At 60.9% G+C, this 112679-nt stretch carries 110 protein-coding genes, 1 pseudogene and 1 riboswitch (1 of these 112 running past the window's edge); of the genes and pseudogenes, 62 read left to right on the top strand and 49 right to left on the bottom strand.

Annotation, left to right across the window (positions count from 1 at the left end; all coding sequences use genetic code 11):
* A partial coding sequence (locus tag AC1ECN_RS13565) for an ABC transporter substrate-binding protein (protein WP_477953194.1) occupies positions 1-1591 on the bottom strand: 1591 nt, incomplete at its 3' end.
* Between the two features lie 327 nt (positions 1592-1918).
* Here AC1ECN_RS13565 and AC1ECN_RS13570 point away from each other — a divergent pair.
* The 6 genes and pseudogenes from AC1ECN_RS13570 to AC1ECN_RS13595 all read left to right on the top strand — a co-directional run bounded on the left by AC1ECN_RS13570 (position 1919) and on the right by AC1ECN_RS13595 (position 7356).
* The gene (locus AC1ECN_RS13570) at positions 1919-2824 is read left to right on the top strand and encodes a dihydrodipicolinate synthase family protein (protein WP_018070812.1); all 906 of its coding nucleotides are present in this window, start codon (positions 1919-1921) and stop codon (positions 2822-2824) included.
* An 11-nt stretch (positions 2825-2835) separates the two neighbouring features.
* Entirely contained in the window at positions 2836-4023 is a 1188-nt protein-coding gene (locus AC1ECN_RS13575; RefSeq protein ID WP_130689105.1) for a sialidase family protein, read from the top strand.
* A gap of 358 nt (positions 4024-4381) precedes the next feature.
* Positions 4382-5515 carry an iron-containing alcohol dehydrogenase gene (locus tag AC1ECN_RS13580; RefSeq protein WP_130690461.1) on the top strand — a complete coding sequence of 378 codons (1134 nt, stop codon included), beginning with the start codon at positions 4382-4384 and terminating at the stop codon, positions 5513-5515.
* 31 nt (positions 5516-5546) lie between these two features.
* A complete protein-coding gene (pdxA, locus tag AC1ECN_RS13585) occupies positions 5547-6533 on the top strand; it encodes a 4-hydroxythreonine-4-phosphate dehydrogenase PdxA (RefSeq protein WP_027688738.1) in 987 nt (328 codons plus the stop codon).
* A 162-nt stretch (positions 6534-6695) separates the two neighbouring features.
* Positions 6696-6950 (top strand): type II toxin-antitoxin system Phd/YefM family antitoxin, encoded by a 255-nt coding sequence (locus AC1ECN_RS13590; protein WP_024320200.1) that lies wholly within the window; start codon positions 6696-6698, stop codon positions 6948-6950.
* Positions 6950-7356: pseudogene (locus AC1ECN_RS13595) on the top strand (PIN domain-containing protein). Before AC1ECN_RS13590 ends, AC1ECN_RS13595 begins: the two are co-directional and overlap by 1 nt.
* Positions 7357-7542: 186 nt before the next feature.
* Here the strand turns inward: AC1ECN_RS13595 and AC1ECN_RS13600 are convergent.
* Both AC1ECN_RS13600 and AC1ECN_RS13605 read right to left on the bottom strand, forming a co-directional pair.
* On the bottom strand, positions 7543-8025 hold the full coding sequence (locus AC1ECN_RS13600) for an RES family NAD+ phosphorylase (RefSeq protein WP_477953198.1): 483 nt from the start codon (positions 8023-8025) through the stop codon (positions 7543-7545).
* Positions 8022-8453 (bottom strand): antitoxin Xre-like helix-turn-helix domain-containing protein, encoded by a 432-nt coding sequence (locus AC1ECN_RS13605; RefSeq protein WP_018070805.1) that lies wholly within the window; start codon positions 8451-8453, stop codon positions 8022-8024. Before AC1ECN_RS13605 ends, AC1ECN_RS13600 begins: the two co-directional genes overlap by 4 nt.
* Positions 8454-8543: 90 nt before the next feature.
* On the opposite strand from AC1ECN_RS13605, the gene AC1ECN_RS13610 reads away from it, so the two are divergent.
* Positions 8544-9470 carry an alanine--tRNA ligase-related protein gene (locus tag AC1ECN_RS13610; RefSeq protein WP_130666018.1) on the top strand — a complete coding sequence of 309 codons (927 nt, stop codon included), beginning with the start codon at positions 8544-8546 and terminating at the stop codon, positions 9468-9470.
* Positions 9471-9557: 87 nt separating this feature from the next.
* Here AC1ECN_RS13610 and AC1ECN_RS13615 read toward each other — a convergent pair whose 3' ends face one another.
* From AC1ECN_RS13615 to AC1ECN_RS13635, 5 genes are all read right to left on the bottom strand, one after another.
* Complete coding sequence (locus tag AC1ECN_RS13615; protein ID WP_024320203.1) at positions 9558-10328, bottom strand: ABC transporter permease; 771 nt, start codon at positions 10326-10328, stop codon at positions 9558-9560.
* Entirely contained in the window at positions 10325-11113 is a 789-nt protein-coding gene (locus tag AC1ECN_RS13620) for an ABC transporter ATP-binding protein (protein WP_027688735.1), read from the bottom strand. Before AC1ECN_RS13620 ends, AC1ECN_RS13615 begins: the two co-directional genes overlap by 4 nt.
* 8 nt (positions 11114-11121) lie before the next feature.
* Positions 11122-12168: an ABC transporter substrate-binding protein gene (locus tag AC1ECN_RS13625; RefSeq protein WP_477953201.1), complete on the bottom strand. Its 1047-nt coding sequence runs from the start codon at positions 12166-12168 to the stop codon at positions 11122-11124.
* A 51-nt stretch (positions 12169-12219) separates the two neighbouring features.
* Positions 12220-12657, bottom strand: coding sequence for a VOC family protein (locus AC1ECN_RS13630; RefSeq protein WP_018070800.1), 438 nt, complete (start codon positions 12655-12657; stop codon positions 12220-12222).
* Between the two features lie 107 nt (positions 12658-12764).
* Positions 12765-13628 (bottom strand): AraC family transcriptional regulator, encoded by an 864-nt coding sequence (locus tag AC1ECN_RS13635; protein ID WP_130689102.1) that lies wholly within the window; start codon positions 13626-13628, stop codon positions 12765-12767.
* Between the two features lie 418 nt (positions 13629-14046).
* Here AC1ECN_RS13635 and AC1ECN_RS13640 point away from each other — a divergent pair, with 418 nt between their 5' ends.
* The 4 genes from AC1ECN_RS13640 (at position 14047) to AC1ECN_RS13655 (ending at position 18686) form a co-directional block, all read left to right on the top strand.
* A complete protein-coding gene (locus AC1ECN_RS13640; RefSeq protein ID WP_018070797.1) occupies positions 14047-15060 on the top strand; it encodes a sugar ABC transporter substrate-binding protein in 1014 nt (337 codons plus the stop codon).
* A 65-nt stretch (positions 15061-15125) separates the two neighbouring features.
* Positions 15126-16676 (top strand): sugar ABC transporter ATP-binding protein, encoded by a 1551-nt coding sequence (locus AC1ECN_RS13645; protein WP_477953204.1) that lies wholly within the window; start codon positions 15126-15128, stop codon positions 16674-16676.
* Positions 16666-17685, top strand: coding sequence for an ABC transporter permease (locus AC1ECN_RS13650; RefSeq protein WP_130689100.1), 1020 nt, complete (start codon positions 16666-16668; stop codon positions 17683-17685). Before AC1ECN_RS13645 ends, AC1ECN_RS13650 begins: the two co-directional genes overlap by 11 nt.
* Positions 17686-17687: 2 nt before the next feature.
* Complete coding sequence (locus tag AC1ECN_RS13655; protein WP_130698747.1) at positions 17688-18686, top strand: ABC transporter permease; 999 nt, start codon at positions 17688-17690, stop codon at positions 18684-18686.
* Between the two features lie 17 nt (positions 18687-18703).
* On the opposite strand, the gene glpK is transcribed toward AC1ECN_RS13655, so the two are convergent.
* The 10 genes from glpK to AC1ECN_RS13705 form a co-directional block, all read right to left on the bottom strand.
* Entirely contained in the window at positions 18704-20206 is a 1503-nt protein-coding gene (gene glpK, locus AC1ECN_RS13660) for a glycerol kinase GlpK (RefSeq protein WP_130680631.1), read from the bottom strand.
* A 147-nt stretch (positions 20207-20353) separates the two neighbouring features.
* Positions 20354-22078, bottom strand: a complete 1725-nt coding sequence (locus tag AC1ECN_RS13665; RefSeq protein ID WP_012759892.1) for an ABC transporter substrate-binding protein — start codon at positions 22076-22078, stop codon at positions 20354-20356.
* A gap of 81 nt (positions 22079-22159) precedes the next feature.
* Complete coding sequence (locus AC1ECN_RS13670; protein ID WP_003552210.1) at positions 22160-22456, bottom strand: DUF2160 domain-containing protein; 297 nt, start codon at positions 22454-22456, stop codon at positions 22160-22162.
* Positions 22456-23367 (bottom strand): carbohydrate ABC transporter permease, encoded by a 912-nt coding sequence (locus tag AC1ECN_RS13675; RefSeq protein ID WP_477953208.1) that lies wholly within the window; start codon positions 23365-23367, stop codon positions 22456-22458. The genes AC1ECN_RS13670 and AC1ECN_RS13675 overlap by 1 nt, the downstream gene beginning before the upstream one ends.
* 1 nt (position 23368) lies before the next feature.
* Positions 23369-24235 carry a carbohydrate ABC transporter permease gene (locus AC1ECN_RS13680; RefSeq protein ID WP_012759894.1) on the bottom strand — a complete coding sequence of 289 codons (867 nt, stop codon included), beginning with the start codon at positions 24233-24235 and terminating at the stop codon, positions 23369-23371.
* Between the two features lie 2 nt (positions 24236-24237).
* Positions 24238-25308, bottom strand: coding sequence for an ABC transporter ATP-binding protein (locus tag AC1ECN_RS13685; RefSeq protein WP_018070791.1), 1071 nt, complete (start codon positions 25306-25308; stop codon positions 24238-24240).
* Positions 25309-25317: 9 nt separating this feature from the next.
* Positions 25318-26397 carry an ABC transporter ATP-binding protein gene (locus AC1ECN_RS13690; RefSeq protein ID WP_024320211.1) on the bottom strand — a complete coding sequence of 360 codons (1080 nt, stop codon included), beginning with the start codon at positions 26395-26397 and terminating at the stop codon, positions 25318-25320.
* 41 nt (positions 26398-26438) lie between these two features.
* Complete coding sequence (glpD, locus tag AC1ECN_RS13695) at positions 26439-27950, bottom strand: glycerol-3-phosphate dehydrogenase (RefSeq protein ID WP_130657738.1); 1512 nt, start codon at positions 27948-27950, stop codon at positions 26439-26441.
* A 120-nt stretch (positions 27951-28070) separates the two neighbouring features.
* A complete protein-coding gene (locus AC1ECN_RS13700; RefSeq protein ID WP_477953210.1) occupies positions 28071-28547 on the bottom strand; it encodes a DeoR/GlpR family DNA-binding transcription regulator in 477 nt (158 codons plus the stop codon).
* Positions 28548-28644: 97 nt separating this feature from the next.
* Positions 28645-29562: a DMT family transporter gene (locus AC1ECN_RS13705; RefSeq protein WP_130705746.1), complete on the bottom strand. Its 918-nt coding sequence runs from the start codon at positions 29560-29562 to the stop codon at positions 28645-28647.
* 73 nt (positions 29563-29635) lie between these two features.
* Here AC1ECN_RS13705 and AC1ECN_RS13710 point away from each other — a divergent pair, with 73 nt between their 5' ends.
* The gene (locus AC1ECN_RS13710; protein WP_130764488.1) at positions 29636-30565 is read left to right on the top strand and encodes a LysR family transcriptional regulator; all 930 of its coding nucleotides are present in this window, start codon (positions 29636-29638) and stop codon (positions 30563-30565) included.
* Between the two features lie 174 nt (positions 30566-30739).
* Positions 30740-31827, top strand: a protein-coding gene (locus tag AC1ECN_RS13715; RefSeq protein ID WP_104891200.1) for an IS3 family transposase whose coding sequence is annotated in 2 segments (ribosomal slippage) — positions 30740-31001 and positions 31001-31827 — 1089 coding nt in all. Because the reading frame shifts where the segments join, the coding sequence is not laid out codon by codon here.
* On the opposite strand, the gene AC1ECN_RS13720 is transcribed toward AC1ECN_RS13715, so the two are convergent.
* Together AC1ECN_RS13720 and AC1ECN_RS13725 are read right to left on the bottom strand one after the other, a co-directional pair.
* Entirely contained in the window at positions 31755-32273 is a 519-nt protein-coding gene (locus tag AC1ECN_RS13720) for a GNAT family N-acetyltransferase (RefSeq protein WP_477953380.1), read from the bottom strand. The genes AC1ECN_RS13715 and AC1ECN_RS13720 overlap by 73 nt on opposite strands.
* 101 nt (positions 32274-32374) lie before the next feature.
* The gene (locus AC1ECN_RS13725) at positions 32375-32896 is read right to left on the bottom strand and encodes a DUF992 domain-containing protein (RefSeq protein ID WP_027688723.1); all 522 of its coding nucleotides are present in this window, start codon (positions 32894-32896) and stop codon (positions 32375-32377) included.
* 592 nt (positions 32897-33488) lie between these two features.
* Here AC1ECN_RS13725 and AC1ECN_RS13730 point away from each other — a divergent pair.
* On the top strand, positions 33489-33737 hold the full coding sequence (locus AC1ECN_RS13730) for a hypothetical protein (protein ID WP_477953213.1): 249 nt from the start codon (positions 33489-33491) through the stop codon (positions 33735-33737).
* 20 nt (positions 33738-33757) lie between these two features.
* Positions 33758-34123 (top strand): EF-hand domain-containing protein, encoded by a 366-nt coding sequence (locus AC1ECN_RS13735; protein WP_027688721.1) that lies wholly within the window; start codon positions 33758-33760, stop codon positions 34121-34123.
* A 73-nt stretch (positions 34124-34196) separates the two neighbouring features.
* Here AC1ECN_RS13735 and AC1ECN_RS13740 read toward each other — a convergent pair whose 3' ends face one another.
* From AC1ECN_RS13740 to AC1ECN_RS13755, 4 genes are all read right to left on the bottom strand, one after another.
* Complete coding sequence (locus AC1ECN_RS13740; RefSeq protein ID WP_003549551.1) at positions 34197-34361, bottom strand: DUF1328 domain-containing protein; 165 nt, start codon at positions 34359-34361, stop codon at positions 34197-34199.
* Positions 34362-34459: 98 nt separating this feature from the next.
* Complete coding sequence (locus AC1ECN_RS13745) at positions 34460-35050, bottom strand: hypothetical protein (protein WP_020397458.1); 591 nt, start codon at positions 35048-35050, stop codon at positions 34460-34462.
* Positions 35051-35110: 60 nt separating this feature from the next.
* On the bottom strand, positions 35111-35503 hold the full coding sequence (locus tag AC1ECN_RS13750; protein ID WP_018484069.1) for a VOC family protein: 393 nt from the start codon (positions 35501-35503) through the stop codon (positions 35111-35113).
* Positions 35504-35606: 103 nt separating this feature from the next.
* The gene (locus AC1ECN_RS13755) at positions 35607-37229 is read right to left on the bottom strand and encodes an ABC-F family ATP-binding cassette domain-containing protein (protein WP_130689095.1); all 1623 of its coding nucleotides are present in this window, start codon (positions 37227-37229) and stop codon (positions 35607-35609) included.
* Positions 37230-37435: 206 nt separating this feature from the next.
* On the opposite strand from AC1ECN_RS13755, the gene AC1ECN_RS13760 reads away from it, so the two are divergent.
* Positions 37436-37765, top strand: coding sequence for a DUF6665 family protein (locus tag AC1ECN_RS13760; RefSeq protein WP_029767499.1), 330 nt, complete (start codon positions 37436-37438; stop codon positions 37763-37765).
* Positions 37766-37870: 105 nt separating this feature from the next.
* Positions 37871-38740, top strand: coding sequence for an aldose 1-epimerase family protein (locus AC1ECN_RS13765; RefSeq protein WP_477953216.1), 870 nt, complete (start codon positions 37871-37873; stop codon positions 38738-38740).
* Positions 38741-38785: 45 nt separating this feature from the next.
* Here the strand turns inward: AC1ECN_RS13765 and AC1ECN_RS13770 are convergent, their stop codons facing one another.
* The gene (locus AC1ECN_RS13770; protein ID WP_130775632.1) at positions 38786-40375 is read right to left on the bottom strand and encodes a DHA2 family efflux MFS transporter permease subunit; all 1590 of its coding nucleotides are present in this window, start codon (positions 40373-40375) and stop codon (positions 38786-38788) included.
* 24 nt (positions 40376-40399) lie between these two features.
* Positions 40400-41584, bottom strand: a complete 1185-nt coding sequence (locus AC1ECN_RS13775; protein WP_477953219.1) for an HlyD family secretion protein — start codon at positions 41582-41584, stop codon at positions 40400-40402.
* Positions 41585-41720: 136 nt separating this feature from the next.
* On the opposite strand from AC1ECN_RS13775, the gene AC1ECN_RS13780 reads away from it, so the two are divergent.
* Complete coding sequence (locus tag AC1ECN_RS13780) at positions 41721-42368, top strand: TetR/AcrR family transcriptional regulator (protein WP_477953220.1); 648 nt, start codon at positions 41721-41723, stop codon at positions 42366-42368.
* A 118-nt stretch (positions 42369-42486) separates the two neighbouring features.
* On the opposite strand, the gene uxuA is transcribed toward AC1ECN_RS13780, so the two are convergent.
* Together uxuA and AC1ECN_RS13790 are read right to left on the bottom strand one after the other, a co-directional pair.
* Positions 42487-43674: a mannonate dehydratase gene (gene uxuA / locus AC1ECN_RS13785; RefSeq protein WP_130690469.1), complete on the bottom strand. Its 1188-nt coding sequence runs from the start codon at positions 43672-43674 to the stop codon at positions 42487-42489.
* 42 nt (positions 43675-43716) lie between these two features.
* The gene (locus AC1ECN_RS13790; RefSeq protein WP_477953222.1) at positions 43717-44439 is read right to left on the bottom strand and encodes a GntR family transcriptional regulator; all 723 of its coding nucleotides are present in this window, start codon (positions 44437-44439) and stop codon (positions 43717-43719) included.
* A gap of 274 nt (positions 44440-44713) precedes the next feature.
* Between AC1ECN_RS13790 and AC1ECN_RS13795 the strand changes: the two genes are divergently transcribed.
* The 3 genes from AC1ECN_RS13795 (at position 44714) to AC1ECN_RS13805 (ending at position 47065) form a co-directional block, all read left to right on the top strand.
* Entirely contained in the window at positions 44714-45118 is a 405-nt protein-coding gene (locus AC1ECN_RS13795; RefSeq protein ID WP_477953224.1) for a DUF2934 domain-containing protein, read from the top strand.
* 56 nt (positions 45119-45174) lie between these two features.
* Positions 45175-45426 carry a hypothetical protein gene (locus AC1ECN_RS13800; RefSeq protein WP_018070770.1) on the top strand — a complete coding sequence of 84 codons (252 nt, stop codon included), beginning with the start codon at positions 45175-45177 and terminating at the stop codon, positions 45424-45426.
* Between the two features lie 340 nt (positions 45427-45766).
* A complete protein-coding gene (locus AC1ECN_RS13805) occupies positions 45767-47065 on the top strand; it encodes an O-antigen ligase family protein (protein WP_018070769.1) in 1299 nt (432 codons plus the stop codon).
* 28 nt (positions 47066-47093) lie between these two features.
* Here the strand turns inward: AC1ECN_RS13805 and AC1ECN_RS13810 are convergent, their stop codons facing one another.
* The 6 genes from AC1ECN_RS13810 to AC1ECN_RS13835 all read right to left on the bottom strand — a co-directional run bounded on the left by AC1ECN_RS13810 (position 47094) and on the right by AC1ECN_RS13835 (position 54940).
* A complete protein-coding gene (locus tag AC1ECN_RS13810; protein ID WP_477953227.1) occupies positions 47094-49109 on the bottom strand; it encodes a polysaccharide biosynthesis protein in 2016 nt (671 codons plus the stop codon).
* 123 nt (positions 49110-49232) lie between these two features.
* Positions 49233-49799 carry a sugar transferase gene (locus tag AC1ECN_RS13815; RefSeq protein ID WP_130815087.1) on the bottom strand — a complete coding sequence of 189 codons (567 nt, stop codon included), beginning with the start codon at positions 49797-49799 and terminating at the stop codon, positions 49233-49235.
* A 542-nt stretch (positions 49800-50341) separates the two neighbouring features.
* Positions 50342-51331 (bottom strand): substrate-binding domain-containing protein, encoded by a 990-nt coding sequence (locus tag AC1ECN_RS13820; protein ID WP_130674380.1) that lies wholly within the window; start codon positions 51329-51331, stop codon positions 50342-50344.
* Between the two features lie 53 nt (positions 51332-51384).
* Positions 51385-52428, bottom strand: a complete 1044-nt coding sequence (locus AC1ECN_RS13825; protein ID WP_018070765.1) for an ABC transporter permease — start codon at positions 52426-52428, stop codon at positions 51385-51387.
* A complete protein-coding gene (locus AC1ECN_RS13830; RefSeq protein WP_130662949.1) occupies positions 52428-53945 on the bottom strand; it encodes a sugar ABC transporter ATP-binding protein in 1518 nt (505 codons plus the stop codon). Before AC1ECN_RS13830 ends, AC1ECN_RS13825 begins: the two co-directional genes overlap by 1 nt.
* Complete coding sequence (locus tag AC1ECN_RS13835; protein ID WP_130657751.1) at positions 53942-54940, bottom strand: LacI family DNA-binding transcriptional regulator; 999 nt, start codon at positions 54938-54940, stop codon at positions 53942-53944. Before AC1ECN_RS13835 ends, AC1ECN_RS13830 begins: the two co-directional genes overlap by 4 nt.
* A 198-nt stretch (positions 54941-55138) precedes the next feature.
* Here AC1ECN_RS13835 and AC1ECN_RS13840 point away from each other — a divergent pair, with 198 nt between their 5' ends.
* Positions 55139-55579, top strand: coding sequence for an RbsD/FucU family protein (locus AC1ECN_RS13840; protein WP_477953229.1), 441 nt, complete (start codon positions 55139-55141; stop codon positions 55577-55579).
* Between the two features lie 72 nt (positions 55580-55651).
* Here the strand turns inward: AC1ECN_RS13840 and AC1ECN_RS13845 are convergent, their stop codons facing one another.
* From AC1ECN_RS13845 to AC1ECN_RS13860, 4 genes are all read right to left on the bottom strand, one after another.
* Positions 55652-55945 (bottom strand): type II toxin-antitoxin system RelE/ParE family toxin, encoded by a 294-nt coding sequence (locus tag AC1ECN_RS13845; RefSeq protein WP_018070761.1) that lies wholly within the window; start codon positions 55943-55945, stop codon positions 55652-55654.
* Complete coding sequence (locus AC1ECN_RS13850; protein WP_024320231.1) at positions 55942-56184, bottom strand: type II toxin-antitoxin system ParD family antitoxin; 243 nt, start codon at positions 56182-56184, stop codon at positions 55942-55944. Before AC1ECN_RS13850 ends, AC1ECN_RS13845 begins: the two co-directional genes overlap by 4 nt.
* Before the next feature lie 165 nt (positions 56185-56349).
* Complete coding sequence (locus tag AC1ECN_RS13855; protein WP_477953232.1) at positions 56350-57252, bottom strand: MBL fold metallo-hydrolase; 903 nt, start codon at positions 57250-57252, stop codon at positions 56350-56352.
* A 101-nt stretch (positions 57253-57353) separates the two neighbouring features.
* Complete coding sequence (locus AC1ECN_RS13860; RefSeq protein ID WP_477953233.1) at positions 57354-57986, bottom strand: DsbA family protein; 633 nt, start codon at positions 57984-57986, stop codon at positions 57354-57356.
* Positions 57987-58100: 114 nt separating this feature from the next.
* On the opposite strand from AC1ECN_RS13860, the gene AC1ECN_RS13865 reads away from it, so the two are divergent.
* The 10 genes from AC1ECN_RS13865 to AC1ECN_RS13910 all read left to right on the top strand — a co-directional run bounded on the left by AC1ECN_RS13865 (position 58101) and on the right by AC1ECN_RS13910 (position 67754).
* The gene (locus AC1ECN_RS13865; protein WP_477953235.1) at positions 58101-58985 is read left to right on the top strand and encodes a LysR substrate-binding domain-containing protein; all 885 of its coding nucleotides are present in this window, start codon (positions 58101-58103) and stop codon (positions 58983-58985) included.
* Between the two features lie 159 nt (positions 58986-59144).
* The gene (locus tag AC1ECN_RS13870; protein ID WP_018070756.1) at positions 59145-59423 is read left to right on the top strand and encodes an acylphosphatase; all 279 of its coding nucleotides are present in this window, start codon (positions 59145-59147) and stop codon (positions 59421-59423) included.
* A 142-nt stretch (positions 59424-59565) separates the two neighbouring features.
* The gene (locus AC1ECN_RS13875; RefSeq protein ID WP_477953237.1) at positions 59566-60219 is read left to right on the top strand and encodes a Rieske 2Fe-2S domain-containing protein; all 654 of its coding nucleotides are present in this window, start codon (positions 59566-59568) and stop codon (positions 60217-60219) included.
* Positions 60216-61061, top strand: a complete 846-nt coding sequence (locus AC1ECN_RS13880; RefSeq protein ID WP_018070754.1) for an aromatic ring-hydroxylating oxygenase subunit alpha — start codon at positions 60216-60218, stop codon at positions 61059-61061. Before AC1ECN_RS13875 ends, AC1ECN_RS13880 begins: the two co-directional genes overlap by 4 nt.
* A complete protein-coding gene (locus AC1ECN_RS13885; RefSeq protein WP_477953238.1) occupies positions 61058-61717 on the top strand; it encodes a glutathione S-transferase family protein in 660 nt (219 codons plus the stop codon). Before AC1ECN_RS13880 ends, AC1ECN_RS13885 begins: the two co-directional genes overlap by 4 nt.
* 1 nt (position 61718) lies before the next feature.
* Positions 61719-63098, top strand: coding sequence for an amidohydrolase (locus AC1ECN_RS13890; protein WP_477953240.1), 1380 nt, complete (start codon positions 61719-61721; stop codon positions 63096-63098).
* A gap of 26 nt (positions 63099-63124) precedes the next feature.
* Complete coding sequence (locus tag AC1ECN_RS13895) at positions 63125-64222, top strand: BMP family ABC transporter substrate-binding protein (protein ID WP_018070751.1); 1098 nt, start codon at positions 63125-63127, stop codon at positions 64220-64222.
* A 3-nt stretch (positions 64223-64225) separates the two neighbouring features.
* On the top strand, positions 64226-65746 hold the full coding sequence (locus tag AC1ECN_RS13900; RefSeq protein WP_477953242.1) for an ABC transporter ATP-binding protein: 1521 nt from the start codon (positions 64226-64228) through the stop codon (positions 65744-65746).
* Entirely contained in the window at positions 65746-66846 is a 1101-nt protein-coding gene (locus tag AC1ECN_RS13905; RefSeq protein WP_018070749.1) for an ABC transporter permease, read from the top strand. Before AC1ECN_RS13900 ends, AC1ECN_RS13905 begins: the two co-directional genes overlap by 1 nt.
* A complete protein-coding gene (locus tag AC1ECN_RS13910) occupies positions 66843-67754 on the top strand; it encodes an ABC transporter permease (RefSeq protein WP_477953244.1) in 912 nt (303 codons plus the stop codon). The genes AC1ECN_RS13905 and AC1ECN_RS13910 overlap by 4 nt, the downstream gene beginning before the upstream one ends.
* Positions 67755-67852: 98 nt before the next feature.
* On the opposite strand, the gene AC1ECN_RS13915 is transcribed toward AC1ECN_RS13910, so the two are convergent.
* A complete protein-coding gene (locus AC1ECN_RS13915; RefSeq protein WP_024320240.1) occupies positions 67853-68386 on the bottom strand; it encodes an NUDIX hydrolase in 534 nt (177 codons plus the stop codon).
* A 96-nt stretch (positions 68387-68482) separates the two neighbouring features.
* Between AC1ECN_RS13915 and AC1ECN_RS13920 the strand changes: the two genes are divergently transcribed.
* From AC1ECN_RS13920 to AC1ECN_RS13940, 5 genes are all read left to right on the top strand, one after another.
* Positions 68483-69127, top strand: a complete 645-nt coding sequence (locus AC1ECN_RS13920; RefSeq protein ID WP_477953245.1) for a DUF47 family protein — start codon at positions 68483-68485, stop codon at positions 69125-69127.
* A complete protein-coding gene (locus tag AC1ECN_RS13925) occupies positions 69127-70131 on the top strand; it encodes an inorganic phosphate transporter (RefSeq protein WP_075223737.1) in 1005 nt (334 codons plus the stop codon). The genes AC1ECN_RS13920 and AC1ECN_RS13925 overlap by 1 nt, the downstream gene beginning before the upstream one ends.
* Positions 70132-70598: 467 nt before the next feature.
* Positions 70599-71912 (top strand): CmpA/NrtA family ABC transporter substrate-binding protein, encoded by a 1314-nt coding sequence (locus AC1ECN_RS13930; protein WP_024320243.1) that lies wholly within the window; start codon positions 70599-70601, stop codon positions 71910-71912.
* A gap of 56 nt (positions 71913-71968) precedes the next feature.
* The gene (gene ntrB, locus AC1ECN_RS13935; protein WP_018070743.1) at positions 71969-72862 is read left to right on the top strand and encodes a nitrate ABC transporter permease; all 894 of its coding nucleotides are present in this window, start codon (positions 71969-71971) and stop codon (positions 72860-72862) included.
* 11 nt (positions 72863-72873) lie between these two features.
* Positions 72874-73671, top strand: coding sequence for an ABC transporter ATP-binding protein (locus AC1ECN_RS13940; RefSeq protein ID WP_477953249.1), 798 nt, complete (start codon positions 72874-72876; stop codon positions 73669-73671).
* Positions 73672-73868: 197 nt separating this feature from the next.
* Here the strand turns inward: AC1ECN_RS13940 and AC1ECN_RS13945 are convergent, their stop codons facing one another.
* Positions 73869-74543: a GntR family transcriptional regulator gene (locus tag AC1ECN_RS13945; RefSeq protein WP_018486135.1), complete on the bottom strand. Its 675-nt coding sequence runs from the start codon at positions 74541-74543 to the stop codon at positions 73869-73871.
* A gap of 340 nt (positions 74544-74883) precedes the next feature.
* Between AC1ECN_RS13945 and AC1ECN_RS13950 the strand changes: the two genes are divergently transcribed.
* Genes AC1ECN_RS13950 through AC1ECN_RS13990 form a run of 9 tightly spaced genes read left to right on the top strand, consistent with a single transcriptional unit; the run spans position 74884 to position 83448 of the window.
* A complete protein-coding gene (locus AC1ECN_RS13950; RefSeq protein ID WP_018070740.1) occupies positions 74884-76011 on the top strand; it encodes a BMP family ABC transporter substrate-binding protein in 1128 nt (375 codons plus the stop codon).
* Between the two features lie 20 nt (positions 76012-76031).
* The gene (locus tag AC1ECN_RS13955) at positions 76032-77159 is read left to right on the top strand and encodes an ABC transporter permease (RefSeq protein WP_130705759.1); all 1128 of its coding nucleotides are present in this window, start codon (positions 76032-76034) and stop codon (positions 77157-77159) included.
* Positions 77159-78085, top strand: a complete 927-nt coding sequence (locus AC1ECN_RS13960) for an ABC transporter permease (protein ID WP_130662936.1) — start codon at positions 77159-77161, stop codon at positions 78083-78085. Before AC1ECN_RS13955 ends, AC1ECN_RS13960 begins: the two co-directional genes overlap by 1 nt.
* A 12-nt stretch (positions 78086-78097) precedes the next feature.
* Positions 78098-79114 carry a formamidase gene (locus AC1ECN_RS13965; RefSeq protein WP_130687228.1) on the top strand — a complete coding sequence of 339 codons (1017 nt, stop codon included), beginning with the start codon at positions 78098-78100 and terminating at the stop codon, positions 79112-79114.
* Positions 79115-79125: 11 nt separating this feature from the next.
* A complete protein-coding gene (biuH, locus tag AC1ECN_RS13970) occupies positions 79126-79827 on the top strand; it encodes a biuret amidohydrolase (RefSeq protein WP_024320250.1) in 702 nt (233 codons plus the stop codon).
* Positions 79827-80882: a cyanuric acid amidohydrolase gene (gene atzD / locus AC1ECN_RS13975; protein WP_130662934.1), complete on the top strand. Its 1056-nt coding sequence runs from the start codon at positions 79827-79829 to the stop codon at positions 80880-80882. The genes biuH and atzD overlap by 1 nt, the downstream gene beginning before the upstream one ends.
* Position 80883: 1 nt before the next feature.
* Positions 80884-82434 carry an ABC transporter ATP-binding protein gene (locus AC1ECN_RS13980; RefSeq protein ID WP_130693421.1) on the top strand — a complete coding sequence of 517 codons (1551 nt, stop codon included), beginning with the start codon at positions 80884-80886 and terminating at the stop codon, positions 82432-82434.
* Positions 82434-83102, top strand: a complete 669-nt coding sequence (locus AC1ECN_RS13985) for a cysteine hydrolase family protein (RefSeq protein WP_018070733.1) — start codon at positions 82434-82436, stop codon at positions 83100-83102. The genes AC1ECN_RS13980 and AC1ECN_RS13985 overlap by 1 nt, the downstream gene beginning before the upstream one ends.
* Positions 83095-83448 (top strand): cupin domain-containing protein, encoded by a 354-nt coding sequence (locus AC1ECN_RS13990; RefSeq protein WP_018070732.1) that lies wholly within the window; start codon positions 83095-83097, stop codon positions 83446-83448. The genes AC1ECN_RS13985 and AC1ECN_RS13990 overlap by 8 nt, the downstream gene beginning before the upstream one ends.
* Positions 83449-83500: 52 nt before the next feature.
* Here AC1ECN_RS13990 and AC1ECN_RS13995 read toward each other — a convergent pair whose 3' ends face one another.
* The 4 genes from AC1ECN_RS13995 to AC1ECN_RS14010 all read right to left on the bottom strand — a co-directional run bounded on the left by AC1ECN_RS13995 (position 83501) and on the right by AC1ECN_RS14010 (position 86521).
* Complete coding sequence (locus AC1ECN_RS13995) at positions 83501-84292, bottom strand: amino acid ABC transporter ATP-binding protein (protein WP_018486125.1); 792 nt, start codon at positions 84290-84292, stop codon at positions 83501-83503.
* Positions 84289-84957, bottom strand: a complete 669-nt coding sequence (locus AC1ECN_RS14000; protein WP_018070730.1) for an amino acid ABC transporter permease — start codon at positions 84955-84957, stop codon at positions 84289-84291. Before AC1ECN_RS14000 ends, AC1ECN_RS13995 begins: the two co-directional genes overlap by 4 nt.
* Complete coding sequence (locus AC1ECN_RS14005; RefSeq protein ID WP_020397455.1) at positions 84954-85595, bottom strand: amino acid ABC transporter permease; 642 nt, start codon at positions 85593-85595, stop codon at positions 84954-84956. Before AC1ECN_RS14005 ends, AC1ECN_RS14000 begins: the two co-directional genes overlap by 4 nt.
* 98 nt (positions 85596-85693) lie before the next feature.
* A complete protein-coding gene (locus tag AC1ECN_RS14010) occupies positions 85694-86521 on the bottom strand; it encodes a transporter substrate-binding domain-containing protein (protein WP_024320254.1) in 828 nt (275 codons plus the stop codon).
* Positions 86522-86749: 228 nt separating this feature from the next.
* On the opposite strand from AC1ECN_RS14010, the gene hutC reads away from it, so the two are divergent.
* The 4 genes from hutC (at position 86750) to AC1ECN_RS14030 (ending at position 90426) form a co-directional block, all read left to right on the top strand.
* Complete coding sequence (gene hutC, locus AC1ECN_RS14015) at positions 86750-87457, top strand: histidine utilization repressor (RefSeq protein ID WP_130693419.1); 708 nt, start codon at positions 86750-86752, stop codon at positions 87455-87457.
* Between the two features lie 28 nt (positions 87458-87485).
* Complete coding sequence (locus AC1ECN_RS14020) at positions 87486-88424, top strand: LysR family transcriptional regulator (protein WP_130690480.1); 939 nt, start codon at positions 87486-87488, stop codon at positions 88422-88424.
* 110 nt (positions 88425-88534) lie between these two features.
* Entirely contained in the window at positions 88535-89890 is a 1356-nt protein-coding gene (locus tag AC1ECN_RS14025) for an LLM class flavin-dependent oxidoreductase (protein WP_477953254.1), read from the top strand.
* Positions 89887-90426, top strand: a complete 540-nt coding sequence (locus AC1ECN_RS14030; RefSeq protein WP_130769966.1) for a flavin reductase family protein — start codon at positions 89887-89889, stop codon at positions 90424-90426. The genes AC1ECN_RS14025 and AC1ECN_RS14030 overlap by 4 nt, the downstream gene beginning before the upstream one ends.
* Here the strand turns inward: AC1ECN_RS14030 and AC1ECN_RS14035 are convergent.
* Positions 90403-91566 (bottom strand): aminotransferase, encoded by a 1164-nt coding sequence (locus AC1ECN_RS14035; protein WP_024320259.1) that lies wholly within the window; start codon positions 91564-91566, stop codon positions 90403-90405. The two genes, AC1ECN_RS14030 and AC1ECN_RS14035, sit on opposite strands and share 24 nt — an antisense overlap.
* A gap of 162 nt (positions 91567-91728) precedes the next feature.
* Positions 91729-94119: a putative bifunctional diguanylate cyclase/phosphodiesterase gene (locus AC1ECN_RS14040; RefSeq protein WP_130657776.1), complete on the bottom strand. Its 2391-nt coding sequence runs from the start codon at positions 94117-94119 to the stop codon at positions 91729-91731.
* Between the two features lie 105 nt (positions 94120-94224).
* On the opposite strand from AC1ECN_RS14040, the gene AC1ECN_RS14045 reads away from it, so the two are divergent.
* Positions 94225-95031 carry a transporter substrate-binding domain-containing protein gene (locus tag AC1ECN_RS14045; RefSeq protein ID WP_477953256.1) on the top strand — a complete coding sequence of 269 codons (807 nt, stop codon included), beginning with the start codon at positions 94225-94227 and terminating at the stop codon, positions 95029-95031.
* Between the two features lie 73 nt (positions 95032-95104).
* On the opposite strand, the gene fdhA is transcribed toward AC1ECN_RS14045, so the two are convergent.
* Together fdhA and AC1ECN_RS14055 are read right to left on the bottom strand one after the other, a co-directional pair.
* Entirely contained in the window at positions 95105-96295 is a 1191-nt protein-coding gene (fdhA, locus tag AC1ECN_RS14050; protein ID WP_018070720.1) for a formaldehyde dehydrogenase, glutathione-independent, read from the bottom strand.
* A 219-nt stretch (positions 96296-96514) separates the two neighbouring features.
* Positions 96515-96715, bottom strand: a riboswitch (cobalamin riboswitch).
* A gap of 140 nt (positions 96716-96855) precedes the next feature.
* Entirely contained in the window at positions 96856-97779 is a 924-nt protein-coding gene (locus AC1ECN_RS14055; RefSeq protein WP_018070719.1) for a DMT family transporter, read from the bottom strand.
* Between the two features lie 112 nt (positions 97780-97891).
* On the opposite strand from AC1ECN_RS14055, the gene AC1ECN_RS14060 reads away from it, so the two are divergent.
* Positions 97892-98767, top strand: coding sequence for a LysR substrate-binding domain-containing protein (locus AC1ECN_RS14060; RefSeq protein WP_026170795.1), 876 nt, complete (start codon positions 97892-97894; stop codon positions 98765-98767).
* On the opposite strand, the gene AC1ECN_RS14065 is transcribed toward AC1ECN_RS14060, so the two are convergent.
* Positions 98742-99842, bottom strand: a complete 1101-nt coding sequence (locus AC1ECN_RS14065) for a GlxA family transcriptional regulator (RefSeq protein ID WP_245483721.1) — start codon at positions 99840-99842, stop codon at positions 98742-98744. The genes AC1ECN_RS14060 and AC1ECN_RS14065 overlap by 26 nt on opposite strands.
* Here AC1ECN_RS14065 and bcoG point away from each other — a divergent pair.
* The 10 genes from bcoG to AC1ECN_RS14115 all read left to right on the top strand — a co-directional run.
* A complete protein-coding gene (gene bcoG / locus AC1ECN_RS14070) occupies positions 99841-100743 on the top strand; it encodes a 3-dehydrocarnitine:acetyl-CoA trimethylamine transferase BcoG (protein WP_477953259.1) in 903 nt (300 codons plus the stop codon). The two genes, AC1ECN_RS14065 and bcoG, sit on opposite strands and share 2 nt — an antisense overlap.
* 7 nt (positions 100744-100750) lie before the next feature.
* On the top strand, positions 100751-102241 hold the full coding sequence (locus tag AC1ECN_RS14075; protein ID WP_477953261.1) for a carnitine 3-dehydrogenase: 1491 nt from the start codon (positions 100751-100753) through the stop codon (positions 102239-102241).
* Between the two features lie 10 nt (positions 102242-102251).
* The gene (locus AC1ECN_RS14080; protein WP_130657781.1) at positions 102252-103412 is read left to right on the top strand and encodes an acyl-CoA dehydrogenase family protein; all 1161 of its coding nucleotides are present in this window, start codon (positions 102252-102254) and stop codon (positions 103410-103412) included.
* A 4-nt stretch (positions 103413-103416) separates the two neighbouring features.
* Positions 103417-105471, top strand: coding sequence for an acetate--CoA ligase family protein (locus tag AC1ECN_RS14085; RefSeq protein ID WP_130707048.1), 2055 nt, complete (start codon positions 103417-103419; stop codon positions 105469-105471).
* A 6-nt stretch (positions 105472-105477) separates the two neighbouring features.
* The gene (locus AC1ECN_RS14090; protein WP_018070712.1) at positions 105478-106260 is read left to right on the top strand and encodes a carnitinyl-CoA dehydratase; all 783 of its coding nucleotides are present in this window, start codon (positions 105478-105480) and stop codon (positions 106258-106260) included.
* A gap of 118 nt (positions 106261-106378) precedes the next feature.
* Entirely contained in the window at positions 106379-107968 is a 1590-nt protein-coding gene (locus AC1ECN_RS14095) for an ABC transporter substrate-binding protein (protein WP_018070711.1), read from the top strand.
* A 96-nt stretch (positions 107969-108064) separates the two neighbouring features.
* Positions 108065-109087, top strand: a complete 1023-nt coding sequence (locus tag AC1ECN_RS14100; protein ID WP_477953264.1) for an ABC transporter permease — start codon at positions 108065-108067, stop codon at positions 109085-109087.
* A 68-nt stretch (positions 109088-109155) separates the two neighbouring features.
* On the top strand, positions 109156-109719 hold the full coding sequence (locus tag AC1ECN_RS14105; protein WP_477953383.1) for an ABC transporter permease: 564 nt from the start codon (positions 109156-109158) through the stop codon (positions 109717-109719).
* Positions 109712-111343 (top strand): ABC transporter ATP-binding protein, encoded by a 1632-nt coding sequence (locus AC1ECN_RS14110; protein ID WP_130657783.1) that lies wholly within the window; start codon positions 109712-109714, stop codon positions 111341-111343. The genes AC1ECN_RS14105 and AC1ECN_RS14110 overlap by 8 nt, the downstream gene beginning before the upstream one ends.
* A 51-nt stretch (positions 111344-111394) precedes the next feature.
* Positions 111395-112679, top strand: partial view of a CocE/NonD family hydrolase gene (locus AC1ECN_RS14115; protein WP_477953267.1) — the 5' portion only. Its footprint extends 719 nt past the window's final position; only the first 1285 of its 2004 coding nucleotides appear in the window; its start codon is at positions 111395-111397; its stop codon lies off the right edge, out of view.

The following is a 112679-nucleotide window of genomic DNA, read 5'->3' on the forward strand; positions in this document are numbered from 1 at the left end:
CCCTTGACCTCCTTCCCTTGACCTCCTTGGTGGCCCAGCGCGACATCGCCTGAGAATACCATGGAATGAAGGCCCAATCCTCGCGGAACGCCTTTTGGGCTTCCTGGGCGAGAGCAATGCGCTGCGGATCATCCGCAGCCTTGGTCGTTGCCTCGGCAAGGGCACTGTCGACCTTGTCGTTCTTGTATCCGCCGAGCTTGTTCTGCGCGTTCGACGAGGTCGAGGCGATGCTGCCCGCCAGATAGGAGACGGCATCCGGCACGCGGGTGCCGACGTCGTCGCGGAAGATCTGGACCGAGTTCTGATCCGGACCCGCATAGGAATCTTGCTGCGGCTTCATGTCGACGGCAGTGATGCCGAGATTCTGGCGCCACTGCTCGGCAATGAACTGGGCGGCAGCCTGAATGGCTGGCCCCGAGATGCCGACGAACAGGATCTTCGGCAGGCGCTCCGGGCCGCCATAGGTCGATTCCGCAAGCAGCTTCTTGGCAGCCGCCGGATCGTAGGGATAGGGCTCGAAGCCGGAATTCTCCGCACCCGGGACCGAGTTGAGGATCTGGTCCGCCTTCTTGTGCGGCCCGTCGGGATAGGAAGCCTTGAACAGGCCATCGCGATCGACGGCCATGATCAGCGCCTGACGAACCTTCGGATCGTCCATCGGCGCACGGGAGATGTTGAACCAGAAGTGCTGGCTGGTCGGAATCAGCGGGCCGGCGGAAAATTCCGGGCCGAGATCCTGGATAATGGTCGAGGTGATCAGTTCGGTATGGGCGTTGAACTCGCCCGACTTGATCAGCGACGTCGCGGTGACATTGTCCTCGATCGAGGTGATATCGATACGGGCAAGCTTTGGCTTCGGTCCGAAGAAGTTCTCATTCGGCTCGAAGGAGAGTTTGCCGGCATCGATGTCGATGCTGGTCAGCTTGAACGGACCCGAGAAGACTGGCTTACTGTCAGGCTTGTACCAATCGATGATCTCCTCGCCGTCGCTGCCGCGCGACTGCGACGCCTTGGTGATCGGCGCGATATGGTTTGCCAGGCGCATGAAGAAGATCGGGTCTGCAGCAGCCAGCGTCACGACGACCGTTCCCTCGTCGGGTGTCGCGACACCTGTCAGCTCGTTGCCGGAGCCGGCGGCGATTTCGGCGTAACCCTTGACCCTGCTCAGCACCTGGTCGGCCCGCTGGTTCTTGGTGTTCGGCATCGAGGAGACTTCCCACGATCCCTTGACATCGGCCGAGGTGATCTTGCTGCCGTCGGAGAAGACAGCCTTCGGATCGATCTTGAAGGTCCATACGGTGTTGTCGGCCGATTCCCAGCTGGTGAAGACGTAGGGCTTGATATTGCCTTCGCTGTCGAAATACATCGGCGATGCCCACCAGATGGAATTCCAGCGGAAGGTTCTGCCGCCACCGCGCAGCGGCGACCAGTCCTGGTCGAAGGCCGGATTTGCGACCTTCAGGACCTGGCCTTCATCGGCCATGACGATGCGGGCATTCATCCCGAATACGGTGAGGCCGACGCCGGCTGCAAGGCCGAGCTTCAGCGCGTTACGGCGTGATATATTGGTTTTATCCGATTGATCAGACATGGCATTCCTCCCAGAGTGAATTCGGCAGCGCTCTCCCTGCACCTGCCAGGCGCAGCACAATCCGTTCCGTATCGTTCTCTCGTTATTGTAAATATGTCAACAAAAAATCGCATTTTCAGTTCGAACAAAATTTTCTCCTGAAAATATATAAGTTATAACAGATAGATAACTTTTTGCAGCGGGGTCACGGCATTTTGTCTTCTTGACAAAAGCGCGGCAATATAAAAGTTCTTTGCACTCCATCGCGACAGACGGATGACAATTGGAACGCGCAGCCCCCGGTTCGAACACGGATCGGCAAGACAGGACGCGCCGAGGAGGGCGGAAATGAGCCAGCACAGGATTACCGGCGTTTTCAGCGCCTCCGCAACGCCGCTGACGGCAGACAATAGGCCGGATTTCGCCCTTTTCACCGACCATTGCCGGCAGTTGCTGGCCGAGGGATGCCATGGCGTGGCGCTGCTCGGCACGACGGGCGAGGCCAATTCCTTCTCCGGAGCCGAGCGCCGCGCCATTCTGGAAGCAGCACTGAAGGCCGGCATTCCTGCCGACAGGCTTTTGCCGGGCACCGGCGTCGTCGCCATTCCCGAGACTGTGGAACTCACCCGGCACGCGCTGTCGCTTGGTGTCACCAAGGTGGTGATGCTGCCACCCTTCTACTACAAGGGTGTCTCCGACGACGGCCTCTTCGCCGCCTATTCGCAGGTGCTGGAAAAGGTCGCCGACACCCGCTTGCAGGTCATCCTCTATCATATTCCGCAGGTCTCAGGCGTTCCGCTTTCCATTCCGCTGATCGGGCGCCTGATTGCGGCCTTCCCGGAAACGGTCGTCGGCATAAAGGAATCTGCCGGTGATTTCAACAACATGCAGGCGATCATCGCCGCCTATCCAGGTTTTTCGGTGCTGGCGGGTGCCGATCCGCTACTGCTGCCGTTGCTGAAAGCGGGCGGTGCCGGCTGCATCACCGCGACCTCCAATCTCGTGGCGAATTCGCTGCGCACCGTCTACGACCATGTCCACGACGAGGCGCGCGCCGCCGATGTCGAAGCGGCGCAAGCGCGCATCAACGCCTATCGAACGCTTTCCAATTCCTACGTCCAGATCCCGACCATCAAGGCAATGGTGGGGCTGAAGACCGGCAATCCCGCCTGGAAGCGCACACGCGCGCCGCTGATGCCGCTCGGCGATGCCGACTATGCTGCACTCGCCGAAAGCTATGCCAAGCTGCCTTGAGGAGATCCGTCATGAGTTTTACCGGCCTGCCTCCGGAAGCCGTTCCGGCCCTGATGACCGGGGCCATCGCTCCTCACCCGACTGTCGGGGGCCGCGCAGATGCCTATCTGCCCTCCCCCTGCATCCAGAACCATGCCGCAAATCTCGCCTTTCTGCCCGACGGCACGCTGACCTGCGTCTGGTTCGGCGGCACGATGGAGGGCATGGGTGATATCTCGATTTACATGTCGCGGCTGGCGCCGGGCTCCGAGCGCTGGTCCGTGCCGGAAAAGATGAGCGACGACCCAGAGAAATCCGAACAGAACCCGTTGATTTTCAACGCTCCAGACGGAAGAATATGGCTGCTCTATACCTCGCAGACTTCCGGAAATCAGGACGGTTCAGTTGTCAAATACCGGATTTCAGGCGATGGCGGCCAGACCTTCGGCCCGGTTCGTATCCTCTGCGACAGCCCCGGCACCTTTGTTCGCCAGCAGATCGTCGTCAATGGCAGGGGCGACTGGCTGCTTCCGGTCTTTCGCTGCGTTGGCCTGAACGGCCAGCGCTGGAGCGGCGATGCCGATACGGCTGCGGTGCTGATGTCGCGTGATGGCGGCGCGAGCTGGCAGATGCGCGATATTCCAGACAGTATCGGCGCGGTGCATATGAACATCCTGCCGCTTGGCGGCGACGAGATGATCGCCTTCTACCGCAACCGTTTCGCCGAAAACATCCTGTCCAGCCGATCCTCCAATGGCGGCGAGACCTGGAGTGCGCCCGAGCCCGCCGAATTGCCGAACAACAACTCCTCGATCCAGGCCACAATCCTGAATGACGGAGCAATCGCAATGGTTTACAACCATTCGAATGCCGCCATGTCGGATGCACGGCGCCAGTCTCTTTATGACGAAATCGAGGGTGGCGAGGCTGGAGAGACCGCCGTCGTTGCCGATAACAGCGCACGCAAGGCCGTCTGGGGTGTGCCGCGTGCGCCGCTGAGCCTGGCAATATCAAGGGATGGCGGCAGGAGCTTTGCGCATCGCATCGATCTCGACACCGGCGACGGCTTCTGTCTCAGCAACAATTCGAAGGATTCGCTGAACCGCGAATTCTCTTATCCGTCGATCGTCCAGGGCGGTGACGGCACGCTCCATATTGCCTACACCTACTACCGGCGAGCCATCAAACATATCAGCCTCGCCCCGCAATTCCTGCCGTAAATAAAGCGGCGGCCGGAAAATTGTAAACCTGCATCCGCTCACGTGCGAAAGGATGCAGGATCACAGCGGCTGTGGAATTGCTGACAGGAAAATTGACAACAGGGTCGGATTAATCACCGCCGCCGCACAGATGATGACCAGCTGTGTCTGACATGCCTTTTTCATCGTCACATATTTCATAACACGCTGATATCTTTATCGATACGAGCGTGCAACGCCGCCTTAAAGCGCACGACCGAGCGCACATCGGATGATAAAAAATTCCGCTCGCTGGAATGCTGGCTTGACAATCAGCTTACAACTTTACATTAAAGAGGGCGACGATAGTGCCGCAAGATCTTGCAGGGAGGACTGGTTCATGGCCAGCTTGGATTCGCCGATCACGATAGTTCGGCCGCATCTGATCGAATTCGGCGTCGGCACGGCGGGAAAGCTCGGCAAATGGGCTGATGAAAAGGGCTATCGGCGCACACTCGTCATCTCGGATGCCTTCAACGCTTCGCGCATCGACGTGCTGGAGCTGAAGGGCGAGGTTGCGGTCTTTGCCGAAGTGACGCCTGAACCGGATACGGCCAATCTCGAAAAAGTTCTGGCGGCGGCAAACGCCGCCGATGCCGAGCTGATCGTCGGCTTCGGCGGCGGCAGCGCCATGGACCTGGCAAAACTTGCCGCCGTGCTTGCCGGCTCCGCCCAGACGCTGCACGAGGTCGTTGGGCCGAACAAGGTGCATGGGCCGCGCAAGGTGGCGCTCGCCCAGGTGCCAACGACATCGGGCACCGGCAGCGAGGCCGGCATCCGGGCGCTGGTCACCGATCCCGCGACGATGGCAAAGCTTGCCGTGGAAAGCCTGCATATGCTGGCCGACATCGCCGTCATCGATCCGGCCCTGACCTTCAGCGTCCCGGCCCGCACGACGGCGGCAACCGGCGTCGATGCCATGGCCCATTGCGTCGAGGCCTTCACCAACCGCAAGGCCCATGCGATGGTCGACATCTATGCGATCGAGGGAACGCGCCTCGTCGGCAAATATCTCGCCCGCGCCGTCAAGGATGGCAATGACGCCGAGGCGCGTGCCGGCCTGTCGCTCGCCTCGCTTTACGGCGGCTTCTGCCTCGGCCCGGTCAACACCGCCGGCGGCCATGCGCTCGCTTATCCCCTCGGCACACGCTGGCATGTCGCCCACGGCGCGGCCAATGCGCTGATCTTCCCGCATGTTCTCGCCTTCAATACACCGTCCGCGCCTGAGAAAACTAAGGCGGTGATGGAAGCGCTTGGGCGTGAAACCTCCGGGAATGTCACATCCGTCTTCGATGCGGCCTATGCTTTCTGCGGCGAACTCGGCATCGAGATGAAGCTCTCCGGCCTCGGTGTGCCGGAAACCGATCTCGACGCCATGGCCGACGACGCCTTTGCCATTCGCCGTCTGCTCGACAACAATCCGCGCGATCTCTCTCGCGCCGACATTCGCGCGATTTACGCGGCCGCCTTTTAAGCGGTAAGGTTTTTTAGAAGGAATTCGATCGATGGACAGGAATGCGAAAGTCGCTGTGACGCTCGGCGATCCGGCTGGTGTCGGCCCCGAGGTGATCGTCAAGGCCTTGGCTGCCCTTCCAAGGGAGGAGCGCCGCGATTTCGTCATCGTCGGCAATGTCGAAGCACTGGAGCGCGCCGACCGGGTCACCGGCGCCGGGCTGCGGTTCGGGCCTGCCGATGCACCCGGTGACGACAGGATCGCCGTCGACGAGGTCGCGCTCGGCGCGGCCCTACCCGAGATCGGCAAGGTCAGCCCCGTCGCCGGTGATGCCTCGGTGCGCTATATCACTCGCGCCGTCGATCTCGCAATGTCAGGTGAAGCCGATGTCATCGTCACCGCGCCGATCAACAAGGAGGCGATGAACCTTGCCGGCCATCACCATGACGGCCATACCGGGCTGCTCGCGCATCTCACCGGGTCGAAGAGCTCCTTCATGCTGCTTGCCTCCGAGCGGCTGAACACCATCCACGTCTCCACCCATATCTCGCTGAAGGGTGCGATCGAGCGCGCCAAGACCGAGCGGGTGCTGGCGACAATCGAAGCCGGCCACAATCATTTCCTGCGGCTCGGCCGCAAGGCGCGCATCGCCGTTGCCGGCCTCAATCCCCATTGCGGCGAAAACGGCCTGTTCGGCACTGAGGACATGGAATTTCTGGCACCCGCCGTCGAGCAGGCGCGGGCAAAGGGCATCGACGTCGTCGGGCCGATCTCGGCCGATACGGTTTTCGCCCGTGCCTATAACGGCGCCTTCGATCTTGTCATCGCCCAGTATCACGACCAGGGCCATATCCCGATCAAGCTCGTGGCCTTCGACACGGCGGTCAACGTCTCGCTTGGTCTGCCGATCGACCGCGTCTCGGTCGATCACGGCACCGCCTTCGACATTGCCGGCACCGGCAAGGCCAACCACGTCAACATGCTCTCGGCCATCGCCTACGCCCGGCTGATGGCCCGCTCGCCGCGGCTGAGGGCGTGATCGCGGGTTCCAGAAGGACCGACAAGCGCCGTTGCCGACACAATGATGTCGAGCTTCGTTATGACACCTAATAGCAGAACCGGACTCTGTGGAACGTCCCGCGGTTTACGCACAAGCATTCTGCGCGTACATAGCTAGACAGTCTAGCTAGGAGCGGATTCGGTGGAATGGCAACTACAGGACGCCAAAAACCAATTTTCGAAGGTCGTGCAGAAGGCCCGACAAGAAGGGCCGCAGGTGGTGACCGTGCGTGGCGAACGCACGGCCGTCGTTCTGTCCGCCCGCGACTACGACGCCCTGCGCGCCGGCAGGCCGACGCTCGTCGACGACCTGATCGGTGGCCCCGCCTGGGACGATGAGTTCGCCGATGCGGTCGAAGCACGCAACAAGACGCCAAGCCGCGACGTCCCCCTCTGATGTATCTGGTCGACACCAACATCGTCTCGGAGGCGCGACGCGGCACGCCGCAGGCGGTCTCGTGGCTGCGCTCCGTCGATCCGCTCACCATCCACCTGAGTGCGTTGAGCTTGGCCAGATCATGCGCGGAATTGCCCTCAAACAGAAATCTGATCCGAAGACCGCGGCGCATCTCACCGAGTGGCTGCGCAAGCTACGTTATGATCATGGCGACCGGATCCTGCCGGTGACCGACGAGATCGCCGTCGAATGGGGCCGCATCGCCGCCATCCGGCCGCGTGGCGATATCGACGGGCTGATCGCCGCAACCGCGATCGTTCATGATCTGATTGTCGTCACTCGCAATGTCGGCGATTTCGGCGATACCGGCGCAGCGGTGATAAATCCATGGGAGACGGGCGCGTGAGCAGTCGAGGCAGCCACCTCCTCCTCGTTTAAAATGGCCTGCTGTGCCATTGGATAAAGGCCTTGGCTACGTCGGCCGAGAGCTCCTATCAATGCATTTGGTGGCAGCATCATGATCTGCTGACCAAGCCTCATCTGTCCGGCGTTTTGATCTGCTCTGCGGAAACGTTGATTGCACCGCAACCCGTCACATGCCGAACAAGCGACGATCCCAGAAGACCGGTTGGTGGAGRCTCGCCCTGATCGATGGGAATTCCGGGTGGGCCGAGTTGATCAATATGTTGCGGTCGACGCGGGCGGCGACGCTTGGGACCAGCAKGACGGCACTGCGTTTTTCCTGGCACCAGCGTTCGCCAAAAGCCTTACTGACGTTCGCCGGCATACTGTCCCAGCCGGGCAACGCGGGCTCGGAGAAGACCTCGTAGCTAAGCCCACGCGGTAGGGTGATCGTGACATAGTGCTGGTTGGGCGGCAGCCGCCCGCTGCCGTGGACGAGCTTTTCGAGCAGCGCCGTCGAATAATGCTCGCTCGTGTAGATGATCGGGCTGCCCGATGTGTTCCACCGTCCCGGCGCGATGGTCGAGCCGGTGGCGTCGAAGATCGGATAGGTTCCGTTGGGATCTCCGATGCGAATGGATGTCAGTGTGCGGTCAAGAACCTGTGCGCTCACGCAGCGCTGCCGTATTTCAGGCTTCCGAGAATATCGAGCACGAGCTCGCCGCCGATCTCGCTCTGGATGACCACGTCGATTGGCCGCCTGTCCTCCAGCATTGCATGCGGCCGAAACAGGAAATCGCGGGCCTCGGTCTCGGTCTGCCAGACATCCAGCGCCGATCCCCAGACGCGCGCCAGACGGGCGAGCTTTATGCCCTCGTCGGAGGAGAGCCGATGCTTGGACTTGCGCCGCTCATAGGTGGCCTTTGGAACGAGCCTATATTTGAACTGGGTATCATCAGGCGCCAGAAGCAGCGCCATGCGATCAAGCGCCTTGACCGGCAAGCCTTCCTCAATGCTGGAGAGCAGGCCAAAGGCTGAGCGCGATGCGGGTTCCCTGGCGGGCAGTCCGAGAACGTCGGCGATGACTGCAAATCCCATCATGGCAAAGCTCCTTTCCACTTGAGGCTATATTTAGCCTCAAGTGAGCCAATCTTCAAGAGCGCCATTCGGCTTATCCTCGGTAGCGGCAGGTTGCCGTGCACGCCGGAGACCACTATCTTTTCCAAAGGCACACGAACAACGAAGGAGGTTGCCTATGTCACCGCGGGACGCCTGATCCAGCAATATCAACAGTTCTGCCTTTCCAAGGGCATCGATTTCATACGCATCCAATCCGTACGGCCGCATGATGATACCACGCTCTTCTGCAGCGCTGGAATGCAGCAGTACAAGCCCCTCTTCTCCGATCCCTCCCATAGTGGAACCGTCGCAAACAGCCAGGCTTGCCTGCGCATGGGCGACCTCGACGAGATCGGCGACGGAACCCATCTTCTCCATTTCACCATGCTCGGCCTTTTCTCCTTCAGGGAAATGACCGTCGGCAACGCCATCGATTTCTGGCTCGAGTTTCTGGGAACGCTGGGGCTCGTGCCGGATCATGTGACGATCCATCCCGACCGTCTGGTGGAATGGACGCCGCTCTATGGGGCGCGCGTGCCCATCGTGCCGGATCCGGAATGCATGTGGAGCGATGGCAGCATCAGCGGATACTGCACTGAGTTCTATAAGGATGGCGTCGAGATCGGAAACATCGTCAATCCGCTCGGAACCTGCATCGACGTCGGCTTCGGCGCGGAACGTCTCGACATGATCGTCAACGGCACGCCGCAAGTCGATGCGCTCGGAACGCTGCGCGAGACGGTCATGACGATCGTGGAAAGCGGCTACCGGCCGGGCAATAAGGAGCAGGGATACGTCTTGCGAAAACTGCTCCGTCGCATCCACAAGATGGGCGGCACGCTCGATCGCCCCTTCTTCAAGGAAGAGGTCGAACGCCAGAAGCGGCTGCGCGCCAAATATCTGCGTCTGCGTGACCGCCATTCCGACATGAGTCCCGACTGGTGGTTCGACACCCATGGCATTGATCTCTCCGACATCCGTGAGAGCATGGAGGAGTAGCAACGGGCAAGGCCTCCTGCAGATAACAGCGGGGACCTTGTCATATCCTTAAAAGCGTCAGCGTTGCAGCGCCCGCATTGAACGCTTTCAGCTCTGCCCCGGCTGCAGCCGACGGAAAATCCGCTCGATCTGGGCAACAGCGGCAAAAAAGACGATGCCGGAGAAAGAGGCGAGCACGACGGCGGCAAAAAGCCTTTCCGCCTGATAGTTGAATGTCGACTGGATGATGACAGCGCCCAGCCCCTGGTTCGAACCGATCCACTCCCCGACGATCGCGCCGATCACACAGGTGGTTGCCGAAATGCGCAGCGACGCAAAAAGCAAGGGGGCAGATCGTGGCGCGCGCAGGCGCCAGAACGTCTCCCACCCGCTCGCCGAAAGCACATGCATCAGGTCAAGCTCGCTCGCCGTTGCCAGATTGAGGCCCCGAGCCGTATTCACCAGGGTTGGGAAGAAGCAGATGAGAGCGGCGATGATGACCTTTGGCAGCATGCCGAGGCCGAAAATGAGGATGATGATCGGCGCAAGCGCCAGCACGGGGATGGTATTGAAGAGCAGGACAACGGGAAAATAGGCGGCCTGGAAGCGCGGATTATAGACAAAGGCAATCGCCATGATCACAGCGAGACCGTTGCCCAGGAGGAAACCGAGACCCGCCTCGCCCCATGTCGGGATCGCATTCGACAGCAGGAAGCGCCATTCGATGCCAAGCGTGCGCAGGATCGCCAGCGGCGTTGGAACGATATAGGCCGGAATACCGAGAGCCGGCACCAGCCATTGCCAGGCGAGAAGCAACGAGAGGGCGCCGATAACAGGAAGGCCGATTGCCTCGGCGAACGACAACGGACGATGCGTCATGCAGCCGAACTCCCCTGCTGCAGCAATCGGCGCAGATGGGCTGCGGTCTCCTGGACATCGAGGCTTTCGCGCCGACAGAGGCCGCGCTCGTCTTTCAGCGGCGTCAGATCGATCAGCGCCTGAACGCGGCCCGGATTGGCCGCCAGGACCAGCACGCGTCCGCCGAGATAGATCGCCTCGATGACGCTGTGGGTCACGAACAGGATGGTCGTGCCGGTCCGGCGCCAGACGTCCAGAAGCTCGTCGTTCAGTCGTTCGCGGGTGATCTCGTCGAGCGCACCGAAGGGTTCGTCCATGAGCAGGATATCCGGCTCGCATTGAAGCGCGCGCGCTATGGCGACGCGCTGGCGCTGGCCCCCGGACAGTTGATGCGGATAGCGGTCGGCCAGATGCGACAGGCCGACCAGTTCGATCCAGTGGTCGGGCCGTGGATCGACCGATCGCGAGACGCTCTTCTTCCCCACCTGCAGCGGCAGCGCGACATTCTCCCTCACAGTCCGCCACGGCAGCAGCGTTGCGTCCTGAAAGACGAAGGCGACCTCGCGCCGCCGGCGCGCCTCCGACGCTGTCCTGCCGAGCACCGACAGCCGCCCGTCAAGCGGCGGGAGAAGATCCGCCACCGCACGCAGCAAGGTCGACTTGCCGCAGCCGGAGGGACCAAGAATGGTCAGAAACTCGCCCCTGTCGACGCTGAGGTCGACGCCGGACAGAATGCGGGTCGTCTCGACAGCGCCGGCATAACCGACAGCCAGATCCTTGGTTTCGATGGCCGCTGCTTCAGGCAAATCCGCTCTCACGCAATCTTCGGGCGGTCACCCGCCGTCATGTCGAGTATCTCAGTCGTATAGCAATCCTCCAGCTTCGGCGCGCCGCTCTTGAACTGACCGATCTTGTCGTAAACGGCAATCTGCTCGGCAAGCGCGGCCGGATCGAAGCTGCCCCAGCCATCCCTCCCGGTCGCTGCGTCGAAGCTCAGTGACAGGATGCGCGGCACCGTCTTCAGCTCTACGGCAAGGTCGAGCTGCGGATAGGCTTCCACCGTCAGTTTGACCGCCTCTTCAGGATGTTCATGCGTCCAGGCCCAGCCCTTGGCGACGGCACGCAGCACCTTTGCCAGTGTCTCGGCATGGCCGGTCACGGCATCGTCGGTGGCAAAATAGACATTGGCGTAGGAGGGCAGGCCCGTCTCCTTCATCATCAGATCGATCCGGTCGGGACCGATGATGGAAAGCGCCTGCGTGTTGGTGATCCACCCGGTCACGGCATCGACCTGGCCGGTCATCAGCGGCGTCATGTCGAAGCCGATATTGGTGATGGTCAGGCTCGATGGATCGATATCGTTCTTCGGCAGAATGGCATCGAGCACGTAACGGGCTGTCGGCTGGATGCCGATGCGCTTGCCGACCATATCCTTGACGGTGCGGATCGGCGCCTTCGGCAGTGAATAGAAGGCGAACGGCGCCATGCGGAAACCGCAGGCGAAGATCCTGATCGGCACGCCGGACGACCTGGCAAGAAGAAGCTGTGCCGAATCCGAAAATTGGCCGAGCTGCGCATCACCCGTGATCACGGGCGGCACCGTTGCCGAATTGGGACCGCCGGGGGAAAACTCGACGTCTAGACCCTCGGCCTGGAACAGGCCCTGCTTGACTGCGACGATATCGCCGATCTGGCCATTGCTCATCAGCCAGTCATATTTGATGACGACCTTGGAAGCGGCGGCTTTCGAGTGACGCGGCACGAACACGCTGATCCCTGCCGTCGCTGCAGCAAGGGCAAAGGCGCCGCCCTTCAGGACGGTACGCCTGCCAACCACGATTTGTTTGTCATCCCCGTTCATTTGCTTGCCTTTCCCCTTGTTGGATTGTTGGACGACCGGCGATTGCGCTCGCTATTGCGGGCCGATGTCACCGATCGGGCCGCCTGCGGACCACGCATAGATTTCCCAGAGGTTGTCGTCAGGATCGGCGAAATAGACGCATCGCGCGTTCCAGACATAGTCCTGCGGCGGCGCGTAGAAGAGCACGCCCGCAGCTTTCAGCTCCGCATAGGCAGCATCGACCTGCTCTGGCGAGGCGAGCTCGATGGCCGCGCAGGCCTTGTGCGCACCTGGAGGGGCACGGCGGCTTGAGACACCGGTATTTTCGGCAATATGCTCGATCTCCCATAGCGCCAGCGTCACGCCCGCCCCTTTGAAATCGGCAAAGCCAGGAGCCCGGCGGCGCGGCTTGAAGCCAAGCCGCTCGACATAGAAGGCCGATGCTTTGTCGATATCCTCGACCAAAAAGCAGATGTCGGTAATCGGATTGGTTTGGGCAAAAGCGGTCATATGGGCCTCCTGATGGGAAAAGCCTCGCAGACCGCAGCCTCAAGAGATTTCAAATTCGTGCGGTTGTCTTTCGCAAAGCTGCTGAGCTGTCATCGGCAAGAGCCGGCTCAAAGACGGACCGAACGCTGGTATTCCTTCGGTGTCGCCCCCATCAGACGGCGAAAGACGCTGGAGAAATGCGCCTGGCTGGAAAAGCCTGTGGCATAAGCGATGTTTGCGAGCGTCTCCTTGCCATCGGCGAGGTAAAGTCGCGCCCGCTCGATCCTGCGTTCGAGAACGAAGCGATGCGGAGCCATGCCGGCTGCCCGTTTGAATTCCCGGCTGAAGTGAAAGGGGCTCATATGGGCCACCCCGGCGAGCTCCTCCACACTCAGATCGGATTTGCCAAGCAGGTTCTCGATGTAATCGATCACACGCCGGAGATTGTCCGATGTCAGCGGACGATCGCCGACTTCAGGTTTGGCGCCCAGCAGCTTTACAACGCAACAGGCGAGCGCCATCCCCAGATGCTGCATCAAAAGCGGGTCGTCGCGCCCGGTCTTCTCGGCGGCAAATGCAAGGGAGAGCGCGACCTGCAGCGTTGTCGGATCAGTCGTCGCGCTGAGCGCGTCACTATCCCAATGCTCGGGATCGAAGCGAGAGCCGCCTATGCCGCTGTAGAGCGCAGGGGACTGGAAAATCGAGATATAATTCGCCGCATCGCCATCGACTTCGAGGACCGTGGCGGCCGGTTGAAATCCCAGGGTGAACGGCGGCCTCTCGACTTTGCGGAACGCCCCGCTTCCAAACCGATAGGCATATTTGCCGTGCGCCGTGCGGTTGATCGAAATTCTATGAAGGGAGCCCCTCGAAACCATTTGCCCCGCGGCGCTACGATAGGTCTCGACGATCATGTCGCGTTGAACGAAGGCCTTGTAGCCTCCAAGGGATGGCCGGCTTATTGAGAAAATCTGCGGGTCGATGTCGGGCATTGTTTCATTCTCCCTGGCAGGAGAGAGGCAAGTTGCGCGCCAAGTGGAGCGAAGCTTCGCGCTAGCTATCAACGTAATGGCATAAACCCCGACCCTGCCCATTAAATCGTGATTTTACGCCTGCTGTCGCGCCACACGGCACCACGGCCTGGCAGGAGCTCGCCTTCGGCAAATTGGGTCGCATGCGCAAGAATTATGCAGTGCATGTTCTTCTTGATCGGTGGCTGCAGACTCATCTGACCGCTCGGAAAACCACCGAGGCCTCCGAAATCATTCCCGGTCGCGGGAAATCGCAGCCAGGGATGAGCTTTCGCTCCATCCACTCTTTTCCCCGGAGATCGTTCTTTTGGAAATTCGTTCCTATCCACCGGCATTAATCTATTTAATCTATAGACATAATTAATTGGAGAGAGTGGCGATGAGCATCGAAAAGTCTGAAAACGGTCTCGGACGACGAGATCTGCTGAAACTGTCTGCCGCGGCCGGGGTCGCCGTCGCTGGTGCATCGCTCATCGGGCAGAAACCGGCTTTTGCCGCGGGCGAAGAACTGTCGCTGAAAGGCAAGCGCATCGCCATCAGCGCAACCGGCACCGATCACTTCTTCGATCTGCAGGCCTATAATGCCCAGATCGAGGAGGTAAAGCGCCTCGGTGGCGAGCCGATCGCCGTCGATGCCGGACGCAATGACGGCAAGCTGGTCTCGCAGCTGCAGACGCTGATTGCCCAGAAGCCGGATGCGATCGTTCAGATCCTTGGAACGCTCAGCGTCATCGATCCCTGGCTGAAGAAGGCGCGCGATGCCGGGATCCCGGTTCTGACCGTCGACGTCGGTTCGACCAATTCGATCAACAACACCACCTCCGATAACTGGGGCATCGGCAAGGATCTGGCGCTGCAGCTCGTCTCCGATATCGGCGGCGAAGGCAATATCGTCGTCTTCAACGGCTTCTACGGCGTAACCCCCTGCGCGATCCGCTACGACCAGCTGGTCAATGTCGTCAAATATTTCCCGAAGGTGAAAATCCTCCAGCCGGAACTGCGCGACGTCATCCCGAATACCGTGCAGGACGCTTTCACGCAGATCACGGCAATCCTCAACAAATATCCGGAAAAGGGTTCGATCAAGGCGATCTGGTCGGCCTGGGACATTCCGCAGCTTGGCGCGACCCAGGCGTTGACGGCTGCCGGGCGGACGGAGATTCGCACCTACGGCGTCGATGGCAGCCCGGAAGTGCTCCAGCTCATCGCCGATCCGAATTCGCCGGCCGGCGCCGATGTCGCCCAGCAGCCGGCGGAAATCGGCCGCACCGCCATCCGCAACGTTGCCAAGCTGCTCGCCGGCCAGACCCTGCCGCGCGAGACCTATGTTCCGGCACTGCTCGCCAACAAGGCCAATGTCGGCGAAGTCACCAAGAAGCTCGGCATCGGCTAACACGGAACACGAGCGATCCGCTCATCGCCGGATCGCTCGGAATCTGCCCGCCCGGAGAGATCGACATGACGGCCATTTCGTCGAAGCAGCCGGTCACTGCACGCGACGACATCATCCGCTTTGAAGGCATCGTCAAGCATTTCGGCGGTGCGCAGGCGCTTGCCGGTGCGTCGCTGATCGTCAGGCGCGGCACCATCCACGGTCTCGTCGGCCAGAACGGCGCCGGCAAGTCGACGCTGATCAAGCTGCTTGCCGGTCTTCATCAGCCGGACGGCGGCCGGATCGAGATCGAAGGGCAAACATTCGACAGGCTGACACCCCATCTTGGCGAAGAGCTTGGCATCCACTTCATTCACCAGGATCGGCTGCTGGTGCCGACCTTCACTGTCGGCGAAGCCCTGTTCCTTGGCCGGGAACCGCGGATATCGGGCACACCGTTCCTCGATCGGCGACTGATGCAACGTCGCGCGTCTGATATTCTCAACGACTATTTCGGTATCCGGTTGCCGAACTCCGCCTTGATCAGCGAATTGTCGACTGCCGAAAAGCAGATCGTGCAAATCACCCGCGCGCTCCTCAATCAGCCGAAGGTGCTCGTCTTCGATGAGCCGACGGCCGCACTGGTGCGCCGCGAGGCCGATATCCTTTTCCGGTTGATCCGCCGTCTGCGCGACGAAGGCGTCACCATCATCTATATCTCGCATTACCTGAACGAAATCGAAGAGCTCTGCGACCACGTCACCGTGCTGCGCAATGGGCTCGACGTGGCCTCCCTGCCAATCGGGGAGACCTCGGCTGGCGCGATTGCGCGGCTGATGGTCGAACGCGACATCAAGGAGATGTTTCCGAAGCCGCAGGTGAGGCCCGGTGCGGAAATCCTCAAGGTCGAGCAGCTGTCGGCGCCGGGGAAATATAGCGACATCAGTTTCACGCTTCGCCGCGGCGAGGTGCTCGGCCTCACCGGCCTGCTCGGCTCCGGCGCAAAGGAGCTGGTCCGCACTCTCTTCGGTCTGGAGACCCCGGCTTCCGGCCATATCGAGATCAGCGGCAAGGCTGCCCGTTTCACCAATCCCACCCAGGCGGCCGGCCTCGAGATCGCCCTGGTGCCGGAAGATCGGCGTCGCCACGGCGTCGCGCTCGACCTCAGCGTCGCGGAAAATATCAGCCTTTCCAGCCTTGGCCGCTTCACGCGTTTCGGCTTTCTCGATCGCAGGCGCGAACAGAGAGAAGTGGACGCTCTGATTACGCGGCTGCAAGTGAAGACCAATGGGCGCGATGCCCTGCTGCGCACGCTTTCGGGCGGCAACCAGCAGAAGATCGCCATCGCCAAGTGGCTGAGCCGCCGTTCCGAGGTCTATCTGCTCGACGAACCGACGGTCGGAGTCGATATCGGCTCCAAGGTCGAGATCTATACGCTGATTGGTGAACTCGCGTCGCGCGGCGCCGGCGTCATCGTGCTGTCTTCGGATCTGCCCGAACTCGTTGGTATCACCGATCGCATCCTGGTGCTCTTCCGCGGCCGCGTGGTGCGGGAATTCATCTCGTCGCAGACCACGGCGGATGCGGTGCTCGCTCAATCGACCGGATCATCCGAGGGACATCGCCATGTCGGCTGAAGTGGAATTTGCGCCTGCCGTTTTCTCCGCTGCGGAACCGCCTCTCCGGCCGGCCGGCAATATTGCGGCTGCGGCATTGCGCTTCGGATCGCTGATCGCATTTGCCGCCATCCTGCTCATCTTCTCGCTGACCGCACCCTATTTCCTCAGCATCGGCAATATCGGCAACGTGCTTGGCCAATCGGCCATCTCCGGTGTGCTTGCCATCGGGTTGACGATCGTGCTGATTGCCGGCGGCTCCAATGTCGTCACCGGCGGCATCGACCTGTCGCTGGCTGCCAATATGGGCCTCAGCGCCGCCGTCTATGCGAGCCTGACGCAACTCGGCTACGGCGATGCGACGGCGATTGCCGCGACAATCCTCACCGGCGCGCTGATCGGCACGGTCAATGCCATTGCCGTCGTCTATGCCGGCATCGTGCCGCTGCTGGCCACGCTGGCCGTCATGAACGTCGTCGCCGGCCTGGAATTGGTGCTGACTGGCAATACGGTCCTGCCGGCCTCGACGCCTTTCCTGTCGACGCTTTCGGCCTCGGATGCTTTCGGCATACCGGTTCTCGCCTATGTGCTCCTCGGCTTCACGGCCATCACCACGGCGATCGTGCAATATACCCCGCTCGGCCTGCGCCTCTATGCCGTCGGTGAGTTTCCGGATGCGGCGCGTGCCGCCGGTCTGCCGCTTCGCCGGCTGCTGGCCGGCGCCTTCGTCGCCAGCGGCGTCTCCGGCGGCATCGCTGGCATCCTGTCGGTTTCCTATCTGAGCGGCAGCACGACCGGCGCCGGCGAGATGCTGTTGCCCGTCGTCGTGACGGCCCTGCTCGGCTCGGTCTTTTCGCGCCGGCTGGTTCCGACGGTCACCGGGACGCTACTTTCGGCCCTCTTGGTCGGCTTCCTGGTCAACGGTTTCCAGCTGCTGAACATTTCGAGCACACTGGTCAGCGGCGTCCAGGGTGTGCTCATTCTCATCGTCGTTTCCGCGACCACGCTGCTGCGTCGACAGGAGGCCTGACCATGTCGCTCCAGACCCCTCCCCTCGCCACCATCGGCTTGCCGCGTGTCATCGCCGGCGGCCTGGTGCGCTATGGTTTGATCCTCGCCCTGGTTGCGGTGTTTGCCGCCTTTTCCATAGCAACGCCAACCTTCCTGTCGCCGGCGAACCTGCAAAGCATCCTGGTCAACAATTTCACGCTGCTTGCCATCGTCTCCGTCGCAATGACCTTCGCCGTCGCGTCGGGCGGCATTGATCTTTCGGTCGGAACGGCGATGGATTTTGCGAGCTTCGCCTTCGTCTCGCTCGTCCTCGCCGGGCAGCCGGTGGCAGTCGCTGCGCTCGCGGGACTGGCCGCCGGAGCGTTCGTCGGTGCCTTCAACGCGCTCTTGATTTCCGGGATCGGCGTGTCGCCGTTCCTCGCCACGCTCGGCACGCTGTTCATCGGCCGCAGCGTTCAGCAGCTGCTGACCAATGGCGGCAATCCGGTCTATCTGCCGCCGAACGGCGTGCCGGAAAGCTTCCGTTTTCTCGGCCACGGAACGATCGCCGGCTTCCCGGTGCCGCTTGCCGCTGCCATCGTCGTCATCGCAGCCGCCGCCATTGTTTTTGCCCGCACGCGTTTCGGCCGCGTCATCCTGTCGATCGGCATCCAGCCGGGCGTCGTGCGCTATTCCGGCATCGCCGCGCCGGCCCATGTCGCGGTGACCTTCGTCCTGGTCGGGTTGATCGCGGCAATCGCCGGCCTGATCCTGACCGCAACCGTCACCACCTACATCCCCTCCTCGGGCAATGCCTTCCTGCTGAATGCGATCGGAGCGACCTTCATCGGCACGACGCTCAGCCCACTCGGGCGGCCGAATGTCGGCGGCACCGTTCTCGGCGCGCTGTTGCTCAGCATCGTCGCCAATGGGCTTCTGCTGACCGATCTGAACTTCTATTGGCAGCAGGTCGGCACGGGAACGCTGATCTTCGCCGTGCTCGCCCTGAGCTTCATCAACAGAAAGGCTGCCGGCGCGTAAGAGAGCCGGAAGCGGTCCTATCCCGCGGAGGCGTCTGAAATCATTCGCGATACGGCATTCTTCCAGCCGATGATCTTCGTTTGCCGCTCGGTCTCATCCATCGAAGGGCTGAAGCGGCGGTCGCAGGCCCAGGCCTGCGCAAAATCCCGCTTGCCGGGCCAGATGCCGGCTTTCGAGCCGGCAAGCCAGGCTGCGCCCAGCGCCGTCGTCTCGCGGATCGCCGACCGGTCGACAGGATTTCCCGTCATGTCGGCCAGGCACTGCATCGTCCAATCCGAAGCCGCCATGCCGCCATCGACGCGCAGCACCGTTTCCAGCTGGTTGACGCCCCAGTCCTTCTTCATCGCCACCAGCAGGTCGAGCGTCTGGTAGGCAACGGATTCAAGCACCGCGCGGGCAAATTCCGCCGGCCCGCTGTTTCGCGTCAGACCGAAGATCGCGCCGCGCGCAGCCGGATCCCAGTAGGGCGCGCCGAGGCCGGTGAAGGCCGGAACGATGTAGACCTGCTGTCCGGGATCGGCCTTGGCGGCAAGCACTCCCGCCTCCGACGCCTGGTCGATAATGCCGAGGCCGTCGCGCAGCCATTGCACGGCAGCACCAGCGATGAAGATCGAGCCTTCGAGCGCATAGGTCGTCTCGCCGTCGAGCCGGCAGGCGATCGTCGTCAGCATCCGGTTCGAGGAGGAAACACGATCCCGGCCGGTGTTCAACAGGGCAAAGCAGCCGGTGCCATAGGTGGATTTCATCATGCCGGGCTCGAAGCAGGCGTTGCCCATCGCCGCTGCCTGCTGGTCGCCGGCGACCCCGAGAATCGGAAGTTCCGCGCCGAACAGCGCCTTGTCGACGCGGCCGAAATCATCGGCACATTCCCTGACGTCAGGAAGCATGGCGGCCGGAATGCGGAGAATGCCGAGAAGCTCCTCGTCCCAGGCACCGTCATCGATATTATAAAGCAGCGTTCTCGACGCATTGGTCGCATCGGTGGCATGCACGCGGCCATCAGTCAGATTGTAGATCAGCCAGCTGTCGATCGTGCCGAAGCAGACGTCGCCGGCCTCGGCCTTCTCACGCAGGCCATCGACATTGTCGAGCAGCCAGCGCAGCTTTGTTCCGGAGAAATAGGGGTCGAGCAGCAGCCCGGTCTTGGCGCTGAACAGCTTCTCGTATCCATCGGCTTTCAGGCTATCGCACATTTCGGCCGTGCGCCTGTCCTGCCAGACGATCGCGTGGTGAAGCGGTGTCCCGGACCTGCGATCCCAGACGACCGCCGTCTCGCGCTGATTGGTAATGCCGATCGCGGCAATGTCGGCGGCATCAAGTCCGGCATCGGCGATCGCCCTGCGCACAGTATCGACGACGGACTGCCAGATTTCGGCGGCGTCGTGCTCCACCCATCCAGGCTGCGGATAATATTGGGTAATCTCCGCCTGCGCCGAGCCGGCCGTTTTCATGTCGCCATCGAAGATGATTGCGCGCGAGGAGGTCGTGCCCTGGTCGATTGAAAGAATATAGCCGCTCATATCMGTCTCCGGCTCGCACGAAACCGCTCCTGCCGAGGACAGCAGGACGCGGACGTTTCATGAGAGAAAGATTGTGGGTGCCACCGGCTTGTTGCCGGTGGCAGGAAGTGATGGCCGGAAGCCCCGTCGCTTCCGGCCGGGTCCGCCTTACTTCGACTGCCAGCTCTTGACGAGTTCGTCGTAGTTGACCGTGACCGGCTTTTCCTTCTCGTTCTCGATCTTCAGCTGCGGCGCAAGGTTGCCCTTCTTCACCGCATCCGCGTTCCAATAAGCGAGGTCTTGCTCTTCAGCGAGTTTCGGGCCGATATCGCCCTGGACGCCCGATTTCTCGATACGTCCCATGACCTTCTCCTGCTCGCCGCAAAGAGAATCCATGGCTTCCTGCGGCGTCTTGGCGCCGGCAGCGGCGTCACCGATAGCCTGCCACCAAAGCTGAGCCAGCTTCGGATAGTCGGGGACGTTGGTGCCGGTTGGCGACCACTGAACACGCGCAGGCGAACGATAGAACTCGATCAGACCGCCGAGCTTCGGAGCGCGCTCCGTAAAGCTCTTGTCGCGAATGGTGGATTCGCGGATGAAGGTGAGACCGAGCTGGCTCTTCTTCACGTCAATCGTCTTCGAGGTCACGAACTGTGCATAGAGCCACGCGGCTTTTGCACGGTCCGTCGGGGTCGATTTCATCAGCGTCCAGGAACCGACGTCCTGATAGCCAAGCTTCATGCCGTCTTTCCAGTAAACGCCATGCGGGCTCGGTGCCATACGCCATTTCGGCGTACCGTCCTCATTCATGACAGGCAGGCCAGGCTTGACCATGTCTGCGGTGAACGCCGTGTACCAGAAGATCTGCTGCGCGACGTTACCCTGCGCCGGCACCGGACCGGATTCCGAGAAGGTCATGCCCTGAGCTTCCGGCGGTGCGTACGCCTTCAACCAATCGAGATACTTCTGGATCGAATAGACCGATGCAGGGCCGTTGGTATCGCCGCCACGCGCGACGCACGAACCGACGGGACGCGAATTCTCGTCGACCTTGATGCCCCACTCATCGACCGGAAGACCGTTCGGCAGACCCTTGTCACCATTGCCGGCCATCGACAGCCAGGCGTCGGTGAAGCGCCAGCCGAGCGACGGGTCCTTCTTGCCGTAATCCATATGGCCGAAGACCTTCTTGCCGTTGACGTCGCGGCCGGTAAAGAATTCGGCAATGTCCTCATAGGCCGACCAGTTGACCGGAACGCCGAGATCGTAGCCGTATTTCGCCTTGAAATCGGCCTTGTTCTTCTCGTCGTTGAACCAGTCGTAACGGAACCAGTAGAGGTTGGCGAACTGCTGGTCGGGAAGCTGGTAGAGCTTCTTGTCCGGCGCTGTCGTGAACTTGGTGCCGATGAAGTCGTCGATATCGAGGCCGGGGTTGGTAACGTCCTTGCCTTCGCCGGCCATCCAGTCGGTCAGGTTGCGCACCTGCTGATAGCGCCAGTGGGTGCCGATCAAGTCGGAGTCGTTGACCCAGCCGTCATACAGGTTCTGCCCGGTCTGCATCTGCGTCTGGATCTTCTCGACAACGTCACCCTCTTGAATGACGTCGTGCGTGACCTTTATCCCGGTAATCGCAGTAAAGGCCGGAGCCAGAACCTCGGACTCATACTTGTGGGTGGTCAAGGTTTCCGAAACAACCTTGATGTCCATCCCCTGGAAAGGCTTCGCAGCATCGATGAACCATTGCATTTCCTTTTCCTGGTCGGCGCGAGAGAGCGTCGACACGTCGCCGATCTCTTTATCCAGAAAAGTCTTTGCCTCGTCCATGCCGGCATAGGCCGACCCGGTCATGGCCAGCAGCACGGCTGCTGTCGTCGTCAATAAATGCCTTCGCATGATATCCTCCCAGGGTTTTGCGATTGCAGTCTTCACGTCTCAGGCGGCCAGAAAAACCCTGGCCATCTGCATCAGTTTGCCTCACACGTAACGGAATACGCCAACGGCGTAGACAACGGAGAGAGCGAGAGCCCACCAGAGGCTTGATCCAGCGAGACCAAGCCAGGCAAGATGGATAAAGGCGCTGCCGAGCAGCGAAAGGAAAAGCCGGTCGCCGCGCGTCGTCTCGAAGCGCAGGATTCCGATCCGGGGATTGCCGCCCGGAGCGGCGTATTCCCAGACCCCCATGCCGATCAGCAGCAATGCGATGACGACGAAGAAAGTGGCCGTCGGCCAGGTCCATGCCATCCATGAAAAATCGGGAAGCGAAAAGCTCATCAAACCCTCCCCAGGGCGAAGCCCTTGGCGATGTAATTGCGCACAAACCAGATCACCAGCGCCCCTGGGATCAAGGTCAGAACACCCGCGGCGGCGAGCAGGCCCCAATCCATGCCGGATGCAGAGACGGTACGGGTCATGGTGGCAGCGATCGGCTTCGCGTCGGTCGTCGTCAGCGTTCGTGCGATCAGCGACTCGACCCAAGAGAACATGAAGCAGAAGAAGCAGGCGACACCTATGCCGCTCGCAATCAGCGGCGTGAAGATCTTCAGGAAAAAGCGCGGGAACGAATAGCCATCGATATAGGCCGTTTCGTCGATTTCCTTCGGCACGCCGGACATGAAGCCTTCAAGGATCCAGACCGCAAGCGGCACGTTGAAGAGGCAATGCGCCAATGCCACGGCGATGTGCGTATCGATCAGTCCAAAGGCTGAGTAGAGCTGGAAGAACGGCAGGGCAAAGACCGCCGGCGGCGCCATCCGGTTCGTCAGCAACCAGAAGAAAAGATGCTTGTCACCAAGGAACCGATAACGGGAGAAGGCATAGGCCGCCGGCAGCGCGGCTGCCACCGAGATCACCATGTTGATCACGACATAGGTGATTGAATTGATGTATCCGGAATACCAGGCCTTCTCCGTGAAGATCGTCACGTAATTGGCGATCGTCGGATTATGAGGATAAAGCGTCAGAGAATTGACGATTTCCGCGTTGGTCTTGAAGCTCATGTTGACGAGCCAATAGATCGGCAGCAGGAGCACAATGATATAGATCGTCRGAACCACCCACCACCAGCGCGATTCCTCGCCGCGCCGGCGCATCAGACGGCTGACTTCATCGGAGGAGAGACCGCTTGCGACACTGGTAACGCCAGAGATTTTTCGGCTCGCTGTCGTTTCGTTGGAGGCGCTCATTTCAATTCTCCGCGTCGTGGCTTGTCATGACGGTGTAGAACACCCACGAAAGCAGCAGGATGATCAGGAAATAGACCAGCGACATGGCAGCGGCCGGACCGAGGTCAAACTGTCCGAGGGCGGTCTTGACCAGATCGATCGACAGGAAAGTGGTCGCGTTGCCGGGACCGCCACCAGTGACGACAAAAGGCTCGGTGTAGATCATGAAACTATCCATGAAACGCAGCAGCACGGCGATCAGAAGAACGCGCTTCATCTTTGGCAGCTGGATATAGCGGAACACAGCCCAACGAGAGGCACCGTCGATCTTGGCTGCCTGATAGAAAGCATCCGGAATGGAAACGAGGCCTGCATAGCAGAGCAAGACGACCAGACTCGTCCAGTGCCAGACATCCATGATGATGATCGTCACCCAGGCGTCGAACGGATCCTGCACATAGTTGTAATCGATGCCGATGGCATTGATGTAATAGCCAAACAAACCAATGTCGTTGCGGCCGAACACCTGCCAGATCGTGCCGACAACGTTCCACGGGATCAGCAGTGGTAGCGCCATCAGAACCAGGCACACCGGCACGCCGATGCCCGATTTCGGCATGTTGAGCGCAATGAAGATACCGAGCGGGATCTCAAGAGCGAGAATGATCAACGAAAAAATCAGGTTTCGCTGTAGGGCGGCCCAGAATCGGTCGGAATGCAGGATTTCGGTAAACCAGTCAGTTCCGTTCCAGAAGAACTGGTTGTTTCCGAAAGTGTCCTGAACGGAATAGTTCACAACCGTCATCAAGGGAATGACGGCCGAGAATGCCACCAGCACGAGGACCGGCAGGACCAGAAACCACGCTTTGTTGTTCCAGGTTTTTTCCATCATCAAGCCTCCGGTCCGGCGCGCCAAGAGTCGGCATAGATACTGATACCCGATGGCTCGAAGGTCACCCGAGGATCAGCCGGAATGTCCTCGTCCTCAGGGACGACGATCGCGATCGGCTGGCCGGCAAACTGCGCGCGGACGATCTTCTGCCGGCCGATATCTTCCACCTTGCTGACGGTCACAGGCATGCCCTCGCGGCCGATCCGAACAAACTCGGGCCGGATTCCAAGCTCTACCTTGGCCGCTGCCGAAGTCTTTGGCGCATAGTCGAGCGTCAGCGCATGCTCGCCGACCCGAACCGTGCGGCCTTCCACCTTGGCTGGCATGAAGTTCATGCCCGGAGAACCGATGAAGTAGCCGACGAAGGTATGGCTCGGACGCTCGAAGAGCTCGGCCGGCGTGCCGATCTGCACGATCTCGCCATCGTACATCACCACGACTTTGTCGGCGAAGGTCAGCGCCTCCGTCTGGTCATGCGTGACATAGACCATGGTAAAACCGAACTGCTTATGCAGCCGCTTCAGCTGCGATCGCAGCACCCATTTCATATGCGGATCGATAACAGTGAGCGGCTCGTCGAAGAGAATCGCGTTCACATCCGAGCGCACGAGGCCGCGGCCGAGCGAAATCTTCTGCTTTTGGTCCGCCGTCAAACCGCGCGCGCGACGCTTGGCCCAGTCTGCAAGATCAATCATCTCCAATATTTCGCGGACACGACGATCAACATCAGGCTCCGCGACTCCGCGGTTGCGCAATGGGAAAGCCAGATTGTCATAGACGGTCATCGTGTCGTAGATGACCGGAAACTGGAATACCTGCGCAATATTTCGCTGCTGCGTCGGCAGGTTCGTAACATCCTGTCCGTCGAAGAGAATTCGCCCTTCGGAGGGCTGAATAAGGCCGGAAATGATATTGAGCAGCGAGGTTTTTCCGCAGCCTGAAGGTCCGAGCAGCGCATAGGCACCGCCATCGTTCCACTCGTGGTGCACTTCCTTGAGAGCGTAGTCCTTCTCGCTCTTCGGGTTCGGCCCATAGGCATGTCGAATATGATCGAGGGTGATACGTGCCATGATCTTCTCCTAGCCCCCCTGCCTGGCAGTGGTGATCGCCCGGCCGTCCGCGCCGAACGCCATCAGGTGGCGCGTATCGATGAAAACGGAGAGATCCGTGTCCGGGTCGACATTGTGGATGCCGTGCGCAAGCATCACCCAGCGGGTGTCGGCAAATTGCAGATGCACGAAACTTTCCGACCCGGTGATCTCCGAAATCTGTGTCCGTGCTGTCAGCCGCGCCGAATCAGCCGTCTGGGCGGTTGGTGCAAGATGATGGGGGTGAAACGCGATCGTTGCCGGCCCGTCTGGCACGTTCTGAAGATGCCGCGGCACGGCAAAAATCACAGCGCCGTCGCGCAGGAAATTGCCTGCCGATTTGATGAGATCAATAAAATTCAGCGGCGGATCGGCAAAGGTTTTCGCCGTCGTCAGATCGAGCGGATGGCGATAGACCTCGACCGTCGGGCCAAACTGGGTGATCCGGCCCTCGCTGAGCGCTGCCGTATTGCCGCCCAGCAACAAGGCTTCGGAGGGTTCCGTCGTGGCATAAACGAAGATCGCGCCGGACAGGGCGAAAATGCGCGGCAATTCCTGCCGCAGTTCCTCGCGCAGTTTGTAATCGAGATTGGCGAGCGGCTCGTCCATCAAAACAAGGCTCGCATTCTTCACGAGTGCACGGGCAAGCGCCGTGCGCTGCTGCTGGCCGCCCGAGAGGTTGAGCGGCGTGCGATCGAGATAAGGGGCGAGTTTCAGAAGTTCGGCAGCCTTGCGTACCTCCAGATCGATGATCTTGGCATCCTTGCCGGCAATCCGCAGCGGCGAGGCAATATTCTCGTAGACCGTCAATGCCGGATAATTGATGAACTGTTGGTAGACCATGGCGACATTGCGCTTCTGCACCGGCATGCCGGTAACATCGGCGCCGTCGAAATGGATCGAGCCGCCTGTGGGACGGTCAAGCCCCGCCATCAGCCGCATCAGCGACGTTTTACCCGCGAGCGTCGGCCCGAGCAGGACGTTCAGCGTGCCCCGCTCGAGAACCAGATCGGTCGGATAGATATGATAGTCCGCGCCCACCATCTTGGCGGCGTTTCGCAGTTCCAGCATTCCTGTTCCCGTGCCTCCACGCAGCGGGGACCACATGGCTCCTACCCGGCCATCGCCGGCATGGCAGCCATGTACTCCTCCAGTGACTGGGCCTGCTCCTTCGAAAGGCGCAGACCATCCTTTGTTCTCCTCCACAGCACGTCTTCGGCGTGCCGGGCCCATTCATGTTCGACGAGATAGGTGACCTCTGCCTCATAGAGATCGCCACCGAAGAGCCGTCCGAGATCGTCGATACCGCCGGCATCGCCAAGCAGCAGCTCCGCCTTGGTGCCGTAGCGCCGCACCAGGCGGCGGGCATGCCGATCGGCGAGGAACGAATAACGCCGCTTCAGCTTGTCAACCTGTGTCTCGTAACCGCGGACCGGGAAGTCGCCGCCCGGCAGATGGCTTTTGGCCGTCCACGGAGCGCCCTTGACGCCGATTGCGGCACCGATCTTCTCCAGCGCATGTTCGGAAAGCCGGCGATAGGTGGTGAGCTTGCCGCCGAAGACGTTGAGCAGCGGCGCGGCACCTTCGCCTTCCAGCTTCAGCACATAGTCGCGCGTCGCCTCCTGCGCCTTCGAGGCGCCGTCGTCATAGAGCGGCCTGACGGCTGAATAGGTCCAGACGATATCCTCCGGCCTGACGGGCTCCTTGAAATATTCCGACGCCGCATTGCAGAGATAGACCGTCTCCTCCTCCGAAATCCTGACATCCTTGGGATCGGCGGTGTAATCGCGATCCGTGGTGCCGATCAGGGTGAAGTCGCCCTCGTAGGGGATGGCGAAGATGATGCGGTTGTCGGGATTTTGGAAGAAATAGGCTCTCACATCGTCGAACTTCTTCTTCACGACGATGTGGCTGCCCTGGACGAGGCGGACATGGTGGGCTTCGTTCTGGCCGAAGGCGGAACGGATGACATGATCGACCCAGGGACCGGCGGCATTGACCAGCATGCGCGCCTGATGGCTGTCATTGCGGCCGGTGAGGGTATCGGTGGTCTCGATATGCCACAGGCCGTTCTCGCGCCTTGCCGACACCACCTTGGTGCGCGGCATGATCGTTGCCCCTTTGTCGGCGGCGTCGCGGGCGTTCAGCACCACCATGCGGGCATCGTCGACCCAGCCGTCGGAATATTCGAAGGCCTTGGAAAACAGCGCCTTCAGCGGCTTGCCGGCCGGATCGCGGCGCATGTCGAGCACGGATGTCGGCGGCAGCAGCTTGCGACCGCCGAGATGATCGTAGAGGAAGAGGCCGAGCCGGATCAGCCAGGCCGGACGGATGCCGCCCTTGTGGTAGGGCAGCACGAAACGCAGCGGCCAGATGATGTGCGGCGCCATCGCCCAGAGGATCTCGCGTTCCATCAACGATTCACGCACCAGACGAAACTCGTAATGCTCGAGGTAACGCAGGCCGCCATGGATCAGCTTGGTGGCGCCCGACGAGGTGCCCGAGGCGAAATCGTTCATCTCCGCCAGCGCCACCGAATAGCCACGCCCAACGGCATCGCGTGCAATACCGCAACCGTTGATGCCGCCGCCGATGACGAATATGTCGTGAATATTTCGGCCCAATTCCCCCTCCGAGCCCGCTGTCGATTTCGCATCGCACAAAATTTGCGCAATTGCGAAAGTGACATCAGTTAAAACGAAAGAGATCCGAATGTCAAACGAATGTTTGGTGGAGGTGGCTGTCTAGCGAAATCTGCCGTTGGTTTCGATTAGTTTCACATTGTTTTCGAGGCAGAGATTGCGGATCGACGGCACCGGACAGTGATCGGTGATGAAGGTATGAACCTGGGAAAGCTGGCCGATCCTGACTGGTGCGGTGCGTTCAAACTTCGTCGAATCGGCAACGAGAATGACATGTCGGGCATTGGCGATGATCGCTTGAGCGACCTTCACTTCGCGAAAATCGTAGTCGAGAAGCGCGCCGTCAATATCGATCGCCGACGCGCCGATTACGGCATAGTCGACCTTGAACTGGCGGATGAAATCGACGGCCGCCTCACCGACGATCCCGCCGTCCGAACCGGCATCGCAGAGATCGTTCAGGTCCTTGCGGATCGTCTGCGGCGTCACCGAAAAGCGGGAGGCGAGCTCCTCGACCAGAACCCTGCCGCTCGATTTCGCAATCGCCACGATTTCGGTTTGCCGGTCGGTCAAAAACATGAGCGTGCGCCTTTCGATCTGCTTTCGTTTTAAAGAAAGCGAACGGCGGCGCAATGCCTAACTGTTATCAATCCGCCTTCACCGCCCGAATTTGACGCTACCGCTTCCGCATGACGTTGACGACCAGCACGCCGAAGATTGCCATGACGCCGCCGATTGCGCCGAGCACGGTCGGTGTTTCGCCCAGCCAGACGAACCCGATCAGCGTGGCGACCGGCGGAACGCCGTAGAGGAAATTCGAGGCGCGGGCGGCCGTCAGCCGCTTCAGGGCGATCGCCCAGGTGAGGTAGCCGATCGCGGTCGGGAAGATGACCAGATAGGCAACGCCCCAGTTCACTTCCGCCGGTGCGGCGGCCAGCGCCTGGATCGTCGCCGGAACGGCTGGAAACAGCGGCACGGAACCGATCAGCAGGATCCAGGCAGTGACGGCAAGCGCCGGCAGCCGCCCGAGCAGCGGCTTCTGCAACACGCTGGCGATCGCTGAGCAAAGCGCTGCGCCAAGGATGAGGACGGCATTTGGATCGAGCTTGAAACCGCCGTCGGAGGCGACCGCAATCAGCGCCACGCCGCCGAAGGAAACCGCGGTGCCGGCCCAGCCCCAGCGGCCGAAGCGCTCGCCGAGTGCGAATGTGGCAATGAGGGCGGTGAAGACGGGCATGGTGTTGATGATGAAGCTCGCCGGTCCCGCCGCAACGGTCTGCTCGCCAGTGTTCAGCAGAACCGCATAGGCGGCAATGAAAAGCACGGCAGCAACGGAGAGGCGGACGAAATCGCGTTTTTCCGGCATCGGCCGGTAGATAACGAGATAGACGAGGGCGATGACGCCGGCTGCCACATAGCGGGCCGTCGCCAGTTCGATCGGCGTCAGCGGTCCGAGGCAGATACGGATCACCACGAAGGAGGACGCCCAGAAGAGGATGGTGACGAGGATCGCCGAAAAGGCCACCAGATCAAACCCGCCTTGCTGTTTCGTCGAAATCGGTGCGCTTGCTGCCATGCTCATTTTCGCCTCCATATGTTCCTGCGACAGTGGATTAGGCCTTCGATGAGTGCTTGAAAAGCATCGCAATCGATGATCAAATGTGCGTATGGTTCACAGCTCGCCAGTGCTTCCGCCGCTCGATACGCTCGAGACCTTTGCCCGTGCCGCCCGGCTCGGATCGTTTTCGGCCGCGGCGGAGGAAAGCGGCATCACCCACGGGGCGGTATCTCGGCAGGTCTCGCGCCTGGAGCGCTGGATGGGTGTGCGCCTGTTTGCGCGCGAAGCCCGGGGCGTGCGCCTGACGCCGGAAGGTATGCGGTTCTTCGCGCGGGCGGAGGAGGCACTTGCGCTCCTCGGCAATAGCGGCGAGCGCTGGCTGCCTCGTCGTAACAAGGTGGTGGTGCGCCTTTCGGTGACGCCCTCCGTCGCCTCTCTATGGCTGTTTCAGCGCCTGCCGAAGCTCGAAGGAAACGAGCTGCATGTCGAGCTGACGCTCGAACACCGGCTGGCGGATTTCGGCGAAGGCACGGATCTCGCCATTCGTTGCGGCAAGGGGCCGTGGGCCGGCGTGCGTGCCCTGCCGCTCTGGCAGGAGAAATCGTTTCCGATCGCCGCCCCGATGCTGGCGGACCGGCTCGGGCAGCGCTCCGATGCCCTTTCGCTACTCGAGATGCCAATCCTGCATGATTCGAATATTGAAGGCTGGCGCCGCTGGCTCGCCCGTGAGGGTGTCGACTATACGCCGCGCGGCCACGACCGGCGCTTCGAGGACTATAATTTGGTGATCGATGCCTGTGCGCAGGGGCTCGGCATCGCGCTCGCGCGCCCGCCGCTGTCGGATGCCGCGCTGGCGGCCGGGCGCGTCGTTGCCGTGTCGGAGCGGACGCTCGATTACCATGTGGCCTTTCACCTGATTAGACCGGACGATGCGCTTAAAAGCCCTGCCATCGAATTCGCCAGCCGCTTTCTGCGCGAGGCCGGCCATGACGAGACAACGATTGCCGCCTTTGTCGCACCCGGTAGGGTGAAAGCGTAGGCCAAAAGCCCAGCGGCGGCTTCGGCCATCGCTGGTCGCTACCCCTCCGAAATCTTCAGGCGCATTTCCTTCGCCAGTTCGAAACCAGCGGCCCGATAGACGGGGTAATCCCCCCGCAAATTAACGGGCTTCAAAAGTAGAATTTTCTCGGGCTTTATGATCGAGGAGATTTTGATGAAGACGAGCAGATTCAGCGAACCCCAAATCCTTGCCATCCTGCGCCAAGCAGAAGGCGGCGTTCCTGTGCCGGAGTTATGCCGGGAACACGGGATGAGCACTGCTAGCTTTTACAAGTGGCGTTCGAAGTATGGCGGCATGGACGCCTCGATGATCAGCCAGATGAAGGCTCTGGAGGATGAGAACCGGCGGCTGAAGAAGATGTATGCCGAGATGAGCATGCAGGCAGAACTGCTGAAGGAAGCCTTGGGAAAAAAATAACACGGCCGTCTCAACGCCGAGAGATGGCCGGGAAAGCAGTGGCGTTGCACGGGGTGAGCATTGCGCTTGCCTGCCGCACCTTCGAGGTCAGCGAGACCTGCTATCGTTACAGCGCCAAGCTGAACGACGAGAACGAGCAGATCGCCGATCTCCTGATCGGACTGACGCGGGCAAAGAAGACTTGGGGCTTTGGCCTGTGCTTCCTTTACCTGCGGAATGTCCGAGGACATCGCTGGAACCACAAGCGCGTATACCGCATCTACCGTGAGCTGGAGTTGAACCTCAGGATCAAGCCACGCAAGCGTTTGAAGCGGGACAAGCCCGACGCTCTGACTGTGCCGGATGCGCCGAACCTGGTCTGGTCAATGGATTTCATGGCGGATCGTTTGGAAGACGGCAGGCAATTCCGGCTGTTGAATGTCCTGGACGACTTCAATCGCGAGGGGCTGGGCATTGAGGTGGACTTTTCGCTGCCTGCTGAACGCGTCATCCGCAGCCTGAACCAGATCATTGAATGGCGAGGCAGACCATTCGCCATTCGTGTGGACAACGGACCTGAGTATGTCAGTGGCAAACTGATGGAATGGGCAGCAACGCAAGGAATTGCTTTGAGCCACATCCAGCCCGGAAAGCCGCAACAGAATGCCTATGTCGAGCGCTACAACCGCACCGTCCGACATGAATGGCTTGACCAGTACATCATTGAAAGCATCGAGGAGGCGCAGGAATTCGCCACGCAGTGGCTATGGACCTACAACAACGAACGGCCCAATATGGGCATCGGCGGCATAACGCCCGCACAGAAACTGAAAATGGCCGCGTGATTTCTACTGCTGAGCCCCGTTAAGAATGGGGGGATTACCACGGGTTCGCCTGGATCCGAGGCATGAATGACGACGGTGGTGCAGCCAATCGACTTCAGATAGTCGACAGCCTTGTTGGTCAGCGCCAGTGCGATGCCGCGCCGGCGGAAAGCGTCTCCGACATAGATGGACCATATGTAACCGTGCAGCCGCTGTTCCGGCCGGATGACCTCCGGAAACGGCGATTGGTGCAGCTGGCAGGATGCGGAACCGGCAATGTCACCGTCGACGATGGCAAGGAACGAGGTCAGCCGGCGCTCATCGCGACCGCTTCTGATGAACGACAAGATCCGTGCCGCTGCATCTGGCCTGTAGTGTTCCGGTGGTGTGCCGTAGCTGTCCCAGATCTTCAGATAGTGCCCCACCAAGACCTCGTCCTCGTCGGGCGTTGCTATTCGAATATCCATGATGTCGTGATCCGGCTTGGGCGTGCGAGGGCGCAAAATCGCTCCTCAGAAGAGGTGGGCGCCCCCTTGCCGCCCTGCGGCAGGAGGCGCCAAAAGGCATATCAATTCGCTGCCGTCAGCGTCATCGAGGCACTGCCGGCCGCAACGTTGAGGCCGAGCTGACCGGTGAGGCTGACCGTCTGCAGATGGATCGAACCGGAGGTGCCGCCAATCAGGAGATTGGCGCCGACACCGGCGCCGAGCGTTGCTTCGGCGGTGGCGCCGACATAGAGGCCGGCGAGCGATCCGCGGTGATAGCCGGCCGTCGGCGCAAACACCGCCCAGATCAAGCGGCTGCGCGTGGTGAAGCCGAGGTCGATGCCAAGTTTTCTCACTTCGCCGGTATAACGATCCGAAAGTTCGTTGCCGACAATCGACTGAAAGATGCAATCAGCTTCCTTGGATGAACCAAGCACATAACCCGTGCCGCCACCAATATCGCAGGTGAGGTAGCCGATTTTCACGCCATTGCGCAGGTCCGGCTCTTCATATGTCCTCGTGACGAGGTCAGCGGCATTGACCGCCCCTGCGCCAACAAGCGTCAACGATACCGCGGCAAACGCCGTCGCAACAATTTTCTTCATAAGTCTCTCCTTCTCAAATCGTGACGGGAGCATACCCGGCTACTCGCCACCAGATTCGGCAACAGATAACGGACGGAACCGCAAAACGGATCCCGAACCGGCATCATTTACGCATCGCCTGTCAAAGCGCGTGGGAGGGCGCTAGCGACAAACACAGTCACGGTTCAGCCCCCATTGGGACATTTCGAAGGCATCTTTTCGCGTCATCCGGTTATTTCACGATGTTGTCAGCGATGGTTGCCGGAAAGGCACGATCCTGATCGCTGTCAACTCTCAACGAGCGGTATCATGCACATCGCAGGGACCCCTATTTGCATAGGCAATCGATGATCGCGCAGGTTGCCATGCCGTATAGATAGCTGTACTATTTTTGAAATACTCTCCATGCGACACTGTAACTGGAGAGGAAACGGCATGATGTCTTGGCATTGCCGCAGAATTTCCGCTTGTTTTCCGGAATTCTGCTTCTGTTCGAACAGAAACTAAGTCTGAATTTGAGAAATATAATCAGGCGATATTTTCGCGGGGGCCGGACAATCGCACGCCCGCCGATCTCTATTGGAGATAGCGGGCAATTTATCGGGAGGGAAAGATGCGCATACGCAGGACAAATATCATACTGGCGGGATGCCTTGCCGTCTCCGCCTGCCAGTCCGGGCCGACGTCGCCGGCCGTCTCGGATCGTAATTCCGAATTCGGCTGCATCGCGGGAACCGTCGGCGGCGCGATTGTCGGTGGCTTGATCGGCAGCACGATCGGCGCCGGAACCGGGCAGGTACTTGCTGTCGGCGCCGGCATCGGCGGCGGCGGTTACGTCGGCAACCGGCTGGCTTGCCGCTAATTCGGGAGGGAGATCACGCGATGAAAACCTTGGCTTTGGTGACCACATTCATATTGTGCCAATGCGTTGGCGCAATGGCGCAGCAACCGCAGCCGCAACAGCCCGGATCGATGTATCAGGGCCAGATGGACCGGCTTGACGCAAATACCAGCAAGACGATCGACCGCTCGGAATACGAAACCTTCATGGGCACGGCTTTTGTCAGCCTCGACAAGAACAAGGACGGAAACCTGCAGGCCGGCGAGACGGTGCAGATCCTGTCCGTCGAGCAATTCACCCTGACGGACGCCAACCATGACGGCCGCATCAACAAAAGCGAGTTCATGCAGCGGGTGATGGCGGATTTCGCGACGGCCGACCACGACCGGAACGGAAACCTTCAATAGTCAATGAAATGCAACGGTACAGAAAAACCCGGCGAAGTGTTTCGCCGGGTTTTTAACGCTCGATCTGTCCGCGTCATACTTTTCGCATCAGCCGCATGACGAGCGATACGACGAACAGCACCAGGAAAATGAAGAACAGAACCTGGGCAATAGAAGCTGAAGCGCCTGCGATGCCGCCAAATCCGAGGACGCCGGCAATCAAGGCCACAACGAGAAATACCAGAGCGTAATAAAGCATCGCGATCTCCTTTGCGTTTGCTGCGGAGATAACGGAGACGGCCCGGTTTGGTTCCCTGCCCGCCTTGAGGCGGTGCACCGGTCTTCGGATAAGCTTATTCAGCCGAAATGAAACACGCCTTTGTACATCCGGTCGCCTTCAGTCGGCTCGGGAGGCTCGGCGGCATCGAGATAGGTCTTGAGCGGTCCGGTCAGCACGAACCAGACACTCGCGCCCAGCAAGAAATAGGCTCCCACCGGATCGTCGATACGGGCGATGAAGGGAAGGCAGGCGGATGCGAAGAGAACAATGATCCGCACCGACCACTCCGCCTCGCGTTTGGCGATGGCACGTGCTCTCAGCGACTTGTATTCCCGGGCGCCATAGGCGCTTCCTCGTGCCTTTACCGCCGAAAGCAGTTTTCGCGCGGAAGGCAGCGCCAGCATGATCAGGGCGACGACGCTGAGTGCGAAAGGCTTGCCCGACATGACCTGCCCGCTCGCAAAGAACAGAAAGGAGAGCACGACGAGATTCCATGTCGGCTCCAGCAGCTCCGGCGGCTGCCGCGTGCGGATGTGCCAGCTGCGCAGCAAGCCCGCCGCGCCGTGCAGTAGCGGCTGATCGATATAGCGATTGATCCAGTCCATGCGGATGCGCCCGTCCCCGATTGCATGAAGAGGGTTCCGAACACCACGGAATTTGGTCATCATCGTGGCAAGGCGGTCGCAATATCCACCATTGAGCCGACTTTCGTCCTTGGCGACCACAGCCTAATGCAGTTCTTGCGCGATTTCCCAGACATGGCCCGACGGATCGGCGAAGGCCGCGGTGCGGCGGCCCCAGGGACGATCGATGGGACCATTGAGCAGGGTGACGCCAAGTTTGCGCAGCTCCGCACAGACCGCATCGACGTCATCGACCCTGATCGTCAGCAGGATGCGCGCGCCGGAACCCGGTGCCGCCACCGCCGATGGCTCGACCAGTTGCGGCGCTTCCGTCGCCCTGAGCAGGTTGACCATCGTCCCTGAGAATTTCAGCACCGAGGACACCGCGTCCTCATAGACGGACGCAGGTGCAAAGACCTTCTGGTAGAAGGCTTTGGCTTCGTCGATATCATCGACGAACAGGGTGATAACCTCGATCCTGTCTAACAGCATGGACATCTCTTCCTCCGTTGCTCCGGCCATTCAGTCGATAGCGCCGGCCGGCTCTCTGCTGGTCGCTTCGAGCCTCACGGTTTCGACATGCCGCCGCAAAAAAAAGCCGTCAGCTCCTGAGGCCGGGCGCCTCGTGGCCGGTGCGAGCCACATATTCCGTGTAGCCGCCGCCATATTGGTGGACACCCTCGGGCGTCAGTTCCAGCACCCGGTTGGAGAGTGCTGCCAGGAAATGCCGGTCGTGCGAGACGAAGAGCATGGTGCCCTCATATTGCGACAGCGCCTTGATCAGCATTTCCTTGGTGTCGAGGTCGAGATGGTTCGTCGGCTCGTCGAGCACGAGCAGGTTCGGCGGGTCGAACAGCATGATCGCCATGACCAGCCGCGCCTTCTCGCCGCCGGATAGGACCCGGCACCGCTTCTCGACATCGTCGCCGGAGAAGCCGAAGCAGCCGGCCAGCGCGCGCAAAGGCCCCTGCCCCGCCTGGGGAAACTGGTCTTCCAGCATCTGGAAGACGGTGCGTTCGCCATCGAGAATATCCATGGCGTGCTGGGCGAAATAGCCCATCTTGACGCTGGCGCCGAGCGCAACGCTGCCCTGGTCTGGCGCGGTGGAACCCGTCACCAGCTTCAGCAGCGTCGATTTGCCGGCGCCGTTGATGCCCATGATGCACCAGCGCTCCCGCCGCCGCACGACGAAGTCGAGCCCCTCATAGATGCTGCGGCTGCCGTATTTCTTGTGGACGTTCTTCAGGTTGACCACGTCCTCGCCGGAGCGCGGCGCCGGCTGGAACTCGAAGGAAACGATCTGGCGGCGCTTGGGCGGCTCCACCCGGTCGATCTTCTCCAGTTTCTTCACGCGGCTCTGCACCTGCGAGGCATGCGAGGCGCGTGCCTTGAACCGCTCGATGAACTTGATTTCCTTGGCGAGCATCGCCTGCTGGCGTTCGAACTGGGCCTGCTGCTGTTTCTCGTTCTGCGCCCGCTGCTGCTCGTAGAATTCGTAGTCGCCGGAATAGGCCGTCAGCGTGCCGCCGTCGATTTCGATGATTTTGGTGACGATGCGGTTCATGAACTCGCGGTCGTGCGAGGTCATCAGCAGCGCGCCCTCGTAACCTTTCAGAAATTCCTCCAGCCAGATCAGGCTTTCCAGATCCAGATGGTTGCTCGGCTCGTCAAGCAGCATGACGTCGGGGCGCATGAGGAGAATGCGGGCGAGCGCCACGCGCATCTTCCAGCCGCCCGACAGCGCGCCGACATCGCCGTCCATCATCTCCTGGCTGAAGCTCAGGCCCGCGAGCACTTCGCGGGCGCGGCCCTCGAGCGCATAACCGTCCAGCTCCTCGTAGCGCGCCTGCACCTCGCCGTAGCGCTCGATGATCTCCTCCATGTTATCGGCCTGTTCGGGATCGGCCATGGCCGCCTCGAGCTCGCGCAATTCGCCGGCAACGATGCTGACAGGACCTGCGCCATTCATCACCTCGGCGACGGCGCTGTGGCCGGCCATTTCGCCGACATCCTGGTTGAAATAGCCGATGGTGACGCCCTTCTCGCAGGAGACCTGCCCCTCGTCGGGCTGCTCCTCGCCGTTGATCATCCGGAAGACGGTCGTCTTGCCGGCGCCGTTCGGGCCGACGAGACCGATCTTCTCGCCTCTGTTGAGCGCTGCGGACGCCTCGATGAAGAGGATGCGGTGGCTGAGCTGCTTGCTGATATTTTCGATACGGATCATGGTTTGCGCGGGAGCCTGGAGAAGGAGATTTTAGCGCGCTTATGCCATGCGGGGAAACCGGGGGATAGCCCTGTTTCCCACCCTCTCCATGTCAGGAGCATGATGCTGAAACTGTGAGCGGTTTTCGGACGATATCATAGTCACCTTCTTTAATTTTGGGCCGGATTGGCTAATATTGTGGCTCGCGCCAACGGAGACCTGTGCCAATGAGCGTTCGTCCGCCGCAATCCTTCAGACAATCCGAGCAGGATAGAAACGGCTTCAACGTCCTCGAATACGAGTTGATGTCGGAACGCGCGGATTCGCTCGGACGTCACGGGCTGAAGGTGGAGACTGCCCTTGCCGCCCTGAAGGCCTGGACTGCCGACCGCCAGAGCGGCGAAGACCGCGAGAGGCTTCTCAACGACGCATCCGACGCCGTCTGGGCGTTCTTCATCCAGCGCGAGATCTGCGGCTTGCGGAACAACCGCGACGCCATCCAGCGCTACGGCATCCCGAACGAAGTGATCGCGAGATTGGGCGCGATCAGGAAATGACGAGGGCAGCGGCTGCTGTGCTGCCGTCCCGCCTCTCTATTGGGTGGAAATCCCCCGTGCGGAACGGTATGGCTTGGTGCCGCACCAATTCGAAAGGGAAACGCGATGCCAATCTCCATCCGGATCGGGAATCAGGATCTCACCGTCGATGTCTCCTCCCTCGGCGCCGAGATGCAGGCGCTCAGGTCAAGCGACGGACGCTCGTGGTTATGGACCGGTGACGCGGCCTTCTGGACCGGGCGGTCTCCGATCCTGTTTCCGATCGTCGGCAAGGCGCCTGATGACAAGATCGCGATCGACGGCACGGTCTATCCGATGTCCCAGCATGGTTTTGCCCGCCGCAGCGAATTCGCGCTTGCGGCCTCCTCCGAGACGATGTGCCGGTTCGAATTGGTCGCCTCGGATGCGACGCGAGCGGTCTATCCGTTCGAATTTCAGCTGGCCGTCGTGCATGCGGTCGAGGGCCGCGCGTTGACGGTMACGGCGGAGGTCATCAATCGGGACCCGAAGCCGATGCCGTTCGGCCTCGGCTTCCATTCGGCCTTCGCATGGCCATTGCCCGGTGCTGCCGGCCGCGACCATATCGTCATGCTCGACAATGAAGGCGAGCCGGCACTGGTGCGGCTGGGAGGTGGTCTCATCAATCCCGCGCCCCTACCCTCGCCATTCGATGCCGGCCGGCTGGTGCTCGATCATTCGATGTTCGAGCAGGATGCGATGATCTTCCCGCGTGGTGCGGGCGAAGGCTTGAGTTACGGCGCCGAAGGCGGGCCCACCATGCACTTCCATTTCGAAAACCTGCCCAACCTTGCGCTGTGGACCAAGCCGGGAGCGCCCTTCCTCTGCATCGAGCCTTGGCATGGAACGGCCGCGGAAGCCGGGGGCTCCAGCGAGCTATCGAAGAGGCCATCGACCACGATCCTGGCGCCGGGCGCCGTGGCGAGCTTTTCCTTCACGGTCGAAATCCCGCAATAAAAGACAGCAGAAGGCGCTCGCCGGGAAGTCCGGTGAGCGCTAGTTTCAGTGAGCGCCGGCGCCACCGCCGGCCCGCGGTTTTTGGGTGAGCAGCAGGGCGACGGCTGCAATGGCAAGAACCACGCCGATGACGGCGAAAGTATCGGCAAAGCCGAGGATGAGGGCCTGGCGTTTGACGACCTGGCCAAGCGCCACGACCGCTTTCTGGGCTGCGACGGCATGGTCGGAAACACCATGCTGCAGGAAGTAGCCGGTCAATTGGTCGAGACGGGTGCGAACTTCGTCACGGCCGAGCGTCACCGACTGGCCGATGATGTTCGAGTGGAACTGCTCGCGTTTGGTCAGCACCGTGCCGAGTGTTGCCGTGCCGACGGCGCCGCCGAGATTGCGCAGCATGTTGGTCAGGCCCGAGGCGGCGGCAGCATCCGAAGGGGCGATGCCGGCGGTGGTGATGGCGGTGATCGGCGTCAGCACCAGGGCTTGGCCGATGGCGCGAACAATGTTCGGAATCCAGAACTGGTCGCCTGCGGTATCGGCCGACAGCGTAATGTTCATGAAGCAGCTGATCGCGAAGATCGAGATGCCGAGGAAGCCGATGTAACGTGCATCGAAGCGCTTCATCATCATCGGGACGAGCGGGATCAGAAGCAGCTGCGGCAGGCCGGTCCAGGCCAGCACGTTGCCGATCTGCTCGGCATTGTAGCGCTGCACCTGGCCAAGATATTGCGGCAGGATATAGACGGTGCCGAAGAGGGCGACGCCGACCAGCACGTTGACGGCAACGCCGATGCCGAAGTTGCGCTGCTTCAGCAGGCGCAGCTTGACCAGCGGCTTTTCCACCGTCAGCTCGATCCAGATGAAGGCGACGAGGAAGACGAAGGCGAGGATGCTGAGCTTGACGATGAAGGGTGAGGAGAACCAGTCCTCCTTGTTGCCTTCTTCGAGCACCGTCTGCAACGCCGAGAGGCCGATCGCCATGCTGATGATGCCCGCCCAGTCACCTTCCCTCAGCAGGCCGAGCTGCATCGGCTGCTTGTCGAGCGTCAGGGCAAGGGCGACCGCCATGATGGCGCTCGGGATGGCGTTGATGAAGAAGATCGTCTGCCAGCCGTAATTTTCGGTAAGATAACCGCCGATGGTCGGACCGATCGCCGGTGCGAAGGTGACCGAGAGCGCGAAGGCCGCAAGGCCGAGCGGCTGCTGGTGTTTCGGCAGCTTGGTCAGCACCATGGTGAAGGCCATGGGGATCAACACGCCGCCTGCAAAACCCTGCAGGCCGCGCAGCACGATCATCGTGCCGAGATCATGGGCGAAGGCACAACCAATCGAAAACAGCGGGAAGAGCACGGAATTGACGAGGATATAGCGGCGGAACGAGAAGACGCTGCTGAAATAGGCCGTCAGCGGAATGACGACGATCTCGCCGATCAGGTAGGAGGTCGAGATCCAGGCGCCGTTGTCGACACCCGTCCCGATGCCGCCCTCGATGTCGAGCAGGGAGGCATTGGTGATCTGGATATTGAGGATCGCCATGAAGGCGCCGATCATGCCGGCGAGAACGGCGATCCATTCCCTGGTGCTGGCGCCGGTTTTCGGCTGCGGGAGGGCGATTGTTGTTGCTGCGATGGTGGACATGACACGAACTCCTCGTCCCCCGGCCTAGCTGCGGTCGTTCTTGGTGTCGATGCTAGGCTGGACCGACATGCCGGGGCGCAGGTCGCCGTTTTCGGCGGCGTCGCCGTCGAGCACGATCTTCACTGGAATGCGCTGGACGACCTTGGTGAAATTGCCGGTGGCGTTGTCGGGCGGCAGCAGGGCGAATTCCTGGCCGCTTGCCGGCGCGAGGCTATCGACATGGCCGTGATAGGTGCGGCCCGGGAACATATCGACCTCGATATCGACAGGCTGGCCGGCCTTGACGTCGGTGAGCTGGGTTTCCTTGTAGTTGGYGATGACATAGGCAGCCGTCGTCGGCACGACCGACATCAGCTGGGTGCCGGCCTGGACATATTGGCCGACGCGCAGCGTCCGGTTGCCGACGGTGCCGTCAACAGGAGCTGATATCGTCGCATAGGAAAGGTTGAGCTCGGCCTGATGCTGAACGGCCTGGCTATTCGCAAGTGCTGCCTTTGCCTGGGCAAGCTCGGCATTCAACAGGTCGACCTGCTTGACGGCGGCGTCGAGTGAGGCGGTGTCGCGGATAATGGTGGCCTGGGCGGCAGCGATCTGCGAGGCGGCCTGTTGCGCCGTCTGGACCGGGGCATAGCCGCTGGTGGCAAGGTTCGAATAACGCTTGTTGTTCTGCTCGGCAAAGGTCTCGTTGGCGCGGTCAACATCGACGGTCGCGCGGGCTGCAGTAATAGTCGACTGCTGGATATCGAGCGAAGCCTGCTTTGCGTTGACGGTGGCCTCGGCTGCGGCGACGTCGGCTTTGGCCTGATCAAGGGCCGTTCTGAAGTCGCGGTCGTCGATGCGGGCGAGCGGCTGGCCGGCCTTCACGGTCTCGTTGTCCACCACGAGGACTTCGGCGAGATAGCCGGAAACCTTCGGAGCGATGGTGCTGCTGTCGGCCTTCACATAGGCATCGTCGGTCGAGATATGGAAGCGGCTGACCGTCCAGTAATCATGGCCGTAATAGGCACCCGCGGCGATCAGCGCGAGTGCGGTGGCGCCGAGAAGCAGGGAGCGGCCGCCGCGCCTGCGGGCGGGCTTTTCTTCGGCAACGGGGGCGGCGGCCTCAGTGATGCGCGGCGGCTTGCCGGCGTCGAGGCTTGCGGGAGCGGCTTCGGCGGTGGTTTCGACGGCGGTATTGTTGTTCAAGGCATGCAGCTTCTTGATGGTCATTGTCTCTCTCCGGATGACGGGTCGCCGTCTCTTGGGCTGCGGCCTCTGAATTCAAGTGAAATCCTATTTAGGAAACTTGATGTTTTCCAAAATATGCACTATAAAATGGATGTCAATGGGAATTTGGAAAATCATCATGGTCCAAAATCAACAAATTGAGAGAAGGCCGCGCGGAAGGCCGCAGATACGCTGTGACGACGACACCAGGAGCCTGATCGTCGAAGCAGCGGATACTCAGTTTCACGAGAACGGCTACGCGGCGGCAAGCATCGCCACGATCGCCCAGGAGGCTGGTGTTTCCACAAAGACCCTCTACCGGCTGTTCCCGACAAAGGCCGATCTCTTCGCGAGCGTGGTCTCCGAGCGTATCAGCCGCTTCCTGCTGGCGCTCGATCCCCCGATGCTTGCCGCCGCCGATCTGAGACAAGGGCTGGAGCGCATGCTGATGGCCTATGGCATGCTGACACTTTCAGAAGATACGGTCACCATCATGCGGCTCGTCATCGCCGAGTCGGACCGTTTTCCGGAGATCGCTACGTCCTTCTACGAACAGGCGATCCTGCGCACCAATGCGCTGATGGAAAACTGGCTGCGCCTGCAGGTCGACCGCGGCCTCATTGCACTCGACGATCCGCATTTGGCCTGCGGCATGCTGCGCGGCATGATGGCCATGGAGCCGCAGCGCGCGGCGATCCTGCGCCAGGAGCCGCCGCCGAAGATCGAGGCGATCCAGGCGCGGGCGAAGATGTGCGCCGATCTTTTCCTGAAAGGTTGCGCGCTCTGAAGCATCGCTCGGGCTTCAGAGCGCGTTGGTTTTTCTTACGAGCGAGCCGGCGCGTGAAGAAGCTTGCCCCGCAGCAGCCCAATTCGCCAAGGTCACACGATGCCGTTCGAGGACACCCTCAGGTCGGCGGCGCCCCTAGCGCATGCAGAATGCCGCGCAGTTCGGCAAGGCCGCGCATGCGGCCGATGGCCGGGTAGCCTGGTGTGACGACTTTATCGAGATCGTCGAGCATGCGATGGCCATGATCCGAGCGGAAGACGATGGTGTTTTCGGGACTGCGCCGGCGGTCTTCCGCCACCAGTTCCTGAAGCACCGCGACCATGTCGACGTCACCTTCCAGATGCGCGCTTTCATGAAACGTCCGGCCGTCGCCCTCGCGCGTCGTGGCGCGCAGATGGGTGAAGTGGATGCGCGAGGCGAAGCGCCGGGCGATCGCCGGCAGGTCGTTCTCGGCGCGCACGCCGAGGCTGCCCGTGCAATAACACATGCCGTTCGCCGCCGATGGCACGGCATCGAAGAGCGCGGCATAATCATCGGCCGTCGAGGCGATGCGCGGCAGGCCGAACAGCGAGCGCGGCGGATCATCGGGATGCAGTGTCAGCTTGACACCGCGCGCTTCGGCAGCCGGCGTCACAGCCTCCAGGAATTCAATCAGGTGCCGACGCAATCTTGCGGCATCGATACCGCTATAGGCGACCAGCTTTTCCCGGAAGGCCGGAATGGTCAGAGGTTCCGTAGTCGACCCCGGCAGAGCAGAGGTGATGATGCGGGTGATGTCGGCGATCTCCTCGTCCGACATCGCCTCGAAGACGACACGTGCCCGCTCGCGGTCCTCCTGTGAATAGTGCTGTGCCGCATCCGGCCGCTCCAGGATGAAGAGATCGAAGGCTGCAAAGCGCTCGTGATCGAAGCGCATGGCGGTGGCGCCCGTCGGCGTCACGTAATCGAGGTCGGTGCGGGTCCAGTCCACGACAGGCATGAAATTATAGCAGACGATCGGAATGCCGCAGGCGGCGACCGCTTCGAGACTGGCGATCCACGCCTCGATTTCGGCCTTCGCCTCCCCGCCCTTGCGCTTGACGGCATCGGGGATCGGGATGCTTTCCACGACCGACCAGGTGAGCGGCGAGCGGTCGCCAGGCGTCGTCTCGATCAGGGACTGGCGCTCGCGCACTTCCTTCTCCGTCCAGGCCCTGCCAATCGGCACCTGATGCAGCGAAGAGACGATATTCGTCGCGCCCGTTTGGCGGACATCATCCAGCGTCACCGGCGCTTCTGGTCCGAACCATCTCCAACCCTGTCGCATTTTCTTCCTTCCCTAAGTCTTTCGTTTCGTGTTGGCCTGCCGTCAGCAGAAATAATCGGGGTAACGCGCGCGCAGTTCGTCGACATCGGGAATGACGGCGCTTAAGTGATGGATCATCGCGCTGCGTGCAGCCTGCGCATCGTGAGCGGCGAGCGCATCGCGGATAATGATGTGTTCGTGCACGACGTTATCCATGCGCCCGAGCACCGGCAACGTCAGCCGCCGTGCCCGGTCGATCTGCACCTTGACCGTTTTCAGAATTGTCCAGATGCCGGGATAACCTGATATCTGCGCGATCGCCTCGTGGAAGGCCTCGTCCTCCTCGTGGAAGCTAGAGGCATTGCCGGTCGCGGCATGGGCTTGCTGGCGGGCAATGATGGCGTCGAGACGGGCGATATCGTCGGCGGTGGCGGTCAGAGCCGCAGTCTCGACAGTCGTACCTTCGAGCGCCTTGCGCACGACGACCGCCTCAGGGATCGCCTGGACCGGCACCCGCGACACGACGGTGCCCGACTGCGGGTAGATATCGACCAGTCCGCCTTCGGAAAGCCTAAGCAGCGCCTCGCGCACCGGCGTGCGGCTGACACCGAATTCATCGGCGATCCGCTTTTCCTGCAGCAGCATGCCGGGTGGCATCCGCAGCGACACGATGTCGGCATAGAGGTGATCGTAGATGGCGCCGGCCGTGGTGATGCGGCGCAGCCTGCCCCCGACCTCCTGCGACGTCGGGGCTACCAAAACTTCAGTTTCTGATGCCTGGCGCATGACATACCGAGATGTTAAAACTTCTGGCATACTAGTATATCAATTTTATCACCCTGCCAAGACATGCCGCTGGGGGTTCGGCGCTTCGCGAATTGAACATATCGGCCCGCGGGCCGCACGCTCGGACGGTCGAAAGCATGGAGTGGCATTGCGGTGTAAAAGCGCGGGTGAACGGCAGAGGCCTCGCGGAATCGGAAGCCCGATCTTGCGCCGAGGCACTCTTTGTTTGGAACTTAGATCGGCCGAGTTGGTTGAGATCCCCAAGGAGATGCTCATGAAAAACCCAGCACGACGCAAGACAAGCGAAGGGAAGGCTGACGGCGGCCGGCCGGAAGCTCTGCCCGCCGCGGACGCAGGCGGACGGAAAATGGCTCGGCGAACCGCAAACCAAAGCGACAGGCAGAGCGGTGGGTCGCCAGCAGCCGCCCGCGAGGAGGAGATCCGAAAAAGGGCATATTCCCTGTGGGAGAAGGAAGGGAGACCGGAAGGCAAGCACGGGCATCACTGGACTCTCGCCGAGCATGAACTCGATGCCCAGCAGGGTGAAGCCGACAATCCTCCAAACCTCGCAGCACTGCGAGAGGCCTCGCGCGAACATACCGATGCATTCCTCGTCAAGACGGATCTCGAGGACGCCGATCAACGCGAAGCCTCCCCCGGCACACGCGAGCAGGATTGAACTTTCCGCCTCGCGCCAATCTCAGATCGCGCGCCAACTACAGAAAGGTCCCGGACATGGTCGACAAACAGAACTTGAACGCCGGATTCACCGGAACGCCCGTCGAACAACCGGAGGGATTGACCAAAGTCGCGAAGTCTGCGGCCAAAGAGATCAAGCGTGAGGCTTATGCAGTCACCACCGGCGTTAGAGAGCATCCGCACACTGCAAGCGCGCTGTTGCTCGGCACCGGCATTCTGGCATTCGGGCTCGGTTATCTCCTCGGTCGATCAGCGGCGGAAGGTTCGACACGCCCCTATTGGCGATAGCGGCAGCCACTTAACCACAAAATCATGCCGCACTTCAAAGAGCGACAGCATCCCTTGCGCGTCTAAAAAGACGCGCAGCGCTGTAGATCTGCCGACCCCGATGTGGCCGCCATCTCGCTCCGCGGCATGCCCGTCGGCTGCTGGACGAGCAATCAAGCCCGCACCTCAGACGTGTTTTCTGTTGAGGCAGACCTTGCCCTCGCATTCATTTGCCGCCCATCATAGTATAGAACTATGCCCGTCTGGAYGCCTGTTGCTGGAATACCACGTCGAATAAAGCCACAGATTGCATCCTCATCACCGCTTGACAGCCGTGATCACGATCCTTAGCGAGGCAGGTATGGCCACGGTCAGGACCGGCAAAGTGAATTATTTCAGACAACTCAAGATGGCGGTGCTTTATCCCGGGAATGAGGCCGGAAGCGCGCTCGACCGAAACAACCGCATTGCGGTCTTTGCCTTTGCAATCCTTCCAGGGCTTTCGCCGAACTTTAACTCCTTCATCCTGCTGGCCTCGATGGTATGGGGCGCCTACTGTCTGGCCACGGGCAGCCTCGCCTTGAACCTGTCAAGATCCGACCGGCTGGTTGCCATTGGCATGTCGATCTACCCGCTGGTGATGATCGCGAGCATCTTCATCAACCCGCCTTACTCCGAAGAACTGGACTGGATATTCCGGCTCCTGCCTTTCTTTTCGGTCTGGCTGATATTGCCGCGGATGCGCCAATCTCCCGATGGCCGTCTCGTGCCGCTCTTTATCCTCGGCGCAGGCATCGGCATGATCGTCACCTTTCTTTTCAGTCTCCTGCAGATCATGTTTCTGATGGAGAGGGCAGAGGCCGGGACTTCGAACGCTGCACTCCTGGGCGTCATTGGCGTTCTTTTCGGCGGCATCGCGCTTCTCAACGTTCAATCTCCCAGAAGCGTGGAGCAAAGAATTGCGATATTGGGATATGCCGCCGGYCTAGGCTGTGTTCTGCTATCGGGAACGCGCTCGGCCTGGCTGGTCATTCCCGTCCATGTCGTCATCTTTCTCTGGTATTTTCGCAAACACAGCTTCCATCTGAGTTTGCGAAGCCTTGTTATTACCAGCTCCTTGCTGTTGGCGGGACTTATCGCCCTGGGCAGCGGCCAGGTTCTCCATCGCATCGAGGCGCTTCAGGAGAATCTGACATCGCTCGAACGCAGTGACGGCGAGATCACGTCGATCGGTGCGCGGTTCGCCTTGTACAAAGGCGCACTATCGGCAATCAGCAAGGACCCGTTGACGGGTTATGGCCCGCAAAACCGGATGGCTTCGGTTTTGGCTGAGCTGCCCGAAAACATACGGCCGCAGCTGCCCTACTCGCATGTCCACAACGGTTTCCTCACCGCGGGAATCGACGCCGGCGTTTTCGGCATTGCAGCGCTTTCGCTGATGTTGCTGACGCCCGTGGTAGGCGCGTGGAGAAAAGAAGCGGGACCGGGCCGGGATTTAGCGATTGCGCTCGCTCTTCTGCTTGTCAGCAGCTACGTCATAACGGGCAGCTTTGGCATTATGTTCAATCAGAAGGCTTTGGATCCGATCTTCGCCTATCTCGTCGCCCTAATTTGTGTGGATCGCGGCAGCACGTGCTTTGCGCCCGTCGTTCGGAGCTGACGTCCGGCACCCCTTGAGCCTGCAGACCCTACATCGTGCTTTGAATTGTCTGAGGCAGACGTATTGGCTCGGCGCCGGTGAAAGCCAGATCCGAGACCTCACCGGTTGACGAATAGCCGGAAACAAGCTCCGCCAACGTCGCGCGTGCAGCGATCATGTCGTTCCGGTCCAATGCCGCGTTGAGCGAGTTCAGCCTTTTCGACAGCTCAGGCCAGGACAAGAAATCCTCGCGCGCCTTCATAATCCGAGGATGTTCGGTTGTTTCAGGATTATCCCCGATCAACAGCTCTTCGTAGAGCTTCTCGCCGGGCCTAAGACCGGTAACGGAAAGCTCGATATCGCCTTCGGAATTGTTCTCATCGCGGACGGTCAACCCGGAAAGCTCGACCATCTTGCGGGCGAGATCTGCAATGCGAACGGGCTCCCCCATATCGAGCAGGAAAACATCGCCGCCGTCGGCCATCGCGCCGGCCTGGATGACAAGCTGCGAGGCTTCCGAAATGGTCATGAAATAGCGGGTTATGTCAGGATGTGTCAGCGTAACGGGGCCGCCGTCCTTGATCTGCTGCCGGAAAAGCGGCACGACGGATCCGGAGGAGCCGAGGACGTTTCCGAAGCGGACCATGGAAAAATTCGTTCGCGTTCTGTCGGTCGCCGATTCTGCTGCGAGCGCCTGCAGAACCATCTCCGCCAACCTCTTGCTGGCGCCCATCACATTTGTCGGCCGCACGGCCTTGTCTGTGCTGATCAGCACGAAATTCGAAACGCCGCATTTGTTCGCTGCGCGTGCCGTGATCAGCGTACCCATGACATTGTTCTTGATGCCTTCCACGGCATTGTGTTCGACAAGGGGCACATGCTTGTAAGCGGCGGCATGATAGAGCGTCTGAGGTCGCCAGCTCTGCATGATATGTTCCATGCGATCCTGGTCGCGGACGGAACAGAGGATTGGGACGATCTGCAGATTTTCGTGTCTGTACAGTTCGGCCAGCTTCCGCAATTCGGCATGGATATTATAAAGCGCAAACTCGTTCTGATCGAGGAGGATCAGGCTGGAAGGCTCGTTGCGCAGAATCTGGCGGCATAATTCGCCGCCGATCGACCCACCAGCACCGGTGACCATCACCACCTTGTTGCGCATCGCCGTGTCGAGCAACTCCTGCCGCGGCGCGACCGCTTCCCTCCCCAGCAGATCTTCAATCTCCAGCTCACGAATGTCGGAGACGGCGATGCGTCCCTGAGCCAGGGCCGTGAGATCCGGCAACGTGCGAACATTGACCCTGGCTTTACGGATATGTTCCAGGATTTCGTTGCGACGCTGCCGCGATGCAGACGGAAGAGCAAGAAGCACATTGTGCACGCCAAGGGCTCCCGCAAGCACCGGAAGATCCGAGGGGTCGTAGATCGGCAAACCACCCATGATGCCGCCCTTGAGACGCGGGTCATCATCCAGATAGCCGACGACATTGAGTTCGGCACTGTTGATCAAGGCACCGGCCAATTGCCGCCMGGCCGTCCCTGCCCCATAGATCAGCACCTTGGCGAGCATATTGTTGTGAAGGATGCGCTGGTAGGCATCCCCGAGCCAGTAGCGGATGCTCAACCTCGACAGGCCGATGGCAATCAACAGCAGGAAGGGCTGGAGGATGCCAACGGTTCTCGGGACACCGGGGACGCTGAGGGCGGTAAAGATCGTCATGAAGGCGACGCCGTAGATGGCGATCGCCTTTAGAACAGTAATGAAAGCAGCCATATTGGCATAACGGAAGATCGCCCGGTACATGCCCATGACGATGAAGATGGGAAGTGCCATACAGAGCGAAACGAAGACCGGCAACCACTGGATGCCGGTCAGCACCGTCCATTCGTTCAGACGGAAACAATAGGCCAGCCAGATCGTCAGAACRCAAAAGCTAGAATCCAGCAGCAAGGCCAGAGCGCGTTTGGCAACCCGCGGCATCGCCAGCAGAGGGGCGACGAGCGCTTGCATAGGCATTAAGAACCATCCTGAGCGCGGCGTCTCAGTGGGGGTATTTTCGGGCATTGCTTACCAGCGTCTCGCGGATCAATCAGACAACCACCTTCTTGTCATTTTCTCCAACGAGCGCAACTGAAATAATCGGAAATCACAGTCTCCCGCACCGCTGATCTATCAGAAGTAGGTAGCTTAATGCCTTATTCCCTTACGGCGGATGACCTTTTCGGCAGTCATAAAGAGGATGCTTATATCGAAGCCGAACGAGCGACGTTCGAGATATTCGACATCGAATTTTACCTTCTCCGGAATCGGCAATTCGTCCCGGCCATTGATCTGCGCCCATCCCGTTAGTCCGGGCAGGAGCTTGTCGACACCATGGGCCGTCCGCAACTCTATCAGATCATATTGATTGTAAAGTGCCGGCCGCGGGCCGACGAAACTCATCTTCCCCGCAAGAATGCACCAGAGTTGTGGCAGTTCGTCGAGGCTGGATTTGCGCAGAAACGAGCCGATGGGTGTCAGAAACCGATCCGGATTTTCGAGCAGATGCGTGGCAACCGTCGGTGTATTGACGCGCATGCTGCGAAACTTCGGCATCAGGAAGATCTGATTGAAACGGCCGACACGTTTTGACCAATAAAGGATCGGTCCCGGCGAGGTAAGGCGAACACAAAGAGCGACGATAAGGATTGGCACAAGCAGGATCACCGACGCAATCAAAGCCAAGAAGAAATCCATCGCCCGTTTCAAATCCATATTCCGAAGTTCTTCCGCCCATCGATCGACGATCCGGCATTCGCCGCTGTCGTTTGCCGTATCGTCAAAAAGCGTTTCGCGTCAACTGTAGGGCATGGCGTTTTATCATGCGCCGGCTTCGTCCATTATCGACCTGTGCATTGGGAGGGAACAGCACAAGCCTGTTTCCTCGGAAAGCTCTCCCGTGGGATAAAAGCTCAGCAAGTCATTTCAAGATGGCCAGCGCTCGGAGTCGGTGATGCCGAGCAGCGGCTTGGCCTTGCACAGGGCACGACAGAGATTGCCGCGATGCGGCTATCGACTATGCGAAAGAGGTAGGAAAACTCTGATTTTCAATGCCAGATTTGCGCCTGACGCCGCCGGCATTGTAACAGAAGAGGTCAAAAACTCTTGAACGATACAGCCGCGAGCACGATAGCGCCTTGAAGCGGGTCTCCTGCTATTTAGGAATGCGCTCGACGAAAGAGTTCGAGCACGCCAGCCCAATCGATATGATTCAACCCGGCTGGACGGACGCGACCGGCCGGGTTGAGTCTGGAGCTTTACTTACCCATCATCTGCTTCGCGTTGTCGGGCGTAATGGCGGTGGTATCGACCGTTACTGTCGCCGGCACCGACGATGCGCAGTCCAGCAATATCGACTTAGCCATGTCGATCGCTTCCTTGGCTCCTGTCGGATATGTGAAGGTCGCGGACCAGTCGCCCTTTGCGACGGCCTCGATCCCGCCTGCCGGACCTGGCAAGCCATCCGTGCCGATGATCTTCACGCTCTTACCGGCACCTTTCGCAGCAAGGAGTGCACCCGCCGCCATCATGTCGTTGCTGGCATAGACCATCTTGATATCGGGATGAGCCTGCAGCATCGCGGCGAACGCGGTCTGCGCTTTATCCGGCAACCAGTCTGCCGCTTGTTCTGCCACGATCTGGATCTTGGAGTTGGATTTCACGCCATCCTTGAAGCCATTCAGCCGTTCGACGGCCGGTGTGGAACTCGGCAGGCCCTGCAGCACGGCCGCCTCGCCGCCCTCCGGCAGAAGCGTCTTGCTCGTATATTCGCCGGCGGCCAACGCGATCTTGTAGTTATCTCCTCCGATGAAGGCTGTGTAGTCCTTGCCAGCCTCACCGTTCGTCTTGCGGTCAAGTTCGACGACCGGGATACCCGCGTCCATTGCCCGCTTGACGGCGGGCGTAAGCGGAGCCGCCTCGAAAGGCGAGATCAACAGAAGATCAACCTTTTGGGTGATGAAATTGTCGACCTGCGATGTCTGAGTGTTGACGTTGCCCGCGCCGTCAGCGATCTGCAGCGTGAACTGCGGGACTGCCTTGGCGGCGGCCTCCAGTTCATCGTTGACGTGCTGGCGATAGGGCTCCGCATTGTTGGCCTGCGAGAAGCCGATGACGAACTCGCCATCCTTGGCGCAAGCCTTCACGAGCGGATCGGCAGCGTGAGCCACGCTGGCAATAGCAAGGCATGAGCCCGCCAGGAGTGCCATGCGCCCGGCATGCGACAGTCGAAGTGCATTCTGTGTCATTACTTTCTCCTCCACATTGATCCCGGATCCACCCTCCGGGTGATGCCGCCACACTACCTGCCCAATCCTTCGCGGCGACGAACGAGGGATTGAAGGACTGCCGCCAGAACGATAATTGCCGCTGTCGCAAGCAACTGCATGGCTGGCGTGATGTTGTTCAGCTGCAATATATTGGCCAAAGCGCCGAGCATGATCGTACCGGCGATTGTTCCGACCATTGAACCCGACCCGCCAAACAGGCTGGTTCCGCCGATGACGACAGCCGCGATGGCCGTCAATTCATATCCGGTCCCATCATTGGCACTGCCAAAATTGAATTGCCCGGCATGGACGATGCCAGCAAGCGCGGATGCAAATCCGGTAATGGCGTAAACGGCGATCTTGATTGCCGAGACCGGAACACCCGAGATACGGGCGGCGCGCTCGTTGCCGCCGACGGCATAGACGTAACGGCCGAACCTCGTCGTGTTCAGCACCAGTGTGGCGATGCAGGCAAAGATCAAGAAAACGATCGTGGCAACGGGAACGACGTTACCGAATAGCCGGCCGCCCAGAATGGCAAAGATGGGCGGAGCGAGCCCAGGACCATCACCATAGGAAATATTGATGTACTGATTGTCCGACACAACGAGTGCAAGCCCACGGGCGGCCTGTAAACCGGCAAGAGTGACGATAAACGCTTCAAGTCGAAACTTGCTTGAGATCGCTCCCTGGACCAACCCGAAACAAGTGCCCATCAGCAGCACTGCCAGCACCGTCGTGACCAGCCCAAAACCGCCTGAGACCATCAATGTTGCTGTTACGACGCTCGCAAGGCCAAGTGTCGCCCCAACCGAGAGATCAATCCCGGCGGTGATGATCACGAAGGTCATTCCGATCGCGATGATGCCAGTTTCGGACACCGCGCGGACGATGTTGGCGATGTTGTCGGGTTGAATGAACAGGATGACTCCGTGCCGACGCGGGGAGAAAATGATGCCCCCGGCGAAAACGAGTATAAGGCCGATCAAGCTCTGGAAGCGGACCAACACCGCGAGCGGATCAATCCGCTTGGCGGGCTGAACCGCTGGATTGGATGCGATTTGCTGTTCGGACATCAGGCCTCCCTCCCGTTGGCGGCCGCCAGGACTTCGTGTTCGTCGACGCCGCCAGAAAACTCAGCAACGCTGTTGCCGTTGCGCAAAACCACGATGCGATCGCATAGGCCGATCAGTTCGGGCATCTCGCTAGAAGCGACAAGAATGCCCAATCCCTCTGAAGCCAGCTTGCGCAAGCGGGCGTAGATTTCACCCTTTGCGCCGACGTCGACGCCACGTGTCGGCTCGTCGAGAAGCAACAAGCGCGGATTGCCCAGCACTTCCTTTGCGAGGACGACCTTCTGCTGATTTCCCCCGGAGAGAGCCCCGACCGCGATGCCGGGATTCTTTGGACGAATGTCGAATTGGCCGAAAGAGCTCTTGATCGCATCCTCTTGGCGTCGCGCCGACAGCAAGCCCTTTGGTGATATCCAGCGGATGATCGACATCACCAGATTGAGACCTACAGACATACGCAACATGAGACCGGCCCCACGCCGGTCATCGGTTACGAATGCCAGTCCTGCCCTGCGAGCAGCCGCGATCGATTTAAGCCTGGTCGGCCTGCCACCAATCGTAATGTCCCCATGCCATTGGCCGGGCACTCCTGTTCCGTACAGAGCGCTCAAAAGCTCGGTTCGACCCGCCCCCATAACGCCGGCGAGCCCGACGATTTCGCCATGCCGAACATCCAGATCGACTTTAGTTGGCGCCTGCCACCCTGGCGACGCGCGGTATGGGCGGAAGGAAGCCTGTCGCATCCGCAGGAGCACGTCACCAACACTGTGTGCGCGGCGGGGATAAAGCTCGTTCAAAGGACGTCCGACAAGAAGCTGCACCAGTTCGGCCTGCGGCGCATCCGGTTTGGTGACGCCTGCCACCTTGCCGTCGCGCATGACCGTCACGCGATGAGCGATCTGCGGGACTTCCTCAAGACGGTGCGAGATATAGACGATGCCAACGCCCGACGATGCCAGGCCACGCATGATGTCGAACAGTCGATCCACTTCGCCAACGGTCAAGGCAGCCGTCGGCTCATCCATGATGAGAGCTCTCGATGCGTAGGAAAGCGCCTTGACGATGGCGACGACCTGGCGCTGGCCGATCGAAAGCTCACTGACGAACTGGGCGGGATCGATAGATCGGTCGATCGCTTCTAGTCTTTTACGCGCCTCTTGCAGCATCGCCTTGCCATCGAGCATGCCATGCCGATGGACAAGTTCGCGCCCGAGGAAGAGATTGGCAGCCACTGTCAGGCTCGGAACGAGGTCCAGCTCCTGGAAGATCGTTGCGATCCCGGCTGCTTGTGCATCACGCGGGCTATGAAATCGCGCCGGTTTGCCGTCGATGAAGATCTCTCCCTCGTCCGGCGTATTCACACCGGACAGCAGGTTCATCAACGTCGATTTTCCTGCACCATTTTCACCAAGCAGCGCATGGATTTCGCCAACCTGTAGGTCGAAATCCACGCCACGAAGCGCCTGAACGCCGCCGAAGCGCTTGACGACACCTTTCGCTGAAAGAACGACTTGGCTCATGCTGCTTCTCCACACGATTCCCGCACCCGCAAAACTGGCGACAGTCGAATGGTCTCGCGGGGGCGGCGCTTGTTGCCTATCCGCTCGATCAGCAAGTCCGCCGCCTTCCTGCCAATCTCGTCGCAAGGCTGGGCCATCAGCGTCAGGCGCGGTTCGAAATAATCTGCCCATTCGAAATCATCGATCCCAAGTACAGAAATGTCCGCGGGCACACGCAGCTTCCGCTCCCGGATAGCCCTCATAGCCCCGATCATCGCCAGATTGTTCGAAGCAAGAATCGCTGTCGGCGGCTCCTTCAGCCCCAGCAAACGGTGCGTCGAAGCCGTGGCGTCGGCGGTGCTGCGATTGCCGTCGCTGATTAAATTATCCTCTACCTCTATTCCCTTCTCCGTCATCGCTGCGCGGAAGGCCTTTGCGCGCTCCACAGTCGTCGCAAAGCCGGGCTGACCGAGAATGATCCCAACCCGTCGATGATGCAGCGTGACGAGATGATCGACGAGCGTTCGTATTGCGGCGACGTTATCCGTCCCGACCTGGTCGAAACGGTTGTCCGACAGTCTGTCAACAAGCACACAGGGAAGGTCGGACCGGATGAGATAGTCCAGCGCTTTTTTAGGATCGCCCGAAGGCGCAAGTATAATCCCGTCGACGCGGCGCTGATGCAGATGCTGGATCAGTTCCAGCTCCCGGACCGGATCATCCTGCGTGTCACAGAGGAACGCGATCAAGCCTCGTTTGGAACACTCGGCCTCAATCGCGCAGATGATGTCACTGAAGTAAGGGTTCGAAATCGCGGAAATCGCGAGGCCGACAGTGCCTGTCGATGACAGTTTGAGCGAGCGAGCGACTGTATTGGGGATGTATCCGATCGCCTCCACGGACTCGATGACGAGCTTGACCTTCTCGGGTGAGACGTAGCGCGTCTTATTGAGAACGTGCGAAACCGTGGAGACTGAGACTCCAGCCGCCTTTGCCACCTCGGAAATAGTCGTCATGAGCGCACTCCAGCTCTCGCCAGCAGCGCCACAAAAGAGTTTTTCAAACTATCCTCCCAAGCGGAATTCCAACCTCCAGAGGCTCTCCCAGGATCCGCTATTTGGTCACGCTAGCGCCATCGAAACGTTTGCGCAATCGTTTTTTTCTGCTAATCGTTCATCGTTCTTGTCGGTGAAATCTCTTGGGAGGGAGATGCCATGCTGAAGGGTATGCCGCCGTTTATTACGGCCGACGTGTTATGGGTCATGGCCTCCATGGGTCACGGCGACGAACTGGCAATCGTGGATCGAAACTTCTCCGGTTTTCGTGTGGCGACCCAAACCACGAGCGGAAAGCTTCTCATCTTAGAGGGTGTCGATGCACCGACTGCAGTCCGCGGGATCCTTCAGCTGATGCCCTTGGACACGTTCATTGAAACGCCTCTGATGCACATGGAGGCCGTTGACGCGCCAGGCGAGTTGCTGGAGGTACACAAAGACGTCCTCGCGGTTTGCAGTGAGGCAGWGGGGCGTTCGATAGCGAGCCAACCTGTCGAGAGGTTTGCATACTATCCCATCGCCATGCGATCGTTTGCAGTCATCCAGACGGCTGAATCGCGCCCCTATGGGAACTTCATCCTTAAGAAGGGCGTGGTCTGATGGTCAGGTCTTCTTCTTGCCGAACGCCCAATCGGGTCGCATTACCAAATCCACAGCTCCATCCGAGGTGCGCTAAATTGAGTCACTTGCCCAATCTTCATGAGCGTGGCGAATTCGTATTACAAAAATTGTCTCATCATCTTCGATCCGATAAACGATTAGATGCGCTTTGAAGGGATGAATTCTAACGGGCGGATCAATCTCATCCCGTTCGCGCGCGATGCGTGGATTGACAGCTATCAGATCAAATAATGCGAAAAGTTCATCGTGGTATCGCTTTGCCTGGCCCGCCCCGAACATACGGACACTTTGCTCGGCGATCGCAATAATGTCATCTTCCGCTTCGGCAGAAAGCTTAAAACTCATGACTTGTTGGCACGAGCCATTGCCTCAGCAAAGAGTTCATCCTTTGATCGGATGCCGACACCACTTTGGAGCCCGGCCTCGACGAAGCTTTGCATGGCGGCGATCTTGTCGTTTCGCGTCTGGTCGCGTCGGATCAGGTCGCGCACGTAGTCGCTAGCATTCGAATATCGCCCGGTCCTGGCCTGGGCCTCCACCCAATCCTTCATCGGGCCTGGAAGAGATACGTTCATCGTGGCCATTGATACCCTCCATTTGAAGGCAACATAACCGATTTTGGCAAAGTTTGTCAAAGGCTCGAGCGCCTTGATGTGATGCGGACCTGACGACTGCATCACCACTTTTGCGGCCTTCCCAGAGATGAAGGGCCCTCCCGGGCCCTTCGGATCAGTTTGAAGATCGGCCGTTCAGCCCCACTTCATTTCTCCCTTGGCAACCTTGGAGCCGATGTCGAGCGCAACGCCCATGCCGAGACCGGGGAAGCGGGCTTCCATGGCGGCCTTCAGCGCGGTGGAATCGGCGGCCTTGGCGAGTTCTTCCTCGAAAGCGAGCAGATAACTCTTCGTGTGCTCGACGGCGGACAGATCGGTTGCCGCTTCCGGCGTCATGTGGCCGGGAACGACAATCGTCGGCTTGCGGGCGCTGATCTTGTCGAGGGTGGCCACCCAAGCGGCACGCTGCTCCGGAGCCTGGGTGTCGGCCGTCCACACGTGGACGCCGGAGAAAATCATGACGCCCCCGAAAACGGCGTTCAGCGATGGCACGAACAGGTACCGGCGATTGCTTAACCCTGCTTCGGCCGCGACAATCTCGACTGGTTCGCCGTCAACTGTGAGGCTTGGAGCGTCGAACGCTTCCGGCATGACGATGTCTGCAAGGGTCTGCGGGCCGTTCTCCTTGAGCTGCGGCCCCCAAACGGCAAGCTTTTTCTCGATATTGCCCTTGATCGCTGCAATCGTATCGGAAGCGGCCAGCACTTTTGTGGCGGGAAAGGCTTCGAGGACCGGCTTCAGGCTGAAGTAATAGTCCGGATCGGACTGGCTGACATAAATCGCGGTCAGCGTCTTGCCGGTGGCCTTGATGGCCTCCGCCAGCGCACGGCCGTCGGGATAGCTGAACCCGCCATCGATCAGCAACGCTTCGCTGGGGCCGGTCAGCAGCACCGGAGCGCGAAAGAAGCCATTCTGACCGGCGGGGAAGTGCTTCCAGGCCAGCTTTGATCCGGCCGCGTTGCCGAGGCCGGCAGGCGCAAAAACGGCAACGGCGCCGGCTGCGAGGGTGGTTTTCATGATTTCTCTCCTTGAATACATGGTTGTCTCCGATGTTCGCCAGTTTCGATTTTCTGTTGCCGTGAGGGTTGCCCCCGCAGGGTGGTCGGTAGTTCATGGAACGGTCTGCTGAAAATGAACGATCACGCCGCCTGAAGCTCGGCAGCAAGTCGGTCAAAGCCGCCGAACAAGGCATCGCTACGCAGCACGCGGCGCTTATCGCCGTCGCTGACCAATAGCGCGGGGACACCATCCATCCGGAATGCAGCCATGAGTTGGCGGGACTTTCCGATCCTGTTGCGATAGATATCGAGCAGAGCCTCGTCCGGAGCCCGGACACGAGCGGCGGCATCGGAAAATCCGGCCTGATCGAGAACGTCGGCCACGACAGCGATCTCCGAGGTGTTGCGGCCGTCAATATAACGGGCGATTTGAAGTGCCTTCAGAGCTTCGCGCTCGCTGTCGAGTTGCCTTAGCCCGACCGCAATGATCCCGAGCGTCGCAGGGGCGGAGTCGAACATACCGTCTGCGCCCGCGAGAACCTGATCGCGATAGAGCTGACTGAAGACCTGTCCGGTGAGCCGGTTGATCCGCTGGTCATTGTGCCAGGCATAGGCTGCGAAACGTTCATCCAGCGGACGCGCGCCTTCGCCCGCGAAAAGCCCGGTGGGCCCAAGCTCGACGGTGAGATTGTCAAGCTTGGCCATTTTGTCGAGCGCGGGCGCCGCACCATAGCACCAGCCGCAAAGCGGATCGTAGAGATAGGTAAGATGCATATCGGACCATCCTTGAAGCGATGGCCAACGGATAGTGCACTTCTATTGAGTGATAAATATTGTTAAATGTGACAGAAAGTATGTCAAAAACTTACAATCAAATGGAAGAAGGCTATGGAGGCTGTCAACCTCAATCGGCTGGCCTATTTTGCAGCCGTCGTCGATACCGGCTCGTTCACGAAAGCTGCCGAGCGCCTCGCGATCACGAAGACGGTCGTCAGCCAGCAGGTTGCGCGGCTGGAAGCTGAGTTGAAAACTAGCTTGCTTCTCCGGACAACACGACGCGTCGAGCCGACCGAGGCCGGCAAGCTTCTCTACGCGCGCTGCGTCTTGATTTTCCGCGAAGCCGGGGACGCTGTCGATGAAATCACCCGCGCAAATGCCGAGCCGACAGGCATGCTACGCATTGCTGCGCCCAATGATTATGGTGCGAGCACGATCGCTCCCATTGCTGCGGCCTTTATCCGGAAGTACCCCGCTTGCAGGGTCGAGCTTCTGCTCGCTGATACGAAGATGGATCTGCTCGCCAATCAGATCGACCTGTCGATCCGCGTTGGATGGCTCGATGACTCCAGTCACCAAGCGAGACGGATCGGTTCGTTCCGGCAGTTTCTTGTGGCGTCCCCCAGCTTCTTCGCMACGCGCAGTTTGAACAGTCCAGAGGATGCTGCGGGCCAGCCGTTTATCGCCAACCTGGCCCTCAAGGAGCCGGTGGTCTGGAGGTTTATCCAGGGCGATTTCGACCGGCGAACCGTGCGGATGCAACAGAGCCTCATGAGCAATTCGACGCCTGCGGTTCTCGCGGCCACGCTTGCGGGGGCAGGCATATCCGTCCTGCCGGATTTTCTGGCTGGAGAGCATATAGAGGCTGGCCGACTGATAAGATTGTTGCCGGACTGGACCCTGCCTGCCGGAGGAATTTATGTCGTCTATCCGGCAGCTCGGTTTCGTCCGTCCAAGGTCACGGCTTTTGTCGCAATGCTGACTGGTAGTTGCTAGCGCGGCTCAGGCTGCGCCAACGCGCAGGGATACGGTGGCAGGAATTGGTATGTTGCCGCAGGGATTTGCAAAGGAAATTCCGACGCCATATTCTCTCTTTGGCGATGATCCCTTCCCCCAGTTCCTTCAGGCGCTGTGGTGCAGGAAAGCAAGGCGAGCATGCGACAAGATACAAGCTACCTGCTGGAGCGGATGACGATTGTCGGTGATCTCGAGGTCGCCTCCTTTGTTCCCTGGATCCGGCGCCATGCCGCCAAGCTTGGGCTTTCGCACACCATATCTCATACGAGTTCCATGCGGATCGAACTTGAGGTTGCTGGGCCGGTCGAGCTGATCGACATGATGGAGATGGGATGCTCTCTCGGGCCCATCGACGTATGGGTCGAGAGGATAGAGCGCACCGCGCTCAGCGCAAAAAGACCCAGTGCCGGGCTGTAAGATATTTCCTCCGTGCATATTATTTACTCAATGTTGCCAATGCGAAATAATTATGCAAACCTGATAAGGTTGAGCGGAATTGCCTCGAGGGCGAGGTAGGGCGTGCTCAGCAAGCATATGATTTTGTTTGGGAAATCTAGTCATGCCATCCCCTACGACCGGCTTTTGGACGCCAGTCGCCCTTTCCCGGGATTTGCCGGCCGGAACCGTCATACCGGCACGGACGGCAGCCGGATCGATTGCCCTGTGGCGTAGCGCTTCGGGGCGCATATCGGCATCGGCGGATCGCTGTCCGCATCGTGGCATGCGCTTGTCTCACGGCTTCGTGCGCGGCGAGACGCTCTCCTGCATCTATCACGGTTGGAGCTACGGCCAGGCCGGAAACTGTCTCCGCATTCCGGCTCATCCAGGCCTGACACCACCGGAGACAATCCGCGTCGCCACCCATGACGTCGAGGAAACAGATAACGTGATCTGGGTGGCTGTGGGTGCGCCCGCTTCGAAGCCACCGAGGCTTGATGACCTCACTCMCTTGCGTTCGCTGACGGCATTCGCCGGCGTCGCGGCGATCGAGGCGGCGGCCGGTGCGAAGGCGAGCAATGTCGGTCTAGTCGAGATCGACGCATCCACCGGGACCGTCTGTCTGCTATTATCCGCTTGGGAAGACGGACAGACGTTGATCCATGTGCTGCTGAAGGGTGACACCGGCCCGGAGGCGGGCATCGGTGCTTCACGGGTCGCCGAGAGCCTGCGCCGCCGAGCCGAGGATCTTCAGAAAAAGGAGGTCGCGCAATGACCGTGCAGGCGATGATCGACGAATGGTATCCGGTCGGGCTTTTCAGCCAGCTCGACAGCGCCGGCCGTAAGACGGCGCTGATGGGCGAGCCGATCGAAGTGGCGCGCGATGGCGATGGCAATGCGAAGGTGACGGGCGGCGATGGCCGTGTTCTGCCGGTGCGTGTGCGTTACGGTCATGTCTGGTCCTCCCTCGGCGAGCCGAAGAAGGAGCTTTTCCCAATTCCCGAGGCTGACCAGCCCGGCCGTCGCTTCGTCGATGTCGGCGTGGTGCGAGTGCGCTGCTCGCCGCTCCGCGCCGTCGAGAACTTCCTCGACATCGCCCATTTCCCCTTCGTCCACACCGACATTCTCGGCGCGGAGCCGCACACCGAGGTGCAGAACTACAAGGTCGAGATCCGCGAGGAAGAAGACGAGGTCTGGGCAACGCAAGTGAAATTCTACCAGCCGCAGGCCGCCAAATCGGCAAGCGGCGGGATCACGACGGAATATATGTACCGTGTGCCGGCGCCCACCTGCTCCGTGCTTTACAAGACCTGCCCGCCGCGCCCGAGCGAATGGGATGTCATCACGCTCTTCGTGCAGCCGCTGGCAGAGGACCTGTGCGACGTCTGGCCATGGATGGCGCTCTTCGATGACGAGACCGCGATGACCGACCTCATCCACTTCCAGCAGACGATCTTCCTGCAAGATCGCTCGATCCTCGAAAACCAGATCCCGCGGCTGCTGCCGCTCGACCCCGGCATGGAAATCCCGACGCGGGCCGATCTGACATCGATCGCCTACCGGCGCTGGCTGAAGCGTCACAACTATACCTACGGCGCACAGCTGGTGGCGCAATGAAGCTCTACGACTACATTCTCTCGCCCAGTTGCTACAAGGTGCGTCTGATGGCGGCGCTGACCGGGGTGAAGCTTGACTTGCGGCCGGTGGATTTCCATCCCGGCGCCGAGCATCGCGGTCCCGAGCTGCTTGCGCTCAACCCGGCAGGCTCCATTCCGATCCTGGAGGATGGCGACCTGATCCTGACGGAATCGTCGGCGATCCTCGTCTATCTTGCCGCCAAGGCAGCACCCGAGTGGCTCGGCAGCGGTACGGCCGAGGAAGCGGCACGGGTGCAGCAATGGCTGTCGTTCTCCGGCCGGCTGACGGCAAGCCTCGGGGCAGCACGGCTCCATGAGATGCTGCTGCGGCCGGGCGATATCGGCGCGCTGCAGGCCCTGGGCATCGCCGCGCTTCGCGAGCTTGAAGCCGGGCTTGTCGAGCAGGGTCTTCGCGGCATGCGCTTCCTCGCCGCCGATCGGCCGACAATTGCCGACATCGGCTGCTTTCCCTATGTAGCGCTGGCGCCCGATGGGGGCGTCACGCTGGATGCCTATCCCGCCATCCGGCTCTGGTCCCGGGCGCTGCGCGCCCTCGACAAGTTTATCGAAATGCCAGGCATTCACCGGCTGCACGAGCTGAAGCCCGAACCTCATATCGAACCGGGCGAGGCGTGACATGGCTGGATATCTCCTGAAGAACTGCGCAGCCGTGATTGTCGACGAGGGCAAGGGACCGGTCGTCCATCGCAATGTCGATCTCCTGACCAGCGGTCCGGCGATCCTGGCGATCGGCGAAAATCTGGGGGCGGACGCACTGCCTGCCGGCACGACCGTTCAGGATGCCGCCGGCTGGTTTGTCTATCCGGGCCTCGTCAACACCCATCATCACTTCTTCCAGTGCTTCGTGCGCAACCGCGCCGATCTCGACTGGACGAAGCTCTCGGTGATCGAATGGCTGGACCGCATCTACCCGATCTTTTCGCAGCTCAACGAGGAATGCTTTTACCAATCCTCCGTCACGGCGATGGCCGAGATGATCAAGCACGGCTGCACCACGGCCTTCGACCACCAGTACAATTTCCCCCGGCATGCCGGGAAGCGGCTGATCGACCGCCAGTTCGAAGCGGCCGAGCTGCTCGGCATGCGCTTCCATGCCGGCCGCGGCGGCAACACCTTGCCGAAGTCGGAAGGCTCGACCATCCCCGACGAGATGCTGGAAACGACCGACGAGTTCATCGCCGACTGCGCCCGGCTGATCGAGACCTACCACGATACCGGCCCCTACAGCATGCGCCAGGTGGTGGTCGCGCCCTGCCAGCCGGTCAATTGCTATCGCGAGACCTTCGTGGAATCGGTGGCGCTGGCGCGTGATCGCGGCGTCATGATGCATACCCATGTCGGCGAAGGCGAAAGCCCGGTCATCCAGGCGCGCCACGGCATGCGCACGGTCGACTATCTCGAAGAACTCGGCTTTGCCGGGCCCGATGCCTTCTATGCCCATTGCTGGGAGCTCACCCATGACGAACTCAGGAAGATGGCCGCCAGCGGCACCGGTGTCGCGCATTGCCCGGAACCCGTCTATCTGGTCGGCGCTGAGGTCACCGACATTCCCGCCATGGCCGCCTTCGGCCTGCGCGTCGGCCTCGGCTGCGACGGGGCTGCCTCCAACGACAATTCCAACCTGATGCACTGCCTGCATTCGGCCTACATGCTGCAGTGCCTCGTCGCCTCCGGGCGTGCCCATCCCGTGCCGCCGCCGGTCGATTTCCTCGGCTACGGCACGTCAGGAGGTGCCAGCCTGCTCGGCCGGCGTGATGTCGGCCGGCTGGCGCCCGGCATGGCCGCTGACCTGTTTGCGATCGACACTCGCCGTATGGATTATGTCGGCACGCGGCACGACCCGCTAAGCCTGATTGCCCGCGTCGGCATCGGTATGGCGACCGACATGACCATGATCAATGGCCGCATCGTCTGGCAGAAGGGCGAATTCCCCGGTCTCGACGAGGCCAAGCTGGCTGCCGATGCCGAGGCTGCACTATCGACCGTGGAATTTTAAAAAAACCAAAAGAGGGAACTGAGAACATGACCAAACTGACCCGCAGAAACCTAATGACGGCCGCTGCCGCCACCGGCCTTGCCGGCGTGCTCGGCAGCCGTCTTGCTTTGGCCGCCGACGAACCGCTCGGCATCACGCTCGTCGTCCCGTCGCCGATCGGCGACGTCGGCTGGGGGCATGCACTTGCCGCCGGTCTCGAGCCGATCAAGGCCGCTTACGGCGACAAGGTGAAGGTCACCGTGCTTGAGAATATCGCCGAAGGCCCGGACGCCGACCGCATCATGAACAAGACCGTCGCCGACGGAAACAAGTTCCTGGTCGCCGGCTCTTTCGGTTATCAGAACGGCGCCCTGCAGATCGCCCGCCGCGATCCGAGCGTCACGGTTCTGCACGCCTCCGGCTTCCAGGTCGCTCCGAACTTCTCGCCATTTGCCGCCAAATATTTCCAGGGCACCTATCTGCTCGGCATGGCTGCCGCAGCACTTTCCAAGACCGGCAAGCTCGGCTCCGTATCCGCCTTTGCGATTCCCGAACTGATCACCTCCATCAACGCCTTCACCCTCGGCGCCCAGGCCGTCAAGCCGGATATCGAGGTCTCGGTCGTCTGGGTGAACTCCTGGTTCGACCCGGCCAAGGAGCAGGAAGCCGCCAAAGCCCTGATCGCGCAGAAGTGCGACGTGATCTTCTCCAACGCCCAGGACACGCCGTCCGTCATTTCGGCCTGCGAGGAAGCCGGCGTCTACGCCTTCAACCTCAACTCCTCGATGAAGAAATACGCACCGAAAACCTATCTCGGATGCATCTCGACGGACTGGTCGCCGTTCTTCAAGGCGTCGGTCGACGCTCACCTTGCCGGTACGTTCAAGGGCGCCAATGCGTTCCTCGGCGTCGCCGACAAGGTCGTCGAAGTGGTCGACTGGAGCCCGGATGTTCCAGCTGACGTGATGACCAAGATCAAGGAGATCGAGGTAAAGATCGCCGACGGCAGCTTCTCGCCCTTCACCGGGCCGATCACCAAGGCCGACGGCAGCGAAGGTGTCGCATCCGGCGCAACCATGGCCGACGCCGAGATCATCGCCATGAATTGGCACGTCAAGGGCGTGTCGACGCCGCTGCCGAAATAAGTCATGACCGCCCCGCTCCTGTCGCTGCGCGGCATTTCGAAGAGCTACGGCCAGATCCACGCCAATCAGGCAGTCGATCTGGACGTGGCTCCGCAATCGATCCATGCGATCCTCGGCGAAAACGGGGCGGGAAAATCGACGCTGATGAAGCTGATCTACGGCGTCGAGCAACCGGACGACGGAGATGTCGTCTGGGAAGGAGAGCCCTTGCGCCTCGCCTCCCCCGCCGAGGCGAGGCGCCACGGCATCGGCATGGTCTTCCAGCACTTTTCGCTGTTCGAGACCCTGACGGTCCTGGAGAATATTCGGCTGGTTGTGCCGGGTCGCAAGGCTGAACTCAAGGAACGCATTCGCACGCTTGGACGGGAATTCGGTCTTGAGGTCGACCCGCTCGCCCACGTGCATGCGCTATCCGTCGGCGAGCGGCAACGGGTGGAGATCATCCGAAGCCTGATGACCAATCCGAAGCTGCTGATCCTCGACGAGCCCACCTCCGTCCTGCCGCCGCAACTGGTGGAGAAGCTCTTCGACACGCTGCGACGGCTGCGCGACGGCGGCGTTTCCATCCTGTTGATTTCCCACAAGTTGGAGGAAATCCGGGCGATCTGTGACCGGGCGACCATCCTGCGCGGCGGACGCGTGACCGGGGATGTCGATCCGCGCGAACATGATGCCCATGACCTTGCCCGCATGATGATCGGCCGCGATATGCCCGCTCCCATCTCGGCGCTGCCACTGTCTGGCGGCGAAAAGCGGCTGGAGATCATCGGTTTGGACTATCAGCCCGACGATCCCTTTGCCGTGCCGCTCTCCGGCATCAGCCTTGAAGTGCGTGCCGGCGAAATCCTCGGGATCGCCGGTATTTCGGGCAACGGCCAAAGCGAGCTTGCCGCACTGATTTCAGGTGAGGCGCTGCTGGGGCGCGACCAACGCGACCGGATCTACATGATGGGGATGGATGTCGGCAGGCTCGATGCCGCCGCGCGGCGGACGCTCGGATTTGCCTTCGTTCCGGAAGACCGGCTCGGACGCGGCGCCGTCCCCGAAATGTCGCTCACCCTCAACAGCCTGCTGACGGCCCATCCGCTCAAGCTTTTGCGGCACGGTCTCGTCGACAGGGCGCGGGCGTTGGCGTTCACCAAGGATTGTATCCGTCAGTACGATGTCCGCACCCCCGGCCCGGATGCGGAAGCCGGCACTCTATCCGGCGGCAATCTGCAGAAGTTCATCGTTGGCCGCGAAATCATGCTGTCTCCGAAATTGCTTTTCGTGGCGCAGCCGACCTGGGGCGTTGATATCGGCGCTGCATCCGCCATCCGCAGCCGTCTGGTCGCATTGCGCAATCAGGGCATGGCGATCCTCGTCATTTCCGAGGAGCTGGAAGAACTGTTCGAGCTCTGCGATTCCATCCAGGTGCTGCACCACGGCCGGCTCAGCCCGCCGCTCGCAACACGCGACACGAAGCCCGAGGAGATCGGCCGATACATGATCGGGGCACAAGCCTCGCCCGAGAAAGTCCAGTAATGAGCGCTTGGTCCCTTGCTTTCGTTCCCACCCTGGTCCGCCGGGAGCGCGCCTCGCTTGCCGCGACCTTGCTCGCGCCCGTCATGGCACTTGTCATAGCGATCGCGCTCAACCTTGGCCTTTATATCTTGATGGGCCGCGACCCTGTCGCGGTCGTTTATGCGATGCTTTTCGAGCCCTTCCTCTCCTGGGCGTCATTTTCGGAGGTGCTTTTAAAGGCAGGACCGCTCCTTCTGATCGCCCAGGGGCTGGCGATCGGCTTTCGCGCCAAGGTCTTCAACATCGGCGCCGAAGGCCAGTTCATTCTCGGTGCGATCTTCGCCTCTGCCATTCCGGTCTGGTTTCCGCAAGCGACGGGCCAGTGGATCTGGCCGGCAATGCTGCTGCTCGGCGCCATCGGCGGCGCTCTCTGGGCTTCTCTCACCGCTTTCTGGCGCGTGCGCCTTAACGCCAACGAGATCCTCGTTTCACTGATGCTGAGCCTCGTTGCGGCGCAACTGCTGAACTATCTGCTGCTCGGCCCCTGGAAGGATCCGAACGGCTTCAACTTCCCCCAGTCGGTGATGTTCCAGTATGATGCGATGGTGCCGACCCTGATTGCCGGCACCCGCGTCAATGTCTCGTTCCTGATTACGCTCGCTTTGTCTGTTGTGGCCTGGATCTTCATGCAGAAGAGCTTCATCGGCTACAAGCTGCAGGTCGGTGGTCTGGCACCGCGGGCTGCCGGCTACGCCGGCTTCAGGGAAGGTTGGGCGATCTGGCTTTCGCTGCTGATCGGCGGCTTTGCAGCCGGCCTTGCCGGGGCTGCCGAAGTCGCCGGTCCGCTCGGCCAACTGCAGCGTTCGGTCGCGAGCGGTTATGGCTATGCGGCCATCATCGTCGCCTATCTCGGCGGCCTGCATCCGATCGGCATCGTGATCTCGGGGCTGGTCATGGCGGTCATCTATATCGGCGGCGACAATGCCATGGTCTCGGCCAACCTGCCGATCGCCGCCGTCCGTGTTTTCCAGGGCAGCCTGCTGCTCGCCTATCTGATCGCCGTCGCCTTCGTGCGCTATCGCCTTGAATGGCGCCGCGCCGCCCACCGGAGCCCGTCATGAACGCCATCGAGTTCATTCTTGCCGGCATGCTTGCGGCTGCGACACCGTTTCTTCTCGCAGCCCTTGGCGAGCTGGTGGCCGAGCGCGCCGGCGTCCTCAACCTCGGGGTCGAGGGATTGATGGCCTTCGGTGCCGTGCTCGCCTTCATTATCGTCTACCAGGGCGGCGGACATCTCCTGGGTTTCGTCGCAGCCGGGCTCGGCAGCGCTGTCCTTTCGCTGCTCTTCGCCTTCGTCACGCTGGGATTCCGGGCAAACCAGGTGGCAGCGGGCCTTGCCATCGGCATTCTCGGCCAGGGCCTTTCCGCGCTTTTCGGCAAGACCTATGAAAGCCTCACAGTCAGGGGACTTCCGAAGCTCGCCCTTCCGGGGCTTTCGGAACTGCCGGTTGTCGGCGGCCTTTTCGTCCAGGACATCGTCGTGTGGATTTCACTCGCCGCGACGCTGGCCTTGTGGGCGATATTTGCCTACACCAAGCTTGGCCTCATCGTCCGCGCCGTCGGCGAGAACCCGAAGGCCGCTCACGCCATCGGCTATTCGGTAATCTCAGTCCGCGTCCTCGCCATCGCCTTCGGCRGTGCGATGGCCGGCTTCGCCGGCGCCTATGCGTCGGTAGTCTATACACCACTCTGGGCCGATGGAATGATTGCCGGGCGCGGCTGGATCGCCATCGCCCTCGTCGTCTTCGGGACTTGGCTCACCGGTCGTATCTTCCTCGGCGCCTGCCTCTTCGGCGCGGTCTCGCTGATGGGCCTTGCAGCCCAGGCAACCGGACTGGACGTTCCCTCGCAACTGCTCTCGAGCCTGCCATATCTCGTCACGATCATCGTGCTCGGCATCATCTCCGCCGACCGTCGTCTGCTGAAACTGAACGGCGTGGCTTCGCTCGGCGAACCATTCGAGCGATAGGGCATAGTGCGGAAAGGGGTTTTCGGGATCAAACGCCTACTGCATAATTCCCTAAAAAGACGCGCGGCGCTGTAACGCGTCGGCGAAAAAGCCTGTGGTCAGCCGCGATCGCGTTTCTTGCGGCCGCGCGCCTCAAATTGGACGAGCAGCGACTTGAGTTCGATCTCGCGAACGCGTCTTGCCGCTTCATCCGGGCTGACCCATTCGAGAATACGCTGACCCCGCTCCTTGAAATCGCCGCTGATTTCCGTGACTTCAATCTGAAACATGTCGACGATACAGGGCGCCACATCGCCGTTGTCGAGTTCTTTCAGATAGGTATAGCGGCCGACCGGCCTCTTCTTCACCACCCCGCGCACGCCTGCCTCCTCCCAGGCCTCGATTGCTGCTGCTTCGAAAGGCTTTTTCCCTTTCATCGGCCATCCTTTCGGGATGACCCAGCGTGCGCTCTCGCGCGATGTGATCACCAGGATTTCGACCTCGGATCCGCCATTGCCGTGACGGAAGCAAAGTGCGCCGTATTGTTGACGGAATGCACCGGCGAACAGCATTTCAGGAACAGCAGCGAGCTGCCGCAGCAGTGGCTGGGACTTGTCCGGTCGAGGCTTCCTGCCTTTTTTGCTAGGCGTCATATTGACTGAGTTACCGAATTTGCTTGTTGCTTCAACTGCCTGAGCGTGTTTATGACACTTTTATGACAATCGGCCGCACGAGGAAGGTTCGCAGGCATGATGAGCATTTTTCGCAAGCTGATGCCACGGGAAGACAGATTCTTTGAAATGTTTTCCAAGCACTCGAAAACTGTCGTTGCCGCAGCGCACGCCCTCGATCAACTCTTGCAAGGCAATGACGTCCAGAAAAACTGCGAACGTATCGTCACATTGGAAGATGAGGCCGATGACGTCACGCGCGAGGTTCTTCTTGCCGTTCGGCGAAGCTTCATCACGCCTTTCGACCGCGGCGACATCAAGGATCTCATCCAGTCGATGGATGATGCGATCGACATGATGCATAAGACAGTCAAGACGATCCGCTTGTTCGAGCAATCGAGCTTCGATCCGCTTATGCAGCACATGGGCGGCGAAATCGTCAAGGCAGCAAACCTCATTGCGGAAGCGATACCGCTCCTCGACAGATTGGGAGCCAATGCGCAGCGTCTTGCGGCCATCGCGGAGGAAGTCACCCGAGTGGAGGGACGGTCCGATGAACTCCACGACCAGGGCTTGAAGGATCTGTTTTTACGTTATGGCCCCGGCGGCAACGCGATGGCCTACATGATCGGAAGCCAAATCTACGGAGAGTTGGAGAAAGTCGTCGACCGCTTCGAGGATGTCGCCAACGAAATCAGCGGCATTCTCATCGAGAACGTCTGATGGATGCTTCCCTCGCTTTCCCGCTGCTCGTCGGCCTGGTCGTCGTCGCCCTGTTCTTCGATTTTCTCAATGGTCTGCATGACGCGGCCAATTCGATCGCCACGATCGTCTCGACCCGCGTCCTGCGGCCACAGTATGCGGTCGCCTGGGCGGCGTTCTTCAATTTCATTGCATTCCTGTTCTTCGGTCTACATGTGGCCGAGACACTGGGGACCGGCATCATCGATCCTGCGATCGTTTCGCCTCAAGTGATCTTCGCCGCCCTCATGGGCGCGATCATTTGGAATATTCTTACCTGGATTTTGGGGATTCCATCCAGCTCGTCGCATGCGCTTGTCGGTGGGCTGGTGGGGGCCGGTCTGGCAAAGGTTGGCTTCAGCTCGATCGTCTGGAACGGCCTTCTAAAGACGGTCGGCGCTATTTTCCTTTCGCCAGCGATCGGCTTCCTGCTTGCCCTGGTGCTGGTGCTCGCCGTCTCCTGGCTATTCGTCCGGCAAACGCCGTTTGCGGTGGATCGGACATTTCGCATTATGCAGTTTGTGTCCGCTTCGCTCTATTCGCTTGGCCATGGCGGGAACGATGCGCAGAAGACGATGGGCATCATCGCGGTGCTCTTGTTCAGCCAGGGATATCTCGGCCCGACATTCTACGTGCCTTTCTGGGTGGTCATTTCCTGCCAGTCGGCAATGGCTCTCGGTACGCTCTTTGGCGGATGGCGGATCGTTCATACCATGGGGTCGAAGATCACCCGGCTCAACCCCATGCAAGGTTTCTGCGCAGAGACCGGCGGAGCCTTGACACTCTTCGGAGCGACGTGGCTCGGTATTCCCGTTTCGACGACGCATACCATCACCGGAGCAATCGTTGGAGTGGGCGCGGCTCGTCGTGTCTCCGCCGTGCGCTGGGGATTGGCCGGCAACATCGTGATAGCCTGGATCGTCACGATGCCGGCGGCTGCAGCAATATCGGCGGCGTTCTACGGCCTCGTATCTTTGCTGCAATGAAATGAGGGGATGGCGAGGCAATCGCCACGCATTGACCTTTCCCTCCTGAGCTTTCCCGGTGGCAATACCGACGAATGAGACGGGCAGAATCCGCCATGCGGTCTGGGTGATCGCGACTTCCCTATTGCGTGCACTGCACAAATAGAGCGCTCCCATGGCTGCGATTACGGTAGCAATCGCACAAAACGGAAGCAGAAAATAATAAGCCTAAGAAATGGGCATCAGTCAATTCTTCGCATTTCTCCTTTTGCTTCATGCCGTTACCATCTCCTCTCGAAATTGGCACGCTGCTTGCAGGTTCTGAGACGCATCGGTCAATGGCGACCGGCGCAGATAGGCGCGGCATAAGCGCCTACAATAGACACCGACGTCGCAAGGTTTTTGCTCCGGGATTCTCCTATCCCCTGGACGCAATTTCCGGCGGCGTTTTTTTGTGTCCAAATTCAGCCAGCAGAGGGAACCTGCGCATGACAAAGAATTTGCAGACTGGGATTTTTACAACCGGCATGACCCGCCGCGGCATGCTCAAGACGACTGCAGCGGCTGCCCTCATCGGCGCTGTCAAGACGGCCTTTCCGTCCGGCGCTTTCGCGGCCGGAGCAGGCCCTGAAGTGACAGGTGTCAAGCTAGGCTTTATCGCGCTCACGGATTCCGCGCCGCTGATCATCGCCAAGGAAAAGGGCTTTTTCGACAAGCATGGCCTTCCGGAAACGGATGTGGCCAAACAGGCCTCCTGGGGTGCGACCCGCGACAATCTCGTGCTGGGCGGCGCGGCAAACGGCATCGACGGTGCGCATATCCTGTCGCCGCTCCCTTATCTCATGCATACCGGCAAGGTGACGCAGAACAATAAACCGGTGCCGATGGCGATCCTTGCCCGGCTCAACCTCGACAGCCAGGGTATTTCCGTCGCCAAGGAATATGCCGAAACCGGCGTGCAGCTCGATTCCTCCAAGCTGAAGGCCGCATTCGAGAAAAAGAAGGCGGAGGGCAAGGAGATCAAGGCCGCCATGACCTTCCCGGGCGGCACCCATGACCTCTGGATCCGTTACTGGCTCGCCGCCGGCGGCATTGATCCGAACAAGGACGTTTCGACCATCGTCGTGCCGCCGCCGCAGATGGTTGCCAACATGAAGGTCGGCAACATGGACGTCTTCTGTGTGGGCGAACCGTGGAATGAGCAGCTCGTCAACCAGGGCATCGGCTTTACCGCAGCCACCACCGGCGAGCTCTGGAAGGGTCATCCTGAAAAAGCGCTCGGACTGCGCGCCGACTGGATCGAAAAGAATCCCAATGCTGCCAAGGCCCTGCTGATGGCCGTCATGGAGGCTCAGCAATGGTGCGAAAGCATGGACAACAAGGCGGAGATGGCTGACATTCTCGGCAAGCGCCAATGGTTCAACGTTCCGACGAAGGACGTGCTCGGTCGCCTCAAGGGCGACATCAATTATGGCAACGGCCGCGAGGTCAAGGCCACCGACCTCTATATGAAATTCTGGAAGGACGGCGCCTCCTACCCGTTCAAGAGCCACGACACATGGTTCATGACGGAAAACATCCGTTGGGGAAATCTGCCGGCGAGCACCGACATCAAGGCGCTGGTCAACCAGGTGAACCGCGAAGACATCTGGCGCGAGGCCGCCAAGGATCTCGGCGTCGCGGCGGCCGATATCCCCGCATCGTCTTCTCGCGGCAAGGAGACTTTCTTCGACGGCAAGGTCTTCGACCCTGAAAATCCCTCGGCCTATCTCGACAGCCTTTCGATCAAGGCTGTCTCCTGACCCGCTCCGGCGCGCAACGGGCGCGCCGGCCTTTCATTCACGTGAGGAGCGCGTTGATGTTCGCCCTGGCAAATAAAGAAAATCCCTCCACGGCCGCCTCTGCCAAGCTGGCGGCAAAGGTTCTGCCATTTTCCGGCAAGCACGGATCGCGGATCGATTTTCGTCGAGCGGCACTGACCGCACTTCGCAACGTCGTTCCGCCACTCGTCGTACTGGCACTCATCCTGCTCGTCTGGCAGGTGCTCTGTTCGTCGGCGGATGCGTCTTTGCCCTCACCGCACCGGGTCTGGCAGGATAGCTATGACCTGATCGCCTATCCGTTTTTCAACTACGGTTCCCAGGATATCGGGCTCGGCTGGCGCGTGCTCGTTTCGCTGCAGCGCGTTCTCTATGGCTTTGGGCTTGCAGCGGTCACCGGCGTCGTCGTCGGTGCGATCATCGGCCAGTCGGTCTGGGCGATGCGTGGCCTCGATCCGATCTTCCAGGTGCTGCGTACGGTTCCGCCGCTCGCCTGGCTGCCGCTGTCGCTCGCAGCCTTCCAGGATTCCAACCCCTCGGCGATCTTCGTGATCTTCATCACGTCGATCTGGCCGGTGATCATCAACACCGCCGTCGGCGTCCGCAATATCCCGCAGGATTACCGCAATGTCGCCGAGGTGCTGCGGCTCAACCAGTTCGAGTTTTTCTGGAAGATCATGCTGCCTTCGGCAGCGCCTTACATCTTCACCGGCCTCAGGATCGGCGTCGGCCTCTCCTGGCTCGCCATCGTCGCGGCAGAAATGCTGACGGGCGGCGTCGGCATCGGCTTCTTCATCTGGGACGCATGGAACTCGTCGCGCCTTCCAGACATCATCGTCGCGCTCGCCTATATCGGCATCGTCGGCTTCGCCCTCGACAAGCTGGTGGCCGCACTCGGCAAACTCATCACCCGCGGCGCCATGGCCAACTGAGGAACGCACCTATGAACGCCTATCTGAAGCTTGATCATATCGACAAACATTTCGATCGGGGCGGCGTGCGCGCCGAGGTCCTGAAGGACATCAACCTGACGATTTCCGCAGGCGAATTCGTCTCGATCATCGGCCATTCGGGCTGCGGCAAGTCCACCCTGCTCAACCTCATCGCCGGCCTGACCCCGGTTTCGGCCGGCGCCGTGTTGCTTGAAAACCGTGAGGTCAACGGACCCGGTCCGGAGCGCGCCGTCGTCTTCCAGAACCACTCGCTGCTGCCCTGGCTGACGGTCTACGAGAACGTCAATCTCGCCGTCTCCAAACTCTTCAACCGAACGAAGACCAAGGCCGAGCGGCATGAGTGGGTGATGGCCAACCTCGATCTCGTGCAGATGGCGCATGCCAGGGATAAGCGGCCTTCGGAAATTTCAGGCGGCATGAAACAGCGCGTCGGCATCGCCCGCGCGCTTGCAATGGAGCCGAAGATCCTGCTGCTCGACGAACCCTTCGGCGCGCTCGATGCGCTGACCCGCGCTCATCTGCAGGACGCGGTGATGGAAATCCACGCCCGGCTTGGCAATACGATGGTGATGATCACCCATGACGTCGACGAAGCGGTGCTGCTGTCCGATCGCATCGGCATGATGACCAACGGCCCGGCGGCCCGCATCGGCGAAGTGCTCGATGTGACCATGCCCCGTCCCCGCCATCGCATCGAACTCGCCTCCGATCGGACATATCTCAAATGCCGTGAAGCCGTGCTGAAGTTCCTCTACGAACGCCACCGCTTCATCGAAGCGGCGGAGTAGAGGCCGGGACATAACTTCGGCGTTTGCCGGCCGTGGTTTTCTCGCCTTCGTAGCGGGGCCCAGAGCATGTCGCGCAAAAGTGTGCGACGGTTTTGCGACAACGACATGCGTAAAAACAAGGACCTAAAGCGCGAGGAGCGAATCTGAAAGATCGCGACGCGCTTTAGCGGCGCCTGATTTCGGGCGTCGCGCCCTCTTTACTCCCCGGGCGTTGCAAATACCGCGCTGGCATCGCTGACAATTTCCACATGGGAATATGCCGCCTGCCCCGCGGCGGCGGCGTCAGCGCGCATGATCGCGGTGACGATCCGGCCGTGCTCCTCATAGGATTTTGCCAGACGCCCGGGCAGGCGGAACTGCGCCCGCCGAAAGGGCGCGAGCCGCGCCCGTGTCTGCATCACCATCTCGAAGACGTGATCATTATGCGCGCCACGATAAAGCCGGGTGTGGAATTCGGTGTTGTGAGCCGAATATTCTTCTTCCGCGCCGGCATGCACGAGCCTCATCGATCCCCGATGCTCCAGCTCCAGCGCGCGCCGCTCGTCGACCGTCATACGCTCGGCCGAGAGCCTGGCGCAGATCGCTTCGAGTTCCGCCATCGCTTCGAACATCGAATGCAGATAGGCTTCGGTGACATTGGTAACGACGGCACTGCGGTTTGGCTCGCGCGCGACCAATCCCATGGCGCCTAGCTCACGCAGAGCTTCGCGCACCGGGGTGCGCGAAACGTCGAAACGAACCGCGAGCGATACCTCGTCCAACTTCGCGCCCGGCAGCATTTCACCTGTGACGATCATGTCGGCAATCGCCCGCACCATCTGTTCGACGGTGGTTCCGCTGCGGATCACTTCTCTGCGCCTGGTCTGCTTCACGATACGAATCTGCTCACCTCAACACTCTGCATACAGATGACGTTCGAGACTCGATAAGTCAAATCAGACGGCGAAGATATTGTTAAATTTTCGCTTTCTGATGCAGGAGATACCTCGGGTAACTCGACTTTGTGCCAACGACGCAGTCACAATGAACAAGAAATATCTATTGATTACTTTTTGCGCAAGAATTCGATCAATCTGTATGCACTTTGCAATGCGCAAGTCTTGCTGGAATGGATAAACTATAAAAAACAACAGATTAATTTCTGGCACATACATTGCATGCACTTTTCCGTACCCGTTCACAACCGGCCCAGCGCCGCAAGGAGCATTTCCGATGACCAAACTCCTTTCCATGAACCGCCGCAATTTCCTCCAGGCTTCCGCTGCCGGTGCGCTTGCCGGCGCCATGCCGGGCCTGATCGCCTCCTCCGCCGCAGCCCAAACCGCGCTGACCGTCGGCTTCATCTATGTCGGCCCCAAGGACGACTATGGCTACAACCAGGCGCATGCCGAAGGTGCGGCCGCCATCAAGGCGATGCCGGGTGTGACGCTGGTCGAAGAAGAGAACGTGCCGGAGACCGTCGACGTCCAGAAGACCATGGAATCCATGATCAACCTGGATGGCGCGACCCTGCTCTTTCCGACCTCGTTCGGCTACTTCGACCCCCACATGCTGGCCGTGGCCGCCAAACATCCCGATATCCAGTTCCGCCACTGCGGCGGCCTCTGGCAGGAAGGCAAGAACCCGGCCAACACGGGCTCCTATTTCGGTTATATCTTCCAGGGCCAGTATCTGAACGGCATTGCCGCCGGCCATGCGACGAAGAGCAAGAAGATCGGCTTCGTCGCCGCAAAGCCGATCCCGCAGGTTCTGCAGAATATCAACGCCTTCCTGCTTGGCGCGCGCACAGTCGATCCCGGTATCACCTGCCAGGTGATCTTCACCGGCGAATGGTCGCTCGCCGTCAAGGAGGCCGAAGCCACCAATGCGCTGGTCGACCAGGGCGCCGACGTCATCACCTGCCACGTCGACAGCCCCAAAGTGGTCGTCGAGACGGCTGCCGGCCGCGGCGCCTTCGTCTGCGGCTATCATGCCAATCAGAGCCCGCTTGCTCCTGAAAAGTACCTCACCGGCGCCGAATGGGCCTGGGGCAACGTCTACAGCGACTTTGTCAAGAAGGCGCAGGCCGGCGAAAAGCTCGGCAACTTCGTACGTGGCGGCCTGAAGGACGGCTTCGTGAAGATGAGCGCGCTCGGTCCCGGTGTGTCCGCGGAGGGCCGCAAGGCCTTCGAAGCCACGCAGGCCGACATGATGAAGGGCGGCTTCTCGGTCTTCAAGGGACCGTTGAAGGACAACAAGGGCGACACCGTCGTGGCTGCCGACAAGAGCTACGCCGAAGACGCGATCGAGCTCGAAAGCATGAATTATCTGGTCGAGGGCGTCGTCGGGTCCACGGCGTAAACCGCGAAGGGAGAAGCGCCATGACCATCGAGGCCAATGATCCCGCAATAGCCATCGTCGAAAAACCGGCTTCCCTGCGCCCCGTCCTCGAATGGATCGCGCGGCGAGCCGAGCCTGTTGTCATCGGCCTCGCGGCCATCCTGATCGGTCTTGCGCTCTTCTCCCTCTTCATCCTGGCGGTCGGCAAGTCGCCGGCCACCCTCTTCCAACTGATGTACACCGGCGGCTTCGGCAGCTGGTTTTCGGTGCAGAACAGCTTAAGTCGTGCCGCACCCCTTCTCCTGACGGCACTCTGCGTCGCCCTGCCCGCCCGTCTCGGCCTCGTCATCATCGGCGGGGAAGGAGCGGTCGTGCTGGGCGGCGTTGCCGCCGCGGCCATGGGTCTGCCGCTCGCCGGCACCGCGCCTGTCTTCCTCACCCTCATTCTGATGGCGATCGCTGCCATGGTGGTCGGCGGCATCTGGATCGGCCTTGCCGGTTTCCTGCGCCACTATCGCGGCGTCAATGAAACCATCTCGTCGCTGCTGCTCTCCTATATCGCCATTGCCCTGATGAACCAGTTCGTCGAAGGGCTGCTGCGCGATCCGGCAAGTCTCAACAAGCCGTCAACCAGGCCGCTGCCGGCGGAATACATGCTCGGCAATATTCCCGGCATGGACGTGCATTGGGGCCTGGTCATCGGCATCCTCGCCTGTGTGGTCTCCTGGATCGTGATCGAGGCCACGAGCTACGGTTTTGCCGCCCGCATTGCCGGCGGCAACGTGCGCGCCGCGCAGATCCAGGGACTGCCGGTCGGCAGGCTGATCGCCGGATTTACCGCGCTTGCCGGCAGTTTTGCCGGCCTGGCGGGCATGATCGAAGTGGCGGCGGTGCAGGGAAGTGCCAATGCCTCGCTTGCCGCCGGCTACGGTTATACCGGCATCCTCGTCGCCTTCCTCGCCAGGCACAATCCGCTGGCGATCATTCCGGTGGCGATCCTGCTCGGCGGCATCGACGCCTCGGGCGGCCTCATCCAGCGGCGCATGGGCCTGCCGGATGCGACGGTTCTGGTGCTGCAGGGCACGCTCTTCATCGTCATTCTGTTCTGCGAGACCTTCTACGGCCGCTTCAAGATCTTCAATCCCGACCTCTGGAAAAGGAGCCTCTGATGGAAGAGACAGGCATCGGCATCTGGGGCGTGCCGCTGGCGATCTTCGCCGGCGCCATCCGCGTTTCCACCCCCTTCATCTTCGTCAGCCTCGGCGAGACGATCACCGAACGCTCCGGCCGCATCAATCTCGGCCTCGAAGGCACGCTCGTCTTCGGCGCCATGACGGCCTATGCGGTGGCCGTCATGACTAACTCCCCGACCCTCGGCGTGCTGGCCGCAATGGTGGCGGGCGCGATCTTCGGCCTCATCCACGGCTGGATCTGCAAATTCCCCAAGGTCAACGACATCGCCATCGGCATCGCCATGATGCAGTTCGGTCTCGGCATGGCGTTCTTCCTCGGCAAATCCTTCATCCAGCCGGTGGCGCCGAAACTGCCCTCGATCGCGCTCGGCGGCTGGTCGAGCACTCCGCAGATCCAGGCGGCGCTCAATATCAACGTGCTGTTCTTCATCGGCGCAGCCCTTGCCCTCTTCCTGTTCTGGGCCTTCAAGAATACGAGGATCGGTCTGATCCTGCGCGTCGTCGGCGACAGCACCGACGCGGCCCGTGCCATGGGCATTCACCCGGACCGGGTTCGCCTGCTGGCGACGGCCGCCGGCGGCTCGTTGGCGGCAATCGGCGGTGCCTATCTCTCGCTCTACTATCCGGGTTCCTGGAACGAAGGCATTTCGTCGGGCCAGGGCCTGATGGCCGTGGCCCTCGTCATTTTCGCCCGCTGGAACCCGATCGGCTGCTTCCTCGCTGCCCTGCTTTTCGGCGGTGCCGGCGCGCTCGGCCCGGCGCTGCAATCGGTCGGCGTCACACAAGGCTACTACCTCTTTTATGCCGCGCCTTACGTGCTCACCCTCGTCATCCTGATCGCCACCTCCTCGCCCACCCGCTCGCTCGCCGGTGCGCCGGGCGCGCTGTCGCTCACGAAATAACGGAGCATTCCGATGAACGGACTTGGCGGTCTCAACAAATCCGAACACGGCGTCGGTATCGGCCTGGTGCAGCTCCAGCTGCCGGTGACCGTCACCAAAGCGGACTTGGCAAAACAGACGCAGGTGATCGTCGAGCTGGTGGCCAAAGCGCGGCGCAACCAGCCGGGCATGGACCTCGTCGTCTTTCCCGAATACGCGCTGCATGGCCTTTCCATGGACATCAATCCGGAGATCATGTGCACGCTCGACGGGCCGGAGGTCGCGGCCTTCAGGCAGGCCTGCAGGGACAATCGGATCTGGGGCTGCTTCTCGATCATGGAGCTGAACCCTGGCGGCATGCCCTATAATTCCGGCATCGTCATCGACGATCAGGGCGAGTTGAAGCTCTATTACCGCAAGATGCATCCCTGGATCCCCGTCGAGCCCTGGGAGCCCGGCGATCTCGGCATCCCTGTTGTCGAAGGCCCGCGGGGCGCCAAACTCGCGCTGATCATCTGCCATGACGGCATGTTCCCGGAGATGGCGCGTGAATGCGCCTATAAGGGCGCCGAAATCATGATCCGCACGGCGGGTTATACGGCGCCGATCCGCGATGCCTGGCGCTTCACCAACCAGGCCAATGCCTTCTGCAACCTGATGGTTACCGCGAATGTCTGCATGTGCGGCTCGGACGGCACGTTCGATTCCATGGGTGAAGGCATGATCTGCAATTTCGATGGCACGATCATCGCCCACGGCACCTCCGGCCGCGTCAACGAGATCATCACCGCCGAGGTGCGTCCTGACCTGGTGCGGGAGGCCCGGCTCGGCTGGGGCGTGGAGAACAATATCTACCAGTTTGGCCATCGCGGCTATGTCGCCGTTGCCGGCGGCGCCCAGGATGCACCCTACACCTACATGCACGACCTCGTCGCCGGCAAATACCGCCTGCCATGGGAAGACGAGATAAAGGTCAAGGACGGCACGTCCTGCGGATTTGACAAGCCGATGCGCCGTTACGGCGAACCCCTCAAACCTGCCGCGGAATAGGAGAGAGAATGATGGACGCGATGGTCGAAACCAAAGGGCATTTTATCGACGCCGATCCGTATCCGTGGCCCTATAACGGCGCGCTGAGGCCTGATAACACCGCCCTCATCATCATCGACATGCAGACGGATTTCTGCGGCAAGGGCGGCTATGTCGACCATATGGGCTACGACCTGTCACTGGTGCAGGCGCCGATCGAACCGATCAAGCGTGTGCTGGCCGCCATGCGAGCCAAGGGCTACCACATCATCCATACTCGCGAGGGCCATCGCCCCGACCTCGCCGATCTGCCGGCCAACAAACGCTGGCGCTCGCAGCGGATCGGCGCCGGCATCGGCGATGCCGGCCCCTGCGGCCGCATCCTGACGCGCGGCGAACCCGGCTGGGACATCATCCCCGAGCTCTACCCGATCAAAGGCGAGACGATCATCGACAAGCCCGGCAAGGGTTCGTTCTGCGCCACCGACCTCGAACTCATCCTCAACCAGAAGCGCATCGAGAACATTATCCTCACCGGAATCACCACCGACGTTTGCGTCTCGACGACGATGCGCGAGGCGAACGACCGCGGCTACGAATGCCTGCTGCTGGAGGACTGCTGTGGTGCGACCGACTATGGAAACCACCTCGCCGCCATCAAGATGGTGAAGATGCAGGGCGGCGTCTTCGGCTCCGTCTCCAATTCCGCGGCTCTAGTCGAGGCGCTACCCTGATGCCGTCATTGCGTGCCCATGTCTTTCGCGTGCCAGCCGACGGCCCCGATGACGTTGCCGGCGTCGAGGCGCTCTTTGCCAGCGGCCTTCAGGCGAACAACATCGTCGCCGTTCTCGGCAAGACGGAAGGCAACGGCTGCGTCAATGATTTTACCCGCGGTTATGCCACCCGCAGCTTCGAGGCATTGTTCAGTAGATATGGCGTCGACGGCGTCTCGATCATTATGTCCGGCGGCACCGAGGGTGCGCTCTCGCCGCATTGGACGGTTTTTGCGCGTGAAACCGTAGAAACCCCGGGCGAACGGGCGCTGGCCATTGGTGTGTCGCGTACCCCCGCGCTGCCCCCCGAACATCTCGGGCGCCGGGAACAGATCCTGCTCGTTGCCGAAGGCGTGAAGTCCGCGATGAGGGATGCCGGCATCGATGATCCCGCCGATGCCCATTTCGTGCAGATTAAGTGTCCGCTGCTCACCTCGCGCCGGATTGCCGAGGCCGAGGCAGCAGGCAGGACGGTCGTAACCCACGACACGCTGAAATCCATGGGCCTCTCGCGCGGCGCTTCGGCTCTCGGCGTCGCCGTGGCACTCGGCGAGATAGATGCGACATCGATCAACGATGCCGACATCTGCACACGTTTCGATCTCTTTTCCCGCTGCGCCTCAACCTCGTCCGGGGTCGAACTCACCGATCACGAAATCATCGTCCTCGGCATGAGCGCAAAATGGTCCGGTCCGCTGTCGATCGACCACGCGGTCATGCGGGATGCGATCGACGCGCATTCCGTCAGGAAAGCCCGCGAACGCCTGCCGGAAAACAGCCGGCTGGCAGCGGTTCTCGCCAAGGCCGAGCCGGACCCGTCCGGCAGGATCGGCGGCAGGCGCCACACGATGCTCGATGACTCGGATATTGCAGGCACCCGCCATGCCCGTGCCTTCGTCGGCGGCGTTCTCGCCGGCATCTTCGGCATTACCGATCTCTATGTGTCCGGCGGCGCCGAACACCAGGGTCCGTCCGGCGGCGGTCCCGTCGCCATCATCGTCGAAAAGGAGCAATGAAGTGAGCACAGTCCGCGACACGCCCCTTCCGCAAGCCGGCAAGGCCGTCGGCATCGAGACGCTCGATATGACCATGCGTTTCGGCAGCTTCACCGCGCTCGACAACGTCTCGATCGCCGTTCCGGCCGGGTCTTTTCACGCGCTTCTCGGCGAAAACGGCGCCGGCAAGTCGACACTCGTCAAATGCATCATGGGCTTCTATCACGCAACGTCAGGCTCGTTGTCGGTCGACAGCCGCGAGGTGGCGGTGGCCTCGCCCAAGGATGCCGCGGCCTATGGGCTCGGCATGGTCTACCAGCATTTCACACTGGTTCCTTCTCTGACCGGTGCGGAAAACCTGGTCATCAGTCGTACCGAAGTACCCGCGGTGATCAATTGGGCCAGGGAACGCAGGGATCTGGCGGAGTTCATGGAACGTATGCCGTTCAAGATCCCGCTCGACAGGCCGGTGAGCGAGCTTGCTGCCGGCGAAAAACAGAAGCTCGAAATCGTCAAGCAGCTCTATCTCGGCCGCTCCTTCCTCGTGCTCGACGAGCCGACCTCGGTGCTGACGCCGGCCGAAGCCGATGAGATGCTCGGCATCGTCCGTGGGATGACCGAGCGCGCCGAGCTCACCGTACTGATGATCTCCCACAAGTTCCACGAGGTGACGAAGTTCGCTGATGCCGTCTCGATCCTGCGGCGCGGCAAGCTGGTCGGCACCGGCAAGGTCGGCGAGCTCTCCACCGCCGAGATGGCGGCGATGATGATCGGCGACGTCAAGCTCGCCGAGCTCGACAGCCGTCTGCCGGTGGCGGAAGCGGCCAAATCCGTGCTTACTGTAAGCCAGGTGAAAGCTCCGGATCGCTCCGGCCTGAAGACGATCGAGATCGACGCGCTTACGGTCCGCTCCGGCGAGATCGTCGGCATCGCCGGCATATCGGGGAACGGCCAGAAGGAGCTGACGGAAATTCTGGCCGGCCAGCGCCCGACCGATAGCGGCCAGGTCATGGTCAATGGCGAAACTTACGGCGCCACCCGTGACGAGACCCGCAAGAACAGGGTGCGTTTCATCCCCGAAGAGCCGTTGCAGAATGCCTGTGCGCCCAGGATGACGGTGAGCGAGAACCTTGCGTTCCGCACGTTCGACTTGAAGCTGGACGGCACGGACGCGGTCTGGCTGAACAAGGGCAGCATGAAGAAGCGTGCCTCGGCGCTGATCTCCGACTTTAAGGTCAAGACGGCCTCTTCCTCCTCGCCGATCGCAGCCCTCTCGGGCGGCAACGTGCAGCGGGCGGTGCTCGCCCGAGAACTGACGGGCGATGTCGATCTGCTGATCGTCTCGAACCCCTGTTTCGGCCTCGATTTCTCGGCCGTTGCCGAAATCCGCGCCCGGATCATGAAGGCCCGCAATTTAGGTGCCGCGGTGCTGCTGCTCTCTGAAGACCTCGATGAACTGCTCGAGATGTCCGACCGCATCATGGTCATTTCGGAAGGCAAGCTGGTTTACGAGACACCGGCGCGCTCGGCCGATATCGGCGTGATCGGCGCTCACATGGCGGGACATCACTGATGATGGGGATCAAGGCAGAACCCTTCGCCTTTCCGGTGAAGCACGATGAGCTCGCCCTCATCGTCATCGACATGCAGCGCGATTTCGCCGAGCCCGGCGGCTTCGGTGCAAGCCTCGGCAATGATGTCAGCCGCATCACCAGGATCGTGCCCGATGTCAAACGCCTCATCCAGGGCTTCCGCAATGCCGGCCTGCCTGTGATCCATACGATGGAGTGCCACCGGCCTGATCTCTCCGACCTGCCACCGGCCAAACGCGATCGCGGCAATCCTGCGCTCAGGATCGGCGACGAAGGCCCGATGGGCCGCATCCTGATCTCGGGCGAACCCGGCACGGCAATTCTTCCGGAGCTCGCTCCGGTGAAGGGCGAAGTCGTCATCGAAAAACCCGGCAAGGGCGCCTTCTACGCGACCGACCTCGGCACCGTGTTGCAGCAGAAGGGCATTCGTCAGCTCGTCTTTGCCGGTGTCACCACCGAAGTCTGCGTGCAGACGACGATGCGCGAAGCAAACGACCGCGGCTATGAATGCCTGCTCGCCGAGGAGGCGACGGAAAGCTATTTCCCCGAATTCAAAGCCGCCGCCATCGCCATGATCCGCGCCCAGGGCGCGATCGTCGGCTGGACCGCCCATGTCGACGACATTCTGGAAAGCATTGCCCATGCCTGAAACGACCCGCGAACGCCTGACGTCAGGCGGCTGGAAGGAGTTGGAATTCAGCCCTTTCCGCGATGCTGTCACCATCCACTGGATCCGCCCCTTCGAGGGCGATCAGCCGGGTGTGGCGCTGTTGAAATATGAGCCCGGCGCCTCCGTTCCCCGCCATCGCCACGAGGGGCTCGAGACAATCCTGGTGCTCGATGGCGTTCAATCCGACGAGACGGGCGATTACATCAGCGGCAGTTATATCGTCAATGCGCCGGGCAGCGAACACTCGGTCTGGAGCGATACCGGCTGTATGGTGCTCATCCAGTGGGACCGGCCCGTGAAAATACTCGAAGAGGAAATTGCGTGAAGCCGACGCCAGCGGTGGAAGGTGTGTCCGACGTCGGGCAAGGACATGAACGTCACAGCAGCATCGAGGCTCCGCGATCGATATAGGTATCCAGGAATTGCTCGAGCCGGGGGTTTCTCGGTCGTTTGAAGACGTCTTGCGGCGGGCCGGTGAACAGCACCTTGCCGTGATCGAGAAAGACGATCTGCTGGCCGACCGTTGCTGCAAATCCGATCTCGTGGGAGACGACGACCATCGTCATACCCTCGGCGGCGAGATCGCGCATGACGTTGAGCACTTCGCCGGTCAGCTCGGGATCGAGTGACGAGGTCGGCTCGTCAAAGAGCATGATCTTCGGGTTGAGGGCAAGTGCCCGGGCGATAGCGACGCGCTGTTGCTGCCCTCCCGAGAGCTGCGACGGATAATGCCCTGCCCTGCCCTCGAGGCCGACCTTGACGAGCTGGGCCATTGCCCGCTCCTCGGCGTCCTTGCGGCTCATCTTGTGAACCGTCTTCAACGCCTCGCTGACATTGCCGAGCGCGGTCATATGCGGCCAGAGATTGAACTGCTGAAAAACCATCCCGATCTGCGATCGAATCTGCCGGTTCACAGCCGCCGGCACCCGCTCACGGACACCCTTTGCGTTTTCCGCAAAGCCAAGCACCTCGCCATTGACGGTAATCGTCCCCTTCGTCGATTCCTCCAGAAACGCCATGCAGCGCAGCAGCGTACTCTTGCCGGATCCGGACGGGCCGATGACGCAGGAAACCTGCCCCTGCTCGATTTCGAGGTCGATGCCGTGCAGCACGGTGGAACCGCCGAACGTTTTGACGAGATTTTTGACTGCGATCGCAGGAACGCTCATATGTTGAAAAACCTGAATCTGGTGAGTTTCGTTTCGGCGAGATGGCCGAGCCAGCCGGTGATTTCGACCAGTACCCAATAAAATAGCGCAAGGACGAAGAGCGCCTCGACGAAAGCATATTGCTGCGAGCCGATGGCACTCAGCGTCGCCGTCAACTCCGGCACGGTGATGATGGATAGCACGGCCGTCTCCTTCATCAGGATGATCGTCATGTTGACCGAAGGCGGCAACACCAGCATGGTCATCTCCGGCAGCAATATGCGCCGGATAATCTGACCTTGTGTCAGGCCAACGCACAGGCCCGCCTCGATATGTCCCTTCGGGACGGCGGCAAAGCCCGAGCGGAATATCTCACTGAAATAGGCCGCGCCGTAGATGGAAAGGCCGACGATGCCGGCCGGGATCGGATCGAGCGACAATCCGACGAAGGGGCCGCCATAGTAGACGAGGAATATCTGAATCAGGAAGGGCGTGCCGCGCAGCACCGCGATGACAAGGCCGAACGCCCTGTCCAGCAGCACGCCGCCAAAACGTCGCGCCACAGCGACAAGGAAACCCAGCACGGCAGCGGCAAGGGTGGTGACGATCCAGATGAGGATGGTGACCCACGCACCGTTGAGGATCTCCGGCAAGTTGCTGAAAATCACATTGGTATCGAAGGTCATCGCGGCACTCCCGGCAGGGAGCGTTCGATCAGGCCGCCCGCAAGCGCAACGATCCAATTGATGACGAGATAAATCAGGCCCGCGGACGCAAAAATCTCAAGCGGCAGGAAGGTGCTGCCGGCAAGGTCCTGAGCCATGCGTGTCAGCTCGACGATTCCGACGACGGAGACGAGCGACGATGCCTTCAGAATAAGGATTGCTTCGTTGACGAGCGCCGGGAAGGTCAGGCGCAGGGCGATCGGCGCCCTGATCCGGCGGAAGATCTGAATGGGAGTCATGCCGACCATTTCGGCAGATTCGACCAGGCCCACGGGAACGCTGGAAAAACCACCGCGTAGATTTTCAGCCTGATAGGCAGCAGTACACAAGGAAAGGCCAACGACGGCCGCAACGATGCTCGGCACGTTGATGCCAATCACCGGCAGCAGATTATAGATCAGCAACAGCTGCACCAGCAGCGGTGCACCACGAAAGAAACTGATGAAAATCTGCGCCGGCAGCACGAAAAGCCGTTGCCGTGAAAGCAGCATGGCGGAAACAATGATGGCGATCGCAAAGCCGATCAGAATTGAAACCACGCTGATCGTCACCGTATAGATCGAGGCTTGCAGAAGCAGTTCGAAAAGCTTGATGGACATGGGCGGTGTTTGCCTGGGCGCTGCGGCCGTTAACTTTGATCCCACGGCGGACTGCGCCCCGACCGATGGCGGGGCGCGTTCGTTTCACCGGCGGCTAATCAGAATGCCGGGTCCTTGACAGCGTCCGGCGTATCGAAAGATGCACCGAACCACTTCTTTTGCAGCTCTGCCATACGTCCGTCTGCCTTGATCTTGAGCATCGCGGCATCGATCGCATCCATCAGGGGCGCATGATCGGCATCCTTGAGACCGATGAAGCCGAAATAGGACTTCTTGCCGAATGGCGGCAGGACGACTTCGAAGGTGCCTTTTCGCTGGCTGGCGACGAAGGCGATATTGGGCAGCGAGTTGGCAACGCCGGCAATACGGCCGGCCGCGAGATCAGCGTAGGATTCGGTAAAGGCTGGATATTCGCGCACATCGACTTTGGTCGGCAGCGTGCCGGAGAATTCCTTCAGCTGGTCGAGCTGGGCAGTTGCCTTGCCGACACCGATCGTCTTGCCGGCAATATCTTCCGGCTTGCTGATCGTCGTGTCGCCGGCCTTCTTCAGGATGGCAATGGTCGCTTCGGCGATCGGCGGCGTGAAGCGATAGCGCTCCATGCGCTTCTTGGTGATCGTTGCAGGACCTGCCACGACATCGAACTTGCCGGCCTCAAGCGCCGGGAAAACACCGTCCCAGGGAAGCGCCACCCACTCGATCTTGACGCCAAGTTCCTTGCCGATTTCGGCAAAGAGGTCGACGTTCAAGCCGGTATGTTCACCGGCATCGATATAGTCGAACGGCGCAAAAGCCGTTTCGGTGCCAACCTTGAGGGTGCCGGCTGCCTTGACGGCTGCCAGCGTGTCGGCTGCATGGGCGGAAACGGCTGCTCCGATGAGGAACGCAGCGCCGACCAGACCCTTCAGCAGTGAATTTGCCTTCATGATCATCTCTCCAGTTTTTATTCCCCCGGCGGAGGAGTTTTGGTTCCCGACTTCGATTTCCTCTGCGCGGATTTCTACGCTCCGCTTTTGACTATACAAATAGATATAGGCTGGCCTAGAGTGTCAATGTAAAAGACGAGGAACGCAAAATTTGTGCCGGCTGCCGTCGATCTCGCTGGCATGACCGTTCCGGAATTTATCTTCGTTGACGCCGGATGAGGTGCGAGCTTGGTGTCGATTTATCAGCGTATTTTCACGGATGTCGAGACGAAGATCATCAGCGGCGATTGGCGGCCCGGTGACCGTATTCCCGTCGAGCACGAACTCGCGGCGGAATATCGGTGCTCGCGGATGACCGTCAGCAAGGCGCTGTCGGCGCTCGCCGAGCGCGGCATGATCGTCAGACGGCGCAAGACAGGTTCGTTTGTCGCATCGCCCCAGATCGACCGCACGGTGATGGATATTCAGGATATCAGCACCGAAGCGGAACTGGCCGGGCACGAACACCGCTTTGAAATCCTCGCCCGCAAGGTCGAGCGCCTTGGAGAGGCGGAGGCGCAGCAGCTGTCGGAGCCTGCCGATGCAGAAGTCCTCAGGCTTCAATGCCTGCATATCGTCGATGGCAGACCGAATGCCATCGAGCGGCGGATCATCATGCTCGATGCTGTCCCACGGGCGAGAGACGAGAGCTTTGCTTCAATTCCGCCCGGCAAATGGCTGCTTGACGAGGTTCCCTGGTCCAAGGCCAAACATATCATTCGCGCCGTTTCGGCCGACACCACGACGGCGCGGATCCTGCAGACGGAACGCGGCGAGGCCTGCCTTAGCCTCATCCGCCAGACCTGGCAGAACGGTCGGACGGTGACATATGTCGAGTTTACCCATCCAGGCGACCGGTTCCAGTTCGCCGGGACCTTTCATCCGATGGCAAATTGAGTGGCGCAAATCACGAGAGGCTCCGCAAGTGACCGATGAGCGCTTCAAGACGATCCCGCTGAAGGGCTTGCAAGCCTTCGAGGCCGTGGGGCGCTGCGGCGGCGTGACGGCCGCAGCATTGGAACTCAACGTATCGCCGGGAGCAATCAGCCAGCAGGTTCACAAAATCGAAAGCTTCCTTGGCGTTTCGCTTCTGGAGCGTAGCGGACGAACCGTCGAGCTGACTGCCTGGGGCCGGCTCTACCACCAGGAGATATCGAAGGGATTTGAGCAATTCGCGCTGGCCGGGCAACTGCTGGAAAAGGCGCGTAATCAGACAGCATTGGTCCTCAGCGCGCTTTCCTCCGTCGTCAACAAATGGATCGGCAGGCGCATCTTCGACTGGCAGGCGCTTCATCCCGACGTGCAGGTGAGAATCATCGGACGTGACAAAGAGCCCCGCATCGGCTTCGACGATATCGATTTCCGCGTGAGCTACGGGTCGGACGTGCTGCAGCACGAACATTATACCGAGCTGTTTCGCGATTGGGTCGTTCCGGCCTGCTCGCCGGCGCTGATGCAGGATCGCGCGCATGCGGCGCGCGATCTCTTCGAACAACCCCTCCTCCATGTCGAGTGGGAACGGCACTTCACCCCCTATCCCAGCTGGGCGGAGTTTGCCGCCAAGGCCGGCGTCTCCTTCGATGCGTCGACGCCGGGCCTCTCTTTCACCCTGTCGAGCAGTGCAATTGACGCCGCCGTCAACAAGCGCGGCGTCGTGCTTGCACAAATGTCGATGATATCAGATGAGCTCGAAGCGCAAACGCTCGTCATTCCGGTCGACCTGCGCATTGCACTGCGCGAAAGCTATTTTCTCGCCTGGGATCGGGCGGCGTTGCAGAAGCCCTATGGGCGCGAATTCCGCAACTGGCTCATTGCTATTTCCCGTCAGCAGGCCGTGGCGTCGGCGCCCCAGCCGATACTTTAGAAAAACTAAAACGGAACTCAGCTGCGCGATATTGATGAAAATTTGCGCCTGGCGATAATTTGCGCAGTCGCCTTTCCTTGGCGGCATGGCCGACATAGCAGGAGAGCTCGATGGCGCGAACCGACAAGATGAAACTCGGGACTTTCGTCTATACTTTCGGCTTTCACCCTGCCTCCTGGCTGCATCCGGCAAGCGATGTCAATGGCGCCAACGACTTCGCTCATCTGCTCGATGTCGCCAAACGATCCGAGGCGGCCAAGTTCGATTTCATGTTCATGGCGGATTCTCCCGCCGCCGCCGTCGGCGATCCGCAGGCGTTGGCCCGCATTCCAACCAAGATGAACCGTTTCGAACCGCTGTCGCTGCTTTCGGCGCTGGCGGTCACCACCAACGATCTCGGTCTCGTGGCGACGGTGTCGACGAGTTATTACGAGCCATACAATGTCGCGCGCCTGTTCGCCTCGATCGACCATCTGAGCAACGGCCGCGTCTGCTGGAATGTCGTCACGTCAGACCATGACGAAACCGGCTACAACTTCAATCGCGAGGGGCTCGATCCGCATGGCCTGCGTTACGAACGCGGCAACGAATTCGTCGATGTCGTGTTCGGCCTCTGGGACAGCTTCGAGGAAGGCGCACTGCTGCTCGACCGCGAAAACGGCATCTACTACGACAAAGACAAACACCACACGCTCAATCACAAAGGTAAACACTTCCAGGTTCGCGGACCCCTCAACATCGCGCGAACGCCCCAGGGCCGCCCCGTCATCGCCCAGGCGGGCGGTTCGGAACCTGGAATGGACATGGCGGCACGCACGGCCGAGATCGTCTTCAGCCTCGCATCGAATATCGAGCGCAACCGGGCCTTCTACGAAAACGTCAAACGCCGGATGCCGGCCTTTGGGCGCGATCCCGACGACCTGAAAATCATGCCGGGCATCGTGATCAACGTCGGTGAAACTGAAGCCGAGGCAAAGGCGAAGGTGGATTATCTGATCGACAAGATGCATCCGGATGTCGGCCGGCTGATGCTCTCCGAATTCCTCGAAGCGGACCTGCGCGATGTCGCTCTCGACAAGCCCTTCCCCCTGGATCGGCTGCCGGCGGCGCCGAAGGGATCACGCGCCCTGTTCGACGAGCTCGTCGATTTCGTGAAAAGCGGCCACACCGTCGGCGAACTCATCCGGCACTATGCCGAGAAGCATACCGGAAACGGCATGACAGGCACGCCGGACCAGATCGCCGACTTCATGGAGGAATGGTTCGAGACACGTGCGGCCGACGGCTTCATCCTGATGTTTCCGACCCTGCCGTCCAGCCTCGACGACTTCGTGCGGCTTGTCCTGCCCGAGCTTCGGCGCCGCGGACTGTTCCGCGAGGAATACGAGGGCAAGACCTTGCGCGAAAACCTCGGTCTTTCAATGCCTGTCAATCGCTTTGCCAAAACACAAGAGCCAGCCCGATGAGTGTCGAGGCTTTGATCAGCGAAGCGGACTTCAAGCTTTCGATGCGTCATCTGGCAGGTGCCGTCAGCGTGGTTACGGTCGGCGACGGGCAACATCGCACCGGCTTCACGGCAACGTCGGTCTCCTCGCTTTCGGCAGAGCTGCCGTCCGTCATCGTCAGCGTCAACCGCGCGTCTTCCTCATGGCCGGCGCTACAGCGGTACGGCTGCTTCTGTGTCAACGTGCTCGCCGCCGACCAGCAGCAGGTGGCGCAATCCTTTGCCGGTCTTGACGGCCGAAAGGGCGCCGAACGCTACGGCGATGCAGGATGGTATCGTCTCAAGACCGGCGCGGCGGTCCTTGAAAATGCCCTGACGGTCTTGGACTGCAAGCTCGAAACCGCATTCCACTACAATTCCCATGCCGTTTTGGTCGGACATGTCTGCGCGATGGAAATCCGGCAGGGCATAGGGCCGCTGCTTTACTGGCGCGGCGGCTATCATGAACTTCCGGCGGAGGTTGATCAAAACGGTCTAGCGAAGGCGCTCGGACAATAGCCCGATCGAGGCGACATCCGCATTGGCAAAGGCAAGTCTGAGATAACCCTCCTGCCTCTCGCCGAAATAGGCGCCGGGTAGACAAACGATTCCGGATTCCTTGGCGAGTTTTTCGGCAACCTCCGAAGACGATTTATCGGCGTAGGGATGGCGGACAAAGGCGAAATAGGCGCCGATCGCGGCGATCTCCCAATCCGGCAGCCCGGAAAAGACCAGCCTCAACGCCTCCGCCCGACGAGCAATCTCCAACTGGTTGCCGGCTCGCCACTCGGCGAGCGCCGGAATGGCTGATGCAACGGCGATCTGAGCCGAACGCGGCGCGCAGATCTGCATATTGTCCATCACCTTGGCGATCTCGGCGACAAGTTTGGGGCCTGCCGTGATTGCACCCAGTCGATGACCGGGAATGCAAAAGGATTTCGAAAAGCTGTAGAGAAGAACGAGCGTGTTCTCCCAGGCCGGTTCGGAGAGAAGAGAGTGCGGCCGTCCGTAATTCTCGCCAAGAAAATCGCGATAGGTTTCATCGAGGATCAGCCAGGCGCCATATTTCCGGCAAAGCGCAAAAAGCTCGTGAAGCAGACTTGCGGGATACACCGCTCCTGTTGGATTATTGGGTGTCACGACGGCAAGCATCTTCGCGCCGGCCGCAAGTGCAGACTCGGCTGAATTCAGATCGGGAAGAAAGCCGCCGGCAGGGTCGCAATCGACCAATCGACGCCCGATCCCCAGCATCGATAACGTCGTGTCGTGATTGAAATAGAAGGGGTTGGTGAGCGCGACCGTATCGCCGGCTCTCGCCAGCGCAATCGCCGTGCACATGAACGCCTGATTGCAGCCGGCGGTCATGTGGATGTTGCCGGCGGAAATGTCGGCGCCGTAAAGCGCGGCAAGGTGAGCCGCGTAGGTCTTGCGCAATAGAGGTTCGCCCTCGATCGGCCCGTAGCCTGTCATAGCCTGTTGCCCGGCCGCCTCGCCAAGGAGCCGAAGCATCTCCGGATGCGCGGGATAGCCTGGAACGGCCTGCGACAGATCGATGAGCGGCCCCTTTCCCCCTTTGTATTCGCGGCTCCAGGCGACGACGGAAGGAATGGGCGGGGCAGAGAGGCGGGCAACGAGCGAATTGGGTTTTGCAGCGATCATATCTATTTCTCTTTGATACCGATTGCTACAACGATACCAATTGCTTTCTCAACCTCTTTGTCTGACGAGACGGACCTGACGCAGAAACGCGCATGCGCCTGGTGTCGTCCGAAACTGCTCACACTTTTCGGCATCATGCTTTAGCGGGAGATCAAAAGCCTCTCAGGCAACGGCGCCTGGAGCGGTCGCCAGTAACCCGGCGCTCTCAGCTTTCCGGAAACTATCAAGGTCGCCAAGAGGAACCGGTTTGGAAAAGAAGTAGCCTTGGAGGTCGGTGCAGCCGAGGGCGGCCAGAAAGTCGCGTTGATATTCGGTTTCGACCCCTTCCGCCGTCGTCGAGATACCGAGGTTGCGGCTGAGCGCGACGATGGCGCCGATGATGGCCGCCCCGTTGGCTCTTGTGCCGAGCTGCGAGACGAACGATCGATCGATCTTGATGCGGTCGATATCGAAGCGCAGCAGATGGCTGAGACATGAAAAGCCGGTTCCGAAATCATCGAGCGAAATCTGGACACCCTGGCTGCGCAGCGACTTCAGCACCGTATAGACGTCCGAGTTATCCTCGATGAGCGAGGACTCGGTGAGCTCGAGCTCGAGCCGGGACGGCGGCAGGCCAGTCTCCTGCAGCACTGCGAATACTTCCTCGGCAAAATTTGGCCTTCTTAACTGGGCGGGAGACACGTTGACCGCAACAAACGTGTCTTCCGGCCATTTGCAGGCGGCTCTGCAGGCTTCACGCAACACCCAGAAACCGAGAGCGTCGATGAGGCCGCCCTCCTCGGCGACGGGGATGAAGCTGGCAGGCGTCAACAATCCGCGCTGACTGTGACGCCAACGCACGAGAGCCTCTGCACCCGATGCCGAATATCCTGCCTCAGCGCGATGTACCGTTTGGTAATAGACCTCGAGCGATCCGAAGTCGGGCCGGGCCTCAATCGGACCGGATTGTGGACCGTCAGCCGATGAGGTCATGCCTTTGGCCAAAACCTCCCGCAATTCGTTCTTGAGAATGTCGCGCGCATTCCTGCCGCCGTCCATGGAGGGTGAATAGACGCGCCACTGGCCCCTGCCGCCCATCTTGGCTTCGTACAGCGCGACGTCGGCGTAGCGCATGATGTCATCGGCATTCCGCCCGGCGTCTGGCACAACGGTCACGCCGATCGAGCCGCCGACGCGCGCGACCGCCTCGCCCCTCAAAAGCGGGAAGGGCTTACCAAGTTCGGCAACGATCGCGTCGCATATTGCCGGCAACAGGTGATCATGATCTTTGATGTCCCGGAGAAGCAGGGCGAATTCGTCCCCTCCGAGCCGGGCAAGCGTGTCGCCCGGACGAAGCAGGGAGCGGATCCGCTCCGCAGCCATCCTGATGAGTTCATCGCCGGCGGCATGGCCGAACGTGTCGTTCACGGCTTTGAATCGGTCCAGGTCGAGAAGCGCGACTGCCGAGCGCTCGGCTGAATTCTGCGTCTCGGCCAGGCACTCGTCGAACCTGATCGCGAACAAGGCGCGATTGGGAAGGTCGGTCAGCACATCATGCAAGGCAAGCTGTCTTGCATGCAGCTCGCTTTTCTTCAACTCGCCGAGACTGCTTCGCAGGCGCACCAGCAAGACCGAGAACAGGATCGCGATCACCATGGCGGCTATCGAAAGCGCCGGCATCAATCGGCCGATCACCCTCGAACCTGGAAGATCGGGCCGCCAGACGATGAAGCCGATCGGTTCGCCATTTGCCGTGGCGTCGATCTGGAACGCAACCTCGTTTTCGTCTGCATCGGCCGTGCGCGCGAAGCGCGCGCCGTTGAGGCCCTGTTGCCGGCTCAATTCGTCCAGCGCCGCACCATCGATAAACCGCACGACGATCAGGAACTGCCGCATCGTCTGCCGTTGCCGCTCATCAGCTTCGTTGATGGCGACGACGCCGACGATCGTCGGCCGACCTTCCAGCCGCATCAGATTGGCCAACGCAGTGTTGGAGCGCCCTGGGCTTGCAAGGCGGCTTTCCATCGAGGACGGCGTTCTTTCGTTGGAAACCGCGCCTTGTCTTACCCCAAGGCGGGCATCGTGAAGGAGAGGCAAAAAGAGAGGCTTCATCCAGCGATAACGCTTTTCCGTTTGGGCGTCCGCCAGCATCAGCAGTTGCGCCTTCTCGTCGACGACGAAGGCCTGATCGTAGCCGAAGGCGGACATTGCGGTCTGGCTGATCGCGCTCCCGGCGGCCGCTGTCAGAACCGCATCGAGACTGGAGGAACCTCCGCTTGACCGGGCAGCCGGATAAACACGGGTGAGGTAGCCGTTGCCGAACTGGCCGATGACATGCGCGACTTGATCGACCTGTTCCCGCAGGCGGGCATTCACAAGCTGGCGCTGTCGATCAAGGGCGGCAGCGTCGCTCTCGGTTCCCGCCCACAGTGCCGAAAGCACGACCAGTCCGATCGCTCCAAGGCCGCTGACGGCAATCAGAAACAGAATCCTCCCCGAAGCGATCCAGGATTGCTGAAACGTGCTGGAGCTGGAAGGAAGAACGATCTGCAAGCCTAGACCCCTGAACACCACGACACGGGCGCATTGGTCGACGCTAACAAAGAAGCGTTCACGTAGAATTAAAAGCTGCGGCGCACTATGGGGCGAGATCGAATACGCCCCAAGGAGCTCCCGACGATGTTGCGCAGATCCCTTCACACTATAGTGCGCGGAGCCCTGATGACGGGCGCGGTGGGAATCCTTCTCGCCGCTGCCTTGCCGCTCCAGCTGGCTGCGCAAGATCGCATGCCGATGAGAATTGCCGTCGAAGGTGCATTTCCGCCCTTCAACTATCTCGATGCAAATAACAATCTTCAGGGCTTCGACATCGATATTGCCAATGCGCTGTGCGAGGTTGGCAAGTTCGAATGCCAATTTATCATCGAGAAGTGGGACGACATCATCCCCGATCTCGTTGCCGACAAATACGACGCGATCATCTCATCCATGTCGATGAGCCTTGAGCGGCGTCAAAAGGTTGCTTTTACCGAAAAATATTACAACAGCCCGTCGGTGTTCATCGCCCGGAAGGATTCGTCGATCAGTGACGTCAGCCCAGCCGCCCTCAGCGACAAAATTCTTGGGGTGACGTCGTCGACAGCGCAGGAATCCTATGCCAACCATCTTTATCCGGACATGAAGAAGACGGTTTTTCGCTCTTCGCCGGAATTATACAAGGGGCTGGCGGATGGGAGTGTCGACATTATCCTCGAGGATAAACTCGCCATCTACGACTGGATTGCCAACACCAAGGCCGGAAGCTGCTGCGAGTTCAAGGGGCCGGATCTGGTCGACATCACATATTTTGGCGAAGGCGCCGGGATCGCGCTGCGCCTGGATGACAAGGAGCGTCTGACGCGCCTGAACGAAGCGCTGAAGAGCATCAAGGCGGACGGGACCTATGACATGATCAACGCCAAATATTTCCCGTTCAGCATCCAGTAATTCACCGGCCGATTTTCGAGAATGCGGGACGGTCGGGCTGTTGCCCGACCATCCCTGTCTTCGGTCGTGAGCGCTACGCGGCTTTCGCGACCTCTCCGTGCGGATCGAGGATATATTTTGTCGCTGCTCCATGGTCGAAGCTCTCATATCCAGCGGCGGCATCGTCGAGCGGGATGACCTTGGCGTTGACGATATCGGCAATCGGCAGCCGGTCGTGGAGGATCGCCTGCATGAGCTGGCGATTATATTTGATCACCGGTGTCTGGCCGGTGTGGAAGGACTGCGCCTTGGCCCATCCGAGGCCGAAGCGGAGCGACAGATTGCCGTGCTTGGCAGCGTTGTCGACGGCGCCCGGATCCTCGGTAACGTAGAGGCCGGGAATGCCGATCGAACCCGCGGCACGGGTAATCTCCATCATCTGATTGAGCACGATCGCCGGCTGTTCCCCGCCGGAATGGCCGCGTGCCTCGAAGCCGACCGCATCGATGGCGCTGTCCACCTCGTTGATGCCGACGACCTGCGCAATCATGTCGCCGAGACGGTCGCTCTTCGACAGGTCGATCGGCTCGAAACCGACCTTCGCCGCATGCGCCAGACGGTCCTTGTTGAAATCACCGATCATCACGACAGCGGCGCCGAGAATGCGAGCCGAAGCCGCAGCCGCAAGGCCGACGGGGCCGGCGCCTGCCACGTAGACGGTCGAGCCGACGCCAACGCCTGCCCGCACCGCGCCATGAAAGCCCGTGGGCAGAATGTCGGAGAGCATGGTGAGATCCCGGATCTTCGCCATTGCCTTGTCCCGATCGGGGATCTTCARCAGGTTGAAATCTGCGTAGGGAATGGTGACATAGCGCGCCTGTCCGCCGATCCAGCCACCCATGTCGACATAACCGTAAGCGCCACCGGCGCGGGCCGGGTTTACCGTCAGGCAGACACCGGTATCTTGAGACTTGCAGCAGCGGCAGCGGCCGCAGGCGACATTGAAAGGCACCGAGACGATATCGCCGATTTCGAGCATCTCGACGTCGATGCCTTTCTCGATGATCTCGCCGGTGATTTCATGACCGAGGATGAGGCCCGGCATCGCTGTCGTGCGGCCGCGGACCATGTGCTGATCGGAGCCGCAGATATTGGTCGAGATCACCTTAAGGATCACGCCGTGTTCGATGCGGCGGCCGTCGGGCGCTTCCAGCTTCGGGTCGTCGATGTCGCGAACTTCGACCTTGCCCGGCCGGAGATAGACGACGCCTCTATTTTTGCTCATGGATTCCTCCCACTTGTTTGAAAGCCTCGATCTGCAACCGATGCAGTCGATGGCGACTTCCCTCCGGCCTGCCTCCTCTGCAGCCCGGTGTCCACAACACGAGGATACCGCCGCACCGGGCGATATTCGAATTTTCAAAACGGACAGATTGGATGCAGAAGTGAAGTGAACGCCACGGTTTTTGCCTGTCGTTCCGCTCGTGACCGTCTGCCGCAATCCGTCGATCTGCTGCGTAAGAGCTGGTTTCCGGCTCCAGAATCTCCTTCCGATCCATCTCGATATCTTTCCGGATGTCTATCCGGCGATTTCCTTGAGGATTTCAGTTCTTCTACCGCTGCGGGGCAGCGCCGGCGTCGGGCCGGCTTCCCAATGGTCCATTTCGCCAGTTTGCGAGATAGCGCCTTGAACACTACAAACAAACCATGCCTGACGGAAAACAGCGATCAAGAAAACGACATGGGTGCAACTCAAAGACGACAGTCGCAAAGTCGCAATAGCGCTGCGTAGCGGAAATAATTGATCCCGCGAATACGGCGGTTTTCCGGTTCGTCCCGGAAGATTTAATCGCCGCCTAAAGACTTTAGCCGCGAGGGGCGCCGGCTGCGGTTGAAGTCGACGGCCGTGTGCCAGAGCACGGCGCCGAGGATGATCGCGCCGCCGAAAAAGGTGGCGACGGGCGGCTGTTCGGAAAACAGCAGCCACACCCAGAAGGGCGTGAGCACAATTTCCATCGTGCCGATCAGCGCCGCCTCGGCCGGCGGCATCCGCTTGGCCCCGGCAAGGAAGAGCACCAGCGCGAGAGAGAAATTGGTCGCACCGAAGGCGGCGAGAACGACCCAGTTGTGCAGGTCGAGCGAGCCGACTGAACCGAACGGGGCAAAGATGGCCAGCGTCAGGAAAGCGCTGACGACGGTCGGAGGCAGGCTCGGCACGCCGGGATTGATGCGCGGAATGATGATGACGAGCGCGAAGGACGCCGTCATGCCGAGCGCCAGCAGATCTCCCACACCAGTGCCGCCGCCGATCGACGAGGCGACGATGACCGCGACGCCGAAGAGCGAGATGCCGCCGGCAATCAACGTCCGCCTSGAGACCCTCTCCTTGAGGATGACCCAGCCGAGCATGGCCGCGATGAAGGGCGCGGTCGCATAGATCATCGTCACATTGGCGACGGTGGTCATGTAAAGCGCCCCGATGAAGCATACCTGACTGAAGGTCTGGCATGCGATCATGGCAAGACCTGTGGGATGGAAGACGGATCGCCATTGCCGCCGTGAGATGCCCCCTTCGAGGAAAAGGCAGGGGATCAGCAGGAACAGGCCACCGAACAATGATCGCCAGGCGATCGCCGTCCATACGTCGGTCGTCAGGAGTCGCGAATAGACGCCGCTCGCGCTCCAGGCAAGTGTCGCGGCAATGATGAGAAGCACACCCTTCTCGTGCTCGCTGCCTGCGAGGCGTCTGGCCGGATTTTCAATTGTCACGCAGATATTCTCAAAGAAGGAAGTCGAACGCGGCTTATTTGTGCGTCAAGAATTGACATCAGGCAAACGAATAGTAGAGATAGCTGTCATCGAGTTTTTTAATGGCTTCCCCATGCACGAGCCGATTGAGAGCGACCTGCTCAGAACCTTCCTGGTCGTTGCCGAGACTTCCAATTTCTCCGCGGCCGCCCAGCGCATCGGGCGGACGCAATCGGCCGTCAGCAGCCAGATCAAGAGGCTCGAGGAGACGATCGGCGAGACTCTCTTCGAGCGGGGCGCCCGCGGCGTGCTGCTCACGCGCCCGGGCATACAGCTCGTGCCCTACGCCCGCCGGATCATCGATCTCTTAAGCGAGGCCGCCGCGACGATCCGCAGCAAGCCGCTGGATGGGCCTGTGCGCATCGGAATTCCCGAGGAATACAGCCAGACGGTGTTGCCGGCGGCGCTCGCGGCTTTCGCCGTTCGCCACCCGGCCGTCGAGGTTACCGTGTCCTGCGACTATACAGTCCGCAACCTCGCCGCCCTCGAGCGGGACGAACTCGATCTGGCCGTCGTTTTCGACTGGAGCGATGAGACCAAAGGCGAGGTCATCTGCATCGATCCGACAGTCTGGGTCACATCCATGGTCCATCGGTTGCACGACATCGATCCCCTGCCCATTGCGACCTATCGCAACTCCACCTGGTCACGTGATTATGCGCTCCGGTCGCTGGAGCAGATCGGCCGCAACTACCGGATCGCATTCATTGCCGATACGGGCTCTGGGCTGAAGAACGCCGTGATCGCAGGCCTTGCCGTCACAACGCTGTGCCGCAGCAACATTCCGCCCGGCTGCCGGGAGCTGACTGCCGAAGACGGTTTTCCGCCGGTCGATTCCTCCAAGGTCGTGCTCCGTCGGAGCACTTACCGTTCCAGCGAGGCTGTGCGCGAACTTGCCGATATGGTGCGGGAAGCGTTCCAGCCTATGCCGGCGCTTCCGATGGTGTGATGCGGCGGCGCAAACGCCGCCGGGTCTCCGACGGGCTCTCGGAAAAACTCGCCCGGTAGCTTCTCGCAAAGGCAGAGGCTGAGTTGAAGCCGGTCGCTGCCGCGATGTCGGCGAAGGAGGCTGTCGTCTCGATCACCTTGCGGCGCGCCGCGTTCAGGCGCAGCGCGAGATAATGCACATGCGGCGGCGCGCCGATGCTCTGCTGGAAGAGATCCTGCAGATGCCGGGCGCTGACGCCTACCCTGCGGGCCAGCCGCGCGAGGACTAGAGGCTGCTCGACATGCTCCTCCATCAGCCGCACCGCCTGCGTCACGCGGGGATCATGCAGGCGCAACCCCGCCGAGGCTGCGGAAAGCTGCTCGTCCGCATGGAAGGAGGGCTGCTCGTAACGGAACAGCCGGCTGACTTCGAGCGCCAGCGAATAACCCTGCCTTCGTCTTATCACCTCAAGCATCAGGTCCACGGTCGGAAGCGAACCGGAGGTCGTCAGCCGCTTGGCATCGATGACGAAACGATCCTTGACGGCCCGCACCTCGGGATAGGCGAGCGCAAAATCCTCGTAATCCTCCCAGTGAACGGTCGCCGGCAACCCGTCGAGCAGGCTTGCCTCGGCCAGCAGCCATGTGCCGGATTCGATGCCCGCAATCATCGTGCGGTAGCGAGCGGCCTGCGAGAGCTGCATCTTCAGCGCCGGTGTCGCGCTGCGGCGCCAGTTGTAACTCGCAAGCACGAAGAGCGGCGCTTCGTCCCTGGTCGCCTGGAAAACCCCGTTAGCGGGTATCGCGATATCGCTGGTGGTCGGAACCGGCGCTCCGTCCGGCGTGAGCAGCCGCCAGCGATAAAGCTCGCTGCCGGAGATGCGGTTGGCGCCGCGCAGCGGCTCGATGACCGACGCGATCAGGATCAGGTTCGCATCCGGCAGGATAAGAAGATCGATATCGAGCCGCTCCGTCGATCGTTCCAGCAAGGCCACCTCCTCGGATTTCCGATAATGTATCAATTGCCTCCAAAAATGCAAAGCATCGCCGCCGATCCTGTCGCGTAATGCAGACAAGACGAGGGAGAACAAAAACATGCCTCTTGCCATGAACCGCGATGTTTTCATCACCTGTGCCGTCACCGGCGCCGGCGACACGGTGTCCAGATCCAGCCACGTGCCGATCACTCCCAAGCAGATCGCCGAGTCCGCCATCGATGCGGCAAAGGCCGGTGCCGCGGTCGTTCACTGCCATGTTCGCGATCCGGAAACGGGTTCCGCCAGCCGCCGTAACGATCTCTACAGGGAAGTCACCGACCGCATCCGCTCGGCCGATGTCGACGTCGTCCTCAATCTCACCGCCGGCATGGGCGGGGATCTGATCTTCGGGGATGTCGAAAGCCCCCTTCCCCTTAACCCCAAGGGCACGGATATGGCCGGCGCCACCGAGCGCGTCAGCCATGTCGCCGAATGCCTGCCCGAAATCTGCACGCTCGACTGCGGCACGATGAATTTCAACCTCGGCGACTATGTCATGACCAACACGCCGGCCATGCTGCGGGCGATGGCGAAGAAGATGACGGACCTCGGCGTGCGGCCGGAGATCGAGGCCTTCGACACCGGCCATCTCTGGTTTGCCAAGCAGCTTGCCGAGGAAGGCCTGATCGAAGATCCGGTGCTGATCCAGCTCTGTATGGGCATTCCATGGGGTGCGCCCGACGATCTCAATACCTTCATGGCAATGGTCAACAACGTGCCTCAGAGCTGGACTTTTTCGGCCTTTTCGATCGGCCGCAATGCCATGGCCTATCCAGCGGCAGCCGTTCTGGCGGGCAGCAACGTGCGCGTCGGCCTGGAGGACAACCTCTTCGTCGGCAAGGGCCAGCTCGCCACCAATGCTGAGCTCGTCGAAAAGGCCGTGCAGGTGGTCGAGGGCATGGGTGCGCGGATCATCGGTCCGGAAGACGTTCGCAAGAAACTCAAACTGACGAAGCGCTGAGGGCTGCATGACAGGGATCAACAAGGCGGCATGCATCGGCGGCGGCGTCATCGGCGGCGGATGGATCGCGCGTTTCCTGCTGGCCGGGATCGACGTCGATGTGTTCGACCCGCATCCGGAGGCGAGCCGCATCGTCGGCGAAGTCATCGCCAATGCCGAAAAAGCCTATGCCATGCTGACCGGCGCACCCCTGCCGCCGCGCGGCAGGCTCACCTTCTGCGAGACGCTGGAAGAGGCTGTCGCCGGCGCCGACTGGATTCAGGAAAGCGTGCCGGAAAGGCTCGACCTCAAGCGTGGCGTGCTGAACGAGATCGACGCCGTGGCACGGCCGGACGCCCTGATCGGCTCTTCGACGTCAGGTCTGCTGCCGACCGATCTGCAGCGCGACATGAAGCATCCCGCGCGCCTCTTCGTCGCCCATCCCTATAATCCCGTCTATCTGCTGCCGCTCGTCGAAATCGTCGGCGGCGAGAAGACCTCGGCTGCGACCATCAAGGCAGCGATGGAACGCTTGCCGCCGATCGGCATGAAGGGCGTCCACATCGCCAAGGAGATCGAGGCTTTCGTCGGCGACCGGCTGCTCGAAGCGCTCTGGCGCGAGGCCCTGTGGCTGATCCACGACGATATCTGCACCGTCGAGACGCTTGATGACGTCATCCGCTACTCTTTCGGCCTGCGATGGGCGCAGATGGGCCTGTTCCAGACCTACCGCATCGCCGGCGGCGAGGCCGGCATGCGCCACTTCCTCGCCCAGTTCGGCCCCTGCCTTGCCTGGCCCTGGACCAAGCTCACCGATGTCGTCGATCTCGACGATGCGCTGATCGAAAAGATCGGCCAGCAATCCGACGAACAGGCGGCCGACCTGTCGATCCGCGAACTCGAACGCATCCGCGATGAAAACCTCGTCGGCATCCTGCAGGCCCTCAAGGGCGGCGATGGCGGCAAGGGCTGGGGCGCCGGCAAGCTGCTGAAGGACTTCGAGCAATCGCTCTGGGCACAAGGCGGCGGGACGACGACGTCTTTCGACCCGTCGAAGCCGCTGAGGCTCGTCGAGACGAAAGTCAGCCCTGCCTGGGTCGACTATAACGGCCATATGACCGAACACCGCTACCTGCAGGTTTTCGGCGATACCTCGGACGCGCTGCTGCGCCTCGTCGGCGTCGACGTCGCCTATGTCGAGGCGGGACACAGCTACTACACGGTGGAAACCCACATCCGCCATCTCGGCGAGGCGAAGCTCGGGCAGGCGATTCATTCGACCTGCCGGATCCTCTCCGTCGACGACAAGCGGCTGCACGTCTTCCACACGCTTCACGATACGGCGACGGGCGAGGCCATTGCCACCGCAGAGCACATGTTGCTGCATGTCGACAGCAAGGCCGGTAAGGCCACTCCCGCGCCGGCCGTCATTCTCGACAAGGTCAAGGCGATCGCCGAAGCGCATGCGAATTTGGTCGCGCCTGAAGGCGTCGGCCGTTACGTCGGCCAGAAACGGTAGGAGGATCGGCATGAATTTCGGACTGAGCGAAGAACAGGAAATGATCGTCGAGACGGTCCGCGCCTTCGTCGAAACCGAAATCTATCCGCACGAAAACGAGGTCGAGCGCAGCGGCATCGTGCCGCCGGAGCTCGGAGACGAGATCCGTCGCAAATGCATCGATCTTGGCTTTTACGCCTGCAATTTCCCGGAAGAAGTCGGCGGCGCCGGTCTCGACCATGTCACCTTCACGCTGGTCGAGCGGGAGCTCGGGCGCGGCTCCCTCGGGCTGACGGTTTTCTTCGGCCGGCCCTCCGGCATCCTGATGGCCTGCGAGGGCGAGCAGCGAGAGCGCTACCTCCTGCCCGCAGTGCGCGGCGAGAAGATCGACGCGCTTGCCATCACCGAGCCGGACGCCGGTTCGGATATGCGCGGCATGAAATGCGCCGCCCGCCGCGACGGTGGCGACTTCGTCCTCAACGGTACGAAACACTTCATCTCCCATGCCGATGTCGCCGATTTCGTCATCGTCTTTGCAGCAACGGGCGAGGAGGAAACACCGAAAGGTATCAAGAAGAAGATCACCGCCTTCCTGGTGGATCGTGGCACGCCGGGCTTCGAGATCCTCAAGGGCTATGATTCCGTTTCGCATCGCGGCTACCACAACTCAACGCTCAACTTCACCGATTGCCGGATTCCCGAAGCCCAAGTGCTGGGCGAGGTGCATCGCGGATTCGATATCGCCAATCAATGGCTCTACGGCACGCGGCTGACGGTGGCCGCCACCTGCGTCGGCCGGGCGCGGCGCGTCTTCGACCTGGCTTTGCCCTATGCCGCCGAACGCAAGCAGTTCGGCAAGCCGATCGGCGCCAATCAGGGCGTGTCGTTCAAGCTCGCCGACATGATTACCGAGATCGACGCGGCCGACTGGCTGACCCTTGCCGCCGCCTGGCAGGTCGATGCCGGCCGCCCCGCAGACCGGCAGATCGCCTCGGCCAAGCTCTATTCCTCCGAAATGCTCGCCCGCGTGACGGACGAGGCGATCCAGATCTTCGGCGGCATGGGACTGATGGACGACCTGCCGCTCGCCCGCTTCTGGCGCGATGCGCGCGTCGAACGCATCTGGGACGGCACCTCCGAAATCCAGCGGCATATCATCAGCCGCGATCTGCTTCGACCGCTGGGAGCGTGAGCCGATGATGCCTCGCCCGCTCGACCGCCTGCTCAGACCGCAAACGATCGCCGTCTTCGGCGGCCGTGAGGCGCGTAGGGTGATCGAGCAGTGCGACCACATGGGCTTTGCCGGCGAGATCTGGCCCGTCCATCCCAAACTCGACGAGGTGCTCGGGCGGTCCTGTTATCGCTCCGTATCCGACCTGCCTTCGGCGCCGGATGCCGCCTTCGTCGGCGTCAACAGGACGCTAACCGTCGAGATCGTCCGCAGCCTTTCTGAGGCCGGTGCCGGCGGGGCGGTCTGTTACGCGTCGGGTTTCAGCGAGGCGACGGCGGAACTCAGCGACGGCGCCGAGCTGCAGCAGGCCTTGCTGGACGCAGCCGGCGACATGCCGATCCTCGGGCCGAACTGCTACGGGCTGATCAACGGTCTCGATGGCGCGCTGCTCTGGCCCGATCAGCATGGCATGCAGCGTATCGAACGTGGCGTCGCGATCCTTACGCAGTCCTCCAATATCGCTATCAACCTGACCATGCAGACCCGCGGCGTGCCGATCGCCTATGTCGTCACCGCGGGCAACCAGGCGCAGACATCGCTTGCCGATGTCGCCTGCGCACTGATCGACGACCCGCGCGTCACGGCGGTCGGCCTTCATGTCGAAGGCTTCGGCGATCTCTCTGCACTCGAACGCCTGGCCGCCATGGCCCGGCGGTCGAGGAAGCCCGTCGTCGTGCTGAAGGTCGGCAGATCCGAGCAGGCAAAACGCGCGGCGGTTTCGCATACCGCCTCGCTCGCCGGCAGCGATGCCGTCGCAGACGCCGTGCTCGCCCGCCTCGGCCTTGGCCGTGTCCAGACCTTGCCGGCGCTGCTCGAAACCTTGAAGCTGCTGCATGTCGCCGGCCCGCTCGCAAGCCATTCGATCTCGTCGATGAGCTGTTCCGGTGGGGAGGCTTCGCTAATGGCGGATGCCGCCGTCGGTCGCAACGTGGAATTCCCGGCGCTGCAGCCACAACAGTTACCCCGTCTGCGGCGGGTCCTCGGCGAGATGGTGACGCTGTCCAATCCGCTCGATTACCACACATTCGTGTGGGGTGATCTTGCACGCCAGACCGAAGCCTTCAGCGCCATGTTCGAGGGCGGCTATGCCCTCAATCTCGTCGTCCTCGACTTCCCCCGCGGTGACCGCTGCGATGCGTCCGAATGGGCGATGACGGCAGACGCGGTCATGACGGCCGCTGCAGCAACCGGTGCGCTGGCCGGCCTTCTGGCAACCCTTCCGGAAAACATGCCGGAGCCCATCGCCGATCGGCTGATGGCAAATGGCATCATTGCCTTCTGCGGTATCGACGAGACCATCACGGCAGCGGAAGTTGCCGCCGGCATCGGCCAGGCGTGGGATCGCCCGCCTCCCCTGGCGCTGCTCGATGTGTCTTTTATGGATGGCGAGATCGAGACGTTGACGGAAGCCGATGCGAAGGCTGAGCTTGCCGCCTTCGGCCTTCCGATTCCGCGAGGGCGGTTGGCCTCCTCTCCCGATCAAGCGGCCGAGCAGGCTGAGCGGCTCGGCTTTCCCGTCGTGCTGAAAGCGCTCGGCATCGCACACAAGACCGAGGCCGGAGCCGTCGCACTCAACCTAAAGGATACTCAGGCGGTGTCGAATGCGGCGGCGGCAATGCCGCCGAATGCCGGTTATCTCGTCGAGAAAATGGTTGATCCGCCGGTTGCCGAGCTCATTGTCGGCGCCATCCGCGACCCTGTCTTCGGATTGTCGCTCACGCTTGGAGCCGGCGGAATCTTCGTTGAATTGCTTGAAGATTCCATCATCCTGCCCCTTCCGGCGACGAAAACTGACATTCACGCAGCGATTTCGCGTCTCAAGCTCGCAAAACTGATCTATGGCTATCGCGGGCGGCCAAAAGGCGACCTCGAAGCCGCTGTCGATGCTGTCTCAGCAGCGGCAGATTATGTCGTAAGGAACGCGGCATGCCTGGAGGAACTGGACATTAATCCGTTGATGGTCCTTCCCGAAGGGCTTGGCGTTGCCGCAGTCGATGCTCTGATACGGCGGAGGAGGTAGCATAGGTTGAGCGACCACATTCGCACACGACATGACGGCGGAGTACTCGAAGTCGTCATCGACCGGCCGAAGGCGAATGCCATCGACCTTGCGACCAGCCGTGCCCTGGGGTTGATTTTCCGAGATTTCCGCGACGATCCGGCATTGCGTGTCGCCATCGTCTCGGGCGCCGGCGAGAAATTTTTCTGTGCCGGCTGGGATCTCAAGGCGGCCGCATCAGGCGATGCGGTCGACGGAGATTACGGCGTCGGCGGCTTCGGTGGGCTGCAGGAACTGCGCGACCTCAACAAGCCGGTCATCTCAGCGATCAACGGTATCTGTTGCGGCGGCGGTCTGGAGATCGCGCTGTCGACCGACCTGATCCTCGCCGCCGAACATGCGACCTTTGCCCTGCCGGAAATCCGCTCGGGAACGGTTGCCGATGCGGCTTCCATCAAGTTGCCGAAACGCATCCCCTACCACATCGCCATGGACATGCTTTTGACCGGGCGCTGGCTCGACGTTCACGAGGCGCATCGCTGGGGTTTCGTCAACGAGGTCCTGCCGGCCGAGCGGCTGATGGAGAGAGCATGGGAGCTTGCCCGGCTGCTCGAGAGCGGGCCGCCGCTCGTCTATGCGGCCATCAAGGAAATCGTGCGCGAAGCGGAGGGTTCGACGTTCCAGACTGCCATGAACAAGGTCACCAAGCGGCAGTTTGCGACGGTCGACAGGCTCTATTCGAGCGAGGACCAATTGGAAGGCGCACGGGCCTTCGCCGAGAAGCGAAGCCCCATTTGGAAAGGAAAATAACCAGGCGGCAGCAACCGCACTGTTTTCCCGCATGATGCGGGCACCGGAGGTGGAGAGGAAACCGCCTGCGGACCTGCCCGGAAGTTCTGTCAACGCACCATAAAGAAGGAACTGGGGAATGAACGACTATACGAAATATCTCACAAGCCGCGTCACCGCCGGCGGGCTCAGCCGCCGCGAATTCATGGGACGCGCCATGGCGGCGGGCATCACACTTGCCGTCGCCGACAAGCTCTTTACCGAAAGTGCGCAAGCCGCCGAACCGAAGCGCGGCGGCCACCTGAAGCTCGGCCTCGAAGGTGGTGCAGCCACCGATTCCAACGATCCGGCAAAATTCCTGTCGCAGGTGATGTTCTGCATCGGCCGCTGCTGGGGGGACATGCTGGTCGAGTCCGATCCGCTGACGGGTGCTGCCGTGCCGGCGCTCGCCGAATCCTGGGAGCCGTCAAAGGACGCGGCGACCTGGACCTTCAAGATCCGCAAGGGCGTCAAGTTCCACAATGGCAAGGAACTGACGATCGACGACGTTGTTGCGACGCTGAAGCGTCATACCGATGCGAAGTCGGAATCCGGCGCGCTCGGTGTTCTCGGCTCGATCAAGGAGATCAAGGCCGACGGCGGCAATCTCGTCTTGACGCTCAGCGAAGGCAATGCCGACATGCCGCTGCTGCTGTCGGACTACCATCTGGTCATCCAGCCGAACGGCGGCGTCGATGATCCGCTGGCGTCGATCGGCACCGGCCCCTACAAGATGACGAGCTTCGAGCCCGGCGTCCGCGCCACCTTTGAAAGGAACAAGGACGACTGGCGCACCGACCGAGGTTATGTCGATTCGATCGAAATCATCGGCATGAACGATGCGACCGCCCGCATCGCCGCACTTTCGTCCGGCCAGGTGCACTACATCAACCGCGTCGACCCGAAGACCGTCAGCCTCTTGAAGCGTGCCCCGAACGTCGAGATTCTCTCGACTGCCGGTCGCGGCCACTATGTCTTCATCATGCACTGCGACAAGGCGCCGTTCGACAATAACGACCTGCGCCTGGCCCTCAAATACGCCATGGACCGCGAGACCATGGTGCAGAAGATCCTGGGCGGCTACGGCAAGGTCGGCAACGATTTCCCGATCAACAACACCTATGCACTGTTTCCCGAAGGCATCGAGCAGCGCACCTACGATCCCGACAAGGCTGCCTTCCACTTCAAGAAATCGGGCCATAGCGGCTCGGTCCTCCTGCGCACTTCCGAAGTCGCCTTCCCCGGCGCCGTCGATGCGGCCGTCCTCTATCAGGAAAGCTGCAAGAAGGCCGGGATCGAGATCGAGGTCAAGCGCGAACCGGGCGACGGCTACTGGACCAACGTCTGGAACGTCCAGCCCTTCTCGACCTCCTACTGGGGTGGTCGCCCGACGCAGGACCAGATGTATTCCACAGCCTATCTCTCGACGGCGGACTGGAACGACACCAAGTTCAAGCGCCCTGACTTCGACAAGCTGCTGCTGCAAGCCCGCTCCGAGCTTGATGAAGCCAAGCGCAAGGACATGTATCGCACCATGGCGATGACGGTGCGCGACGAGGGTGGGGTGATCCTGCCGATGTTCAACGACTTCGTGAACGCCTCCACCAAGCAGGTGAAGGGTTATGTCCACGACATCGGCAACGACATGTCGAACGGCTACGTCGCGACCCGCGTCTGGCTGGACGCCTGATGGCAAGGGGCGTATGCCCCTCCGATCTCTAACGAAGCCGGGACCGTGGGATGAAAACCCGCGGTCCTCCCGACGTTTTAGCGCGAGGTCCTCGCCATGACCAATCCTGCCCCAAGCATCTTGCCCGGCCTCAGGTTCCGGCAGCGTTTTCCGCTGCTTGCCCTCATCCTCGAGCGCTTCGTGCTCAGCCTCGTCCTGCTTTTTGCCGTCTCCATCCTGATCTTCGGCGGCCTGGAAGCTTTGCCCGGCGATTTTGCCACCACCTATCTCGGCCAGTCGGCGACGCCGCAGGCCGTCGCCAATATTCGCCAGGATCTCGGACTGAACCGCCCGATCACCACGCGCTACGTCGAGTGGCTCGGCAACGCCGTCCAGGGTGACTTCGGCACGTCCTGGGCCAGCAAGAATTCGGTGAGCGAACAGATCGGCAAGCGCCTCGGCAATTCGCTGTTCCTGGCGGGTTTCGCAGCGGTGATATCCGTGCCGCTCGCGGTCGGCCTCGGCATGCTGTCGGTGCATTTCCGTAACCGCCTGCCGGATAAGATCATCAACGTGATTTCGCTTGCGGCGATCTCGCTGCCGGAATTCTTCATCGGCTACCTCCTGATCCTCTTCTTCGCCGTGAACCTTGGCATGGCGACCTTTCCGGCGACCGTCTATGACAGCATGAGTTTGGTCGAGCGGTTGAAGGCGATCGCACTGCCGACGGCGACCCTCGTGCTCGTCGTCCTCGCGCATATGATGCGCATGACGCGGGCGGCAATCCTCTCCGTCATGTCCTCCGCTTACATGGAGACCGCAGAGCTGAAGGGCCTCAGCGCCTTCCGCGCGATCGTCAAGCATGCCGCACCCAATGCGCTGGCGCCGATCATCAATGTCATCGCGCTGAACCTTGCCTATCTCGTGGTCGGCGTCGTCGTTGTCGAAGTGGTCTTTGTCTATCCCGGCATGGGGCAATATGCATGGCCGGTATCGCCATCGCCTTCATCTTCGCAATCTTCGCACCCTGGCTCGCCCCCTATGGCGAGACGCAGGTCGTCGGCGACGTCTGGCAGCTGCCGGATAATCAATATATCTTCGGTCTCGACAATCTCGGTCGCGATATCTTCTCGCGCCTGATCTACGGCGCGCGCACGACGCTGACGGTCGCATCCGCGGCCACCATCATCTCCTTCTCGCTCGGCATCATCCTCAGCTTCACCGCCGCTGTCTCGCGCGGCGTTATCGACACGGTCCTCTCACGCTTCAATGATCTGATGATGTCGATCCCGACGCTGATCTTCGCGCTCGTCGTTCTTGCGGTGCTGCCGCAAAACATCGTCGTGCTGATCCTTGTCATGGCGATCCTCGACTCCACTCGCGTCTATCGTCTCGGCCGTGCGGTGGCTCTTGATGTCGCCGTGATGGAATTCGTCGAGGCGGCGACGCTGCGCGGCGAAGGCAAGCTCTGGATCATCTTCCGCGAGATCCTGCCGAACACGCTGTCGCCGCTGCTGGCAGAGTTCGGGCTGCGCTTCGCCTTCTCGATCCTGTTCCTGTCGACGCTCTCCTTCCTCGGCCTCGGCATTCAGCCGCCGGCGGCCGATTGGGGCGGCATGGTCAAGGACAACAAGGACGGCATCATCTTCGGCATCTCGGCAGCGCTGGTGCCGGGCACGGCGATTGCCGTGCTGGCCGTCTGCGTCAACCTCGTCGTCGACTGGCTTCTGAAACGCACATCCAGCCTCAAGGGAGGGCGCGGCGATGCCTGAGCTTCTTTCCGTTCGCAATCTGAAGATCGAAGCAACCAGCTATCCGCCGGGCGAACCGCCGAAGCGGGTGACGATCGTCGACGGCGTTTCCTTCGACCTCAAGAAGGGCAAGGTCCTCGGCCTGATCGGGGAATCGGGCGCCGGCAAATCGACGATCGGTCTCTCCGCACTCGCCTATGGCCGGGGCGGCGCCGAAATCACCGGCGGCGAGGTCTTGCTCGACGGCGACAATATCCTCGCGCTCGGCAAGAACGGCATCCGCCAGATCCGCGGCGCGCGGGTCTGCTATGTCGCGCAGTCGGCAGCCGCTGCCTTCAATCCGGCGCATCGGCTCGGCGATCAGGTGATCGAAGCTTCGGTCAAACATGGATTGATGACCAAGGACAAGGCGCGTGCGCGAGCGCTTTATCTGTTCGGGGTTCTCGGCCTGCCCAATCCCGAAACCTTCGGCGAGCGTTTTCCCCACCAGGTCTCCGGCGGCCAGCTGCAGCGGGCGATGACGGCGATGGCGCTCTGCTCCAACCCCGAACTCATCGTTTTCGACGAGCCGACAACGGCGCTCGACGTCACCACGCAGATCGACGTGCTGGCGGCGATCAAACATGCCATCGAGGAAACGCACACGGCCGCCCTCTATATCACCCACGACCTTGCCGTCGTCGCCCAGATCTCGGACGACATCATGGTCCTGCGTTATGGCAAGCAGGTCGAATATGGCAGTGTCCAGCAGATCATCGAGGCGCCGCGGGAGGACTATACCCGCGCCCTCGTCAATGTCAGGCAGGCCTATCGCGAGGAAGCCGCCGACCAGTCTGCAGCACTTCTCAAGGTGGAAAATGTCAGTGCCGAATATTCCAACGGTTTCAAGGTGCTGCACGATGTCACGCTGCACGTGCCGAAGGGGCAGACGCTTGCGGTCGTCGGTGAATCCGGTTCGGGCAAATCGACGCTAGCGCGCGTCATTACCGGCCTCTTGCCGCCGAGCAGCGGGCGCGTCGTCTTTGACGGCAGACCGCTGATGCCGGGTCTCAAGAGCCGGCCGAACGACGATCTGAGGCGCATCCAGCTGATCTATCAGATGGCCGATACGGCGATGAACCCGCGCCAGACGGTCCGCGACATCATCGGCCGGCCGCTCACCTTCTATTATGGCCTGAGGGGTGCTGAGAAGACGGCAAGGGTGAAGGAGTTGCTCGACCAGATCGAGATGGGCAAGGGCTTCGTCGATCGCTACCCGGCCGAACTTTCCGGCGGCCAGAAGCAGCGGGTGGCGATCGCAAGAGCGCTTGCCGCCAAGCCCGAACTCATCCTCTGCGACGAGCCGACCTCGGCGCTCGACCCGCTGGTGGCGGAGGGTATCCTCAAGCTGCTGCTGCGCCTGCAGGAGGAAGAACAGCTGTCCTATGTCTTCATCACGCACGACATCGCCATCGTCCGGGCGATTGCCGACAGCGTGGCGGTGATGCATCGTGGCAAGCTGGTGCGGTTCGGACCGAAATCAAAGGCGCTGTCGCCGCCCTTTGACGACTACACCGATCTGCTATTGAAATCCGTGCCGGAAATGGAAATCGGCTGGCTGGAACGGGTGCTTGCCACGCGGCGCATGGAGAGCGCCGGTAACTGACATGACGAGGGCCGAACCCTCGTCTCATGGAATATGCATCAAGGAATGAGCATGACCTCGCGCGGCTTCACCACCATCGAGAATGAATGGATTATACTGAAGGATGGGACGCGGCTTGCCGCGCGCATCTGGATGCCGGATGGTGCGGAGAAAGATCCCGTTCCCGCCGTCTTCGAATTCCTGCCCTATCGCAAGCGGGATGGAACCAGCCTCAGGGATGAGTCGACCTACCCGGTATTCGCGGCCGCAGGCATTGCCGGCGTGCGCGTCGACATCCGCGGATCCGGAGAATCCGGCGGCGTCATCGACGGCGAATATACCGAATGCGAGCTTGCCAATGCCTGCGAGCTGATCGCCTGGATTGCCGCGCAGCCATGGTCGAACGGCTCGATCGGCATGATGGGCATCTCCTGGGGCGGCTTCAACAGCCTGCAGGTCGCAGCATTGCGCCCGCCCGCGCTGAAGGCCGTCATCTCGATCGCCTCGACCGTCGACCGCTACAATGACGACATTCACTACAAGAACGGCTGCCATCTCTCCGCCCAGCTCTCATGGGCGGCAACGATGCTCGGCTACCAGTCGCGGCCGCCCGACCCGGCGCTTGTCGGCGAGCGCTGGAAGGAAATGTGGCTGGAACGTCTGGCGGGCGAACCCTTCTTCATGGAGGAGTGGCTGGCCCATCAGCGGCGCGACGATTTCTGGCGTCACGGCTCGATCTCAGAGGATTTTTCGAGCGTGCAGATCCCGACGCTGGTGATCGCCGGCTGGGCGGACGGCTACCGCAATACGCCGCTGATGGCAGTTGAAGGCCTGGGCAAAAAAGCCAAGGCGCTGATCGGCCCCTGGGTCCACAAATATCCGCACTTTGCCTGGCCGAAGCCGCGCACCGATTTCCATGGCGAAGCGATCGCCTGGTGGAACAGATGGCTGCGGGGCGAGGATAATGGGATCGACAGCTTGCCGCAGGCCCGCGCCTATATTCTCGATGCCATCCGCCCTGCCCCGCGACGTGACAGCGATCCGGGTTTTTGGGTCRCCAAGGACGTCTGGTCGATGCCGCAGATGCAGTGCTTCTATGTCGAGCAATTCGGCAAGCTGACGGAAGGCATGCCGATCCCGCATGCGCCAGAGCATCCCGTCTATCTCCGCTCTCCGCTCGATACCGGGACGGCATCCGGTGAATATTTCACGCTGAAGCCCGACGCCGAAATGGCGGTCGATCAGCGCTTGGACGATGCCGGCTCGCTGGTCTTCGATACGATGCCGCTTGCTGGCGATTACGATTATCTCGGCCGGCCCGTGCTGACGCTTGCGCTGCGGTCTCGGGCGGCGGGCG

The organism is Rhizobium sp. 01N447_2 (genome assembly GCF_056399245.1).

What these genes read in the sequence shown, in the direction of transcription:
- AC1ECN_RS13955 (WP_130705759.1), top strand. Translation starts at nt 76,032, where the DNA reads ATGACCATCGAGGCCAATGATCCCGCAATAGCCATCGTCGAAAAACCG.
- AC1ECN_RS13705 (WP_130705746.1), bottom strand. Translation starts at nt 29,562, where the DNA reads ATGGAGGCGAAAATGAGCATGGCAGCAAGCGCACCGATTTCGACGAAA.
- AC1ECN_RS13860 (WP_477953233.1), bottom strand. Translation starts at nt 57,986, where the DNA reads ATGCATCTTACCTATCTCTACGATCCGCTTTGCGGCTGGTGCTATGGT.
- AC1ECN_RS13950 (WP_018070740.1), top strand. Translation starts at nt 74,884, where the DNA reads ATGACCAAACTCCTTTCCATGAACCGCCGCAATTTCCTCCAGGCTTCC.
- AC1ECN_RS13920 (WP_477953245.1), top strand. Translation starts at nt 68,483, where the DNA reads ATGATGAGCATTTTTCGCAAGCTGATGCCACGGGAAGACAGATTCTTT.
- AC1ECN_RS13745 (WP_020397458.1), bottom strand. Translation starts at nt 35,050, where the DNA reads ATGATGACCAAATTCCGTGGTGTTCGGAACCCTCTTCATGCAATCGGG.
- AC1ECN_RS13940 (WP_477953249.1), top strand. Translation starts at nt 72,874, where the DNA reads ATGAACGCCTATCTGAAGCTTGATCATATCGACAAACATTTCGATCGG.
- AC1ECN_RS13890 (WP_477953240.1), top strand. Translation starts at nt 61,719, where the DNA reads ATGGCTGGATATCTCCTGAAGAACTGCGCAGCCGTGATTGTCGACGAG.
- AC1ECN_RS13615 (WP_024320203.1), bottom strand. Translation starts at nt 10,328, where the DNA reads ATGACGCATCGTCCGTTGTCGTTCGCCGAGGCAATCGGCCTTCCTGTT.
- AC1ECN_RS13650 (WP_130689100.1), top strand. Translation starts at nt 16,666, where the DNA reads ATGTCGGCTGAAGTGGAATTTGCGCCTGCCGTTTTCTCCGCTGCGGAA.
- AC1ECN_RS14060 (WP_026170795.1), top strand. Translation starts at nt 97,892, where the DNA reads ATGCACGAGCCGATTGAGAGCGACCTGCTCAGAACCTTCCTGGTCGTT.
- AC1ECN_RS13700 (WP_477953210.1), bottom strand. Translation starts at nt 28,547, where the DNA reads ATGTTTTTGACCGACCGGCAAACCGAAATCGTGGCGATTGCGAAATCG.
- AC1ECN_RS14110 (WP_130657783.1), top strand. Translation starts at nt 109,712, where the DNA reads ATGCCTGAGCTTCTTTCCGTTCGCAATCTGAAGATCGAAGCAACCAGC.
- AC1ECN_RS13820 (WP_130674380.1), bottom strand. Translation starts at nt 51,331, where the DNA reads ATGACACAGAATGCACTTCGACTGTCGCATGCCGGGCGCATGGCACTC.
- AC1ECN_RS13640 (WP_018070797.1), top strand. Translation starts at nt 14,047, where the DNA reads ATGAGCATCGAAAAGTCTGAAAACGGTCTCGGACGACGAGATCTGCTG.
- AC1ECN_RS13710 (WP_130764488.1), top strand. Translation starts at nt 29,636, where the DNA reads ATGGTTCACAGCTCGCCAGTGCTTCCGCCGCTCGATACGCTCGAGACC.
- AC1ECN_RS13965 (WP_130687228.1), top strand. Translation starts at nt 78,098, where the DNA reads ATGAACGGACTTGGCGGTCTCAACAAATCCGAACACGGCGTCGGTATC.
- AC1ECN_RS13880 (WP_018070754.1), top strand. Translation starts at nt 60,216, where the DNA reads ATGACCGTGCAGGCGATGATCGACGAATGGTATCCGGTCGGGCTTTTC.
- AC1ECN_RS13815 (WP_130815087.1), bottom strand. Translation starts at nt 49,799, where the DNA reads ATGGATTTGAAACGGGCGATGGATTTCTTCTTGGCTTTGATTGCGTCG.
- bcoG (WP_477953259.1), top strand. Translation starts at nt 99,841, where the DNA reads ATGCCTCTTGCCATGAACCGCGATGTTTTCATCACCTGTGCCGTCACC.
- AC1ECN_RS13800 (WP_018070770.1), top strand. Translation starts at nt 45,175, where the DNA reads ATGGTCGACAAACAGAACTTGAACGCCGGATTCACCGGAACGCCCGTC.
- AC1ECN_RS13885 (WP_477953238.1), top strand. Translation starts at nt 61,058, where the DNA reads ATGAAGCTCTACGACTACATTCTCTCGCCCAGTTGCTACAAGGTGCGT.
- AC1ECN_RS13870 (WP_018070756.1), top strand. Translation starts at nt 59,145, where the DNA reads ATGCGACAAGATACAAGCTACCTGCTGGAGCGGATGACGATTGTCGGT.
- AC1ECN_RS14080 (WP_130657781.1), top strand. Translation starts at nt 102,252, where the DNA reads ATGAATTTCGGACTGAGCGAAGAACAGGAAATGATCGTCGAGACGGTC.
- AC1ECN_RS14065 (WP_245483721.1), bottom strand. Translation starts at nt 99,842, where the DNA reads ATGTTTTTGTTCTCCCTCGTCTTGTCTGCATTACGCGACAGGATCGGC.
- AC1ECN_RS13730 (WP_477953213.1), top strand. Translation starts at nt 33,489, where the DNA reads ATGCGCATACGCAGGACAAATATCATACTGGCGGGATGCCTTGCCGTC.
- AC1ECN_RS13665 (WP_012759892.1), bottom strand. Translation starts at nt 22,078, where the DNA reads ATGCGAAGGCATTTATTGACGACGACAGCAGCCGTGCTGCTGGCCATG.
- AC1ECN_RS13795 (WP_477953224.1), top strand. Translation starts at nt 44,714, where the DNA reads ATGAAAAACCCAGCACGACGCAAGACAAGCGAAGGGAAGGCTGACGGC.
- AC1ECN_RS13625 (WP_477953201.1), bottom strand. Translation starts at nt 12,168, where the DNA reads ATGAACGGGGATGACAAACAAATCGTGGTTGGCAGGCGTACCGTCCTG.
- AC1ECN_RS13780 (WP_477953220.1), top strand. Translation starts at nt 41,721, where the DNA reads ATGGTCCAAAATCAACAAATTGAGAGAAGGCCGCGCGGAAGGCCGCAG.
- AC1ECN_RS13895 (WP_018070751.1), top strand. Translation starts at nt 63,125, where the DNA reads ATGACCAAACTGACCCGCAGAAACCTAATGACGGCCGCTGCCGCCACC.
- AC1ECN_RS13855 (WP_477953232.1), bottom strand. Translation starts at nt 57,252, where the DNA reads ATGTATTCAAGGAGAGAAATCATGAAAACCACCCTCGCAGCCGGCGCC.
- AC1ECN_RS14035 (WP_024320259.1), bottom strand. Translation starts at nt 91,566, where the DNA reads ATGATCGCTGCAAAACCCAATTCGCTCGTTGCCCGCCTCTCTGCCCCG.
- AC1ECN_RS13575 (WP_130689105.1), top strand. Translation starts at nt 2,836, where the DNA reads ATGAGTTTTACCGGCCTGCCTCCGGAAGCCGTTCCGGCCCTGATGACC.
- AC1ECN_RS14095 (WP_018070711.1), top strand. Translation starts at nt 106,379, where the DNA reads ATGAACGACTATACGAAATATCTCACAAGCCGCGTCACCGCCGGCGGG.
- AC1ECN_RS14010 (WP_024320254.1), bottom strand. Translation starts at nt 86,521, where the DNA reads ATGAAGGCAAATTCACTGCTGAAGGGTCTGGTCGGCGCTGCGTTCCTC.
- AC1ECN_RS13925 (WP_075223737.1), top strand. Translation starts at nt 69,127, where the DNA reads ATGGATGCTTCCCTCGCTTTCCCGCTGCTCGTCGGCCTGGTCGTCGTC.
- AC1ECN_RS14030 (WP_130769966.1), top strand. Translation starts at nt 89,887, where the DNA reads ATGAGTGTCGAGGCTTTGATCAGCGAAGCGGACTTCAAGCTTTCGATG.
- atzD (WP_130662934.1), top strand. Translation starts at nt 79,827, where the DNA reads ATGCCGTCATTGCGTGCCCATGTCTTTCGCGTGCCAGCCGACGGCCCC.
- AC1ECN_RS14000 (WP_018070730.1), bottom strand. Translation starts at nt 84,957, where the DNA reads ATGACCTTCGATACCAATGTGATTTTCAGCAACTTGCCGGAGATCCTC.
- AC1ECN_RS14005 (WP_020397455.1), bottom strand. Translation starts at nt 85,595, where the DNA reads ATGTCCATCAAGCTTTTCGAACTGCTTCTGCAAGCCTCGATCTATACG.
- biuH (WP_024320250.1), top strand. Translation starts at nt 79,126, where the DNA reads ATGGACGCGATGGTCGAAACCAAAGGGCATTTTATCGACGCCGATCCG.
- AC1ECN_RS14045 (WP_477953256.1), top strand. Translation starts at nt 94,225, where the DNA reads ATGTTGCGCAGATCCCTTCACACTATAGTGCGCGGAGCCCTGATGACG.
- AC1ECN_RS14085 (WP_130707048.1), top strand. Translation starts at nt 103,417, where the DNA reads ATGATGCCTCGCCCGCTCGACCGCCTGCTCAGACCGCAAACGATCGCC.
- glpK (WP_130680631.1), bottom strand. Translation starts at nt 20,206, where the DNA reads ATGAGCGGCTATATTCTTTCAATCGACCAGGGCACGACCTCCTCGCGC.
- AC1ECN_RS13825 (WP_018070765.1), bottom strand. Translation starts at nt 52,428, where the DNA reads ATGTCCGAACAGCAAATCGCATCCAATCCAGCGGTTCAGCCCGCCAAG.
- AC1ECN_RS13580 (WP_130690461.1), top strand. Translation starts at nt 4,382, where the DNA reads ATGGCCAGCTTGGATTCGCCGATCACGATAGTTCGGCCGCATCTGATC.
- AC1ECN_RS13900 (WP_477953242.1), top strand. Translation starts at nt 64,226, where the DNA reads ATGACCGCCCCGCTCCTGTCGCTGCGCGGCATTTCGAAGAGCTACGGC.
- AC1ECN_RS13635 (WP_130689102.1), bottom strand. Translation starts at nt 13,628, where the DNA reads ATGCCCGACATCGACCCGCAGATTTTCTCAATAAGCCGGCCATCCCTT.
- AC1ECN_RS13995 (WP_018486125.1), bottom strand. Translation starts at nt 84,292, where the DNA reads ATGAGCGTTCCTGCGATCGCAGTCAAAAATCTCGTCAAAACGTTCGGC.
- AC1ECN_RS13835 (WP_130657751.1), bottom strand. Translation starts at nt 54,940, where the DNA reads ATGACGACTATTTCCGAGGTGGCAAAGGCGGCTGGAGTCTCAGTCTCC.
- AC1ECN_RS13630 (WP_018070800.1), bottom strand. Translation starts at nt 12,657, where the DNA reads ATGACCGCTTTTGCCCAAACCAATCCGATTACCGACATCTGCTTTTTG.
- AC1ECN_RS13830 (WP_130662949.1), bottom strand. Translation starts at nt 53,945, where the DNA reads ATGAGCCAAGTCGTTCTTTCAGCGAAAGGTGTCGTCAAGCGCTTCGGC.
- ntrB (WP_018070743.1), top strand. Translation starts at nt 71,969, where the DNA reads ATGTTCGCCCTGGCAAATAAAGAAAATCCCTCCACGGCCGCCTCTGCC.
- AC1ECN_RS13735 (WP_027688721.1), top strand. Translation starts at nt 33,758, where the DNA reads ATGAAAACCTTGGCTTTGGTGACCACATTCATATTGTGCCAATGCGTT.
- AC1ECN_RS13685 (WP_018070791.1), bottom strand. Translation starts at nt 25,308, where the DNA reads ATGGCACGTATCACCCTCGATCATATTCGACATGCCTATGGGCCGAAC.
- AC1ECN_RS13655 (WP_130698747.1), top strand. Translation starts at nt 17,688, where the DNA reads ATGTCGCTCCAGACCCCTCCCCTCGCCACCATCGGCTTGCCGCGTGTC.
- AC1ECN_RS13985 (WP_018070733.1), top strand. Translation starts at nt 82,434, where the DNA reads ATGATGGGGATCAAGGCAGAACCCTTCGCCTTTCCGGTGAAGCACGAT.
- AC1ECN_RS13690 (WP_024320211.1), bottom strand. Translation starts at nt 26,397, where the DNA reads ATGCTGGAACTGCGAAACGCCGCCAAGATGGTGGGCGCGGACTATCAT.
- AC1ECN_RS13680 (WP_012759894.1), bottom strand. Translation starts at nt 24,235, where the DNA reads ATGGAAAAAACCTGGAACAACAAAGCGTGGTTTCTGGTCCTGCCGGTC.
- AC1ECN_RS13740 (WP_003549551.1), bottom strand. Translation starts at nt 34,361, where the DNA reads ATGCTTTATTACGCTCTGGTATTTCTCGTTGTGGCCTTGATTGCCGGC.
- AC1ECN_RS13930 (WP_024320243.1), top strand. Translation starts at nt 70,599, where the DNA reads ATGACAAAGAATTTGCAGACTGGGATTTTTACAACCGGCATGACCCGC.
- AC1ECN_RS13850 (WP_024320231.1), bottom strand. Translation starts at nt 56,184, where the DNA reads ATGGCCACGATGAACGTATCTCTTCCAGGCCCGATGAAGGATTGGGTG.
- AC1ECN_RS13770 (WP_130775632.1), bottom strand. Translation starts at nt 40,375, where the DNA reads ATGTCCACCATCGCAGCAACAACAATCGCCCTCCCGCAGCCGAAAACC.
- AC1ECN_RS13755 (WP_130689095.1), bottom strand. Translation starts at nt 37,229, where the DNA reads ATGATCCGTATCGAAAATATCAGCAAGCAGCTCAGCCACCGCATCCTC.
- AC1ECN_RS13605 (WP_018070805.1), bottom strand. Translation starts at nt 8,453, where the DNA reads ATGATGGGATTTGCAGTCATCGCCGACGTTCTCGGACTGCCCGCCAGG.
- AC1ECN_RS14025 (WP_477953254.1), top strand. Translation starts at nt 88,535, where the DNA reads ATGGCGCGAACCGACAAGATGAAACTCGGGACTTTCGTCTATACTTTC.
- AC1ECN_RS13670 (WP_003552210.1), bottom strand. Translation starts at nt 22,456, where the DNA reads ATGAGCTTTTCGCTTCCCGATTTTTCATGGATGGCATGGACCTGGCCG.
- uxuA (WP_130690469.1), bottom strand. Translation starts at nt 43,674, where the DNA reads ATGCGACAGGGTTGGAGATGGTTCGGACCAGAAGCGCCGGTGACGCTG.
- pdxA (WP_027688738.1), top strand. Translation starts at nt 5,547, where the DNA reads ATGGACAGGAATGCGAAAGTCGCTGTGACGCTCGGCGATCCGGCTGGT.
- AC1ECN_RS13750 (WP_018484069.1), bottom strand. Translation starts at nt 35,503, where the DNA reads ATGTCCATGCTGTTAGACAGGATCGAGGTTATCACCCTGTTCGTCGAT.
- AC1ECN_RS13915 (WP_024320240.1), bottom strand. Translation starts at nt 68,386, where the DNA reads ATGACGCCTAGCAAAAAAGGCAGGAAGCCTCGACCGGACAAGTCCCAG.
- AC1ECN_RS13645 (WP_477953204.1), top strand. Translation starts at nt 15,126, where the DNA reads ATGACGGCCATTTCGTCGAAGCAGCCGGTCACTGCACGCGACGACATC.
- AC1ECN_RS13845 (WP_018070761.1), bottom strand. Translation starts at nt 55,945, where the DNA reads ATGAGTTTTAAGCTTTCTGCCGAAGCGGAAGATGACATTATTGCGATC.
- AC1ECN_RS13570 (WP_018070812.1), top strand. Translation starts at nt 1,919, where the DNA reads ATGAGCCAGCACAGGATTACCGGCGTTTTCAGCGCCTCCGCAACGCCG.
- AC1ECN_RS13720 (WP_477953380.1), bottom strand. Translation starts at nt 32,273, where the DNA reads ATGGATATTCGAATAGCAACGCCCGACGAGGACGAGGTCTTGGTGGGG.
- AC1ECN_RS13960 (WP_130662936.1), top strand. Translation starts at nt 77,159, where the DNA reads ATGGAAGAGACAGGCATCGGCATCTGGGGCGTGCCGCTGGCGATCTTC.
- AC1ECN_RS13760 (WP_029767499.1), top strand. Translation starts at nt 37,436, where the DNA reads ATGAGCGTTCGTCCGCCGCAATCCTTCAGACAATCCGAGCAGGATAGA.
- AC1ECN_RS13990 (WP_018070732.1), top strand. Translation starts at nt 83,095, where the DNA reads ATGCCTGAAACGACCCGCGAACGCCTGACGTCAGGCGGCTGGAAGGAG.
- AC1ECN_RS14100 (WP_477953264.1), top strand. Translation starts at nt 108,065, where the DNA reads ATGACCAATCCTGCCCCAAGCATCTTGCCCGGCCTCAGGTTCCGGCAG.
- AC1ECN_RS14075 (WP_477953261.1), top strand. Translation starts at nt 100,751, where the DNA reads ATGACAGGGATCAACAAGGCGGCATGCATCGGCGGCGGCGTCATCGGC.
- AC1ECN_RS13905 (WP_018070749.1), top strand. Translation starts at nt 65,746, where the DNA reads ATGAGCGCTTGGTCCCTTGCTTTCGTTCCCACCCTGGTCCGCCGGGAG.
- AC1ECN_RS13725 (WP_027688723.1), bottom strand. Translation starts at nt 32,896, where the DNA reads ATGAAGAAAATTGTTGCGACGGCGTTTGCCGCGGTATCGTTGACGCTT.
- AC1ECN_RS13790 (WP_477953222.1), bottom strand. Translation starts at nt 44,439, where the DNA reads ATGCGCCAGGCATCAGAAACTGAAGTTTTGGTAGCCCCGACGTCGCAG.